Raw genomic sequence first — 106,151 nt, 5'->3', positions numbered from 1 at the left:
TTGGTTGGGGTTGTCGGATCCCGCCTCGTTGCTCGTCTCATCCAATGGTTTGGTGGGTGTTGGGGGATGTGGTTGGTGGTTTCGTGGACTTGGTTGGGGATGTCGGATCACGCCTCGTTCCTCGTCTCATCCAATGGTTTGGTGGGTGTTGGGGGATGTGGTTGGTGGTTTCGTGGACTTGGTTGGGGATGTCGGATCACGCCTCGTTCCTCGTCTCATCCAATGGTTTGGTGGGTGTTGGGGGATGTGGTTGGTGGTTTCGTGGACTTGGTTGGGGATGTCGGATCACGCCTCGTTCCTCGTCTCATCCAATGGTTTGGTGGGTGTTGGGGGATGTGGTTGGTGGTTTCGTGGATTTGGTTGGGGATGTCGGAGCACGCCTCGTTCCTCGTCTCATCCAATGGTTTGGTGGGTGTTGGGGGATGTGGTTGGTGGTTTCGTGGACTTGGTTCGGGATGTCGGATCACGCCTCGTTCCTCGTCTCATCCAACCTACGGTTTGGTGGGGGTTGGGGGATGTGGTTGGTGGTTTCGTGGACTTGGTTGGGGATGTCGGATCACGCCTCGTTCCTCGTCTCATCCGACGAATTTGTTTTGTAGGGCAGATGAACGAGGCACGAGTGTGATCTGCCGTTGGAGGTTTGAGTGGGTAATGGGGTAATATAATTTCAAATCAATTAATTAGGTGGACAAGGATGCCCAACTATATAAGAAGTAAAAAACGTGGTGGTACGTTTTTCTTTACGGTGAATCTGCAAAACCGTCAGTCTTCTGTTCTTATCAATCATATAGATCTGCTCCGAGAAAGTGTTTCTTATGTTTTAAAGCGTAGGCCTTTCCATATTGTTGCGTGGGTCGTTTTACCAGATCATATACATGCAGTTTGGACGTTGCCAGAAGGTGATAATGATTATTCGCGACGTTGGCAACTGATTAAGCAGTTATTTACTAAAAAACTATGGGGCCTGACCGAGTTGCAACACACTGTTTGGCAGCCGCGTTTTTGGGAGCATGAGATCAAATCAGAAGATGACCTGAATAAACACATCAATTATTGTTATTTAAATCCGGTGAAACATGGTTATGTATCATCAACAGTTGATTGGCCTTATTCCAGTTTTCATAGAGACGTTAAGTTAGGATTATTTGATAAACATTGGAATGGAAATTTACATACATTCCCGTAGGGCAGATGAACGAGGAACGAGTGTGATCTGCCGTTGGGGTTGGTGGGGAAGCAAAATAAGGCTGACCAACGGTGCAATGTTTTGTGATCAGTGGTAAATTGCTTGGCTGTTTTATGTGAGACCGTTGCACGACTACTACGCGCGCCAATACAGCGTTAAAAATAGACTCAAAATGCTCATTTATAACCCATAAACTCTGCTTTCTCGTCTATTTTTGCCTTGTCTTGGCTTTGCTCGCTACTTCGTGCTTAGGTCTCTAGTGTTTTCTATGGATAGTCGGCGGTGATGTGTGGTTAAGCGTTTTCCAGTGTTAAAAGAAGTTCTGCATTTGTTGTTTCCGATGATCCTGACGATGACATTGGAGTTGTCGATTAGTGTGGTCGACACTATTATGCTTGGGCATTATAGTGCGTTGCATTTAGCGGCGGTGGGGTTGGCGTCGAGTTTATGGTTACCGGTTGGTTGCTTTTTGATTGGCGTCACTTTTGGTCTTACACCTTTGGTTACACGTCATTTGCATGGCCGACAACCAAAATTAGTAAACCTGTATATGTCGCAAGCAGTTGGCTTATCGGTTGTTCTTGGCTTATTAGCGAGTTTGATGGCTGTTTTCTTATTACCGTATTTTGCTAGTTTGATGGCAACGGAAGAGGAAACCAGACAAGTGACCGTTTCCTATTTGTATATCTTTGCACCTGCGCTTCCTATGTTGGCGTTGATGACCGCGTATAAAAATTTATTTGAAGCCGCCGGCCGTCCTGGTTTCCCTCTTTTTGTTGCCAGCTTTGGCTTGGTGCTGAATATACTGTTTAACTATGTACTGATTTTCGGTAAATTTGGTTTTCCTGAGATGGGCGCAAAAGGGGCCGCGTTGGCGTCTGCTTTGTCTTTGTATTTAGCGGTTTCTATGTTTTTTGTTTATGACCGCTTTATCAATAAAACCCCGCTATTTACTCGCTTGGTGTGGCGTTACACTCGCAAATTTTCGATTCTCCTGAATGTCGGCGCACCAGCAGGCTTTGCTTTTGCATTTGAGGTGGGGTTGTTTTCATCGATGACTTGGTTGATTTCATCTTTTGGCGATTTGGCATTAGGCAGTGGTCAGATCGTTATGTCTTACACTTCTTTCTTGTTTACCCCAATGATGGCGATGAGCGCTGTGACAGCGATTGTTGTGGCGAAAGCTATGTCCAAAGAAGGTGTTGATGGTGTTAAAAAACGCATCCGTGTGATCGTTTGGCTAGGGCTTTTTTATGTGAGTATTTGCTTTATTATCACTCAGACCTTTCATGATCAGATACCGTATATTTATAGCAATAATGCTGAAGTGGTGGCCTTGGCAGCGAGTATCTTGCTGATTTCTTCTTGTTATCAATTTCCTGATATGTTGCAAACTGTGTTTACGGGGGCCTTGCGAGGTTTCCGTGAAACCCGATCAACCATGATTGCTTTTGCTGTGTCTTTATTCGGCTTGAGCATTCCATTTGGCTATTGGTTATCTCATTATAGCCCTTGGGCTGAAACCTTGTCGTTACGAGGTTTCTACATTGGTTTGGGCTCGGGCTTAACCCTGCTAGCGGTGATTCTCATTGTGCGTTTTCAAATTGTATTGCGTCACTATGAAGGCAAACGTATTGCCTCGCCCAGGGAAGTGGCGTAGCTAAGGCTTTTCTGTCCCTTCCTCTTATCTTCAAGGGGAAGGTTAGGATGGGGTTGAGAAAGGCTTTTGACCCCCTCCCAGCCTCCCCCTTAGCAGGGGGAGGGGCGAAGCATTTTTGTTTTCCCCTTATTTTCAAGGGGTTAGGATGGGGGAGAGGGGCTTACTGTTAGTCACTGCCTAAACTGCCACTGGGGTAGCTGATTATCGGGATGAGCGAGACGAATTAAGTCTGCTTGATACGCGGTTTCTATGATGTGGCCTTGGGCAAGTTGTTGTGGTTTGCTATTAAAGGTGACTTTGCCTTTTTCTAGTAGAACCAGTTTGTCGCCATACAGGGTAGCAAGGTTGATGTCGTGCAGGATGCAGAAAATACCTAATCCTTTCTGGGCGAGGTTTTTAAGTAGCCTTAAGATACGCTGCTGCTGATGCAAATCCAATGCGGAAATAGGCTCGTCTAACAATAAGTATTTGCCTTTGTACCCCTGTGTTTTTGCTTCACATTGCTGGTCGGCGAATAGCTGAACCAGGACTCGTGCGAGTTGAATACGTTGTTGTTCTCCTCCTGATAGGCTGGCGTATTGGCGAGTTTCTGTGTCTGGCATCCCGACTTCAATTAAAGTGTTATGGATGAGTTCTGAGGCTTGAAAATCAGATAACGACCATGGTGCGAGCCCAAGGAAAACGACTTCTTTCACCGTTAACGCGAAAGGCAAATGTATTTGTTGAGTCAGTACAGCACGTTTTTTGGCAAGCTCGGCTAGTGACCAGTTTTCTAGAGGTGTGTCGTCTAGGGTTATGTGTCCGGCATCGGCCTGAAGCGCGCCTGAGCAGCATTTTAATAATGTCGATTTGCCTGCGCCGTTTGGCCCAAGAATAATCGTAAGTTGTCCTGGCTTGATGCTCAAAGAAACCTTATCTAATAAATTCTTTTCAGATCGCATAAGCGTGAGATCGCTGACGTTTAGCATTAACTTGTTTCTCGAATATTTTTTAATAGCAACCATAAGAAGAAAGGCCCGCCTAGTAAACTGGTGACTAAGCCAACGGGCAGTTCCGCAGGAATAACCAGTAATCTAGCTAAAGTGTCTGCACCTGTTAGTAAGCTTGCGCCCAACAAAGCAGAGCAAGGGATGACGATGCGGTTATCAGCGCCAAAGAGCATGCGAACGAGATGAGGAACCATCAGCCCAATAAAGCCAATAAGGCCAGTAAAGGCAACGGTGACGCCAACACACAAGGCAACAATGGCAATGAGTTTTATTTTGAAGCGTTCGACATCCAGTCCTAAGTAGCGCGCTTCATCCTCGCCAAGTAACAGCAAATTTAAGTTCTTAGATTGACGCCACACGTAGCAAAATAGTGGTAATAAAATGCTGGCAATGACCGCCACTTGTTCCCATCTTGATCCACCTAAATTCCCCATCGCCCAAAAGGTTAAGGCTCTTAGCTGCTCATCATTACTCATGTACGTTAGTAAGCCAGTTGCAGAACCTGACAGGGCATTGATCGCGATACCTGCCAAGAGTAAATGCAGCACGGAGACTTGCCCCTTGTGTTTGGATAGCTGAAAAATCAGCCAGCAGGTGAGTACCGCGCCTAGGAAGGCGGCCGCACTTTGCATATATGAATGTGCCCAAAGGGGTAAGTCGCCCGAAAAAGGGTTAAGAACAATCAGAATGCCAACGAAAACGGAGGCGCCAGACGAGACACCTAATAACCCAGGGTCTGCCAATGGGTTACGAAACAGGGCTTGCATTAATGCACCCGATACGGCGAGAGCTGCGCCAACCAATGCGGCCATGAGTAACCTTGGTAATCGGACTGTAATCAATATTTGTCGATCTATGTCATTTATAGATGCCCCTAAAACTTCCCGCCACGAGATAGAATAGGCTCCCTGAGTTAACGCAAATACCCCTGCAATAAACAAGGCGAGAATGAGAATAGGGTAAGGGATTTGTGAGGAAAGGACGCGCTTCATGGCGCCCAGTCTTCAAGTTGTTGATGAATAAGTTGAATGGCTTGAGGTGTTCTTGGCCCGAGCCCTAAAGCTAACAAGGCATCTAGTGAGATTAAGCGTTGGGCTTTTTCTGCCGGTGTCGAAGCCATTCCTGGTAAAGACCAAATAGCTTGCTCGCCAGCTCGCGTGAGACCTTGCTGAGTGACAACTATCGCATCAGGCCGAGCAAGCAGGATAGCTTCAGGAGTCAGTGCTTTGTAGCCTTTTATATTACTTACCGCATTGGTTGCACCTGCAAGGTGAAATAATGTATCTGGGGCTGTTCCTTTCCCAGCAACCATGGGGGCTCCGCCCATTTGCAGAACAAACAGTAGGCGAGGAGGGTGTTTCGCCCAAGATTTGGGGGTCGACAACTGATCGAAGGCTTGCTGAATATTATCTATTGCCTGTTTGCCTGCCATTTCTTTATCCAAGGCAAGAGCGACTTGGGCAACCTTATCTAGAATACCTTGTTTAGTATCTGGTGCATTGATGGAGACAATTTTTATATCAGTGTCTTTTAGCTGTTGCAGTACTTTAGCTGGACCTGCTGCTGGCGTGATGAGCAAGAGCTCAGGGCGAACGCTTAATACTCCTTCTGCTGATAGGGTGCGTTGATAACCCACTTTGGGCATTTGGGTGGCAGCATCCGGGTAAATGCTACTGGTATCACTGGCAACGAGTTGATTTTGCGCGTCTAATAAATAGACGATTTCTGTGACAGTGCCTCCAACACTGACAACTCGTTGGGCAACACTGAAAGTGCTGGTAAGGGACCCTAGCATTAAGAGGGCAAGAAAAATAAGTGGCTGTCGTTTCATGACCTTGTCTCCTGTTTGGTGCTTAGATTTATTACCTCTGCGACTATTTTTTGCCAAAGCGGCAGTTCGGGATTGCCTGGTTTTCGTTTGCCAAATAACGTTAAGATGGATTCGCCCTTGGCGTTGAATGCTTCGATCGATGTAATAATGCCATCATTACTTGGTCGCTTAATTGCCCAACTTTCGGTGATTAAATCTTCTCTTAGGTGCAAGTTAAAACCTGGATCTAAGACATTGAACCAAGGTCCTTGCTGCATCAAACGATGCACTTCGCCACTGAATATTTGAATGCAGCCTTTATTACCCACAAACACCATGATGCTGCAGTTTTCTTCTTGTGCAAGGGTGATAGCACTTTTAACGCTGTCTTGATCTAGTTTGGTTGCCCATTGCTCGCCAATTTGAGATAGCGCTTGCGTGCGAGAAAGTCCGTGCCTTTTAAGCATGCCATGGTATTCATGAACATCTTTGAGTTCAGACCATTCTAGGGCAAAACTCGCTTGGTCAAAATCAACAGGCAGCTTGCTAGCTGGCTCTTCTTCTGGCACTAAATAGGTTGGAACAAGGGGAGAAGGGTCGCAAAACTCAGTAATGAGAGCATCCCATTTTTCAGCGAGTGTATTGTCAGTTCGATACACCTTATGAACCGCAATGCCATGAGCGTTGAAAAATTGGATGCTGTGACGAGCATTTTCGACAACATGGAAGGCGCTGTGCCATTGACCAATAAAAAGTCGCAAGTCGATGTCTTCCGACAGCACGAGGCCCATGTTGCTTTTTTCCATAAAACTAAATTTATCATAAGTGCCAGTGGTTTCGTGTACCGCTTCATCATTGCGAGTGATGGTCATCACTTCACCGACGGTTTTTAGTTGGGCCAGTAGTTGCTGAAAGGGGGGCTTCATTGCCCATGTTTCTTCGCCTTGTCGACAAGCGACCAGCTCGCCTTCACTAATGTTGAGCTGTTTGGCAAGTTCCCGAGCGCGCGGCGCTTTACCTGATGAAATGGCTTCTAGGTATCGTGAATAGGTGGGGTGATGTGTTGCGTTTGTTGTTTTAATTTCAGGTGCTTCGTTCGTAGCTGACATAGGAATTCTCCGCTCATAAACAAGGGAAATACTCCCTTGTTTATTGTTTGGTTAACGATTGTTTAGTTAATAAAGGTCATGTGTGTCTTTAGAATGACAGTGTTGCATCTATGCCAAAGTTACGACCAGCACGTGTATAGCGATTCAGGTTAGTGCTCGTATTTGTTAGGTTTCGAATATCATTCCAATTTGTGTATTTCTCGTCGGTTAAATTGAAAAGCCCGGCATTAAAAGTGAGGTTTTGCGTTGGTTTGTAATAGGCCGTTAGGTCAACAAGGCTGTAATCCGAAGTGGCGAGCCATTGGTTACTGGTGGTGATGTCTTCTTTTTTCTTGCCAGATGCCCAGGTTAGGTTCAGTTTTCCACCCCATTGCTCTGATGGTGCATCATAGCCAAGACCAACGACGGCGCTAAGCGGTGATATACTGTCTAGCGGCTCATTGTCTTCTAGATTATCGCCTTCTGCGTAAGCGATAGCGCCATTCAGCATCCAGCCATCACCAATAGCATCAATGCTTTTCGATAGGTTTAGATTGCCTTTGAATTCAACCCCTTTTATCACTACATGATCCAGGTTTTGATTGGTGAACTCTCCAAAGCTAAAGGCCGCTGAAGTGCCTAGTGATACTTGCTCGATGAAATTCTTATAGTCATTATAGAATGCGGTGAATTCAGCAGATCCATAGGCATTTTGGGCGCGAATACCGGTTTCAATGAACAGGCTTTCTTCCGGTTCTAGATCTGGATTTGGGGTTATTTGGTAAGAGCCATAAGGAGTTGAGTTTGCGAAATAGTAATAAAGTTCGTCTAAGTTTGGTGCTCTAAAGCCTGTTCCTGTTTTCCCAAAAACAGAGTAGGTTTCGTTGATTGCAAAGTCGGCCGCTAGTTGTGCTGTTAGTGCTTCGTTTTCATTGTCTCCCCAGGAATCAATGTATTCGTCACCTGTTGTTGTGTATTTGTAGTTGTCGTAACGAATGGCCGGAACCAAGGTTAGCCTATCTGTGACCGCCCAGCTGTCCTCAATGTACAAACCAAAGATGTCTGCATCGGCGACAGGCGAGAAGCGAGACGCGGTGGTCGTGCCCGATACTGTGTTTTTGTTTAGGTTTTCTAATGACTTTTTGTCATAATTTAAGCCATAACGAATTTGATGGGCATCAATTTGCTTTACTAAATCAGCTTTTAAACTGCTACTTTCCTCATCATAAAAGCGATCAACGAGACGGTTGTTATTACTACGATATGTTTTGTTAGTGGTTTTGGTATCTTGATAATCGATTTGCCATTTTAGGCGGTCATATAAAGCATTGGTTTGTGTGTTCTCATGAAAAAAGCCAATACGGCGGCGGATAACCTTGTCGTCTGAGCTGTGTTGATCGGTTGCTGAACTTTCTGAAAATAAGTCAGACTCTGAGGTGCTGTGGAAGTATTCGCCGACCACACCAAGACGATTGTTGTCGTTCATTTGTAGCTGAACTTTGGCGAGTACATTGTTTGAACCTGTGTCAGCTGGGTCGACTGAAGCGCGCGTCACTCCCACTGTTTGATCTGATCCTGCGTCACCTTGATAGTTCTCGTTTTCATGACCATCTCGGTTTGTGTATACCAATAAGGATTCCACCTTGCCGGTACGATTTGCGATAGTTAGGGTTTGGCTGAATTCATCGGATGCGCTTTTGTATCCGGCTTTTAACGAGCCTGAGGTGTCATTGCCTGTTGCAGATAAAAAGCTGCTAGGTTCTTTTGTTCTGTATTTTACAACGCCACCAAGAGCGCCGCTGCCTTCTACTACATTACCACCTTTAATGATTTCTACAGATTCTAGAGAATCCATATCAACGGTATTTCGCCCTGTTCTTAAATATGTGCTGGTAGGGCCGTATGCATCGGCTTGTGCGACACCATCGACACTGATTTTGACTCGGTCGCCATCCAATCCTCGAATATTAACGCTACTGATGCCAAAGCGGGAATCTTGGCTAGCTTCTACACCTGGTTCGTAGCGAACTAGGTCATCTAAATTACGTGTTAATGTTTTTTCAATATCATCACTTTTAATATTAGATACCGAGCTGCCAACTTCGTTGTCAGGTTTGGCAAATGAATTGGCTTCAATTGTCAGAGTGTCTAATTGTGTTTCTTGCTCTGTAGCATCTGCGGAAAAAGCTGGTGATGCCGTGATAATTGCCAAAGCAAGGATGGTTAAAGAAGAAGGGATAGCCGTTTTTTTCATGTTGTTCTCATCAATAAATTAAGTCTTTCCTACTTTTTCGCTGCTAATCCTTTATGCGAATGATTATCACAAATATTTACCTTAAATAGAAATGAGTTTCATTAATATTTATTAATAAAACTAATGCGAGGGTTAACCTATTAGTTTTGTAGGGCTGATGAACGAGGCACGAGTGTGATCTGTCGTTGGGAGGAGGGATTGAAATGTCGGATCACGGTCGTTCCTCATGCCGACTGAGGGTTTTGTGGGGCGATGTCTTTGTTAAGTGTCGGATAATGGCCGTTCCTCCCTCATACCGACCTAGGGTTTGAGGTGTATTTTAATGAAATGCTCGGCATGTTTTGATTAGTGCATCTATGTCCATGTGTTGTTCTGTGCTGTCGGCGAGTCGGTTGATTTCACTGTCTCGGTATTGGTTGTAGTCGAATGCTGCTGCTTGATCGACGCCAGCCCAGTTTAGTAAGGCTTGCAGGGCTTCAGGGTGGTCGAACACACCATGAAGATAGGTGCCGATGATGCTGCCATCGTCTGAGATATAGCCTTCTTTCTCACTATTTTCTGTGTTTTTTTCGTTATTTAAGAGAGAGAAGTGGTTTATTGTTGCCGTGGTTGAAAAGTATGAAACGCCAGAGTGAATTTCGTAACCGGTGACGTGTGGGTAGCCATTGGAGTTAGTTGAAAAAGCGAGTTGCCCAGAACGTTGCTTGAGCTGCTTGTCCTCTTTCAATACTGTTTCCATAGGAATAAATCCAAAGCCGGCGGATTGGGTGTTGGGGTGTTGGTTTTCGAGCCCTAACGGGTCAAGTAGTTGCTCGCCAAGCATTTGATAGCCACCGCAAATTCCTATAACTTTGCCACCGTATCTTAGGTGTTTCTTCAAATAGTCTTCCCAGCCTTCTTGGCGTAAAAAGGCGAGGTCGCTTTGCACGCTTTTGCTGCCCGGTAGAATAACCAGATCCGTCGGAGGAATGCTTTCGTTGGCTCCAACAAGAGTGACTTGTACATCGGGGTGCAGGCGTAACGCATCCCAGTCTGTATGGTTGCTGGTGCGTGGCATGATGGGAATGACGATGTTTAACTTGGCGTTGGTATCGGTTTTTATTGGACTTTTGGCGACAGCGTCTTCGGATTCTAGATGAAAACCTTTTAAGAAAGGCAGTACGCCTAAAACGGGTTTGCCGGTGCGTTCTTCTAACCAATCTAAACCTGATTGCAGTAGGCTTATATCGCCACGAAAGCGATTAATAACAAAACCAATCACTCGATCCTGTTCGCTTTGGCTTAGCAAATCTAATGTGCCAACAAGGTGAGCAAACACACCACCTTTGTCGATATCTGCGATAATGATGACTGGACAATTGATGCTTTGGGCAAAGCCCATGTTGGCGATATCACGAGCGCGTAAGTTAATTTCCGCTGGGCTGCCTGCGCCTTCAATTAAGACGGCTTGGTATTGTTCGGCTAAGCGATGATAAGAATCCAACGCGGCGATTTTGGCGATACTTTTGTATTCGTGATAGCCCACTGCGTTCATGTTACCCACGGCTTTGCCTTGGATGATGACTTGCGCGCCTGTGTCTGTATTGGGTTTAAGCAAAATTGGATTCATGTCTACATGTGGTTCAAGCCCTGCGGCGTGGGCTTGCACGGCTTGGGCTCGGCCTATTTCGTTGCCATCTTGCGTGACGGCGCTGTTTAATGCCATATTTTGTGGTTTGAATGGCGCGACTTGAATTCCACGACGCAGAAATAAACGGCACAGCGCCGTGACCAATGTGCTTTTTCCGGCGTCCGAGGTGGTTCCTTGGATCATTAAACTAAAGGCTGGCATTCAGTATCATCACGCTTCAAATCAATAAGGTGATAGAATTCTACCTTACCTGCTCACCTTGTTAAGTGAAAAAACGACCTATATTTATGATCCTTTCTAATTTAGACCGTATTATCGAGACTTTTTTTGATGGCTTCTTAGCCTTTTCTTCTGGCACCAGTTTGATTTTGGTAGCCGCTCTGATAGTGGATCGTTTATTCGGCGAGCCAAAGACGTGGCATCCTTTGATTTGGTTTGGTCGTTGGGTGGATCTTTGTCGGAACCATACTCAGTTACCTTTAGAAGCCTCATATTCGCGTCAACGAATGGTTGGGGTATTGGCGTGGCTGGTGGCGGTTTTGCCTTGTTTGCTGATGTTATTGGTTCTGCTTTGGTTATTACCTAATTGGCTGGATACTCTTTTGTCTGTGTTGGTGTTGTATTTTGCCATTGGTTGGCAGAGTTTACGTGAGCATGCTTTGGCGATTTATCAGCCTTTGTCATCAATGCCGTTGACCAATGAAAAGCTGGATGAAGCCCGCCTTGCTGTGAGTTATATCGTTAGTCGTGATACGCAGAATTTGGATGAATCGGCCGTAGCGAAAGCAGGCATTGAATCTGTATTAGAAAATGGTAGTGATGCGATTTTTGCGCCGTTATTTTGGTTTCTTATCTTCGGTGCTCCGGGTGTGCTTCTTTATCGTCTTGCCAATACCTTGGATGCCATGTGGGGTTACAAAACAGAATCTTTACTGCATTTTGGTTGGTTTGCGGCACGTTTTGATGATGTATTGAATTATGTTCCAGCTCGTCTTGTTGTTTATACCTATGGGGCTTGTGGTCGATGGCATGCGGCGATTCGTAGTGCGCGACGTCCTTCTGCTCGTTGGAAAAGCCCTAATGCAGGCCCTGTGATGGCGGCAGGAGCGGGCGCGTTAGGGGTTCAGTTAGGTGGTGAAGCGCCGTATTTTGGCAAGGTCGAAACTCGACCAATTTTAGGCGAAGGTGATTTACCAACGCCTCAACATTTAAAAGAAGCCATTTGGCTAGTGGATAAAAGCGTATTTTTATGGGGATTGGTTATATGTCTGTTGGTGTAAAATCTTCTGTTGCAGATAGCGCTTCAAATATAGTGAATGGTCCAAACTTGGAAAGCACGCCACCGAAGCACGGTGGTGATCTGGCTTATTGGCAGCGTAAGGTTGGTAGTCTTGCATTAAATTGGTTGGATTTGTCTTCTGCCTGTAATCGTGAGCCTTGGCCGATTCCCGCAATAGCACCTTCCTTGTGGATGGATTTGCCCGATCAAGCGGATTTATTAGACGAAGCTGAGTGCTATTTTGGTCGTCGCCCCAATGCAATTGGCGCGGGATCACAACATATTATTGAGTCCTTGCCGCCTTTATTACGAGATCATAAGGGATTTATCCGTCAACGCGTTTTTGTGCCTCGTATTGGTTATCAGGAACATGCTTTTGCTTGGCAAAAGTGGGGGTTTGAGATTGCCTATTATGATGCTTTGGAAGAGCTGCTAGAACACAAGTGGTCTGTGGCGGTGGTGATTCAACCGAATAATCCAACGGGCGAAATCGCATCAGCTATGACCTTGTCTCGGCTGATGACTCACGCGGAACAGCAGGGTACGAGTTTAGTCGTTGACGAAGCCTTTATTGATGCGTGCCCTGAATTAAGCTTATTGAATCATCAACGCGGCCTGGATTTGAGTGAATCATTGTTTGTCATGCGATCGGTTGGTAAGTTTTTTGGCTTGGCAGGCGCCCGAGTAGGTTTTGTTTTTTGTGCGAAAAAATGGCAAGTCATGTTGAGAAACTTGCTCGGACCTTGGCCAGTGGCGACGCCAAGTCTGCATTTGGTGCGATTGGCTTTTGCGGATAAAGCTTGGCAGTTTCAAGCTTTGCAAGGTTTAAAAGTACGACAAGCCGCTTTTGTTGAGCGTGTAATTCCAAAATTTAATACCATTTTTGATTCTCAAGATTATGTATTAAGCCCTCTATTTATCACTTGGTTTCTTGATAGTGATGAGTATGCTGCGCAAGTATTTGAAATGTTGCATCAAGTTGGTGTTCACACCCGCTTGGGTGACGGCTGGATTCGTGTTGCGTTACCAGCGCTTGATGAAATGGATGCTTTAAACAGTGCGTTGATTCGCCTATTGAAAACGGCAGGAGGCCAAACGCAGGGCTTTTTCAGGGGGCAGCTCGCATGAAGCATCTTGTATTAGGTGGTGTTCGTAGTGGTAAAAGTGCTTTTGCTCAAGAGCAAGTGGCAGCGTGTGGCAAACCAGTGTGCTATGTAGCGACGTCGCAAGTATGGGATGCCGACATGGCAGATCGGGTTCGTTTGCACAAGGATAACCGTCCAAAAGAATGGCGATTAATAGAAGAGCCAGTGTCACTGGCAAGTGTTTTGCATTCACTTAATTCGCCTGATCAGGCTGTAATTGTGGAATGTTTTACCTTATGGATGACGAACTTATTGGGCCTAGAAAATGAGGTTCGCCTGGAAGAAGAAAAACAGGCGTTGTTAATGGCTATTGAAGTTTTCGAAGGGGATTTGGTGCTGGTGTCGAGCGAAGTGGGTTTAGGTATTATGCCGATGAATGCATTAGCTAGACGCTTTGGTGATGAGGCAGGTGCAATGAATCAGGCGTTAGCTGAATTGACCGATCGGGTAACTTTTGTTGCGGCCGGACTACCATTACCGCTAAAATCCTAATCTTTTATTTTCACTCAATCTTTTCTTGTATTGTGGTATCCCTTTAGGGCACATAATTGAGAAATCAAAACCAATAGCGAAAGGCGTAGGAGCTTTGATGACCCCTTATTCAAAAGATTTTCCGGTATCTTGGGAAGAGTTACACAGGAATGCTCGTGCTTTGTCTTGGCGTTTGCTTGAGCAAGGACCTTGGAAGGGTATTATCGCAATCACTCGTGGCGGCTTAGTACCGGCAGCGATTCTATGTCGTGAAATGGATATCCGCCTGATCGATACTATTTGTATTGTAAGTTACGGTGAGGATGAAAAGGGTAATGGCGCTATGAAGCAAGGCGAGCTTAACGTTTTGAAGGGCGTAGAGGGCGACGGTGAAGGCTTTATTCTGATTGATGATCTGGTTGATACCGGACGTACCGCAGCAAAAGTACGTGAAATGTTGCCAAAAGCACATTTTGCCACCATTTATGCAAAACCCGCCGGCAAGCCATTGGTAGATACTTTTATCACCGAAGTTAGTCAAGATACATGGATACGTTTCCCTTGGGATATGGAATATACCTTTTCAACGCCTTTAGCTGACCGTCAAGGAAAGTGAGTATTTACTTCATATACACGTATTTCCTCAAAAAATGCCTTTCTAAAAAGTCCAAGTAGATAGTGAGTTATCGTTTGACACAAAAGAAATGAGAGTGCTTGCAAAATTACACAAAACTCTCGTTTCTTTTACACAGTTTTCAGCTAACTTTGTGGTTATATTCTTCTCTGAATTAGAGCAAAAGAGCCGTTAAATACTCTATTTCATTCACGCATTTTTAATGCAAACACTTTTTGTTAAGTGCACTTTTTGTTAAGTAAAATAGGATTTTAATATGTGGCAAACGTTAACTAGAGTTGTTTTAGCGGGGATCTTATCGTTTGCGATGACATTACCCGCTTGGGCTGAAGGGACTGTGGCGCGTGCCCAGTTTTCAACCGATGTGGTGGATCGTGAACCTGTTGATGATATTGGTTCAACCGTAAAAGTAGAGTATGGCGAAATACAACGAGTGTATTTCTTCACTGATCTACGTGACATGTCCGGCAGCCAAGTTGTTCACCGCTGGAAGTTGGATGGTGAAGATCAAGCAGACGTAGGATTTGATATTGGTGGTGATCGTTGGCGTGTATGGTCAAGTAAACGACTCATGCCAGGGTTTGATGGTAAATGGAGTGTCGAGGTCGTTCAGGATGGTCAAGTGGTCGAAACTCGTACTTTTGATTATGTAGATGAATACTAGTAAATAAGGCATTATTTACCGCGAATGTTTAATAACGACTAAGGATTTATATGCCTCATATACGTGTTCGAGGGCTAGCCTTTGACGAGTTAGAATCTATCGGCGATATTTTGATAGAGAATCTTGCTGAGATTACAGATACGCCGAACTCGCATTTTACCCTAGAATACCAAGCAGCAACCTATCTTGTGGTCGGTGGCGCTTCCCCTGCGTATCCCTTTTTTGATGTTTTATGGTTTGACCGAGGCGAAGAGGTGAAACGTAAAGTCGCGTTAATCATCGAAGAATTGGTTAGACCTTTGGTAGACAGTGGACAAGACATTACAGTGTTGTTTCATGATTTACAGGGCAAGGATTACTATGAGAATGGTGAGCACTTCTAAGACAGTAACCCCCTCCAGCCTTCCCCTTAGCAGGGAGGAGCTAAGGCATTTTTGTCCCCAACCCTTGGTCGGGGAGTAGCATTTAGTTGGGTTGATAATCCTACCGCTGAAATTCGTAGACGCTTCCTAAGTTCATTATCTGAGTCAGTTCATCCAATGCGTTTCGACTTTCGATTAATAGCTGAGGGTCAGCCAAGTCTTTTTCGTGTAGTTCGTTGCGGTAATGCTTGTCGACCCAAGTATTCAAACGCTCAAACAAGGTATCGTTCATTAGCGTCGATGGATTAATGGCTTGCTGTTCAGCTTGCGTTAGGGCGACACGAAGTCGAAGACAAGCCGGGCCACCGCCGTTACTCATACTTTGCTTGAGGTCGAAGACTTTGATCTCATTGATTGGCGATTGGCCAGTCACTAGGCTATTCAAATACGCCCAAACGGCTGGATTATTTTCGCACTCTCCTGGTACAACTAAAATCATGTCATCGTTGCCACGGCTTAATAACTGGCTGTTAAACAGGTAAGACTGAATACAGTCTTGTACTGATACGGCATTGCTTGGTACTTCAATTAGGTGAAATTTAGATGCTCTGTCTCCCCAAGCGGCAAGCAGATCTTGCTTCATTTTAGCTGTGTCTAAGAAAGCTTCTTGATGGTAAAAGTGCGCGTTGCGATTACCTACAGCGATGACGTCGTTGTGGAAAACACCTGCGTCTATGACGTCTGGGTTTTGCTGTGCGTAAACCACTTGGTCCGCTAATAAACCATGACGTCGAGCAACCGCTTGTGATGCCTCTAAGGTGTGACGAGCCGGAAATTTAGCAGGTTTAGGAGCGCTGTTGTTGAACGCTTCCATACCATATACAAAAAATTCGATGCCCTGTTCGCCATAACCATGACAAAAGCGAGTGTGGTTGGCTGCGCCCTCGTCACCGAAGTGGTCAACACTCGGTAGTGCTGGATGATGAACGAAGTGTTTATCGTCACTGAAGGTCGCTTGCAAAATCGCACCTGTGGTCTCGTGTTCGATGGAACGATGAAACTTATTCACTAGGTTTGCAGGCGTGAAATGCACTCGCTGGTCGCTGGTATCTCCGCTTGGGGATACTGTTGCGGCATTGGCTGTCCACATGCATGACGCGGAGCTAACGGCAGCAAGTAGCTTAGGTGCTTGTTTGGCAGCTTGCTCTAATATGTTGGCATCACTGCCTGAAAAACCTAAACGGCGCAAGGTTGGAATATGAGGACGTTCATGGGGGGCCAGTACGCCTTGTACAAAGCCCATGTCAGCTAAGGCTTTCATCTTTACTAAGCCTTGCTTTGCCGCGGCTTTCGGATTGGATGGACGTGCCGAGTTATTTAATGAAGCGACATTACCAAAAGATAGGCCGCTGTAGTTGTGGGTTGGGCCCACTAAGCCGTCAAAATTGGCTTCTGTCGCTGTGTTCATAATTACCTCTGCTTATAGCTGAATCTAAGTTGTCTGTTCTATTGTCTAGCGGTTTTAAAGCTTTATGCCGTGTCCTAGTTTTTCTGGCATGGTTAAGCTATCGGCCTCAATGCTAGCAACTGGGTAGGCGCAATAATCGGCGGCGTAGTAAGCGCTTGCTCTATGGTTACCACTGGCACCTGTACCACCAAATGGTGCGTTGCTTGATGCGCCTGTGGTTTGGCGGTTCCAATTAATAATGCCAGCACGGCTGTGCTGTAAGAACCATTCGTACTCGGCTGCATCGTCGGATAAAAGGCCGGCAGACAGACCAAACTTGGTGTTGTTGGCAATGGTCATGGCTTGATCCAAAGAGTCATAGCGAATCACCGTAAGCAATGGACCAAAGTATTCCTGATCTGGAAGCTCGTTTAGTATACTTGTGGCATCAATAATACCAGGTGTGACAAAGCCGGTTTGGCTGTCGCCACGTGTCATTTCTAAAATCGGAGAGGCGCCTAATTTGATTAGTTTTTGGTAAGCCTGCAGTAAACCATCGGCTGCTTGGGCTGATACTACAGGGCCGATGAAAGGTTGTTCGACGGCATCGAAACGGTCAATTTTTAGGGCTTTTGTCGCGGTGACAAGTGACTGCAAAATTGCGTCGCCTAACGGGCCTTTCGGCAATAATAAACGACGGGCGCAAGTACAACGTTGTCCTGCTGAGATAAAGGCTGACTGGATTATTTCATGGACGGCTGCTCGTTGGTCTGCCACTTTATCAGAGACTAATAAGGGATTATTACCGCCCATTTCTAATGCCAAGATTTTGCCCGGATGACCGGCAAAATCTTTATGTAATATATGGCCTACTTGTGGGCTGCCGGTGAAAAATAATCCGTCAATTCCGTGGTGATTGGCCAAAGCAACGCCCGTCTCACGTTCGCCCTGAATCAAGTTAAGTACACCAGCAGGTAAGCCCGCTTTTTCCCATAACTGAATGATTAAATCTGATGTCGCTGGTGCTTGTTCGCTGGGTTTAAAAACCACTGTGTTTCCGGCAATCAGTGCTGGCACTATGTGGCCATTGGGCAAATGTCCGGGGAAATTATATGGGCCGAATACCGCAACCACACCATGAGGGCGATGGCGTAATCGAGCCGTGGCACCTGGCATAGGCGTGGTTTTTTCACCTGTTCTTTCATGATATGCCTGCTTGGATATCGCCACTTTGCCTACCATAGCCGCAGCTTCGGTACGAGTTTCCCAAATAGGTTTGCCAGTTTCGCGGCTGATAACCGTCGCAATTTCTTCGCTATGCTCTTTTAGCAATTCTACGAAGGTTTCAATAATCGCCATACGTTCTTCTAAAGGGCGATTCGCCCAACTAGGAAACGCTGTGCGAGCGGCATTGATGGCTAAATCTACTTGGCCAGACGTGGCGGTGTTGGCTTGCCATACTAAACTGGCATCTGCTGGGTCGATAGAAGAGAGTAGTTGGCCTTCGCCTGCTACCCATTGACCGTTGATATATTGTGCTTGTTTCATGGTGACTCCTGTTAATTCGTGCGTTTTTATTTCCAGTAAAGGCTAAACACACTTATCTTGAATAGGGTGATAGTTCCACGATTCGAACGGGTTCTTTGTTTGTAATGCTGAGTGTGTCAGCTTCTTCTTGGGTCAAGGTCATAGCGCTACCAGGTGGTATTGAACGTTGAATCAAAATGCAGCGAAAATCCTTCACTTTGGCATTAGATACTAGATAGTAATTCCCTTCGCTCTTGCTTGTAGAGGTACTTTTCGGCTGGCCTATGTTTGCAAGGCAAAGTCGGCTGTCTCGGACGGCGCGAATGTCTTGAACTCGAGCTTCCAAACTTGGGCCGCCGTCAAAAATATCGACGTAATTTTCGTAGCGAAAGCCTTCTTGCTCTAGTAGCCGACGAGCCGGAATGGTGTTTTGATGAACTTGACCCAATACGTCACGGGCTTCTTGTGGCAGCAAGTTAACGTAAACTGGGTTGTTTGGCATAAGTTCAGCAATAAACTGCTTGTTGCCCTGAGACGTAAGCTCATCAGCCTCTTTGAAGTCAATAGAAAAAAAGTGACGACCAAGGCTTTCCCATAAAGGGGAAATACCATTTTCGTCACTAACGCCACGCATTTCTGCAAAAACTTTTTCGGTAAAGCGTTCGGGAAATTGTGCCATGAACATAAAACGGGCTTTAGAAAGTAGTTGACCGTTTTTTGAATGACGATAATCCTCTTCCAAAAACAGTGTGCAGATTTCACTGAATCCAGTGAAATCATTATTGAGTATTAGGGTTGGAACAGCGTTATGTACACCAAGTTCACGAGATGCATGGGTAATGGTACCTAGGTGATAGCTGTAAAAGGGCTCATCAAGGCCAACGGTTGCTAATATGCCACAGGTACCAACGATGTCGCCTGTTGTCGTGTCCTCAAGTACCATCAAGTAGTCTTCATTATGTGGTTTGCTGATATTCTCTTTGTTAAAAGAACGCACGGCTCCGTCGATTTTCTTTTGCAGAGTGGCTTCGTCAGACACCAGAGAGGTAAAACCAATGCCGGTTTTTTCTGCAAGCCGATATAGTGACTTTAGGTCATTCTGAGAGATGGGACGTATGACCATCATGATGGTGTTCCTCGTATTTAATTAAGCTGCTTTTGACGGTTATTAAGGCCAAGCAGGCGGTTATTATTGTTTATAGGGCAACCCACTGGATGCGTTTTCCTGTCGTTATTCCCAATCTTTCTTGAGTCGTCTTTTCTACGGCTAAGCCTGCTACTTGTGGTTCGGCAGGCGCGGCTGTGACTCTAAAGCTTTCTAAATGTCCTGCTGAAATCAGGTGTATAGCGCCTTTTGATGTTTCTGTTAGTGACAGAGCTTTGTCTGTTTTTTGGTTGACGATGGTATGTAGGCTTTCTGTTCTGGCTTCAATACTTGGGCCAGCATCAAAAATGTCTACATAGCCACGGAATTCGAAGCCTTCATCCAATAATATATCGGCGCTTTGTCCTGAGTCTTCATGCACGACGCCAATGGATTCTTGTGCGGCCTCTGGTAAAGTCGGAACATAAATCGGGTAGCGTGGCATTAATTCCGCAATGAAGTTTTTATTACTCACGCCGGAAAGATAGTCGGCTTTCTTGAAGTCCATGGTAAAAAAGTGTTTCCCCAAGGCATCCCAAAAAGCAGAGTAACCCTGCTTGTCACTTTCACCGCGTAACTCGGCAAATAAGCGCTTGGTAAAACGTTCTGGATAGCGAGCAATAAAAAGTAAGCGTGCTCTGGATAATAAAGACATGGCAACGGAATTCTGGTGAGCTTTGTCGACCACTAAGGCGATGAGTCGACTGGTTCCGCTGTAGTCATGGCATAAAAAGAGAGCCGGAATGCGATTATGAATTTGTAGTTGTGGCGACGCGTGAACCACTTCATCAATTCGATAGCTATAAAATGGGGTATCCACTCCGACCATGGCGTCGATACCGCAACAACCAACAATTTGTTCATTGCTGGTATCCACCAACACAAACAAGTAGGATTCGTCGCCTGGCTGTATAACATCGGTTTGAAAAGAGCGGCGCGAAGAGGCGATTTTGTCGTTGAGACGTTCTCGGTTTGCTGGAAAATTTGTAATACCAATGCCTGCTTGTTGGGCAAGGCGTTCCAGTGCGGGAAGATCTGCAAAATCAACTGGTCGTACTAGATACATAAAAAATCCTAGAAATGGGTTAGGGCCATAATATGTGAGTATTATGGCTGAGTTATGTAAGACGTGTAAGAGAAGAACTTTCGCATTAGCGACAGGTTTTTCTAGATATTGGCTAATTATGGTCGATTTTTAAAAAGTATAGAGGTTTTTAATATGAAGGCGGGCGTTTATCAGCATTATAAAGGGGCGCTTTATTGGGTTGAGCGAGTGGCCACACACAGCGAAACAGAAGAGGAACTGGTGATTTATCAGGCCCTGTATGGCGAATTTGGCTGGTGGGCAAGACCCTTAAGCATGTTTCAAGAAACAGTTGAAATAAACGGTGAAAGAATCCCGCGTTTTGACTGGCTTAGAGCCGAGCGCAACGCGGACTAGTACTCTTAAACATGGATGTATTAAGTTGGCGGGTGCATCCATGGCGACTCGCGCATAAAGTAAATGATTTGCTCTCGTAACCAGCGATGAGCAAGGTCGTTGTTAAAGCGTTCATGCCAGAAAATGTGGATAGGGTGTCGACCATTGTATTCGTCTAGATCTAATACTTCTTTGGGGATTGGTAATAATTTTACGGGATAAAAATGGGCTTTCTCACACATCACTTGTAAGAATAAATCTCCAATTGAGCGAGAGGTGACAAGTGCCATGCCTCTTTTTACTGCTTGCATTGCAACCATTAGACTATCTGTTTCTAGATTCGGCTGAATTATATGTCCTTGTTGTTTTAATTTCTGTTCTGTTTTTGAAAAAGAGCTGCGTCGGTTAGGGCGTAAGTGATGTGTTACTACTTTATGAGATAGTAGCTCTGTAACGGTTAATTCTTCTTTATGATAGAGCGGGTGCGCTTCGCTTAATATAATGCAAGCTTCCATGTAGCCTATGAGTTTACTGCGAACGTTACCTGGTGTGTCATTGATGCGCATGATTCCCAAGTCTACATTGCCTGAAATGAGCTCATCTAAGTGAGAATCCCCCCATGAACTTATGGCTAATCGCATGCATGGTGCTTGATATTGTAAGGATGCCAATAGTGGCTCGATAAAGTTTTCTAAGTCCCCTTCGTCCACACGTAGTTTAAAACGCCGATCCAGATTTGTTAAGTCTAGGGAGTTCGGGTTCATTAACTCAGAAAGAGAATTTAAAATGGGCTGAATTAAATCGTGTAATTCAGAGGCTCGCGCGGTTGGGCTTAGGCCATAAGCTTGGCGAGTAAAAAGAGAGTCTTTAAATAATTCTCTAAGACGCTGTAAGCTTTTGCTTAGTGCTGGTTGCGTTACTCCAAGTCGTTCAGCAGCGCGAGATACGCTGCCTTCTTCCATAATGGTAACGAACGCGACGAGTAACTTAATATCCAGTTTTAAGATTTCGTCTAAATGCATCATCTTCTCCATGATTAAAGCGGAATTGCGCCTTGCGACAATCGCAAGACGCTTTTTCCGTAAGTGGATGCTCTACTAGAAGTCCTTATGAGAGCGATATTTTACTCGGAACAACATGGCGTAGAACACAGGCACGGCGATCAAGGTCAAGATAGTGGCAAAGCCAAGACCGAAGGATATCACCACCGCCATGCCTTCAAAGAAAGCATCAAATAGCAATGGAATCATGCCTAAAATAGTCGTGATGGCGGCCATACAAACTGGACGTACACGACTGACGGCTGAGTTGAAGATGGCTTCGTATGTCTCAGTGCCTTGCTCCAATTCATAGTTAATTTGGTCTGCTAGTACGATGCCGTTTTTCACCGTCATCCCTGACAAACTTAAGAACCCAAGCAACGCCATGAAGCTAAATGCGGAGTTCATCACCAACAAACCAGTCGACACACCAATTAACGCCAGCGGTACACAGAACCAGATGGTGAGTGGTACACGAACCGAGTTAAATAGCAGAATGGTAATGATGAACATGAATAGGTAGCCCATCGGCAAGGCGCTGAAAATGTTCGCCTGTGCGTCGGTGCTGCTCTCGTATTCACCACCCCATTCTAAGCTGTAACCCGGTGGTAGCTCGATGGCTTCAATTTTGTCCTTGGTACGGTTAAAAATCGCCATCGCGGTTTCGTCACCAAGAATTTTCGGATCGGCCATGACTGTGATGGTACGTTTACGATCACGACGTTCGATAATCGGATCTTCCCATACGGTTTCAAAGCCAGAGACCAGGGTAGACAGTGTTACATAAGAGCCGGAAGCTGGGCTGTAAATTTGCAGATCTCGGATCTGGTCAATCGACATGCTTTCGCTTTCTGGCGCTTTACGAACGATAGGTAACAAGTCTGTCCCTTCACGGTATAAGCCAATTTGCGAGCCGGTGAAGTTGGTCAATAAGACTTCGTCCAGTTCAGTTTTACTGATGCCTAGGCGACGAGCTTGAGCATCATTAAAGATAGGACGTAATACCTTAACAGGCTGACGCCAATCGTCTTTGATACTTTCGAGTCCACCGTCTTCACGATAAACCTGTTGAACTTGAGCGCTGAATTGACGCAGCATTTTTGGATCAGGCCCACTAATACGGGTTTCCAATTTTGCGCCACTTGCTGGCCCTAATTGCAAACGTTGTAGCTTCACTTCTAGCTCTGGGTATTCTTCCTGCATCTTGTGATACAGGTCTTTTAATAGGCCTGGGATCTCTTCTTTGGTTTTCGTACGAACAATGAATTGAGCGTAACTGGAGTTAGTTTGCTCGGCATTGTAGGTCAGCATGAAACGCAAAGCACCTTGACCTGTGGTCGAGGTTACGAACTCAATACGGTCGTCTTTCAGTAAGTCTTTCTCAATCACGCGTACTTTATCGTAAGTACTGTCGATGTGAGTACCTTCTGGCATTTGAATGTCCATATAGAACATTGGTGTAGTAGAAGGGGGGAAGAAAGCTTGTTTAACAAATTGGAATGCCCAACCAGCGGTAAACAAACTGCCAACCAATAGAATGACAGTGACCCAACGGTAATGCATGGCTTTGTCGAGTAGCCATTTATAAGCGGTAAAGATAAAGCCCTTGTATGGATCGTTTTCTTCCGAAGAGTCTCCTTCTTGCTGAGCTTGTTGGATTTGATCTTTGAAGAAAAGGTCACAGAAAAAAGGCGTCAGCGTAATGGCGGTAATCCAGCTTAAAAGCAGTGAAATGAGCAATACGTAGAACAAGGAACCAACGAATTCACCGACGGAGTCTGGTGATAAACCAATTGGCGCGAAAGCTGTAATGGCGATAATTGTCGCGCCAAGAAGAGGCCACTTGGTCTGTTTTACGACGTCACTGGCAGCTTGTAGTTTGGTTTTACCGCGCTGCATGCCAATCAATACACCTTCGGTGACAACAATGGCGTTATCCACCAACATCCCGAGCGCAATGATCAAGCCGCCAAGGGAAATTCGTTGTAAATTGATCTGGAAATAATCCATCACAATAAAGGTGCCTAAAATGGTCAGTAACAATACGATACCAATGAGGATACCAGAGCGAATCCCCATGAAGACCAAGAGCACTAAAATAACGATGCCAACGGCTTCTACTAGGTTGAGTAGGAAGTTTGCTACCGAACGATCGACCTCTTTTGATTGGAAATAAATCGGGTCCATACTAATACCAACGGGTTGTTGGTATTGTAATTCGTCAATGCGTTTTTCAAGGCGTTCGCCGATCTTTACTACGTTAACATTGCTAGAGAAGGACACACCAAGAAGCAAAGACTCAGCTCCATTGAAATCGACAATGTGGGTTTTCGGTTCCACGTATTCTCGTTTGATCGTTGCTATGTCTTTTAAACGAATAAGGTTGCCATCAATTGGTGTCCCGACAATGAGGTTTTCCAACTCAGAAATGTCGTTGAATTCCCCTGTTGGGCTGATACGAACATATTCGCTGCCGACTTTTACTCGACCTGCGTTAGACACACTGTTTTGGTTGGCTAAAAGCGTCTGTAATTCGCTAGGTGCAATGCCCATATTGGCCATTTTAGAGCGAGAAATCTCAATCGACACTTGTTCGTCTTGTTCGGCCGCGACAGTAACTTTTGCCACACCTTCCACCAAGACTAACTCTCGTTTTACATAATCCACGTAGTTTTCGAGATCTTTGTAAGGATAGCCTTCGCCATGAATGGCCAGCATAACACCGTAAACGTCACCGAAGTCATCTAAGACCACAGGTGTGTTGACTCCAGATGGAAAGCTGCCGGTAATGTCACGAATTTTCTTACGAACTTCGTCCCATATTTGCTTTAGCTGCTCCGCACGATAAGTGTCTTTGATGGTTAATTGAACTTTTGAATAACCCGCTTTAGAGGTCGACACAATTTTGTCAACGTAAGGCAAGTTTTGTAGTTCCCGCTCAATCGGATAGGTGACTTCCTCTTCCACTTGTTCTGGTGAGGCGCCAGGGTAGGTGGTTATGATCAAGGAGTCCTTGATGGTGAAGGCAGGGTCTTCAAGCTGACCTAAATTGGTAAAGGCGATGACACCACCGATTAACAAAATAAGCGTCACCATCCAGCTGGTGACTTTGCGTTTTATAAAATAAGCAGCAATATCCATTATAGGCCTCGCTCACGTGTCCAAGGGCGAACTTCCATGCCATCGGTTAAGCTGTGAACACCAGCGGCAACGACTCTTTCGCCAGCGCTTAGTCCTTCAATGATCTCAACCTGATTGCCTTCTAAAGCACCCAGTGTAACTTCACGAGCCTCTACTTTATGGCTGTCGCTGTTAAAAACCCAAACGGTGCTGTTGGCTTCGCCTGTTTGTGTATTCTCATGGCGTAATACCGCTTCAACTGGAACCGTAATATGACGTTTTTTGCCCAATAGAATGCTGACATCAATGTCTACGTTGGCGGTCATACCTGGTAATAGAGTGTGTTGGTTTTCATCGTTGCGAATCAAATGCATAGTCACTTCATACGCCATTGTGGTCGCGTTTGGTGAGGTGTTGTGCTCTTTGTACGCCGCATGGAAGACTTCTGTGGGTGCCACATCGACAATAACACGAGGGCGGTAGTCTGAATGGGTGCTTTTGATGCTAACCACTAAGCTTTCAGGTACTTCAAAATCAACGTCCAAATTCTCGATGTCTTGCATGTGCATTAATGTTTGAGCTGCACTGACATACTGGAAATTCTCTGTGTCTACATTTGAAATGACACCATTAAAGGGCGCGTATACCTTGGTGTATTTAAGTTGGTTACGGGCACTCTGAAGGGCATTGTTTGCTTGATCTAACGTGGCTTTGGTTGAATCATATTGAGATTTAGTCGTCGCGTTTTGTTTTAGCATGGTTTGGATGCGTTTGAATTGTGCTTCGGCCAAACGTTGATTAGCTTCCGCCAGCTCAACCTCAAGTTTAAAGTCTGTGGTGTCAAGAGAAGCGAGCAAATCGCCTTTTTTTACTTTCTGACCCGCAACCACGTTTAGGGTATTCAATTGACCGCCAACGCGAAAAGCAATGTCCGTTTCTTCACTGGCCTGCAGTTCTGCGGGAAAACGTCGAATGTTGATCGCGTCTGTTGATTGGATTGTCAGTAATTTAGCAGGTCGGATGATTTCTTTTTCAACGCTAGTCTCTTCAGGGCTTTCGGATGAACAGGCCGTCAGAAATAGCGAAGTCGCTAAGGTGACGCCCATCATCATATTCAGTCGCTTTGCGCGTGTCATTGGTTGCTCCGTCAATAAATTGAAAATAATTAGATGAATCTATTTTATATCTCTTGCGTCACGATATAAATTTTTAAATATATATTAAAGATATACTGTTTTTGGAATACAACTAACAATGCTGTATTTATTAAGGCTTTATTTTTGGGAAAATATGTATAAATTTAAGCCGTTTTTTCCAATTCTTTTAAAAAGGTTTCCAGTACTAGATTGGTTCTAGCGCCTTTGCGCGTAATGGCTGAGAATTGCGTAATATATCGGCATTCGTTTGGTAGGATGGAACGCATTCGTCCATCTCTTTCCCAATGTGCGGCTACGTGATCCGGTAAAAAGCCAATATATCGACCTGTTAATATGAGGAAAGCCACGCCTTCTCGGTCTGTGGCCGTAGCACTGGCTTGTAAGGGTTGGTGTTGGGCTTTGATTTCAGGGGTTTGAGCATAGGCGGGTAAAACCGCATCATAGTTTTTCAATTTCGCCTTGCTAATTTTTTGGTCGTCCATATCGAATAACGGATGCGTGTTACTGCAATAGAGCTTGGATTCCTCCTCATACAAATGATGGTATTCCAATCCGCTGAGGATTTTTAAATCCGGCACTATGCCAACATGCAAACCGCCATCTAATACTCCTCGTTCCACGTCCGTTGGGGGAATCATTCGAATGTTCACCGTGACTTGCGGCCCTTTGTCTTTTAATCCTGCTAAAGAATGTGTAATGCGAGTATGAGGTAAGGTGACAAGATTGTCGGTAATACCAATGTTTAATTCACCTTTTAGATGCTGGTGAAGCGCATTGATGTGGGTGCGAAAATCTTCAATGGAAGACAATAATTGCAGTGTGTGTTCATAGACCTGACTGCCTTCATTAGTTAGTGAAAAGCCGGATCGCCCGCGCTGACAAAGTCGAAAGCCTAAGCGTGTTTCCAAATCCGAAATGGCGATACTGATCGCTGCTCTGCTGATATTAAGCACCACTTCCGCGGCAGAAAAACCGCCACATTCCACCACGGTTTTGTAAATTCGCAAAATCCTAAGGTCGGCATCACTGATCTGACTTTGGAAGGTTTTCATATATGACGGCTCTTTTTCGTGATGACTAAAGAAAATTTATAGTTAATCTAAAGCTTAACTAAGGGTTAATAAAATCGACTTTTTATAATCTATTACCATTGGCATAGTAGCGTCAACAGTGCATTTTTTAAAACATCAAATTCGCAATCGAATTTTACCGAAGATATGGAGTTGTTATGGAATTGATCGGACACCTTATTGGCGGAAAAACGTCACAAGCGGCTGAACGAAAGCAAGATGTGTTTAACCCAGCAACAGGTGAGGTAGCGAAGCAGGTTGCGATTGCACCGCGTGAAACAGTCGAAGAAGCCATCGCTGTGGCGCAAGCTGCGTACCCAGAATGGCGAAATACGCCTGCTCTGAAACGCGCGCGTATTATGTTCAATTACAAAGCGTTGTTGGAACAGCATGCTGATAAAATTTGTGAGTTGATCGGCGCAGAACATGGCAAGATTTGCCACGATGCGGCCGGTGAATTACAGCGTGGAATTGAAAACGTGGAATATGCTTGCGGTGCTCCTGAGTTACTTAAAGGAGAATTCAGTAAGAACGTTGGTCCGAATATTGATTCGTGGAGCGAATTTCAGCCATTGGGCGTGGTCGCTGGCATAACACCTTTTAATTTCCCAGCGATGGTGCCTTTATGGATGTTCCCGATGGCCATTGTTTGCGGTAACACCTTTATCTTAAAACCTTCCGAACGAGATCCAAGTACCGCCTTGTTTATCGCTGAGCTATTGCATGAAGCTGGTTTGCCTGCCGGTGTTTTCAATGTGGTGAATGGCGATAAAGTGGCCGTAGACACTTTATTAGAAGATAAACGAGTGAAAGCGGTGAGCTTCGTCGGTTCAACGCCGATTGCTGAATATATTTACAGTAAAGCCAGTGCTAACGGAAAACGTTGCCAAGCATTAGGTGGCGCGAAAAATCACGCCATTGTCATGCCGGATGCAGACATGGATAACGTGGTGAGTCAGCTACTTGGCGCGGCATTTGGTTCTTCTGGTGAACGTTGTATGGCCTTGTCTGTGGCCGTTGCAGTGGGACAAGCGGCAGGGGATCAGTTAGTGGCGAAAATGAAAGAGGCCATGATTCCTTTAAAAGTCGGTGAATGCTCTGATAAGAGTAACGATTTTGGTCCAGTGATTACCAAAGAGCATAAAGACAAGGTGGTAGGCTTTATCGACAGTGCGGAGAAACAAGGCGCTGAGGTAGTAGTGGATGGTCGTCAGCCGCAAGTCTCTGGGTATGAAAATGGTTTCTTTGTGGGAGCGACATTGATTGATGGTGTCACCAAAGAGATGGAAAGTTACCAACAAGAAATTTTTGGACCGGTTTTGCAGGTGGTTCGTGTCGATACCATGGAAGAAGCGATGACGCTCATTAATGATCATGAGTACGGCAACGGTACCTGTATTTTCACTCGTGATGGCGAAGCGGCGCGTTACTTTTCTGATCACATTGAAGTGGGCATGGTGGGGATCAATGTCCCTTTACCCGTGCCAGTGGCGTATCACAGCTTTGGTGGTTGGAAGCGTTCTTTGTTTGGGGATCTGCATGCCTATGGCCCAGATGCTGTGCGTTTTTACACAAAACGTAAAACGATTACGCAACGTTGGCCTTCTGCAGGTGTTCGTGAAGGCAAGAGCTTTTCGTTCCCATCTTAGTACCGGAAAATCAGAGTCTTCTCAGGCATTTCTAATTAAGTGATTAGAAGTGTTTTTATGGCCGCTAATCCCTAGATGAGCGGCCATTTTTTTGATCTCGTATTATTTGAAGTAATAACAATGGCTAAACCCTTGCCAATCATAGTTTCTTTTGACCTAATATTGCTCAATGCTATGATGCTTTTTTAATTTTTTTGGTGCGGTATGAATTCTAAAAAACTTGGCTTAAATACGATGCGCTGGCTATCGTTTTTTGCTGCAGTTTTACTAACGGGCTGCATGATGCCGTCGGTAAAATCAGCGGATGCTGAATTAGGTGATCAGTTGAATATTGAGGTTGAGAACAATACTGCTTATTTGTCTGGGGTGTTGGGCAGTGACTTGGTTGACGAATTAAGTGACCTTGTGAAAGACAGTCCGAATGTTACGGATTTGGTTCTGGTTGATATTCCAGGCTCTACTGATCAGCAAGCGACAATGGAAGGCGCACGTTTGATTCGGCGTTTAGGGTTAAACACACACATAGCTCCGACAGGTTACGTGCTTTCTGGAGGCGTTGATCTATTCTTAGGTGGTGTGAAAAGAACCATAGGCGCAGGTGCAGGGGTCGGTGTACATGCTTGGTCTGATGGCACAAAGATGCAAGCAGTGAATGTGAATGTTGCAGATCCGGTACATGCTGCTTATGTGAACTTCTATCTGGAAATGGGGGTGCCAGAGCGATTTTATTGGTTTTCTTTGGATGCCGCACCAGCAGATCGGGTGTATTTTTTGTCGCCTGAAGAAGTATACGACTATCAGCTTGTAACCCAATAACACCGACAATGAAAACGTCTAAAGCGAGGGAATATGGAACAAATAGAACTGTTTGCCATAGAAAGCCCTTGCCGTGGCGTATGTGAAAACAGTAAAAAAGGGTTTTGCAAAGGGTGTTTACGCAGCAGAGAAGAGCGCTTTCAATGGTTTTCTCTGTCCAATGAAGCGCGCCATCATGTCTTGGATTTATGTAAACAACGGCGAATGCGTTTATTAAAAGCGCGCCAAGAACGATTAGAAGCGGATTCTGCCAAAGCACTTCCATACGGTATGGAAGATGAGTTGATTACGGACTTGTTTGAGCTAAGCAATGATTAATTTTCAAAAATTGCGTCAAGCGCTTCTGATAAACGGTCCACACCAATAACGGTCATGCCTTCAATCGGTTTTTTCGGGCAATTGGCTTTTGGCACTACGGCTCTGGTAAACCCATGTTTAGCCGCTTCACTTATACGCTCTTGACCGGATGGTACTGGGCGGATTTCACCGGATAGCCCAACTTCCCCAAGCACGACCAAATCATGTGGTAATACTCGATCGCGAAAGCTGGATACGACGGCTGCAATGGCCGCGAGATCGGCACTGGTTTCCAGTACTTTTACACCACCTACTACGTTTAAATACACATCTTGATCTGATGTCAGTAAACCACCGTGTTTGTGTAATACCGCCAATAGCATTGCCAGACGATTATGGTCAAAGCCTACTGTGACGCGTCTTGGATTGCCTAAGGCTGACTCATCGACCAAGGCTTGAAGCTCCACCAATAATGGACGCGTACCTTCCCAAACCACCATAACTAGGCTACCAGCGGCCGGGTGATTACTGCGGTTTAAGAAAATAGAGCTTGGGTTTTTGACTTCTTTTAAGCCGTTTTCGAGCATGGCGAAAACACCTAGCTCATTAATAGCGCCAAAGCGGTTTTTCATGCCACGCAGGGTACGAAAGCGAGAGTCTTCAGAGCCTTCTAGCAATACCGAGCAGTCGACCATGTGCTCAAGAACCTTTGGCCCCGCTAAAGAACCGTCTTTGGTAACATGTCCGACAAGCAACACAGCGGTCTGTGTTTGCTTGGCAAAGCGCGTTAAGACGGCGGCACTTTCCCGAACTTGTGACACACTGCCGGGTGCGGATTCAACGCCGTCCAAATGCATCACTTGGATCGAGTCGATGACCATGACTTTAGGTTTGACTTGTTGAGCAATGGTTAAAATTGCTTCCACATTGGTTTCTGACAGCATTTTTAGGTTTTGTGTTGGTAGCCCAAGGCGCTGTGCTCGCATAGCGACTTGTTGGAGAGATTCCTCTCCTGTTACATATAAGGCTGTTTGTTGTTGCGCCAGCCAACACATGGTTTGCAGCAATAAAGTACTTTTCCCTGCGCCGGGATGGCCGCCAATTAGCACCACACCACCGGGAACTAAGCCACCGCCGAGTACTCGGTCGAACTCGTTTGCGCCAGAGCTAAAGCGAGGCACATCACCCAAATCCACATCGGACAAATTCTGAATGCCCGTTACTGCACCGGCGTAACCCTGATAACGAGGATCTTGGCTAGCGGAAACACGAGCTGAGGTTTTACCCGACGTCAGGCGAATTTCAGATAGGGAATTCCACGCGCTGCAGGCTTGGCATTGTCCTTGCCATTTTGCGTAGTCGGCTCCACATTCATTGCAGACAAAGGCGGTTTTAGCTTTGGCCATGAGAGGTCTCTTTAAGATATTACGATAACGTCCATGTTATCACAGGAAAAAGCGGCTTCGCTTATTTCGATTTTTTCCAATTTACCGAGTAAAGGTCGGTACGGCGGTCTTTTAGGTTGTTCACTGAGCCTTCACTGCGAGTCAATTTTAGCTTATCCAGGTCTAGATCTGAGAACATGATCATTTCCGTGTTTGGCGTGGTTTCTGCCATCACAGCATCATGCGGATAAGAAAAATCGGAAGGTGAAAATACAGAGCTTTGGGCATATTGAATATCTAGGTTTTCAACCTGTGGGAGGTTGCCACAGCTACCACAAATAACCACATAACATTCGTTTTCAATGGCGCGAGCTTGAGCACAACGACGAACACGCAAGTAGCCATTTTTGGTGTCTGTCCAGAATGGTACAAACAGAATATCCATGTCTTGTTCTGCTAATAGACGGCCTAATTCAGGGAATTCCACGTCGTAACAAATCAAGACGCCGACTCGACCAGCATCGGTATTGAAAACGCGTAATTCGTTACCGCCTTCTATAACCCAGTCACGGCGTTCATGAGGTGTGATATGAATTTTCTTTTGCTCTTCCACTGTACCGTCACGACGACATAAATAGCTGACATTATAAACGATGTCGTCTTCGATCACTGGCATAGAACCTGTGATGACGTTGATGTTATAGCTTACCGCGAATTGTGACATTTCATTGATAAAGCGTTCCGTGAAGCTCGCCAAGAAGCGGATGGCTTCAGTTTGGTTGCTCTGGTCTGGGCTCAGTCCGATCAGCGGTGCATTGAAGAATTCAGGGAATAAAACAAAGTCACTCTTATAATCAGAAACCGCGTCGATAAAGTATTCGACCTGTTTTAATAACTCATCAACGCTTTCGACTTCTCGCATTTGCCATTGAATCGCACCGATACGAACCTGTGTTTTACGCGAGCGAATTACGTTGGTGTCTGGCTCAAAGAAGATGTTTTTCCATTCCAACAAAGTCGCATAGCCTTGAGACTTTTCATCTTCTGGCATGTAGCGTTTTAGTAAACGAGTGACTTGGAAGTCGTTCGACAATTGAAAAGTCAGAATAGGATCGTAGATTTTGCGTTCACGAACGGATTCTAAGTATTCCGCTGGACTCATTTCATGGGCGTGTTCGTGGTAGCTTGGAATACGGCCGCCCGCCAAGATAGCGCGCAAGTTATGTTGGCGACAAAGGTCTTTTCTCGCCTCATATAAACGACGACCAAGGCGATAGCCACGATATTCTGGCGCGATCAGTACGTCTAGACCATACATGGCATCGCCATGGTCATCATTTAGAATATTTTCTTTTTGATCAATAAGGTCATCATAAGTATGTGGGTTACTAAAGCGCTGGTAGCTAACTTGAACCGATAAGGCTAAGCCGACAATTTTACCGTAGTCTTCTAAACAGATCTGTCCTTCAGGGAAGTCTTTAATCAGCTTATGAATAGTATGTTCCGGCCATGAGCCACCAAGATCGTGATAGACCTTATCCATCAGCACTTTTATTTCGTCGTAGTCGTCGTTGGTTAGGTTACGAATGGTTAAATGTAAATCGTCGTGCATGTTGGCCTCTGTAAATCGGTCTTATGTATTGCTCATCATAACGCGTATCTGTGTGAGTAAGTAAGATATCAGTGTGTTATGAGGGCGTATAGCGCTAACTCAATACGGCATATAAAAAGAAAACCCCCGCCGAGGCGAGGGTTTTGATATCAAAACGTTTTTATGAGGTCGTATTATTTTTTGCTGAACTCTGGGTATGCTTCCATACCACATTCAGAAAGATCAACACCTTCATATTCTTCTTCTTCGCTTACTCGTACACCCATGATGGCTTTGATGATTAACCAAACCACTAGGCTAGAAACGAATACCCAAACGAAGATAGTAAGAGCGCCTGCGATTTGTCCACCGAATGTTGTGCCATCGTTAGTTAGTGGTACAGCTAGCAAGCCCCAAAGACCGACCACACCGTGAACAGAGATCGCGCCCACTGGATCATCGATTTTAAGCTTGTCTAGCGTCAGGATAGACACAACAACAATCAAACCACCAACAAGACCGATCAGCGTCGCACCTAGAGCAGATGGAGTATCAGGACCTGCCGTAATTGCTACCAAGCCAGCCAATGCGCCGTTAAGAAGCATGGTTAGATCGGCTTTACCGAATAGAATTCTAGCTAGGATAAGTGCACCAATAGCACCACCCGCTGCCGCCGCGTTAGTGTTCAGGAACACCATGGCAACAGAGTTAGCATTGGCGATATCGCCTAGTTTAAGTACAGAGCCGCCGTTGAAACCGAACCAACCTAACCAAAGAATGAAAGTGCCTAGTGTCGCTAGTGGAAGGTTAGCACCAGGAATAGCGCGAACTTCACCGTTAGGACCGTACTTACCTTTACGAGCACCAAGTACCAATACACCCGCTAGAGCAGCAGAAGCACCAGCCATGTGAACAATACCAGAGCCTGCAAAGTCAGTGAAACCTAGATCGCCAAGGCTAAACATACCGAATACAGAACCGCCACCCCAAGTCCAGTTACCTTCCATTGGGTAGATAAAACCTGTCATTACAACAGCGAAGACTAGGAAAGCCCAAAGTTTCATACGTTCAGCAACGGCGCCAGATACGATAGACATAGCGGTTGCAACGAACACAACTTGGAAGAAGAAATCAGAAGCACCAGAGTAGATTGCGCCGCCTTCAAAGCCACCTTCACGACCAGCGAAGTCAGTTAAGGTAGAAGCTACATCTACATCTTGAATACCTGTAAGGAACCAGTCGCCGCCGTACATGATGGCGTAACCGCAAACTAGGTACATAACACAAGAAATGGCAAACAAAGCCACGTTCTTAGTAAGAATCTCCGTGGTGTTTTTAGCACGTACTAGACCTGCTTCCAACATGGCAAACCCGGCTGCCATCCACATAACCAGCGCGCCACACACCAAGAAATAAAAGGTGTCCATCGCATATTGTAAGTGAAAAATTTGATCTTGCATGTTTCGCCCCCCTAAAGGCTTGTATAAATCGAGCAGTGATTAAACTGCTTCTACACCAGTCTCGCCGGTACGAATACGAACCGCTTGTTCAAGGTTAACGATAAAGATCTTACCGTCGCCGATTTTGCCAGTGTTTGCTGCGCCAGTAATGGCTTCAACCACTTGGTCAGTCATTTCGTCTGCAATGGCAAGTTCGATTTTTACCTTAGGTAAAAAATCCACTACATATTCAGCGCCGCGGTATAATTCAGTGTGACCTTTTTGACGTCCGAAACCTTTTACTTCTGTTACGGTGATACCTTGAACGCCGATTTCAGAAAGTGCTTCTCGAACATCATCGAGTTTAAATGGCTTGATGATGGCAGTTATAAGCTTCATACCTACTGTCTCCTTTAAAAGTCAGTTTTATTGTCGTATCGCAGGTACTTAGCTTTATTCAATATGCGTGCCATATCTTGCATCGCCTTATAACAAGGGCTTTGTAAGGATTTTGTCGACTTTTCGAAATTAAAAAGAGTGCCAGATAGCTTTATTAAGTGCGGCATATTGGGCTGCCTTGGGGAGTTGTTGCGTTAACTTGGTGCAAGCACATTCTTGTCGTAAGAGGTTTTATAGGGCGAGCTCCCTATCTTATTGCTTCGGATCGAAAAATATATATTCGGCTAAAAGGGTAGGTCGAGCCTTATTTAGAGAACTTCTTTTAATTAATGCCCACTAAATTTGACTTGTTGCACAGAAATGAGGCGAAGTTTATGTGTTCAGATGCTGATAAAGGTGCATTGATGTAAAGATGCAGCACAGATAACTTGTTTGTACCTTCCTCAGCCTTTTATACTATTGGGCATTGTAACGGCAAATAAGAGAATGACATGATTGATCAATTTATAAAGCAGCTTGGAACTGGATTAGAGCAAGCAGCTGAAACATTAGGTAAGCTGCCAAAAGAAGAAATTCAGGCACAGCTGCATGAAGTGGCTCGCAATACATTAAGTAAAATGGATTTAGTCACCCGTGAAGAGTTTGAAGTACAAGCGGCGATGCTGGCCAAGTACCGTGAAAAATTGGCTGTATTAGAAGCGCGTTTAAATGAGTTAGAGAAAAACGACTAATTCGCTTTCATTGCACTTGCCTAGATACTAGCCAGATCTGCACGACGGACTAAAATGCAAATGCTTGAAGCGGGTTATTTCCAACCTTGAAGCCAATTTTCTGGTAATGCCAGAGTTTGCCAAGGCAAGCAATACTGATTTTTGTTGATCACAGCTTCAAGAATGCATTCAATAACGATGTCTTCTTCATCTCTAATCAGTTTTGTGACGATAAAATGCTTCTCTTTTTGTTGCGGTGATGTGGATGTCCATTTCGACAACAGCAGTTTGTTAGGATTTATTTGATGCATTGATATTTGGTAACCTTATAAATGGAATAAAATAGAGATACGAAAAAAGTGAAAAGACGGATTGCTTTTCATATTAATAAACATCAAAAATAAGTAATTCGATCAAGGAGTGATCATGAGTTTAGCTACCATTTATAGTCGTGCCCGAGTTGGTGTGGCATCCCCTTTAGTGACTGTGGAAACACACATATCCAATGGTTTGCCCTCGTTAAATATTGTTGGCTTGCCGGAAGCGGCGGTACGTGAAGCTAAAGACCGTGTGCGTAGCGCAATAATCAACAGCCACTTTGAGTTCCCAACCCGCCGAGTCACTATAAACCTCGCCCCCGCAGATTTGCCAAAAGAAGGTGGCCGATACGATTTGGCGATTGCTATCAGCGTATTAATCGCATCTGGACAGCTCGGAGAGTTGAATTTACGCGACACCGAATTCATTGGAGAGTTGGCTTTGTCGGGCGATATTCGTGGTGTTCCCGGACTATTGCCATCGGCGATTGCCTGTCATCAGGCTAATCGTCAACTGATTCTTCCTGAAGACAATCAGCAAGAAGCCGCCTTAGTGGAAGGTGATGCCGTGTTTGCCAAACATCTTACCCAAGTGACAGCCCATCTACTAAAGTTAAGTAAATTACCCTGTTGTGAGTCAAAGCCTACGGAATCCATGCCGTTAAACCATAAAGACATGCGTGATGTAAAAGGCCAATACCAAGCGCGGCGAGCCTTAGAGGTCGCGGCAGCAGGCGGACATAATTTACTATTTATTGGTCCGGCTGGAACGGGGAAAACCATGTTGGCTTCACGTTTACCGAGCATCATGCCTGCTATGACGGAAGCTGAAGCCTTGGCTGTGGCGTCAGTTCAATCGGTAGCGGGACGAAAAATGGGTCTTGATTGGTACTGGTCCGAGCGACCTTTTCGTTCGCCCCATCATTCGTGTTCGGCAGCGGCATTAGTAGGAGGAGGTTCCATACCTCAGCCTGGCGAAGCTTCTTTGGCTCACTGTGGCGTATTATTTTTAGACGAATTACCAGAATTTGATCGTAAGGTATTAGAAGTACTACGCGAGCCATTGGAAAACGGTGAAGTGCATATTTCAAGAGCACGTGGTCAAGTGACTTTTCCTGCGCGCTTTCAGCTGGTTGCGGCGATGAACGCCAGTAATGAAGCCTACAGTGGCGGACAAGATTACTATCAATCCAGTGCGAGCCAAAAATACCTCAAAAAGCTTTCAGCGCCATTTTTAGATCGTATCGATTTACATGTAGAAGTTCCGCCTCTTCCTTCTGATGTCTTAGTAAATGCTCAAGAAGAAGGAGAGTGCAGTGCTTATGTACGCGAACGCGTTGAACGCGCGGTCTTTCGCCAAAGAACGCGACAAGGTGTACAAAACTCATTGTTAAGTGGTCGTCAGTTAGAAGCTATTTGTGCGTTAAGCGATGATGACAAGCAGTTCATGCAGCAAGCGTTAGAAAAATTAAAACTTTCAGCTCGCGCCTATCATCGAGTATTAAAAGTCGCGCTTACCTTGGCCGATTTAAATGATTCTTCGGTCACCAGAGCGCATTTAATGGAATCCCTGAGTTATCGTAAGATGGAGAAGACATTGTCTATGGCTGTATCTTCGTAATGGCCGAATATTTCTCAATGAAGTAAATTAGTATTCTTGGATGAGGGTGGCGTTTAAATCTATAATACGCCTATCTAAAACTGAGTTATGTATTTCATTGATGATAAAATGCTAGCAAATAAAATAGAGATATTTGATGATTAAATTACCGTTTACTTTTTTTGCTATGCTTTTTACCTCATTTACTTTTGCTGAGTCTCGTGGTTTCGATTTGGAGTTGGGTCCTTATTTATCTTCTATGGATTACAGCGAAAAAAAAGACATTTCTCAGACTGGTGGATTATCCGGGATTAAAGGGAAGTTCTCTGCCTATTATCCTTTTTCGGTCACCTTGATCGATCTTACTTATGCTAGCGGTGATGCTGATTATAAAGGCGCAGGTAAAATATCGAATATCAAGAGTGAAGTGTACGATTTAAAAGCCATGATAGGGCGTGCTTTCTATCTAAATGGCATGTATCGGTTTACACCATTTTTGGGTTTGGGTTACCGACGCGCAACAATGAACTCTAGCGGCCGTGTATCAACGTCATCTGTAAGGGGTTATAAAAGTCAGCAAACATACTTTTATAATCCTATTGGTTTTGAAATACAGGAGTTGATAGGGGATACCTCATGGGTTGTTGGTGGGCGTTTTGAATATGACAATCTTTTGATATCAAAGAACGAGACTCGCTTAGGAGCTGCTGACTCCTATAAAGCTGTCATGGTTGGGCAGAGCAAGGGGCGAGGTTATAACTTCTATTTGAGCTTTCGGCAATTTTTAAATCCCGATGGCAGTGGCATTGTGATAGAGCCTTTCTACAAACATTGGAAGGCATCTGGCTCCGATAATAAAAGTGCGCCAAGTTATACCGCTGACCATTCGTCAAATGAATGGGGCGCCGCTTTGATGGTTTCTTTTTGACACATTTAGAGAACGCGATAAAAGCTGTTTTAACGCATTTCATTTCGTTACAATCTTCGTCCCGTTTCTGGGACTCATAATAATTAAATAGTAGTTGCGTCCTCGTATTTGTCGATTTATTTGCGGCAATAACGGGAGGCTTATGTGGAGTTTTTCTTATGGTTATCCAGTTATTCCCTCTTTGGGCTATTTTGCTGTCAGCAATTGCCTTTTTTCAACCTGATATGTTCGTAGGTTTGAAGTCTCAAATCGTTCCTCTTCTTACGGTGATTATGCTGGCAATGGGCTTAACGCTTAGTCCTAGTGATTTTAAACAAGTGCTTAAAAACGGCAAAGCAGTTGGCGTTGGTGTCTTGCTGCAGTTTTTAGTGATGCCGATCGCAGCCTTTGGTGTGGCATTTGCGTTTGGTTTTGATACGGAATTAACCGTTGGCATGTTGCTAGTCGGCAGTGTTGCTGGTGGTACGTCATCGAACGTTATGTGTTATTTAGCCAAAGGTGACACCGCCTTGTCTATTTCCATGACGGCCATTTCGACTTTGCTGGGCGTGGTTTTAACGCCTTTACTTGTGTCTTTGATGGTTGGACAAAGCGTCGATGTACCTGTTGTTGGTATGTTAATGAGCTTATTTAAAATTGTTCTTCTTCCGGTTGCGGCGGGTGTTTTGATTAATACTTTCTTCTCAACATTTGTTCGCAAGGCAGAACCCATTTTTCCTTATATTTCGATGTTTGCCATTGTGCTTATCATTGCTATTGTGGTGGCATTGAGCGCATCCAAAATCGTTCAAGTGGGCTTGGTCGTTGCGGCCGCTGTGATTATTCATAACAGCATTGGTTTGTTATTGGGGTACTGGGTCACGAAAGCGATGGGCTTTGATGCTCGTGTTTGTCGTACGATTGCGTTTGAAGTGGGCCTACAAAATTCTGGTTTGGCCGCTGCCCTTGCGGTGAAGTTTTTCACGCCAATGGCGGCTTTACCCGGCACAATATTCAGTGTTTGGCATAATATTTCAGGTTCGTTGCTGGCGAGCTACTGGAGTCGTCGACCTGTTGCTGAAAATAACCGAGAAAACACTTCTAAATAAGGCGGTATCTTAGCTACAAAAAAGGGATGCTATTTATGTATCCCTTTTTTGTGTTTGTTGGTTCTTGCTCTTATGATTTTTCTCTTCGTGCGAGGTTCTTCATTGTCGGTTACACTAACGGCTAATTTTTAATAGTCATACAAGTTAGAGTTTTCCATGAGTCAGTCCATACCTTCTATATCTCATCGTCTTCGGAATTTGAATGAGCGTCAGCTAGATGCCGTCAAACAGATAGATGGTCCCTTGTTAGTATTGGCAGGTGCTGGATCGGGAAAAACTAGCGTAATCACCACAAAAATTGCGTATCTGATTCAAACTTGTGGTTTCAAGGCAAACAGTATTATTGCGGTAACCTTTACCAACAAAGCCGCACGAGAAATGAAAGAGCGTGTTGTTGGTATGTTGTCTAAACAAGAAAGTCGAGGCTTAAGTATTTCGACCTTCCATAATTTAGGCTTACGTATTCTGCGTAAAGAATATCGCCGAGCGGGCTTAAAAGAAGGCTTCACCTTATTTGATTCTCAAGACTCGCTTAGTCTCATCAAAGAAATCCTCGACAAAGAATTTAACGGTCAAACCGATTCCGCAGCCTATTGTCAAAATACCGTCTCTAATTGGAAAAATGACTTAACAACGCCACAAGAGGCTATGACCAATGCGGATACCGAAGAGTTTCTGCTAGCGGCGCAAGTGTATGTGCAATATCAGCGTTATTTGCGTGCTTACAATGCTGTGGATTTCGATGATTTAATTCTTTTGCCGGTTAGTTTATTAATGGCCGACGCAGAACTACGTGATCGCTGGCAGAACAAGGTCCGTTACTTGCTGGTGGACGAGTGCCAAGACACCAACGCTAGCCAATATGAATTGATCCGCTTGTTGGCTGGTTTTCGCCGCTGTTTTACTCTGGTGGGTGATGATGACCAATCTATCTACGCGTGGCGTGGCGCGCGTCCAGAAAACTTAGAGCGTTTATCTGTCGATTATCCAAGTTTGAAATTGGTCAAATTGGAGCAAAACTATCGTTCGACCAAAACCATACTAAAAGCCGCTAATACATTGATTGCCAACAATCCTCACGTTTATGATAAAGCCTTGTGGAGTGATCATGAAGAAGGTGATCAGATTCGCATTATGGTCACCCGTAACGAAGATGCCGAATCCGAGCGAGTGGCAGCAGAAATACAATCTCGTCATCTACGCCATGAGATTCCCTATAAAGATTTTGCTATCTTATATCGCGGTAACCACCAAGCGCGTCTATTGGAAATTAAGCTGCAGGCGTATCGTATTCCCTACAAAATGAACGGCGGCACTTCGTTTTTCTCGCGGGCAGAAATTAAAGACTTAATGAGCTATTTACGTCTTTTGGTGAACCCATCGGACGACAATGCGTTTTTACGTATTGTGAATTTGCCGCGTCGAGAAATTGGCCCAGCCACGCTAGAGAAAGTTGGTAATCTTGCCACTGAACGCGGCGTGAGTTTATTTGAAGCGTCAGGTTACAAAGAGTTAGAAGAAACCATTACCGGCCGTTCATTAAAAAGCTTGCAGGATTTCGAGCGTTGGTTGTCGAATCTGCGCCAGCGTCTAGAAGGAGCCTCGCCAGTCCCCGTGATTGAACAAATGATCCACGACATGGATTATTACGGCTGGATTCAAGAGCAAACGTCTTCCAGTAAAGCCGGAGATCGACGCATCGAAAATGTGCGTTTCTTGTTGGATTCTATTCAACGAATGATGGAGTCTGCATGGGAAGAAGACGAAACAGCAGGCTTGGATCAAGCGATTAGTAAGTTGTTATTAATTGACATGTTGGAGCGCCAAGAAGAAGAGGAAGACGAAGATAAAGTACAGTTGCTAACGCTTCATGCTTCTAAAGGTTTGGAATACCCTCACGTGTTTTTAATCGGCTGCGAAGAAGAATTATTACCTCACAGAAACAGTATAGAAAACGACGACATTGAAGAAGAACGCCGTTTGGCTTATGTGGGAATCACCCGAGCGAAAAAAACCTTGTGTATTACCTTAGCAGCGAAACGTCGTCAATATGGTGAAGAAATCGATTGCTTACCAAGTCGATTCTTGGACGAGTTGCCAGAAGAGGATCTTGTTTGGGAAGGTCGCAGTGATGAAGGCGAAAGCTCTAAAAAAGAACGTGGCCAGGCGTCTTTGTCGGCACTAAAAGCCATGTTGAACGGTTAAGTTGCTTAATAAATTGGTTAAGAGTTTGAGCTCTTATCGATCATATATTGAATCGCACTGCGCAGTTCGTCTTCGCTACAATCAAAACACAACCCCTTCGGCGGCATGGCTTTAAAGCCATTCGTCGCATCTTTTAATAACATGTCTATGCCTTTTTCTATTCGTGGTTGCCATTCCGCTTGATCGCCAAACTTTGGCGCGCCAGCAACACCGTTCATATGACAGGCAATACAGTAGCTGTTATAAAGCGCCTCGCCTGAGCGTGCAGCATGCGCAACAGAAGAAAGCGTTAGAGCAAGACAAACAACAATAGTAATGCGTTGTGTAAAAATCGCGATAGAAAAAATCACAATGAATCCTTAGCGATGAAGAGTTAAAAGCGATACAGTTATTAAAACACAAAGAGATGATTTCACTCGTGTTTTTTTGTGTTTAGCTTTGTATTTTGCTTCCCCTTTATTTTTGTAACATGTTAATTAGACAAGGAAAAATTATGTTCACGGAACTAGTACTCGTCGCCAATATTACCGCTCATCCTGGTAAGGGGGCTGAATTAAAAACGGCTCTAGAAGTTTTACTGGTGCCAACTCGCGCGGAGGTAGGTTGTTTGCAATACGATCTTCACCAAGACAATAATAACGCTGAGGCGTTTGTCTACTTCGAACGTTGGAGTGATTACGACGTTTGGCAAGATCATATGAAAACCGACCATATCAATGTGTTTCTAGAATCGACCAAAGACATGGTTGCTGATTTTAGCGTGACTGAACTGCATCAAATAGGCTAAGCCTTTTCTCTTATGGGTTAGCTGTTGATAGTACGAGCAGCTAATGAGATAACTGAGTGATAGTAAAGCAATAAAAAACAGCTTATATCTGCTCTTTATTGCTTTAAGCACTGGAATCCTGATGGATTTCCTTTAGAATACGCACTCAAATTTGTTCTGGCTAACTGTGCATCGTGCAAAGTATCATCGCCACGCAACAAGCAATGCGCCCGTAGCTCAGCTGGATAGAGCGTCGCCCTCCGGAGGCGAAGGTCGAAGGTTCAAATCCTTTCGGGCGTGCCATTTTTTTTTGTTCAATCCCTTATTTCAACCCGTTCTTAGCAATTTAACTTAACCGTTTTTTGTTTGTGTGCCTACATAGTGACTACGGCGCAATCTTTTGTTTTTCATGCTCTTGATGGAAAATAAAAAACTCCGTTTTTTCTCCCTCATTTGTGGTATAATAATCGGACATTTCACAATACGAGTAAAAAATATGTCCGCGGTTCAATTTTTAGATGATGAAGTTGTAATTCATAATTATTTAGAAAATAATTTTGGTGTTTCAAAAAAGGCGTTAATGGGAGTTGTTCAACAAGCTGCTTTCGCATATGGCTCTTCCACTAAGTACCATCCAGTAATTCATTCTGGCTCTTCTGCGTGGTTTGAAATAGTACGCTCTCTACGTGAACTCTTGGTTCCTAAGGGCTGGCAATGCCTATATGAGGCAGGTTTAGATAAAACTATTAGTAAGGATTTTGGTGTTTCAATTGTCTGTACTGGTGGTAACAGTGCTGTAGGCAAGATTAACGCGCAATCTTTGCTCTCTAAGAATGATAAAGGTAGTGCTTTTGATCGACTCTTAGAACAAAATAGACGTCAACTTGAATTGTTTGATAGTAATGAGTTTTTATCAAGTCCAGTTGATGATAATACAACTTGGGTTCTGATTTATCATGTTGATAAGTCTGCTAAAGAGATTAGAGCAGAATTATCATTACCTGTATTTTTGAATGAGAAATCAAAAATACAAGGCTGGAAAACGAGAATATTTTTAGGCACAGTAAGTTTAGATAACCTTAAAACATCTACTCTTTCAGAGTCAGAATTTAGTGAAGCAATTGAAATACCGGTGATAAGTAAAAAAAATGAGTAAATTATTTAATGCAAGCAGATTGAAATTAGCAAGAGAGCGAAGAAAGATGACTTATAAATCTCTTGCTGATCATTGTGGAATATCATCAAAAATGGCTTCTTTATATGAAAAGTTTCCAGATGATTATCAGCCTACAGAGACTACAGTTGATAAAATCTCAAGTGCTCTTGCATTTCCAAAAGACTTTTTCTATCAAGACTCTATAGAAGAATTAGAGTTTGAAACTGTTGCTTTTAGATCGTTGAAAACATTAAGAGCCGCACAGAAAAATGCGGCTACGGGTGCTGGTAGAATTGGTATCTTACTAAATGACTATTTTGAGAGGAAATTTAATCTACCACATTCAAATATTCCAGATTATGGAGGCTTTCCCCCTGAAGAAGTGGCACTCCTGATAAGAGCGGAATGGAATCTTGGTGATAAAAGTATTTCAAATCTCATTAATTTATTAGAAGCATATGGTGTAAGAGTTTTTTCATTAAGTGAGAATGCCCAAGAGGTTGATGCCTTTTCATTTTGGAAAGGTGGTATTCCATTCGTATTTCTTAATACCAAAAAGACACCTGAACGAAGTCGGTTTGATTGTGCTCACGAGTTGGGGCATTTATTAATGCATAGATACTCAGAGAATAAAGGTAATGATATTGAGAAAGAAGCAGATCGCTTTGCTTCCGCTTTTTTAATGCCGGAGTCTAGTATTCGAGTTAATGTGCCCCGTTTTATTACCGCTAATGAGATTATTAAAGTTAAATCTCGTTGGCGAGTTTCGGCTATGGCCTTAACTTATCGCTTAAAAGCTTTAGATCACTTAACAGAATGGCAATATAGAAACCTAATAATTGAACTATCTAAGATGGGTTATCGCTCAAATGAACCAATAGGTATAGAACGTGAAAAATCAACTCTTTTAGAGAATTTGTTAACTGAGTTGTCTAAAAATAGAGTTTATATAGTTGATATAGCAAGAGAGTTGAGGCTCCCAGTCGATGAAATCAGCAGTTTGCTTTTTAAGTTTTCTGTTGTTAGCTCAAGCTCTGCTACCATCAAAAAAACGCAAAACACAGCTTCATTCAGTAAGCCTCAACTCTATATTGTTTAGCCTTCCTTCTTCCTGAACATTTAGTTAGTGGGTTGAATTTTTCAGCCTCTGCTAAATGTTCAGGCGCCAAATGCGCGTATCTCATTGTCATTATGATTGTTGAGTGACCAAGAATTTTCTGTAGTGTCAGTATATTGCCACCGTTCATAATAAAGTGACTTGCAAAGCTGTGTCTTAGGACATGTGAAGATTGTCCTTGAGGTAGCTTGATACTGGTTGTCTTGAGGTATTTTCGAAATGATTTGATGCAGTCAAAGAACCTACCATGAGTTTTCATATGCGTTTCAAGTTGCTTGAATAATGCTTCATTTATTGGAATGGCGCGATTTTTCTTGCTTTTTGTATCTGTAAAAACCACTTGCCCATTTTTTATATGTTGGGCTTTCAAGCCTTCTGCTTCCTTCCATCTAGCGCCTGTTGATAGGCATACCCTCGTAATCAGGCATACATGCTCATTACCTATCTTGTCTAAAGTAGATAACAGCTCTTTGATTTGTTCGGATGTAAGCCAGCTAAGTTCTTTCTCACTAATTTTAATTGGACGGACACCTTTCAAAGGATTGCTGTAGGTGATTACTTGTGTCCGTTCTAACTCATTAAAAATAGCGTTGAGATAACCGAGTTCGTTGTTACACGTTTTGGCGGTGACTCCAGACTCTATCCTGCTAGAGCGCTCTAACATGTAATTAGTAGGGCTGATTTTTTTAGCAATTGGACTGCCTAGTCGAATGTCTAGGTTTTTGAGTGTTCTTAGTCTTGGATTTGCTCCTTTGAGATAGCGACCATGAGACTGAAACCAAATATCAATAAGCTCGCCTAGCCTGCGATTATCCTCTTTAGATGGATTCCAGTCTTTGTCATCAAACGACTTATTAAGCACATATTTTTCGTATCTTTGTGCTTCTAAGCGTGTATCGAATTTCTTTCTTACACGTTTTCCTTCCCGACCATGCGGATAGATATCAACAAGCCACTTCTTATCTATTTTTTTTATAGTCACTTTTTAAGGGTTACCTTGTAATAGTTGTATATTCTATATTTTCAGGCCATATATAATTACCTCCCTTTTTCCACTCCTCGAAACTTTTTAGTAATTTATTGTCTTGAACGTTTTGAAGTGATTCGAATAATATAACTCCCTGATTTTTAGCCAATTCAAAATCATTAGGTGAGAGCCCTTTGTATTTTGAAGATGAAATTATTTCTTCATTTAAGGCGCTTAACTTCTCACGTAAACTTCGTAGGTAGTTTCTTCCATCAATGCTTTTATCGAAACTGATTACGCCTTCATTAAGCCATATAAAGCCATCTTTCAGTCTTGTAGAATTTAGTGCGTAGACGGTTGTTTCTTCTAGTTTCAAGATTGCTGCTAACTGAGAAGGGTTGCCTAGGTTCTGGATGAAGGTTATTTCACTATCTTCAATTAATCTGGTGCTTATAAGTCCATGTGTAATAAATTTAGGGTCGCATGATTCCACAATATTTATTTGCTTTTTATGTATGATATTCGGGCATGTCTGCTCTGATCTAAATTCTAATGAACCAGAAATCAACCAAAGACCGAATTCGGGCCACTTTGTCACTATTTTTTCGACAAGGTCACTACGTGGTGTATTTCCTCCGTTTTCTATCCCTTCAATTGTTCTAATCGATACGCCTATTTCTTCACAGAATTTTTTTCTAGTTAGACCTAGTGTGTTTCTGAGCTCTATAAGCCTTTTGGATATAGACATTACTTACCTCCAGTAACTTCTTTAAAAACCACCATTCAATGTTGTTTTTATTGGTTTGATACTATGAAAATAGCACATTTCTTTTAAAAATAAAATAAAATGAATAAAACCACCTTTATATGTGGTTATTTATACTGTAAAGATGTGGTTTCCGGTCTTGTTTTTTTATTATGGCTTAGATTATAGTTATGAAAAACATCAGGAGAGTGTGATGAAGGTTCAAATTGATGATCAGATGGTAAGTGGACATGAGTAATACGGTGTTATTTACATCGCCAATAGTTTCTCAGGAACAATTTTCTGAGTTAGTTGGGCTTTCACCTGATGTGATCAGAGCATGGATCAATAGAGGATTGATTCCTACCGTAAAAATAGGGAAGAGGCGGCTAATAAATGTCGCCAAATTGACACAGGAAATGATGGAACTTGAACATTAAAAAGGCCATACCAGCTGTAACTGAGTATGGCCTCCGTGGAAAGAAGTGCTGTAACACAACTTTCCGCTATTTGTCCCAAATCGCTAAAAAAGGAACACGTGAATGTTATCCCATTCTGCGAGTCATTTGCAATTTGTCGCGCCTAAAGCGACCTTATATAAGCTCAAAACCCCTATGTTCGGTGATAAATCATTCACGGGACACGATGGCGCTAATAAGGCTTCGTCTACGATCGACTCTTTTGGTACCAAAGAGTGTATAGCATTTCGTGACAAGATCATTTCAAAACATTCGGCGTTAGCTTCTCCGCTTCGTGCTGAGTATGAAGATATAGCGAAAAAAGAAGGTTATGTTAAAGCCAATAGACGCTTTCTAGACCTTGATAAAAAGCTCACAGTCAACGGTTTCAGTTTATGTGCGTCTCCCGAATCCCTTCAAGACCTGTCCAAAGCGCTTTCTAATAAATGCCGACAAGCAAAAGTTTATAATCCGGCCAACCATGCCTTTGTAGTTGATTATTGCTACAAGCTGGCTGCGCAATATAATCTTGATTTTGCTTTTGACGACCTTGAACTAGAGCCAATCATTAATCGCTTTCTAGATTATCGCATTTGGAAACGTAAACTGCTGTCACTGCAAAAAATCACCCTTCAAAACGTTTGTAGAGACCTTCGTCAGGTTCATTACTTGCGCTCGCCTTATTCATCAGATTTATCCCTAAAAAGACATAAGCAGCGTAAAGCCAACAACAAAGCCTACTTAGAAAGCCAAATAGCAGTGAATCAAGATGGCTACGAAGCGACTCTTTTAGATCTTTCTGATCGATCAACATCTAACCCTAAACATCGGCGTACAGAGCTAATTGTTACAACAAAAGGGCAAGAGCTTCTAGCCAAATCATTGGGAATGATGGGGGTTTTTATTACTCCTACTTTGCATTCAGCGATGCACCGTATGACCAAAATTACTGATAAAAAAGGGAAGGTCATTAAAGTCATTCCTAATCCTAAGTGGGATGGATCAACCCCAAAAGACGGTCATAACTACTTGCTTAAGAAATTTTGGCAACCTGCCTCAGCCAAGCTTAAACGAAACAACATCCAATATTTTGGCCTTCGAGTACCTGAACCACATCACGATGGAACGCCTCACTGGCACCTACTTCTTTTTATATTCCCTGATGACTATGAGCGTTTAAAAGAAATTCTTACTGAATACGCACTTCGTACTGATCCTGATGAAAAAGGAGCAAGTGAGCGCCGTATTACTTTTGAACGAATCAAAGAAGGCATTAACCCTGTAACAGGTCGTGAGTATTCAGCTGTTGGCTATGTCATCAAATATATATGTAAAAACGTCGATGGCTACATGATCGATAACCAAATACACATGACCGATACACATAAAGATTGGCATCAAACAAACCCATATGAAAGTGCTGAAAAAATAGAAACATGGGCAAGAGATAACGGCATCAGACAGTTTCAAAGACTAGGAGTGACTAGCGTGCAGCTATATAGAGAGTTCAGACGATTAGGAGAGCAAGAAGGTCATTTAGAAACGATTAGACAAGCCGCAAAAGATGGCGATTGGGCTGCATTTGTTATGGCTATGGGTGGTCCATTTGTTCCAAGAAAAGAACAGGTGGCTTCGATTGCTTACGGTAAAGGCAACAAGCTAAACAAAGACTCTGGTGAAATAATTCCAGTTCTTAAAACAAGATACGGTGACGATGCAAAAGATAGAGTCATTGGTGTGCTCTATGCAGGTATGACCGTTCTTAGCCGAATCAACTTTTGGGAAATAAAAGATACTGAAGAAATCAAATTAGCTCGTCAGAAAATTATGACAGGTGTTGTCGATCTTATATCTGAGATCTGTAAACAAAACACTTACGACATGAACCACACACAAATTTCAAAACCTCATTCTGATGAAAACTTGTTTTCGAAGAGTGGGGTTCTGCCCGCGCGGCAAAGAGCGCCTTTGCGACAGACGAAGTCTGGAGCCTTGGACTTGTTTCAATAACTCTACGCAGTACACACAAACGAAAATAACGGAGAAATAACTATGTTGAAAATATCTATCATTGAAGGTCATCACGCTGCATTAACTCGTAATACAAAGAACGGTGCTCGTTATTACCAAGTCGCCTATGCCGATATGGGGGGCGCGTTCCCTCAAGAAATAGAAATCCCAATTCGTAATCCAGCTGAAGCCAAGCCAATTGGTGAATACAGCCTAGCTTTATCAACCTTTCAGGTTGGCCGTTACAAGAACCTAGAGCTTAACCCTTTCCAGCTTGATCTCGTACCGTTTAATAAAGCTGCACCAATGCAGAAGGCGGGTTAGCTATGACTCCAGAAAACCAAGAAATATTCATTGAAGCTCTCAATTTTATTGTTCTTTCTTCCACCGTTCAGGGGATGCTTATAGGTATGTTTGTAGGGTTTGCTGTTCAAATTAATGTTCATTTACTCTGTGAATTTATGACCGATTTATTTGAAAAAATCACAGCCAGAAAGGTTAGCTGATTATGTCTACAGAAGAATTCGAAGGCCTATGGCTTTTGATTTTTTGTGCCTCGCTCATTGTTGCATTTGGGCTTGGTGCAATTAAAGGGGGACAACGATGACAGATACAGAGTTTGTTATTTCGTCCCTGATTACTGCCTACGTCCTAGGTTGGGCGTTTGGTTCAATAATTTTATATTTCAAAAAATTAGTTGAGGTATCAACATCATGAAAATTAAATCATTCGTAAATAAGGTTAAAAGCAAAGTCGCTGTAGCAAGCTCAATAGTTGCGGTATCTATCTCAAGTGCTCATGCAGAGTTACCTGTTGATGCTCAAGCAGCTGTGGACTCAGTAAGTACATTTGCTACCGATATGATTACTTGGGCTTGGCCTGTAGTTGCAACAGTTACGGTTGCTGGGGTTGGAATTAACTTGTTCAAGAAATTCACTAGCAAAGCGACTTAATCAGCACGTGAACTTTTTTAGGGGGAGCTTCTTGCTCCCTCACTCCTTAAATTGTCTTTGGTCTAATCGAATGTTCAAATTCTTTATTAATTTTTTCTTGGTATTGTTGTTCATTAATACAGCTAACGCTGACGATACTCAATATTATTGGAAGGGGTTTAATATCGAAGGTAGCTCAGCTAGTAGTGTTGCTCAACAAATACAAACTAAGGTAAACGCCTCTGTAAGTTATTGTGCAACTTATGAGTTACTTGCTTCTGGTGATTCTTCTTATGAAATGACTTGCTACCGTTCATCTGGTAGTAGATATAATAGTTGGATTATTTCACGTCTTACTTGTTCCAGTGACTCTACTTTAGAATTTTGTCAGGCTGATTATGAACCTCCTGTTGAAATGTGTGAAGATGGCTACCCACCTAATGTATACGGCTATGAAGATTATTGTGATCGTCCAACCCCTAAACTATGTACTGATGGTTCATATGTAGAGTCTACTTCATTTTGTCCAGTTACCAGTTCTGTATGTACCGATTACGATACTTGCTACAACTACGCACAAAGTCAGGCAAATTGCTTTTCAAATTCCTCTACTTTCACTTTTAATTATCAAAGCCCTAATGCATTTGATTTCGCATGCGAAACAATAGATACCTCTTCACCAGACCATCCAGATAATGGTGGCAATGCTGATGGTAATGAATACAACGATCCATTGAGCCCAGAAGCTCCAATCACTTCTGGAAATTCTGATCCTTCTGCTTTAGCAGCGGCAATAGGTTTAGAGTTAAGGTCTGATTTTGGCAATGTTGAAAGGGCTGTCCGAGACGGTATTAGCTCTGCTGAATCTAACACTGACAGAACGATAGAAGCGATTAATTCAGCTCAAACAAACTTAGAGGCGTCACTATCTGATATTGAGTCTGCGATAAGCGAAGGGAATTCAGCTGATAATGGCTCGAGCTCTGTTGTTGATTCAGTCAACAATGCATCATCAAGTATTACGGATTCCGTTGATCAATCATCTTCGACTATTTTAGACGGGTTATCGGATAGCACCAATGATGTTGTTGGTTCAGTTAATGGTGTTAATCAATCGGTTAACTCAGGTACAGCCATTCTTTCTAGTCAACTTTCTGATATTTCTTCTAAGTTGGAAAACTTGGAGTCATGTGACCCAAACACGGACGCTCAAAACTGCGAAGGTGAACATGGTATTACCAGTGATTTTATTACGTCTGTGATGGATTCTCTGGAAAGCCTTTTTGATAGCGAGAATGAATCCTCACTGGAAACCATCAAGTCTGAGATCAGTGATATAGAAAGTGTTTCCCCTTTAGACAGTAGTGTTTTAGAGGGCGTTTTCGACCCTATTTTAAATGTCATTCCACAACCTCAAGAGTGTGTTCCTTTAACGTTTGGCGATACCTCTAAACCCTATAGTTTCACCTTATCTTGTGAATTCTCAGACAAATTTAAAGCCATATTTGGGTTCCTTTTAGCTATTTATACAGTTCAAAGTTTAATCGGAATAATCGTTTCAAGTGCTCGACCACGACAAGAAGGAAACTAATTATGATTGCTTTCTTATTACCTGTAATTTCCTCTGTAGGCTCTCTTTTACGGTTACCTGCATTAGCCACCTTTTTTGCCACTATTTTCGGGAACTTCATAGCATTCTTTGCTAAGTGGTTTACTGCAAGAACGGCGACACAACTTGGCGTTATTGCGGCTATCGCTTCCCTCACTATTGGCATGATCGCTTTAATTAAAACTCTTATATCTAGTATCTCGTTAGTTGCTCCCCCTTTATTTTCTCAGGCTATGAGTCTTGTCGTTCCTGATAATGCGCCCATTTGTATTTCTGCACTCGTTTCTGCTCACACCATTAAATGGGTATGGCAATGGCAAGTACGCTTTATCGAATATTACTCTTCAGGGAATTAAGAGCGCATTATGGCTGTTTATTTTGTTACAGGAAAACTAGGAGCAGGTAAGAGCTTAGTGTCAGTTGGTCGAATCAGAGACAAGCTGAATAAAGGGCTTCCTGTTGCTACCAACTTAGATATTAATCTTAAGAGCATGCTTGGAAGAGATAAGAAAAATACCCGCCTTTATAGAGTTCCAGACAAGCCAGAAATATATGACTTAGAGGCTCTAGGAGTAGGTAATAGGACCTACGATGAAAGCTTAAATGGCCTTTTAGTTCTAGATGAGTGTGGTACTTGGTTTAACTCTCGAACATGGGCAGATAAAGGTCGCCAAGCTGTTATTAATTGGTTACTCCATGCCCGTAAAAAAGGCTGGGATATCATTTTTATTATTCAAGATCTGAGCCTAGTAGATAAACAAGCACGTTTAGCACTGGCTGAGCATGTTGTTTATTGTCGTCGAACAGACAGGGCAAACATTCCTTTTATTGGGTTGATATTTAAAATCATGACAGGAGGGAAAATACCGCTTCCTAAAGTTCATCTTGGCATCATTCGTTATGGTGATTCTCCCACAGCATTAAAAGTAGACACATGGGTAACAGTCGGTATCTCGCTTTATTCAAGCTACGACACTAAGCAAATGTTTACTGATCATTATGACAATGGTGTCTATTCCGTACTTCCCCCTTATTACACTCATGGTCGATATTCAGTGCCTAAAAATTTAAGGAATATTATGCGCATTACCAAAATTTATTTTAGGAAATGGTCACGCCTTTTTTGTTTGGCGCTTGGCATGATTTCCTGTTTTGTCCTATTAGAAATCACCTCAGATAAAGAAGAAAAACCAATGACTGAAACCGTTATGGTTGAGCCAACTAAGCCACTGAGAGAGCAATTTTCAAAGTGGTCTATTTCAGGTTTTGCTAACTTCCCTGGTCAACTGTCGAATTATCAATTTATCGATACTGACGGCAAAAAACACACGGCTGAATTGCTCAGAAAAAAAGGGTTCACCGTAAAATCTCGTGGTGCCTGTGAAGCACTAATCACAAAAGGAGACGACTATGTTTCGGTTTATTGTAATTAGTCTTTTATTGCTGTGCTCGACTGTTCAAGCTTACCCGCTTGCCCCTTTTGTTATAAAGCAATCACCTCTTGCAGACTTTGCTACATGGGTGTCTGAACAGACACAAAGAAACATCATTTTAGGCAAAGCGGTTGAAGGTAATATATCAATCAACGTAAGCAAATTAGATGATCAAGACCTTATTCCTTTGTTTAAAAAAGTAATGGCCGCAAACGGTTACAGTGTTGAAGAAAAGAGTAATGATTTGATCGTATCCATTGATACAAACTCGCAAATTGACTTACCAGCTCTTGATGTCAAGGTGTATGCGTTAAAGCATATTAGAAACACAAAAGCTCTGACACTATTCAATATGATTCTGTCTTCGGCTAATGCTGAAAATTCAACAAGTACGGAAGAAAAAGAAACCTTAAACGTCATTGTATCAAGGCATTCCGTAGATCCACTCATAGCTTCAAATTCACTATTGGTGATTGCAACTAAAGCTCAGCTTGCGGCTTTGGATGGCCTTGTATCTCAAATTGATTTAGACATTAAGCAAGTCATGATACAGGCCATTATCCTTGAAATGGACGTATCTGATAGAGAAGACTTAGGGGTTAATCTCGGATCATCCTTATCCAAAAATGGTTTTTCGGTACAAGCGACAACGAATACATCTCAATCAAATAGTTTGGGAGCATTAACATTAGGCGGATACGCCCCTTTAGGATCAGCGGGAAGCCTTACAGGTTTGATTTCAGCGCTCGTATCTGACGAAAAAACCAAGATTCTTTCTACACCTAATATTCTGGTAATGGATAGAGAACTAGGCTATATATCGGTAGGTCAAAACGTACCATTCTTAGTATCAACCCAAACAACTGACGGAGGTGTTCAAACGCAATCTATCGAACGTCGAGACGTTGGGGTAAGTCTATCGGTTACGCCACATGTACTAGGCTCAGGGGAAGTTATTTTAAAGATCTCGCAAGAGTCATCAAGTGTAACAAGCAATGCTCAAGCAAGAGACATTGTTACTAATAAACGATCTATCTCAACCGTAGCACGAGTCATAGACGGGGAAACCATAGCACTAGGTGGACTTATCTCCAATGAGACACGAAAGTCCGTTACTGGAGTGCCTGTTCTCATGGATATTCCATACTTAGGTAGGTTGTTTAAGTCAGAAAGTGAAAACAACTCCCAGAAGGAATTGATGGTGTTTATTAAGACAATGGTGCTTTAATATTGTCATTTCTTGCTCCTGCCACGCAGTGGTTTGGGGCAAGAAATGACAATATAAATGTCTTTAATTTAGATTGATTCGACTAGGTATTTCCTTCCCGCATAACTTAGCAGTGTTGGTCCATCATCTTTTTTTATATCTAGTAAAACTTTTCTTATCTTTTTCTTATGTCGGATGGTAAGAGTTTTTCCTTTGGCTCTATATCGGCATATATCAAGCATATCAGTTGATGCGTGATGTTTTGCCTTTGTTATTAGCTTCTGAATATTAAGATACTTCGTCTTGTCTTTTGACATTACATCTAGCAAATCTTCAATTTTTTTAATCTTTTGCCTAACAAATTTCAGAGCCTCCTGTTCAGTTGTTACGCCAACCCCTTTCCAGAGAGGTTCATGATGAGATAGCCTATTTCTGAATGGCCTCAATTCAGCTACAGTGTCATACAAGTAAGTGTGCGTAACTAAAGAGCTTTGATCTGGCCAGTTTTTAAAACCTTTTTTGGTTTGTTTTGGCCAAAGAAAAGAGTTATTCCCAACTTGGAAGTGACAATTGTGTAATGCAAACTCCCAAGTGCTAAAATCAGTTGCAGCTACAACTAGATCGAATGCTGGTTGATGGCTCGAAGGTAGGAGGGGCTGTCTTGAGGCTCGTCTGTTCTTATTTAACTGCTTAACTACAGTCGATCTTGCCTTTTCAAAGTTATTAACTAAATTAGTGTGATTATAGTTATCCCTCCCCCTATGCGGGTGATGGGCGATTTTGTCGTACCAATAGGTTCCAAACTCTTGTACAGCAGATGTATTGATTGCATTACGTAAGGCAACTTCAACTGCTTGCAGTAGTGGATACATCGCTCCACATAGGGCTTTGTTCCATAAGTAAATACCATAGACTTCTTCTGATGAATGATCAGTAAAGAATTTTTCATAAGTTCCTATTCTAGGAGCAGATATATATTTTTTAACATTCGAGTAAGTGATTGTCTTCGGCATCTACCTTAGCTACCTTGCTTTTCTAGAGTCATGAGAGACTAGCATATATCTATGTTTCTGTAGACTTGACATTGCACATTAATGTTAATATATTTAACACAGCTCGTGCAGATCCCTATGAAAAAGCTTTCAATACATCTAGTACAACGGCATTAAGAGAGTAAACAAGCTAGTGTGGAACCCTTTCAGATAAATATTTGATATTTCCAACACAACGGCACAAGAAACAAAACCCCAGATTCTTTTATAGAGTCTGGGGTTTTGTCTTTTCAAGACGAACCAAAAAAACACTATGTTAATATTGAGAAACTGATAGTGTCCACATCATGACTACGAAATAGAGCAATTATGAGCTGCAATGAGCTGTTAGAAAAGACGCAGCCCTTTGTATACGCTCGTTATAGCTCATTGTTACTCATTAGTAGCGATTTTAAAAAGGTTCGAATCCTCTCGGGCGTACCATTTCTTAAATTAATTCAATTTATTGTACGTTCATTGCCTTTCATCTATGCCTAATAATGCTCTGTTACTTTTTCGATTAATACTGTTTTTCAACTAATACTTAAGCAACTAAGCCAAGACAAACCGTTATTGCATTGCTGCAGCGTGGCTATTTTTTTGTTGGCGGTTTTTTTAGGTGATAAATGGTCCGATTATTTGTCTCCCTTTTTGCTGCAGATATTAAGCGTATTTGGCTTCGCTATTTTAAAGGTAAGGTTCTTGAGTATGTAGACCAACCTTGATGGTCTAGTAAACGACTTATTTGCTTTCAATATATTATGTTTATGTATTTTTGCGTTATAAAGCCGTCAGATATGTTTGAGAGGCTATAAAGAACTGCTATTTATACTTTAGCCAGCCTTTCGCCGCGTCCGTAATGGCCACTATAGCGGGGTTGGATAAGCGTTGCTCGGTAGCGATAGCGAAGAATTGTTCACGTATTTCTTCGGTGCTGCCGATAATCTCGACTTGAAATTGCTTCGCCACTTCCATAGCAATAGCGGAAGGGACAATAAATACGCCCGCACCGGCTTGGCCGAACGTTTTCATTAGTGCTCGGTCGTCAAACTCCCCCATGATTCTTGGGTGAAGATGATGTTTTTCAAGCCAATGTAAAAGCTGAATTTGTATTAACGATTGGTCGCTGGGAATTAAAAATGGCGCGCCTCTTAAACAAACCGGAAAGCCAATTTCATCCTCCGCTATTAAATTGGGGGCTGCCATGAAAGATGTTCCACATTCCCCCAAAAAATGATTGAAGCCACGTACTGCTAGGTGAGCCGGAATCGGACCATCGGCAATAATCATGTCTAATTTATGTAGCGCTAACTCGCCCAATAAATCTTCTAAACTGTTTTCTTTGCAGACAAGTCGTATAGGGTCTTCTAGCTCCATGGTTGGAGCTAATAGTCGATAAGCGATGGATTTTGGGATTGAATCTGCAATACCAACGCGCAGTAATTGTGTTCTATCAGTTGATGCTATTCGTACCGATTGTTCCAGCTCGCTACCCAAGGAAAAAATTTCATCGGCGTAGCTTAATACCATGTGGCCGGTATCCGTTAATTCTAGGTTGCGTCCGACTTTGCTAAATAGGGATTTTCCCAGTTGCTCTTCTAGCAAGCTGATTTGTCCACTGATGGTTTGCGGTGTTATGTGCAAATGTTCACTGGCTTTTGTAATGCTGCCTTGTTTCGCCACCATCCAAAAATAATGCAAATGTTTGAAATTAATCATATTTCACCAACACTTCGAAAAAAACTGAGTATTTACATAAATAATTCGATTATATCTTATGAGTTTTTGTTAGTAACTTGAAATTTCCAACATAACTTACTCATTCATGAGTGAAGGAGAACAAGATGAGAATCAAAGTACAAGCACGTCGTCTAGCTCTGACTAAAAGCCTGAAAGCGTATGTGAAACGTCGTCTTAATTTTGCCTTGAATTCCCGTTATGACAATATTCAACGAGTGACGGTCACGCTTACCGACGTGAACGGTCCTAAAGGCGGTGAAGACAAACATTGCCAAGTTTTGGTCAAACTTAACGGCCAGAAAGAAGTGGTCATTAGCGAACAACAAGCCGATCTATATTCTGCAATAGACAGCGCTGCTGGCCGAACAAGCCGTACTGTGACACGACGTATCGAGCGATTACAACACAAAGCTACGCGTCTAAAAGCCGCTTTTCATAAAATGAGACCGCAGAAGAAAATGTCACGTGATATCTATGAAGAATACGAAAATGAATATGGCTATTACCAACATGTTTGAGTAGTAATCTTGATTCCCTGAACCGATAGGAGCAACAACCGCTTTAGGCGAACCTGATAACTGGTTCGCCTTTTTTTGCTTTAGAGCGCAGTATGCCTGCAAGGTTGACATGAAAAGAGTTGCGAGGCTTAATTCTCAGCATTTATGTTGTGAAACTTGTTTTTTCAACGATTTTATCCAGCGGTAATTTATGCAAAAGCCGCGTTGTATTATAAGTGAAAAATTAAAAAGCGGAGACAAATGCATGTGGGTGTTTAACTGTACTAAAGCTGCGGTGGCATTATTCACCTCTACGGTAAAAGGCGAAAAACGCACCTGTGTAGAAGCTTCACCGCACAAAACTATTGCTGAATCTATTGAGCAAGAAAAAGATGGTGTGGTGTTTCCTAATCGGTTAGGGCTCACCGAGGCGTACGATACAGATTGGCATTGGTTGGTACATTGTGTCTCGGTGAAACGCAAAAAATACGTGTTGGTGATGGATTACAAAACCCGTTATTGCATGACAATGTTAGCACCAAAAAAAGGCGATGTAGCAGGCTTTTTAAACGATTTCGAAGGGCATTTGTATCTGAACATTATGGGCATTACCGCGCCGCATAATATGAACGTAAAAGATATTGCAGCATCGTTAGAAGCGTGCCATGAGTTAGGTAATGGCGCGGTGTTTTACCAGCGTAACGATCGCAGTGTGCAAGCTCATATTAATGATGTGTCTTGGCATTTACAGCGTCATTGTTATGAAAACTTTATGCTCGAAGAGGAAGAAGACCTACTCGACTTTAACCTCTTTACTGGCGAAATACCCCGTACAGCGAAAGGTCAAAAAAATCACTTCTATCCAGTTCAAGCCTTTCTACTGCAATGGCTCAATGCGTATTCTCGTGATCCAGAAAAAATCATTACACCGAATTTATTGGAAGCGAAAAACTATTTTCAAACCTTCTCACTAGATAACCTGTTAGAAGACGACACGGATAACAAGGCTGCCGACGCAGCGCTTGCCGAATTGCTAAAATCCTTACCCGCTGGCGTTACACATCTAGGTGAAGGCTCTTTGAATCAAAAAAATGCTAAGCCAACAAATGTGAAATCGAAAAACGTTAAACACAAAGACAATGTTATTGACTTCTCTGCGTATCAGAAGAAGCGATAAATTGCCGCACTCTTGAATTCAATCCTAGTGAGCATTTTTTGTCGTTCGCTCACTCAAGTTTTACCTAACTGGGGGGACGTGAAAAACCGTCTGGATAGTATGGCGGAACTGTATTTGAATCAGTGATAAGCGGCACCATTAAGAGATTGTTTTCGAAGTGAACTTTTCAAATTAAAAAACCAGAACGCGCTGCGTTCTGGTTTAAAAAAGAGAATATATTCATCTTTAATTGCGATAACCGCGGGGATTACCAGCTGTGATTTAACGTGACTGTGATGTCTCGGCCAGGGTTGTAGAAGTCGGCTGATCCTGATCCTGCAACGTATTCTTTGCCAAACAAGTTGCTAATATTCATAGAGAGTTGAGTGGCTTTTGTTAGGTCATAACCAAAAGAGGCGTCAACGATCACAGCGTCTTCGCTTTTGGCATCATTGGTATTGCTGAAGTAGTAGGAACCAATGTAACGAGCCCCTAGACCGACAGACATGTCTTGGCGTGCAAGTGTGTAGTGCCCCCAGATGGAAGCCGAATGTTTCGGTGTGTATGAGATCGTTTTACCTTCATAGTTATCATCTTCGGTTATTTTAGGTTCCATGTACGAGTAACCACCAGAGACGCTTAAGCGTTCAGTTAATTCGGCTCTTGCTTCTAGATCAATGCCTTTCACTCGGTTTTTTCCAATGGTTTCACGAATGATGCCACTACTTTGGAAAGAAGCGGTTTCTACATTGCTTTTTTCAAGGTCATAAACAGCCACAGAGAACAGGGCATTTATATTGTTTGGAGAATACTTTGCGCCAATTTCAAGTTGTTCTCCACGGACAATTTTTGTACTCGTCGCCGATGGTGGTGCTACGGATTCTACTTGGCTGATGTAGGCAGAGACTTCATCGGTAAATTTGTATGTGAAGGCGGAGCGGAAGGTGTCTTCTGAAAAGTCATTTGATGACTTAGTACTGGTTAAATAGTTCATTTGACGAACATCAATGTCGTCGTGTCGTGCGCCAAGAGTCAGGATGTATTTATCGTCTAATGCGAAGTTTTGTTGAACCAATACAGCTTTTGTTTGGTAATCAGTTTTTGTGTTTCCGTAGACTGGCGTGTTTGAAGGAGCGCCAGAATAAACTGGATTATTAATATCAATACTTGAAGCACTTCCATAGTAAGTGGTGGAGTCTGTTGTCGAATCTTGATACTCGATACCAAATACTGTGCTGCTGTCGATATAGTCGAAGCTTATATCGTACTGCCCTAATAGATTGCCGTTGAACTGTTCTAGCTTGGAGTCTTGACCATAATAGTCACGCCCCATAGTAGTGCCTGATGTGTCGCTAGAATATTTGCTTAGATATAAATAACCAAAGCTGTCTTCGGCATCACTGTATCGCAAATTTGAAATGACTTTGAAATGGTTGTTAAGGCTGTGAGTAATTTGAGCGCTAATATTGGTGCGCTCTACATCGTGGGAATTATATTCTGGCTCGCCGTAAAATAGACTACTGTCGTATTTTTTTCCTGCAGGGTAGCCGCCACTGTTTGGTGATGAGTCGGTCTTGAGATAGTCTATGACCAAGTTTGCTCTGGTATCGTCATTTGGCTCCCAAGAAAGGCCACCCATGATGAATTGAGAATCGTCTTTAGAATAATCGTATTCTCTATCGCTGTCTTTTACTTTACCAGTTAATCGATACGCCAGTGTCTCGTCTTCATTTAGTGTATCGCCTACATCAATTCCAACTTCTTTATGGTCATTGGAACCATAGGTAATGTAGGCATTTCCGAACTCATCAAATTTGGGCTGTTTACTGACGAAGTTAATAGACCCACCTGGGTCGGCAGGGCCGAATAACGTAGAGTTCGCACCACGAATAACTTCGACTCGTTCAAAGGCATAAGCGTCTTCTCTAATGCCCCTCATAGAGCCAAGTGTGAGCCCATCACGATAAGTAGTCGCGCTAAAACCGCGAATTTGAAAGTAGTCATTTCGGTCATCGGTGCTGTAATAACCCGTTACTGTGCCTGGTGTGTATTCAAGCACTTCTTCTGTGGTGCTAGCGTTGCGCTGATGAATTTCTTTTTCTGTGATGACAGATACAGAAGCTGGAGTGTCCAGAATACTGGTGGCGACTTTGCCACCGACCCAAAGCTCTTTAGCAACAACAGACTCTGAATCATCGTCTGCTAGAACCTGATCATTAACGATAATCGGAGACAGTCGAAACGCTTCGCTTTCTTCATCTGTGTCTGCTTCTGCGTAGCCAATGACGGGCGTTATGATTGAGCAGTAGAAAAGCGCGGTTTTGGCATAGTGGTTTTGTTTTAATGTTAAAGTCATGGTGCTTTTTTTCTTCATTCTAGGTTCCTCATAGTGAATCTTTCAAATAAATATAGAAACGCTGTTGTTAATGGTTATTGATCATTTAAATCGATTGAATTTCTCCAAGTGCTTTTTGTCAGGGTAAAGCCTTCTATTTCTTTAAGTGTTTTTGGTGATTTTGTGACGCCCGATTGGTAGCACCATAGGATGTCCGGAAAGGGGATCTAGTATTACTTGGTTGTGTAGACCGAAAACCGATTGGATGATGCCTTCCGTGATGACGTTTGTCGGCGTGCCATAGGCGTGAATTTGGCCTTGTTTCATGGCTATTAGTTGGTCTGAATATCGAGCAGCTAGGTTTAAATCATGTAAAACCAAAACGATGGTGGTGCCTTGTTGTTGGTTTAAATCGATCAACAAATCCAATACTTCCATCTGATGCGCGACATCCAGAAACGTGGTTGGCTCGTCGAGCAGTAAAATACTCGTTTCTTGCGCGAGCGCCATGGCAATCCATACTCGTTGTCGTTGTCCGCCCGATAACTCGTCTATTTCCCGATCCATTAACTCGGTGGTTTTAGTAGTTTCTAAAGCCTTGGCGATAGCGTTATCGTCTGCTTTATTCCAGCGTGAGATGAAGCCGTGATGGGGGTGTCGTCCTCGGCTTACCAAGTCGCCTACCGTGATGCCTTCTGGCGCAATGGGTGACTGAGGAAGTAACCCAAGTGTTTGGGCTAATTGCCTTGAGGGCGTGCTATGTATCGATTTACCGTCGAGTAAAACTTGGCCTTGAGAGGGTGACATTAAGCGTGACATTGTTCGTAATAGCGTGGATTTTCCGCAGGCGTTTGCGCCAATAATTGAGGTGATCTGACCCGCTTCGATGTTTATATTTATGTCTTGAAGAATGATTTTGTCATCATACCCAGCAGAAAGGTGATTCACGATAAGCTGATGGTGAAGCGTCATAGAGAGCCTCCTTTACGATTGACACGGATGATGAGGTAAATAAGGTAAGGCGCGCCTAATGCGCCTGTAATAACGCCAACGGGGTAACGACTGGGTAGCAAAAATTGCCCGATATAATCCCCTGTTAGAACCAAGCAGGCACCAATAAAACCGGATGGAAGCAGCAGCGCCCCCTTGTTTTTGATCAGCCGCATGGCAATCGGTCCAGATAAAAAGGCCACAAATGCAATCGGACCTGTGATGGCGACACCGACCGCAATGAGCCCAACTGCGGATACCATTACGGTAATACGCGTCATGTTGACGTTAATGCCGAGCGCTTGCGCTGTATCATCGCCCATTCGTAGCGCCTCCATATCCCGGGATCGGCTCAATAAAAAGCCTCCAAATAGCAATAATGAAATAAGTAATGGCTGGGCTTGACTCAATTGCGCAGAGTTGACGCTGCCGCTTAACCAGCGGATGGCTTCTTGTCGATCCCATGATTGAGCTTGCGACAGCAAATACACAGTAATGCTTTCAATCATCGCGGAGACACCAATGCCAATAAGAATGAGCCGAGTGCCAGTGACGCCATTGCGGTATGATAAACCGTAGATCGATAGGGCAACGAGTAAGCCCATGCTGATGGAAAAAAGTGCCACGCTAGCGCCATCTAAATGCAGCATAGTAATGGCAAATACCGCCGCCGCTGTGGCACCAGCGCTTACGCCAATAATATCGGGGCTGGCGAGCGGGTTTCTCAGCATAATTTGAAATGCCACACCCGCCATGCCGAAACTCATGCCGACAAGCAGGGAAATGACCGCTCGAGGTAAACGAAGTTGACCCACGACAAAAGACGCGCCGGGAAGCTTGTGGCCAAGCAACACGCTCAATACATCGCTTGGTGATGTAAAGGATTGACCCAGAACCAAGGTGATGGAAAAAGCGACTGAGACAATAAAACCAAGAATGACAACAAGACGGGCCCATCGAACAGATCGGTATTTACGTCCATTTTTTACCCGAGTGAAGGTACTTTCTGTGTTATTTATCATAGCTCTTTCACCCGTTGGCGGCGGGCAATCCAGATAAAAAAGGGCGCGCCAACAAATGCGGTTACGACACCGACAGGTAACTCACTTGGTCTTGAAATAATGCGTCCCAAAACATCCGCTGTTAATAATAAGCAAGCGCCGGTCAAGGCTGAAAAAATCAGCAACCAGCGGTTATCAACTCCAACGAGAAGTCGACATAAATGAGGAACAACTAACCCAACAAAACCAATCGGGCCACAAATTGCGGTGGTGGCGCCACACAGTAACACCGCTGATAACCAAGCGATGATACGAACCCAAGCGACGTTTTCTCCTAATCCTGCGGCAATGTCGTCTCCCAGCGCTAGTGAGTTGAGCTTTCTCGCAACCAATGCACTGAGTAAAATACCAAGGACAAGAAATGGCAGGACAAGTTGTATGCTACCAAAGGTAGCGCCACCGACACCGCCGATTTGCCAAGAGTTCACGCCGCCTGCAATGTCGTTTCTGGGTAATACCACCGCCACCGTGAATGAGGACAAGGCTGCAGACGTGGCGGCCCCAGCAAGAGCAAACTTGAGCGGTGTGGATTTCCCGTAGCCTAACGAGCTAATAACATAGACAAATATGGCGGTTATGCCTGCCCCCAAAATAGCGAGCCAAACATAGCTTTGCTGTTGGTTAATGCCAAACCAAGCAAGTCCAATGACGACAAAAAAAGCTGCACCAACATTGACGCCTAAAATGCCAGGATCTGCTAATGGATTTCGCGTTATGCTCTGCATGATCGCGCCAGACAGGCCCAATGCACTACCAGCAATCACTGCCAGCAAGGTTCGCGGTATGCGCATGCTGACCGACGCTTCGCCCATGGTGTCTATTTGTCCTTGAAGTGCGCCTAAAACTTCTTGCAAGGAGACGTCTCTAGTACCTATGGCAATGGAAGAAATACATAACAAAAACAACAGTGCGAAGACGCAGAAAAGTGCCATAGATCGAGCGGCAGGTTTTTTTTTGAATAAAGGTGCTTTGTCCATTGTGTTACCTTTATTCATTTTGCGTTACGAGCCGCTGCAGCGAGGGCTTTCAGGTAATCATCTAGTACCCAAGTAATCGACAAGGGCGTTGGGTTGGCCGCAGTTGCCATTTGGTTTCTACCAAGTAGGACAATCGAGCCATTTTTAATGGCGCGCATTTTTGACATGAGCGGATTTGCGGTTAGCGGCGTGAGTAATTTATTATTGCCATAAGTGACAAAGATATCGACATCATTGAAATCGTCTATTTTTTCAATGCTACTTTCACCGGAATATTGACCATCACGACTGACGTCTGTCACGCTTTGTGGAGAGTGAAGCCCTAAATCATTAAAGAAGTTAACACGAGCATCGTTGGCACTGTAAAAGCGTATCACGCTCAAATCTGTTGGATCTAGGTGTGTGATAAACATGGCGGATTTGTCTTTTAATTCTGGGTATTGAGCGACGCGTTTGGCAATTTGAGCCTCAATGCTGGAGATGAGTGCGTCGCCTGCTTTTGCCATGCTCAATCCAGCGCTATTAATTCGAATCATGCTGCGCCAGTTGGTTGACCAAGGTTTGTCTTTGAATGCGACCACGGGGGCGATCATGCTGAGTGTGTCGTAATCGGATTGGCTTAAGCCTGAATAGGCCGCCAAAATCACATCGGGTTGGGTGGCGGCGACCGCTTCAAAGTCGACCCCGTCACCTTCATCAAACAACACAGGCGTTTTTGCGTGTAATTCTTTAAGTTTTGCACTTACCCAAGGCAACACACCATCGCCGTCATCGTCGTCAAAGGTGGCCGCTGCAAAACCAACGGGCACAATGCCCAGCGCCAATGGCACTTCGTGGTTTGCCCACGCCACTGTTGCGACTCGCTTAGGCTTTTGTGAAATTACAGACGAGCCAAAGGCGTGCTGAATTGTAATAGGGAACGGAGACGATTCAGACGCCCAAGATTGAGTTGTAAAGGTAAAAATAAAAGCAATAATGATAATCATCTTCATATTTGTTTTATGCCATACAAATTAAACATGATGAAAAAACACGAGACTTACAGTCGTTCAAAGTAAGGTTGTGTTAAGCCGAAGTGAGGCTTTGAAAACACAGCACAAGATGTATCTCGTAATCGGATATTAAGCTGAGGAAATGATAGGGCTAATCTTCTGAATATAATTGTACAAATCGGTCATTTTCATCTTGAGCCAATTGCTTGGGTGTTAGATGAGAATATTTTTTGATCAATTTAATGTAATGGGATTGGTCGTTAAAACCTTCTTCAGGGAATAATTCTCCCATTTTTAGCGTGTCGAAGCTGTTGCGAAAACGTAAAATATCGCAGTAGCTTTTTAGTGCTAAGCCAAGCCATTTATTAAAATAGCGATTTATTTGGCGACTGCTCCAATTAGCTGATTTGGCTATTTCCGTTACCGTTATCGCACCTTTAGTACGATAAATAAGCTCGGACATTATTTTCTTTCTAGGGTCGATCGATGCGGTTAATTGTGAATTAAAATAACAGCTTAGCTTTTCGCAAAACGTGTCGAAGCTAAATAAGTCATCTTGATTGATTCCTGCAAAGCCATTGTTGAGCGTGATTCGATCATTGATGATATCAGCGACAGTCATGTCTAATAAATATTCAGCGGCTAATATTTTTAATCTAACGCCAAGCAGTCTTGAATGGCTTGGCATAGAGCCCATGCTTGCGCCTGTTTCTAACCCCACAAGGGAAACGTGTAGCGGGTATTGAGCGCTGTGGAAAAAATACAAATCAATGCCACCATCCGGGAAGGTTGATAGTTCTTCGTCTTTATCGCTTGGGTTTTCTATCATCCAAAAGCTTTCAATAAAGAGGGCTAAATCGTCACTTGGTGCTGACGATGTCAGTTGAATTGTATCTTTCATCGCTTAATCATAATCATAAAAAGAGAGGCTCGTTGGTATTCTAGGCTAACGAACAAACATGGAGATTTCTAGAGTCAATGCGTGTTTATATTAAAAAGTCGGCATTATGGGTCTTGAATTCTGAGATTGGTTTTTCTTACGTATCTATTTTTAGGCATCGTCATCTGTTTACGCATTTTACACGTATAACTTGTGGTATAAAAAATAAGCGCGTTGGTATCATTACTGATACAGCCATTTAAAGGAGGTTATATGATTACGCTTCATCATTTAGAAAATTCTCGCTCTCAACGTATTTTATGGTTATTGGAAGAGCTTGAGCTCGACTATGAGATTGTTGAATATAAACGCGACCCGTTAACGGCTTCTGGACCAGAATCATTAAAAGCAATTCACCCGCTGGGTAAGTCTCCGGTGATTACGGATGATGAGTTAACCGTGGCTGAGTCTGGTGCAATAATTGAGTATTTGTTGGATCAGTATGATACGGAAAAGCGTTTGAGACCGACGGATGGCAAAGCGTTATTGGATTATCGCTATTGGCTGCATTTCGCTGAAGGGTCTTTAATGCCCTTGTTAGTTATGAAACTGGTAATGATGAAAGTACCAAAAAGTCCAATGCCTTTCTTTATTAAGCCCATTGCAAAAGCATTAACCGATAAGGTTCAAGAAAAATTCATTTTGCCTCGTATTAAACCGCAGATGCTTTTTATTGAGAAAACACTGGGTGAGCACACATGGTTTGTTGGTGAGGAATTAACAGCTGCAGACATTCAGATGAGTTTTCCATTACAAGCGTCGAGCACACGGTTAGATTTGTCTGAGTTTCCTAATATCGCGCGCTTTATCAAACAAATTGAAGCGCAACCTGCCTATCAAAAAGCCATTGCAAAAGGGGGAAGTTTTACGACTTTGTAAATTTTTCTTACGTGTAAAGTGGGTAAAGCGAGCCTCTTTAATGTGTCATTATTGATATTGATTCTCATTTAGTGTATTTTGTTTACACTTTAAATACATGTGAAGCAATGAGGTATTTTCATCCGATGAATCCTGAACAGCGAGCGACACAGGAAGTTGGTGATTTGTATGTAGAGCATCACCAATGGTTAACCGGATGGATTCGTCGAAAATTAGGGTGTAATGAGTCTGCGGTAGACTTAACTCAAGACACTTTTGTTCGTTTATTGAAGAAACCGCATTCTTTTACGCGTATAGGGGAGGCGAGAGCCTTCCTTAGTACAATTGCGAAAGGCTTGTACATTGATCATTGGCGCAGGCGCCAAGTTGAGCAGGCATGGTTAGAGTCTCTGGCGCTTCGAGAAGAAGAGTATGCACCTTCAGCGGAACATGCGGCATCCATGATTGAGCTACTTTGTGAGCTTGATGCGATGATCGCTAAACTCCCTAAAAAAGTGGCTAATACGCTAATTTTGTCGCAAGTGCATGGTTTAACCTATCGCGAAATTGCGGAGCGTTTGTCTGTTTCTGAGCGCATGATCAAACGCTATATGGCGCAAGCCATGCTGCAATGTGTTTTACTTCAATCCGATCTATAGAAGGTTTCATTTATGACACCCCCGAAATCTTCAAACTTCATTCATTTAGAAGAAGCGTCTGAATGGTTTGCCATTTTGTCAGACGAGTCGGTTTCTAATGCAGAGCGTGATGCTTGGCTGGTTTGGCTTGAAGCAAATATTGAACACCGCAAAGCATGGAAGCAAGTTGAATCGGTTGGCGCAATGTTTTCCTCTTTCCAAGACAACCCTTTACAGCAATCTGTAGGTCATGTTTTGGGTTCCAGTGGTTCGAGAGACATGAGTCGTCGTCAAATGATGAAAGGCATTATGAGTGTTGCGGGGTTGGCCTCTTTAGGTTGGTTCAGTTGGGAGCAAACAGCGCTGCCTTCGATGGTGGCGTCTTGGGCGGCTGATTTTCATACCTCTGTGGGCGAGATGAGTCATTTTGCTTTAGCGGATGGTACAAAAGTTTGGCTTAATACGAACAGTGCAATGAATCGCGCGACTTCGTCTTCGTTTCGCCAGCTGACTTTGGTGGAAGGTGAAGCTTTGTTTGAAGCCGATGACCGAATAGACGCGACTCCATTTAGTGTGGCTTGTAAACAAGCTGTGATGACATCAGTGACTGGCAAAGCTCGCTTTTGTATACGCCATCTTTCGAATCAGCAAGCTATTTTGGCTGTTTATGACGGGGCCATCACATTGGCACCACTTTCCTCTGGTGCTGTGAAAAAAGTAAGCGCCGGTGAGGAAGTGATATTTGATGAGCAATCCATTGGTCATATTCAGCCAGTGTTAGCCATTCACGAATCTTGGACGCGAGGGTTATTGGTTGTTGATGATATGGCGTTATCGGATTTCATTGCGGAAGTAGGTCGCTATCGTCATGGCTATATAAACCTTGATCCAAATATTGCTTCGCTTCGAGTGGTTGGTACTTACCCGGCACAAGATGTCAACTTGGTGTTTGATATGCTTGAAAATGCCTTTCCTATTCAAATTAAGCGTGTCCTTCCTTGGTGGGCAAGCATCTATGCTGCTTAACTCTTCAGATAAATGAAAATAGTTTTTCTTTTTATGTCCCCTTTTGAGTGTCTCACTCGGTAATAGTAGTAATAAGCATTATTATTACGGAGTATTCTCATGGCACTTACCCCTTCTGTGCGATTTATAAAACGTCGCAGCGTCTTAACGCTGTTAGCGGCGAGTGTTGCTTTTGCAAATGGTGTTGCTACGCCTGCCGCCTATGCTGAATCGAGATCGGAGACTGTTCGTTACTACAATGTTCCTGCGGGTACTTTGTCGCAAGCATTAAACACTTTTGCCGCGATGTCAGGTCTGTTCTTAGGTGGCAGCGGCGATCTGCTTTCTGGTAAACGTACATTGGGTTTTCAAGGTGAATACTCGACTTCGCAGGCTTTGGATTTACTGCTTTCTGGCACGGGCTTGTCTTATAAAATAGGGGAAGGCAATAGCATTGTATTGATTGACCCAAATAAGGTGAGTGAAGGGGAGGATGGCATTACAATGTCGCCCTTAATGGTTGAAGGAGGGAGAAGTTCTGCAACGTTAGGCAAGGATGTTACAAGTTCAAGTGAAATCGAAAGTATGGCAGGCGATACTTCAAATTTAACGGATTTGTTAAAAAGCAATGGCGCTGCCCGGTTTAGTCGCTCTTCTAGCACTTCGGCAAATAGCGCAAGTATGCGCCCAGATGAAGTGTCTATTCATGGTCAGTCTCATTATCAAAACTCCTATGTAATTGACGGCATGTCTGCCAATAATGACTTGAATCCAGGAGATTCTGAAGACACTTACTCTAATCCAATTTCTCCGACAAACCTGAGTATGCTTTCGGGCAGTTCTTCTCAAAGTTATTATGTTGATCCTGATGCACTTGAGTCCGTCACCGTATATGACTCTAACGTACCTGTTGAATTTGGCGGCTTTCTTGGTGGTGTAATTTCCTCGAAACTTAAGCATTACGATGGTGAAGATTATTTGTCAGTAAAATATGGAATCTCTAAGGATGAGTGGGATGAAATGCACGCTGATGAATCTTTAGAGGAAGATATGGCAGATGGTGATTCATTAGAAGGAGAATATACGCCAGAGTATTTAAAGCAGACCTATACATTCACAGGTGCTCAGGGCATTACCGATAAACTGGGTATGACATTTACCGCATCAAGGGCAACGTCGGCTTTTGATCAGAGTTATGTGAAAAACATCGGTAATACTGTCTATGGCAAGCAAGGTGTAGAGTACGATGATACGGTCGATAATGTCATGGCCAGATTTGATTACAAAGCCAGCCAAGATTTAGACATTGGTGTGTCCATGCTGTATGCCAACCGTTATCACGATGGGGTCACCAATGCATCTTTTGATTCGGCATTTGTGAAGTCTCATCAAGCATTGGGACTTGGTATAGACACAGAGTATCGCATGAACTCAGGCGTTTTGAAGACGCTGCTTTCTTATGATGAAGCAAAAGACACTCTAGATTCAGACGATTCAACTTATACCTACCATTATGTTGATTATTACAATGGAAATTGGCCGTACTCCGGTGGATATGGCAACGTTAATCAACAGCAAAACAGCGCAAAGCTTACCGTAGAGTGGCTGCAAAATGCGTTTGATGTAGGCACTTACGAGCATTCATTACAGACGGGGTTAGAGCTAGGTTATAAGAAAATGTTCTACGAAGTTGACGGTGATATTGTCAGTCAGAATTATCGTTGTATCAACAATGGATGTGCGGACAGTAACGGTGATGGCGTCATTGATTATGATGATGAATATCTACGCATTACCAACATTATTGCCGCAAACAAATTAGAAAAAACCTACCATTCAGCTGCCGTGTATTTTTCAGACACCATAAAAAAAGGTGACTGGACTCATTATTTGGGAGTTCGTGCTGATTATAGTTCCAGCCTAGGGAATGTTGATTTATCCCCTCGAATCACTACACAGTGGGATGTTTTCAGTAATAAGAAAACGCAACTACTGGCAGGAGCAAACCGCTATTACGGTCGTGATTTTTTTCGATACGAAGTTAATAGCACATTACGTTCATGGCGCACCATGTATCGTTATAACTCTGATGGCAGCTTAAATAGGAAAACGAACTATACAGACCAATCTTTCCGTGATTATAACCTTGATACACCTTATTCGGATGAGTGGAACATTGGCGTTATTCAGCGTTTTGGTGTTGTTGATGCAACATTGCAATTCGTTAATCGAGAAAGTCGAGATCTTGTTACCCGCACCGAAACAGCAGATGGCTTAGATTACTATTCCAATGAAGGTCGCAGCTCTACTGATACGGTGTCATTAACCTTTGAAACGCGCAACCCATTTGAAATCGGCGCAACAGATACCTATGGCAAGCTGTCTATTAGTTACCAAGAAAGCGAGCGCAATACGATTAGTGACGTGTCTTATGAAGAAATGATGTCGTCAGATGAAATTTATTATAAAGGCAGTGTGATTTACGAATCTCAGTTGCCATCATTCGATTTTAATATTCCTTTAAGTATTGGTTTTTCAACACGTACAGAAATTCCTGATTGGCGCTTGATTGTTGCCAACAGCATTAACGTGCAATCAGGAGGAAAGGTCGCGCAAGACACGGGAGAAAATTACACCGATTCCACTGGAACTTACGATATTTATGACGATTTAAAATTCGACCAACTTATTACATTAGACACGTCTATTGAGTGGAAGCCTGAATTATTTACCAAGGTTGAAGGTTACATTAAGTTGTCGGTGAATAATGTGTTTGATGACTATATCGATAAATCGACCAGTTCAAATAATTACTCATACACCCTTGGGCGTTCTGGCAGTCTAGAAGTCGGTATGCGCTTCTAGTTTCATGTCTTTTTTTCTCTCTATTCTTTCAAAGCAGGGGCTCTTACGAGCGCCTGCTTTGCTGTGTTTTTACTCTTTTAAGTGATGGTTTATATGTTTTTTCGTCGAATTTGGTTTAATGCGACTCATGTAGCGCTACTGTTTTTATTGTCTGTTTTATCGTCGATAGGGAATGCACAAGATGGCGTATTAGGCTGGGATAAACGAGTGGTGCATGGCACGTTGGACAATGGTTTTCGTTATTATTTATTTGATTCTCGACAAGAGAAAGACACACCCAAAGGCTTAACTTTGGCAAATTTAGTGGTGCTGTCTGGTGCCATTGACGAAGAAAAAGACCAGTTAGGTGTGGCGCATATGGTGGAACACATGGTGTTCCATGAGAGTGATGATTTGCCAAATGGGGTTCGAAAAGCGTTCACCGACATGGGGTTTAAACAAGGTCGTGATTTCAACGCTATGACTAACAGTGAAAATACCCGTTATATGGTGAATTTGAAAAACTCCACGCCTGAGCGCCTAAATAGCGTGTTGGATATTTATCAGCAGATTGCGTTTCATGCTCAAATCAAAGCCTCTTCTTTGGATAAAGAGCGCCTGATTATCCAAGAAGAATGGCGCGGTAAGTTAAGCCATCGTTCTCGCATAAATGATGAAAAGAAAGCGTTGTTACGCGTCGGTTCTTTGTATCCAGAGCGCCCCGTTATTGGTACACAAGCGTCTATTAAACATACACCAGCTGACAAGCTACAAGCGTTTTATAAAGACTGGTATGCCCCAAATAATATGGCATTGGTTCTGTTTTCGCCGATGGATGTAAAGGCGCTAGAAGCCAAAATTAAGCGTACTTTTGGCGATGAACCTGCACGCGTGTTACCGCGTCGACACCCGAAAGACCCAGAGTTAGATGATCAGCTGAAGATAGGACAGCTGAATGATGCTGGTAGTAAAGTCAATCGTGTTGCGTTCTTGTATCGCTTCAAGAGCGAATTGTCTCATACAGATGAAGGTCGTCGAGATGGTCTGATCGATTACATGACGCGTAATTTGCTGACTCAGCAAATTCGCCGACAGCGCGGTGTGTTGCCAGAGCATGTTCGTGCTTTATCGAGTACCAAGGGGGCAGTCTCCCCTAATGTGGCCATTTTAGGTTTCTCGGTGAATGTGGATGAGGGGTTTCATGCCGCAGGTTTACAGTCATTAATTCAAGAGTTGGTACGTATAAACTCCCAAGGTTTTTCACAGTCAGACTTTGATGAGGTGTATGAGAAAGTTATCGAGACGGCGAAACGAAATAAAACCGCGGCCAAAAGTCGTGGCACGATCTGGTCTGTAAAAATGGTGGAAGCGGTTACGTCAGATAAAATAGTACATGACCCTGAAGAGAGTAATAATCGTATTTTACGCTTGGTTGAAAGCATTTCATTGGCGGATGTTAATGCTCGTTTAGGCCAGTGGTTATCTTCTTCCGATCGTATTTTATATACGCAAGCTGTGGGTGGAAAAGACATTAATCTGGGAACAATGAAAGACGTGGATGGCATTTTTAACAGGATGAAGGAGCGTCATCTAGCGCCGTTAGAAATAGAGCAAAAAGTTATCGAAAGGCAACTGCCGAAAGTAGCCAAAACTGGCTCTATCGCCTTAATTAATAGGGATGAAACGTTGGGGGTATCACATTGGTCATTGTCCAATGGTGATAAATTAACCTTGTTAGACCCTAGAATACTTGCGGAAAAATATGATGTGGTGTCTTCTGATGAAAGCAAGCATAGTAGCTATTTTTCTGCGATGTCCAGTGCGGGCTATCATGTTGTCAAAGGTTCTACTTGGGCTGAGCAAATTGCGGTACAAATGTCTCAAGCAACCGGTGTGTATGGCTGGACGGCAGAAGAGTTTCAAAAATGGCGCACTGAACAAAAGGTTTTGTTGTCTTCAAAGCAAAAGGCTCAAAGTTTGGCGTATCGAGGGGCTGTTGATAATGGTGTATTCGAGAATTTATTGAACCTTTATCATGTCAATCAAACGCTTCCAAATATCAATGCCGATGTCTACGACAGAGTGATGATGAGCATGAAAAGAAATGCGGGTATTAGTGTAGAGCGGCCGATTGAAGTATTTTCAAAACATCTTGCCGTGGCGCGCTTTGGCGATACAGATTTGGCGCCCACCTTGTCGATTCTAGAGCCCTTATCTCTTGAAGCTTTAGAGGCGCTTCGACAAAAGCAAGTGGCGTTACCGGTTCAGTACTTTATTGTGTCCCGTTTACCAGAAGATGAGGTGACGCGCTTAGTGTCCCGCTATCTTGCGAGTATTCCTCGTGATACTGCAGCCTACAGTGAGTCGGATTATGAAACGACGCCAGTTCTACAGCGTGAAGGGCAATTGACGGTTGATGTGTCATTGAACACAGAGCCTAAAGCAGAATATAGATTGTACGCGTACGATTCTGTGGAGTGGACACCCGAAGCTGCGTTGCAATTAACGTATTTGGGTGAACGCTTAGAAACGAAATTAAAACAACGACTACGCAGTGAAGTGCAAGGAGTGTACAGTGTTCGTGTCGATTTAGAGTTGAACAAAGACACCGATCGTGCCGAATTGAAAATTCAATATTCGAGTTCACCAGCTCGATTAGATGATTTGGCAAGGATGACGGAAATGGTCTTGTTAGAATTATCATCCATGGTAACTGAGGAATGGACGAATGATGTTTATGAGGCTTTTATTGATGTTGAAAAAAGTCGTCTGAACAATGCATTTGATGCAACTTTAGTGCATCGTATTGAACTCAGTGAGGTGTATTTCGGTGACACTAGCTACTTACATAACATGGAAAAACTGACCAGTGCCTTGACGCTGAATAAGCTGAAACTCATGGCTGAAAGGCTAACGTTTAAAGACAGAGTAACAGGCTTATATAGACCCATTGTAGAATAAGATATTTATCTTACCGTATTGAAATTAATCGATTATTTTAAAAAGCGCCTTCGAGCTTTCTCGAAGGCGCTTTTTTTCATTTCCTTCTTATTACTCGACTTATACGTATGGCATGAATATTATGAAATTTTATGTTCTTTGATTATTTGGCCTGTTTAGGAAAACCTTCATGTCGCGTCCCGTGAAATTGCTTAGTGTGTCTATTGCTCTTGTGTGCCTGTTGCTAGCGTTGAACTTTGGTTTGCGTTCATCAATGGGTTTTTTTATGTCGCCCATTTCCCAAGAATTTGGTTATGGCCGTGAAGTCTTTGCGTTTGCGTTGGCATTGCAGAACTTATGGTGGGGGTTATCTCAGCCTATTGCTGGTGCGTTTGCCGATCGATTTGGCACCTTAAAAACAGTCTGGATCGGTGCGGCTTTGTATGCGCTGGGGTTGTATGTGACGGCGACTGCAGACGGTGTATTTGACTTGAACCTGGGTGCGGGTTTACTGATGGGGATGGGGATTTCTGCTACAGGTTTTGGTGTGGTGTTACCTGCTATGGCACGGATGGTATCACCTGAGAAACGCTCCTTTGCGTTAGGTTTGGGCAGTGCCGCGGGTTCCGCTGGGCAGTTGTTGGTAATCCCTGTGGCGCAAGGCTTTATTTCTGCTTATGGCTGGAGCACGGCGCTGATGCTATTGGCACTTTGTGCTTTGATGATGGTGTTGTTGTCTGGTCCTTTCCGTCAAGCCGCTGGCAGTTCAAATGGCACCGCTCAAGATGTATCACAAACTATGAAAGAAGCGCTAAAAGAGGCTAGCGCGTATTCACATTATTGGCTGCTCGTAGTGGGTTTTTTTGTGTGTGGTTTTCAGTTGGCATTTATTACGGTTCACATGCCACCATTCTTGTCCGACCAAGGTTTTTCGTCAGATGTAGCGGTGGCCAGTTTGTCATTGATAGGTCTGTTTAATATTTTTGGCTGTCTTTTGTCTGGATCATGGTCTGGAAAATATTCGAAGAAAAAGATACTCACTATTATTTATACCTTAAGAGCGCTATCGATCGCTGCGTTTATGTACTTTCCTATAACGACGTATTCTGTGTACGCTTTTTCCATCGTTACGGGTTTGCTTTGGTTGGCAACCGTGCCTCCCACTTCTGGTATCGTGGCGCAAATGTTTGGTTTGCGTTATATGGGGTTGTTGTATGGCATTGTATTTTTAGGTCATCAACTTGGCTCATTTAGCGGTGTTTGGTTAGGCGGCTATTTATATGACGCAACAGGGTCGTACGATATCGTTTGGTGGGCCGCTTGCGTGATTGCATTAGTCACAGCTTTGCTTCATGTGCTGATTGATGATCAACCAGTAGCACGGCTGCGCACTAGGGTTGCCTGAGCGAATTCTGGTTTATTCCAGCGCTTGCCATTGTTGTTGGTGAAAGCGCTGGATTTTATTCTCGTCCCATTGAAACAAATACAGCCAGCTGTTATCGATCAGTTGCCTGACAATGTTGTGTTTGGCGGCGACCTCTTCGATAGCAATTTTGGGTGCAGCGACATAAACCGCAAGTTTAACAGGCGTGTGCATCCATTTTTGACCATCGCTTAAAGACTGCATAGAAAGCCCAATTCGCAAATCCCCACCGTTGCCTTCAAATACGCCAATGTTACCGCCGACGGCATTGTGCAGTACTTTATTACCGCAGCCGAATTTGAAGTTGTCTGTTACTGATAAGTTGTATTGCATGTTGATCCAGTGAGTCACCAACATGGGCGCAGTAAGAATACGCTCTAGAATACTGAAATCTGGGTCATTGTTTTGATCATAATCGTGCAGGAAGCTGCGTCCCTGCAGATCAAGGTGTCGAGTTTGCTGACGCGGTGCGATGATAAAGGCGTGGTTGTTGGCCAACCCCCATTCAGGACTCACCTGTGACCAATCGTTTGCACGTTTGGTAAAAGCCTTCGAGCGTTGTTTATCAGATGCTTTTAGTAAGGATGAATCTAACTTTGCCGCCCGTTCTTGTTGCGCCAAATACTGTGCTTTTTCAAACCAGTTGGTCAATTTACTGTTAAGATCTTTTGCGCCTTCTAGTGGATCAAAGCAGGTTAGTTGATCCGTGGTGGTGTTGTGAAGCGCGGCGATAAAGTGAGTGTCACTTGGTATGGCGACGCCCATTTTGCTGAGCAGGGCGCGTACTGTATTGTCATTCAATAGTGATGCTAATACCCTGACGTTGATCTCGCCACTTTGTCCGCCACAAGCACCGCATTCTAGCCCTGCGGCATGAAGATTGTTGCTGGTATGGCTACCGTGGCCCACTAACATGACAATGGGTGCATAGGTGGTTAGCTTGATGGTATCTAAAATACCCCTCGCCAAATTGGCCTTGTCTTGATCCGTCAGAGCAAGACCATGTTGAGTCAATTGCCAGCCTGTATTTGGTGTTAAACGATTTGCTGGGTGCGCTTGTCTCTTGGAGAAGAGTGTTTGTTTGAACATTTTGAAGGCGTACCACCAGCCCATGGATTCCACCATAGAAAACGACGCTGGTGCGGCGTGCCCCCAGCGATGCCAACGAGCTTCTTTTTGTTGGTGGTGAACGTGACCTTTGTCGCTAGTGCATTCGGTGACGGTAATGGACGCGGATAATAAGCCGGGCAGTTGTGGGCGAGCATAATGACTGTCTTTTGCTTTGAATTCGATAGGTAAACCAAAAAAGCCAGCAAAGCCAAGCGTTTGAATTTTGTCGGATTGCTTTTCTAGTGCACGCCTAAACACTTCTGAGCGAACGTCGATGCAAAAAATTGCTTGTAGTTCAGGTCTTTCTAAATCCGCTATAGAAGATGAAGGAGGTGTAAGGGTTAGCATTTTATGTAAGTTTTTTTGCTCACTGTATTCCAGTGCTAGTGCCCAAATTTTGGAGGTTAATAGCGCGTCTTTATGGGTTTGAATTAGTGACGGAATGGCATTCTTTTGCGCTGTCCAGGTGGTGTCGATCGCTGAGAGTAAAATGGGTGCTGTGTGTTTTAGGTAACGCCAAATAACCAATTCCCACGCCATTTTGATGGCAAGTAAAGATTCCACATGGTTTTCTTTTGCTAGGCGTTCGTTGTTATCGCCTTTGGACCAATTCAAGTAAGCCAGATAGCTGCTCCAACCATTAATATCCAGCAACAGCGCCTGTGCATAGAAATGCAGTGCTTGATCATCCAAGGCCAATTCTTTGATAACCAGAGCAAATAAGTCTTCTTTGTTGCTGGGTAAATGATGAAAAAACTCGGTGAGCTTCGGTTCGGCCATGATAATACTTAGGCCTTTGTCTTCATTGGTCACTTCTAACCAATGGCTGTATAGGTCTAGCTCGTTGTTAATGTTTTGTTGTCTTAATGTAGGGCTTTGCTGTTGATAATGAGCAGCGCAAAACTGGCTGACTTGATGGGTGATTTCATCATGCCATGACATTTTATTGGCGGGTCTTTGTTGGTCGGCAAGATCTGCAAGGTTACGCCATGCTACTGGTTGGTTATGGGGCTGACTGTTGGGGTGAGATAAATGCTCTAGCAAATATTCTGGTGCCACGTTTAGAGCGTAATGGTTGGCCGCTTTTACCAGGCTAGTGTGTGAAATCCGTCCTTCCTCAAACCAAGCTCGGTAAGAGTCAATGGGTAAAAAGGGTTTGATACCAGCTAAGGCTGACAGTCTATCAGAGACTTCATCAAAGGGTTTATCCACTAATGACCACAACGGATTCACTGCGATTAATTTATCTAGTGGCCAATGAGGAGCAAGGGTGCTGGTCGCATCAAGCAAGAGGTCTTTTTGCTGCATGCTTAAGGTGTTGTTTATCTTAATCGTCATGCGATTCTCCTAAGGTTTTAGCGACTGTTGATTTTTGGTAGTTGCTTGATGTTGTTCTTTGGTTCTGGCGGGTAAGGTGACAGGCCAGAACTTGAGCACCAGACGAGTGAGCCATTCGTCCAAATAGAGGCCAGCAAACAGGGCAATAGATAAACGACGAATTGCAGTCCAGCGCACTTGGTAGTGCAACAGCGTACTCAAGATGAAGAGCAGGCTAAATAGAAGCATTGCCCAGATATCGGCTAGAGAAAAAGCCTGAACTGTGTGCGTTGGATAGGCTGGCAAGGCGTAGTGCATGGCGAACTTTAGCGCGGCATAAATCACACACAGGAGTATGCCCATCGCGAAGGTGTAAATAATAGAAGGTGAATGTTCACATGTGCGCCATTGTACGATAAGAACAGTAAGTGCGAGAGCGAATAACCACCAAGCACTAAATGCGCTCTCGAAGCCAAATGATACTCGGATAATGGTCACAATCACGGTGCTTAAGCCGAGGGCAAGTAGCCAGGTTTGCGCATTAGGTAAAACGGCTTTGTTCGTTGATGGAAACTGAGTATTGGTTTTTGCGGCACTAGAAAGGCGTAATCTAATGGCGTCATTTACTGCGTTGCCGGAGTTGAGAAAAGAATAGGCTTTGTAAAAGGAGTGAGCGAGCAAGTGCAGCAAGACTAATTCGTACAAACCTAAGGCAAACTCTAACAGCATCAAGCCCATTTGCGCACAAGTAGACCAAGCAAGGCGAACTTTGATGCTGATTCGAGTTGTCATGATCAAGGCGCTGGCGAGCGTCGATAAGCCAGCCACAATCAATAATAACCAGGTTGCTAGGGCGCTTTGTGCAACCAAAGGCGTGAATAAAAGCAGAAGGTACCCCCCCAAATTGATAACGCCAGCATGCAACAAGGCGCTAACGGGTGTCGGCGATTCGACCACCTGAATCAACCAACCATGGAAAGGCAGCTGAGCGCATTTGATTAACGCAGCGAATGCGATCAAGCAAGCGGCGACTTGCTCTTGCCAGTGTAATGTCAGTCCTGCGTTAGATTGGGCAACAGCGGTATTGATAATAGTGTTGATGTATGGGCTATCGTATTGCTGGTAAAGCAAGGCAAAAGCGACAAGCAAAGATAGCTCTGCAACGCGTGCCAGCATGAATTTCTTGTGGGCAGCGAGAATAGCTCGTGGACGATCCGCATAGAAGGTTAATAAATTGTTGAGTGACAAACTAATGCCTAACCAACCGAGCCAGAAAATCACTAAGTGGTTTGTGGTGACTGTGATGGCAACGGATGCCAAGGTAAACATTAACCAGCGATAATAACGATTTAGATTAGCCTGCCCTACCATGTAGTGACGCGAGAAACTGATTAGCATCCACCCCATAATCGTCACCAATCCAAGCATGATCTGGTTGAGTATCGTATGACGAATTAAAACGGAAGATTGCCAAGCCTCGTTAAAAAAGTAACTGATCGGAAAGGTGGCGAGATAGATAATTAGCAAGACAAAACTTAATCGAGATGCTTTTTGCGCCACGTGTTGTATTTTTTCTTGGCCGATATACCAGCCTCCCAGAAACAATGTTAAGGGAATGAAAATGGGTAAAAAACTCAACGCGACTAAGGACATACAAACCTTCATTTGTGGGGTTAAACAGGCGGGAGCGATTATGAAGGCTTTATTTTGTTAATAAAAATACATATATTATCTGAAAACGTTCTCTTTTATTTATGTGATATTTTTTGTACGACTCCTGTTTTTTGATCTCGTGCAAAGGTCGCAAGCATTTTAAGGCCATTGATCATGAGTCGATTAAACTATCATCATCTGTATTATTTTTGGCGAGTGGCCAAGAGCCCGAGTCTGACAGAAGCGGCAGAAGCCTTGCATATCTCTCAGTCGGCGTTGTCAGCACAGATCAAGCAGCTGGAGCAAAGCTTGGATGTGGCGTTATTTGTTCGGCAAGGGCGTAAGTTAGTTCTGACCGATGTTGGTCGTCGTGTGCTGGCGTATGCGCAAGATATTTTTAATACCGGCGAAGAGCTAGAGAAATTTATCCAGAAAGACGGTGCTACGCAGGTTCAGCATATTACCATTGGCGTCCAAAGTAACTTGTCGAGAAACTTCATCGAGAGCTTTATTGCACCCTTGTTAAAAAGTGAGAACGTGGATTTTTCGCTTTCATCAAGAGGCATGACAGATTTGCTCAATGGTCTCGTTAATCATGAATTAGATTTGGCGTTGACCAATCGCGCTATTTTAAGTGAAGGTCATGATACTACATGGCGAAATCAATTGGTCGCTCGACAAGCTGTGGCGATTGTTGGGCCTTATGGCGAAAAGCCAGACATGCCTTTTCCGCAAGGCTATGAAGACAAAAAATGGGTAGTACCTGGGCGTAATACCGATATACGTTCGTCATTTGAATCCTTTTGTGCCACTCATCAATATCAGCCAAATATCAAGGCGGAAGTGGATGACATGGCGATGTTGCGACTGCTAGCAAGGGACAGTGGGTATTTGTCTGTATTGCCACCTGTGGTGGTAAAAGATGAGATCCAGTCGAAACTGCTACAGGATTATGAAAGCATTCCCCAAGCGTTCGAAAACTTCTACGCCATTACTATGCCGCGAAAGTTCACTTCACAGTCTGTGCTGGATTTGATCAAGATCGCGATTCATGAGTATTCTGTCGATTATTCACTTTGATCATTCAGAAAAGCTCCTTTTTAAAAAGAGAATAGTAAAAAGGGAATAGCACATGACACCTTTGCAAACCTATCAGGCTCGCTTAAAGCAGAATGCAGTGACGTTCGATGAGCGTCAGCAGCCTGCGTTACATGAGTTAGAACGTGTTTATCAGTCCTTGCTTACGAATCCATTAGACGGCGATACGTTAGAGTCAATAACAGGCGTTTATCTTTGGGGCGACGTGGGTCGTGGTAAGACGTTTTTGATGGATTTATTTTATCATTGCTTGCCTGAAAAAATGGCGTTAAGGCTGCATTTTCATCATTTTATGGCACGTTTACATCGAGAGTTGAATCTTGCATTTGGCCAGAAAAACCCTTTAAAAGGCATTGCGAAACGTTTAGCGTCAGAGTGCCGAGTGCTTTGTTTTGATGAGTTCTTCGTTTCAGACATTGGCGATGCCATGTTGTTAGGTGGTTTGGTTGAAGCCTTGTTTGAAGAAGGAGTAGTGTTGGTGGCAACGTCGAACATTGCCATTCAAGACCTATTTCAAAACCAGTTGCAAAAAGAACGCTTCGCTCCATCAATTGCCTTGTTGCAAGCGCATTTGAATGGTATTCATCTTGGTGGTGAGGAAGATCACCGATTACGTCATAAAGGTGCGTCGACGATTTATTTTGTCAAACAAGAGCAAGATATGTCGGCCTTGTTTACGCAGCTGGCGCAGGGGGAAATCAACCAGCAGCCTCTGCAAGTGTGTCGTCGTGCCATTGCTGTGATCGAATCAGCAGAGAACATTGCTTGGTTTGATTTTTACGCTGTCTGTGATGGCCCAAGGTCGTCGTTGGATTACATCGAGTTGGCACAAACGTATCCCATGATAATGCTGACAGGCATTCCAGAGTTAAGCAGCGAACCTTATGAACACATCAAGGCCCGTGGTACAGAGGACGGTGCTATTGGTTCAGGACAAACTGGTGAACGTGCCGTTTCCTTGGGTGTGAACGACGATGCTGTGCGTCGCTTTATCAGCCTAGTCGATGAGTGTTATGACCATCAGGTGGTCTTATTATTAAATTCGGAAGTGCCCTTGGACAGCTTGTATTTAAACGGTTCTTTGTTGTTTGAGTTTCGTCGTACATACAGTCGTTTAATTGAAATGAAATCCCATTACTATCAGTCATTGCGAGCAAGCCGCATTACCCAAGTAGACGGACTAAATGGTTGATTTCATTCTGACTATTTTCACTTAGTTTTTTGTAAAAGCTTGATAAAACCAGAATGCACTACCAATATATTTAAAAGTGATGAATGTAACAGACATTAATATGATGACAATTAAGGAGGGCGATCATGCAGTACGAAGATCGCGTTGATGCGTTAGTCGCACCGAAAGGTTCGTTAGAGATGTTATCTCAAGATGAGATTTTTCGTCTATCAGAAGAATCAGGTCCACTTCATGATTTATTTCATCGTTGTGCGTTAGCTATTTTGAACTGCGGCAGTGATTCCGATGACCCACAAGCCGCCATGGAAGAATTTAAAGATTTTGATATCCGCATTGTACAGCAAGAACGAGGCGTGAAACTGCAATTAAAAAATGCCCCAGGCAGTGCCTTTGTTGATGGCAAGATGATTAGCAGTGTGCGTGAAATGCTGTTTAGTGTATTGCGTGACATTATTTTTACTCAGCACGAATACATTCTTGCACGTGGTTTAGAAAATGCCAGTTCAGATAAGTTAACTAATGTGGTGTTTGAGCTATTACGTAATGCGAATGTATTTCGCCGTATTCAAAACCCAGACATGATTGTGTGTTGGGGCGGTCATTCTATTGCGCGCCATGAGTATGATTACACTAAGCGCGTGGGCCATGAATTAGGCTTGCGTGAGTTGAATATTTGTACTGGTTGTGGACCAGGTGCAATGAAAGGGCCAATGAAAGGTGCTGCCATTGCTCATGCTAAGCAGCGTATTAAAAATGGCGTGTATTTGGGATTAACCGAGCCGGGTATTATTGCCGCTGAATCTCCGAATCCAATAGTGAATCAACTGGTTATTATGCCAGACATAGAAAAACGCCTTGAAGCTTTTGTTCGTGCTGGACATGGTATTGTTGTGTTTCCTGGGGGCGCAGGTACGGCAGAAGAAATTCTGTATATCTTGGGTATCTTGTTGCACCCCAAAAATGCGGATGTACCCTTTCCTTTGGTGTTTACTGGGCCAAAAGAAAGCGCAGACTATTTTGAACAGATTAATGCTTTTATCGGTGATGTTTTAGGGGCAGAGGCACAGAACAAATACCGCATCATTATTGAGGATGAGGTGGAAGTAGCTCGTGCCATGAAGCAAGGTATGGAAGAAGTTCGCCAATACCGTAAAACTCATCAAGATGCATTTTATTACAATTGGAAACTGCATATCCCCGAAGAGTTTCAATATCCGTTTGAACCCACTCATGAAAAAGTGCGTGAGCTGAATTTGCACTTTAATCAAGAGACTCATTTGCTAGCCGCGGATTTACGTCGTGCCTTTTCGTCTATCGTTGCCGGTAATGTGAAAGCACAAGGTGTGGCTTATATCAAGGAATTTGGGCCCTTTGAGATCCATGGGGACAAAGCTTTACTGGCGAAACTGGATGCCTTGTTACAAGCGTTCGTTCGTCAGCAACGGATGAAGTTGCCAGGCAGTGCGTATGTTCCTTGTTATAAGGTGATCACAGACTAATAGTATGGCATAACGTCATCTGTAGACATTTCTAATGTAAAAAAGGGCTTCACGTGAAGCCCTTTTCTGTTTTAACGTTTAAGCCTAACCAAATACTGACCAGCCGATGCTTTCCGACAGTGCTTCCAGTGCCGCCATGCCCGCTAATGAATTGCCAGATTTGTTTAGTTCTGGTGACCAAACACAAACCGAGAATTGATTAGGCACTATAGCAATAATACCGCCACCAACGCCGCTTTTTCCTGGTAGGCCAACACGAAAGGCAAAGTTGCCTGCTTCATCGTATAGGCCGCTGGTGGCGAGTAGACCGTTTACTTGAGTCGTTTCTCGTGAACTTAATACTTGTTCGCCACTAAGCTGTGAGTAGCCCTTGTTAGCAAGAAAACTAAAGGCCTTGGCCAAATCCACACAGCTCATGCGCATTGCGCAGTTATCAAAGTAGCTATGCAAGACATCTTCTACGTCGTTTTCAAAATTACCAAAGGCTTTCATTAAATACGCCATAGACGCATTGCGAGCGCGGAATTCATATTCTGAGTTTGCAACGACCTTGTCTGAATTCAACAAGGGGTTGTCCGCTAAGCGACGAATGAACTCTCGCATGGCGTAATGCGGTGAAGCAAAACGTGATTGATTCATGTCGCTGATAACCAAGGCGCCAGCATTGATGAAGGGGTTACGTGGTACGCCTGCTTCGTATTCTAGCTGCACTAAAGAATTAAACGGATTGCCTGATGGTTCGCGTCCAACCCGCTTCCACATATCCTCGCCATAGTGTTTGATAGCAAGGGTTAAGCTAAACACTTTAGAAATACTCTGGATCGAGAAATCTGTGTAAGCTTGGCCTGCATGATAAAGCTCACCGTCGTTGCTGTAGATGGCGATGCCAAACTGGTTGGGATCGACATTCGCCAATGCGGGTATGTAGTCTGCAACTTTGCCTAAACCGATTAATGGTTTTACTTTTTGTTCTATTGAATGCAGTAAATCTTCCACGAGTTTCTCAGTTTTATTTTAAGGGGGAAGTGAATGATTGAGTTTGATGGGGGCTAGTATAGGTATTTACCTAAAGATTTCTAGGGATAAAGAGCCGTTTTGTTTTATAAGGGATGTTTTTCAAACACACCACTTGAATGGTTAGTGTGTTTGAAAAACAATGGAGAGAGTTATTATGGCGTTTTCGTGTCTCTTATATGCTCTATATGCTGATTAATCAGTTGTCCTGATATAGTGGCACTGTTTGGAATATGAGGTAAATTATCGATCGGATACCAGTTAGCTTCTTCGATTTCACCTGCAGCAGGAGTGATTTCACCACTGTCATAATCGGCAAAAAAGCCTGCCATTAGTTGATGTGGGAAAGACCAGGGTTGGCTGCTTACATATCGAATGTTGGTTACTTCTAGACCGACTTCTTCTCTAATTTCCCTTGCTACGGCTTGTTCTAACGTTTCTCCAGCTTCGACAAATCCTGCAATATTACTGAACTTACCTTTAGGCGCTTGTGGGCCACGAGCAAGTAGTATTTGGTCGTCTTTGCGGATGGATATAATGACGCAAGGGGAAATGCGAGGGTAGTGACGCAGATTACAAGATGGACAGATCTTTGTATGTTCTGCTGCGTGCTTTTCTTTCATCGGCGAGCCACATCGACCGCAAAATTGATGGTCTCTATCCCATGTGGATAATTGGTGAGCACGACTTAATAAAATGTAATTATGTTGGTCTTGTAAGAAGAGCAACTCTCTGAGGCCAATTTCAGAAAAGCCTTTGGGGATAGATTCAAAACGACATACGAAGATATCTTGCCCTAACCATTGGCCACAGTAGATAGCACTCATTTTTGAGTTAGGTTGAAAATGCGTAAAAGGCGTAAGAAATTGATTGTCGGACTCTACCAATACTTGGTTGCGATGTAGCAATATATAGAGCGCATCTTGATGGGGAAGCGGATGTGTTTGAGTGCCTATTTCTAACATGGGGTTGCTCAGTTTACGTCTAAAAGAATTACGCTAACGCGATCATCTTCTAGACGCAATAACTTGGGAGGATTTAATTCCAATCCAGAATAACTTTTCCAGATTTACCTGATCCCATGGTGTCAAAACCTTGCTGAAAATCATTAACGTTAAAACGATGGGTAATGATAGGGCTAATGTCTAAGCCTGATTGCAACATAGCGACCATTTTATACCAAGTTTCGTACATTTCTCGTCCATAAATACCCTTGATGATTAGGCCTTTAAAAATGACCAGGTTCCAGTCTATCAGAGTGTCTTTACCGGGAATGCCTAGCATGGCAATTTTGCCACCGTGATTCATACATTCCAGCATGGAGCGGAATGCAGTGTCATTACCTGACATTTCTAAACCCACGTCAAAGCCTTCATGCATGTCTATTTCGTTCATTACATCTTTTAGCGATTCACGGCTGACGTTGACGGTGCGGGTTGCGCCCATTTTTTTCGCTAGGTCGAGACGGAAGTCGTTTACATCGGTAATCACTACATTGCGAGCGCCTACGTGCTTCGCAATCGCCGCCGCCATAGCGCCAATCGGACCGGCACCTGTTATCAAAACATCTTCGCCGATTAAGTCGAATGACAGGGCTGTGTGGGCGGCGTTACCAAATGGGTCGAATATTGCCGCCATATCATCGCTGATGTTATTGGGAATTTTAAATGCATTGCTAGCGGGAATAACCAAATACTCAGCAAAAGCGCCGGTACGATTGACACCAACGCCTAGGGTTTTTCGACAGAGATGACGGCGACCTGCACGACAGTTACGACAATGACCACACGTAATATGACCTTCACCAGAAACACGATCGCCAATTTTGAAGCCAGATACTTCTGGGCCAATTTCTGTAATTACGCCAACAAATTCATGTCCTACTGTCATTGGCACAGGAATGGTACTTTGTGCCCAATCGTCCCATTGATAAATATGCATATCTGTTCCGCAGATGGCAGTTTTGCTTATTTTTATGACAACATCATTATGTCCGCATTCAGGATGAGGAGCGTCCGTCATCCAAATACCTTTTTCAGCGTGAAGCTTCGCAAGCGTTTTCATTATTTATTTCCTTCCTTCCATACTTCCTTCAATGACACCCATCTCGCGGCCTACTTTGCTGAAGGCGGCGATGGCGCGATCAAGTTGTTCCCTTGTTAGTGACGCCGACATTTGTGTGCGGATTCGGGCTTTACCCATGGGAACAACTGGATAAGCAAATCCTGTTACAAATATCCCTTCCTTATATAGCGCATTTGCCATCTCTTGTGCGAGCTTTGCATCCCCTAAAATCACCGGAATGATGGGATGATCGCCAGGAACAAGGTTGAAGCCTAAAGTGCTCATTTGGGTGCGGAAGTATTCGCTGTTTGCCTTTAGCTGCTTACGAGCTGAATTACCTGTTTTTAGTGATTCAATAATACTCAAGCTGGTGGCGGTAATGACGGGGGCTAGTGAGTTAGAAAACAAATAAGGGCGAGAGCGCTGGCGTAGCCAGTCAACAATGCTTTTTGAGGCGCTAGTGTAGCCACCAGAAGCCCCACCAAGGGCTTTACCCAATGTGCCAGTGATGATGTCGATGCGACCCAGTACATCACAATACTCATGGCTACCGCGGCCGTTTGCACCTAAAAAGCCTACCGCATGAGAGTCGTCTACCATGACTAATGCATCGTATTTGTCAGCTAGGTCACAAATAGATTTAAGGTCGGCAATGATACCGTCCATGGAAAACACACCATCGGTCACAATAAGTTTGGTTTTCGCTCCGTCGTTATCGGCTTGCTGTAGCTGAGCTTCTAGTTCACTCATATGGTTATTGGCGTAGCGATAGCGCTTTGCCTTACATAAACGAATGCCATCAATAATGCTGGCGTGATTAAGTGCGTCGCTGATAACCGCATCTTCCTCGCTTAATAAGGTTTCAAATAGTCCGCCATTAGCATCAAAGCAAGAAGAATATAAAATGGTGTCTTCCATTTGAAGGAAATCGCTGAGGCTTTTTTCTAGTTGAGTGTGTATGTCTTGTGTTCCGCAAATAAAGCGTACGGAAGCCATGCCATAGCCGTATTCATCGATCGCTTGATGAGCGGCTTTTGTGACTTGGTTATTATTTGCCAGTCCAAGGTAATTGTTCGCACAAAGGTTAATTAAAGGTGTTTTGTCTGCGGTGGTAATTTCGCTGGCCTGTGGTGAGATAAGTGGGCGTTCTACTTTATAGAGGCCTTCTTCTTTTAGGTTCTGGAGTTGATTGTCTAAATTTTTATAAAAAACAGATTTGCTCATATTCTTTCCTCTTTGTGCTGGTTGGCATTCCTTTCTAATGAACTCCTTATACCTTTCGAGTGTAGGAGGGCTTTATCAATATGAGTAGATGCAGTGACATAGTAAAATGGGCATAACAGTTTTGCTTTTTGAAGGTGCTGGTCATGCTGTCTGTTCGTCCGTAGAATGTGGGCAAATATTAAGCAAAGAGGAAATGACATGTTGTCAAAGGTTCATTACAGCATCCTACTGGGAGCATTAAGCGCGAGTGCTGCGGTACATGCTCAAGATTATTTACCCGTTCTGCAATACCACCATGTGAGTGCTAGTTCACCTAAATCGACTTCTGTTACTCCTGAGCAATTTACCGAACAAATGGACTACCTAAAAAACGCAGGCTTTCAGGTAGTAGATTTGCGCTCTGCATTGGATGACCTAAAGGCGAATAAGTCACTGCCTGAGAAGGCCGTTGCTATCTCATTTGATGATGCTTATCGCAGTATTTACCAAGCGGGTTTTCCAATTCTTAAAGAAAGACATTTCCCTTTTACCGTTTTTATCAATACTGAGCCCGTTGAACGTAAGAGCCGAAGCTTCTTAACCTGGGATCAGATGAAAGAAATGGAGCAGTCTGGAGGCGTATTTGCCAACCATACTATTAGTCATCCTTATATGCTGCGCAAAGAAAAGAATGAGTCTGACAAAGCTTGGTTATCTCGTATGACAAAAGAGGTAGACACGGTTGAAGCTTTGCTAGAGAAAAACCTTGGTCACTCACCCAAAATGCTTGCTTACCCTTATGGAGAGTCTAATGACCAGATTCGAACCATGATGAAGGAGCGAGGCATAATGGCATTTGGCCAGCAGTCTGGTGTAGTGAGTGCTGAATCTGATTTTGAAAATTTACCCCGCTTTCCCGCTTCTGGTGCTTATGCCAAGTTGTCTACACTGAAAACGAAATTAAATGCTAAGCCAATGCCTTTAGTGTCGGAAAAGAAGGGTGGAGATTATGCTACAGATAAGCCGGTTTCTATTAGTTTGACTTTTAAAGAAGGTAAGTATCGACTTAAAGATCTAACTTGCTATGTTTCTGGTCAAGGTAAAGCTAAGCTGGACTGGGTGTCTGATACTGAAGTAAGGGCGACAGCAGAGAAACCATTTGGTGTTGGGCGCGGCCGCATTAACTGTACTATGCCAGACCAAAGCGCGAAGCATTATTACTGGTATTCCAATGTTTGGATTCGTCCTGGTGATGATCAAAACTATGTTATTGGAAAAAGTTAATCTTTTTTTAAAAAAAAGGTTGCACTGAATTTTGAAATCCGTAATATACACCTCGCTCGCAACGGAGGGGTGGCAGAGCGGTTTAATGCACCAGTCTTGAAAACTGGCGTAGGTTAATAGCCTACCGAGAGTTCGAATCTCTCCTCCTCCGCCATCTTCTAAAGATGGTTGTTGTAAGCAAAGATAAAATTAGTTCCTCGATAGCTCAGTTGGTAGAGCAAATGACTGTTAATCATTGGGTCACTGGTTCGAGTCCAGTTCGAGGAGCCAGATCGGAGTATAGCGCAGTCTGGTAGCGCGCCTGCTTTGGGAGCAGGATGTCGGGAGTTCGAATCTCTCTACTCCGACCATTAATTTTATCGTCACCTAGTAATGGTGGGCGTAGCTCAGTTGGTAGAGCTCCGGATTGTGATTCCGGCGGTCGTGGGTTCAAGCCCCATCGTCCACCCCATTACTCTGATAGTTGGGTCGTTAGCTCAGTTGGTAGAGCAGTTGACTTTTAATCAATTGGTCACTGGTTCGAATCCAGTACGACCCACCAACTATCGTCAGAATGTAATTCTGCAAACCTTATTAATTCCTCGATAGCTCAGTTGGTAGAGCAAATGACTGTTAATCATTGGGTCACTGGTTCGAGTCCAGTTCGAGGAGCCATTCGGAGTATAGCGCAGTCTGGTAGCGCGCCTGCTTTGGGAGCAGGATGTCGGGAGTTCGAATCTCTCTACTCCGACCATTAAGGTGTTTGCATAAAGAAATTATGAGCGGGTCGTTAGCTCAGTTGGTAGAGCAGTTGACTTTTAATCAATTGGTCACTGGTTCGAATCCAGTACGACCCACCATTCTTCTCATGATTTTTTCTTTAGCTCCCTTCCTTTAGTGTTAAATTTACCTTGACCTTTCTTTAGATCTATTCAATATCGTCTATCGTCTATCGTCTATCGTCTATCGTCTATCGTCTATCGTCTATCGTCTATCGTCTATCGTCTATCGTCTATCGTCTATCGTCTATCGTCTATCGTCTATCGTCTATCGTCTATCGTCTATAGTGGGGTGTTGAGTGGGTTCTATCTGATTGGAGTGGTTTTTTGATGTTGTGTGGTATTTGCTGGTTTGGTTTTTGTTTTTGTTTTTGTTTTTGTTTTGGTTGAGAGTGGTTTTAGGTGGTTGATTTGTCTTTTGAGGGGTGGGTTTTGTGAGGCTTCTGGGGTTGTCTCGTTGGCTTTTCCTGTGGGTAAGTGTGTATCTGTTCGGGTTATTGTGTGAGATGTTGGCTTTTTGTGGATAATGGTGTGTTTAACTGAGGTATTTGTTCAGTATTTGGTTTATTTCTAAGTGAATGTATTTTTGTGGATAAGTAGATAGTAGTTTTTTTAAGGACTAAAAAATCATTAGGCTTTTTTATAGAAAAGAATGAATCTATAAAGAAAACTGCTAATGGTGGAGGGAGGTGGATTCGAACCACCGAAACTTTCGTGGCAGATTTACAATCTGCTCCCTTTGGCCACTCGGGAACCCCTCCACAGCAGCGCGACGTATAATATACATCGCGCTTTGTTATGTAAACAGTTTTTTAAGATTTATTTAATAATTTTTCTAGTTTTGCTTTCATGCGCTCTTCAGGAGATAGGTTGTCGTAAATATCTTCTTGTTTAGGTGCATTTTTAGCTGGTTTGGGTTTTGAATGTGTTTTGTTTTTAGCTTGAGTCTTTGGTTTATTACGAGCAGGCTGAGCTGATTTTTCCTTTGCTGGTCTACCTGTGGTCGCCGTTTTAGCTTTTGCGGGGATCATGGATTCAGGTAGGGCTGGCTCATTACTAACGGCAACACCTTCTAGATCGACTCGTGGTTGGCCAGACAGTAGGCATTTCTTGTACCTGTCTGAGCGCGTATAAGCTGCTAGGGCACGTTTTTGCTTACTGGTATTGAAGTCATCGTCCAATACCATATCTTTGTCTATGCCGACTTTTAAAGGCTTTGGTTGATTCCAGTCAAACGCTTTGGGGTAACGGTCTTCAAGCATTTTGATTAGACGGCGATTATTTTTTTGATTTTTTTGACGTTTTCTTTGTTCTGGCGTCAAAGTCGCTGTCTCTGTCGTGCTGTCGCTTGCTTCTTGTACGCTAATGTCGGTATCGACTAGTTTCTCGTCTTTTTGCAAGCCGTTAAGCTCAGGTTGTTGTGTTGTCATGTAATCAATCTGTTCTGTTGTCGTGGTTGTGGTGCTGCTTTCAGCATGCTCGTGCAATAAATCAAAGTTGAGTTGATATTCAACGGCGTTTGATTTTGTTGCTTGCTTCGGGACTGATACGTCGTTTAAAAGGTCAAGGGAGTCTTCAATGTAGAGCTGCAATTGATCTTCAGTTGAGCGATCAGCCATGTGTTGCAATAGGTCCATTGAAGCGCTGTACTCAATGGAAGAATCGTTCTTTTCCTTTAATCTTTGTATTTCCTCATTCGCATTTTCTAGCTGTTGTGTTAGCCAGTTAATCCTTGCTTCGAGTTTAGTTATAAGTTGTTCCATAAAGACACAAGGCTCAATTTTTTATTGGAGTCAGCGGAATACTGGGTGTATTGCTTGTGCCAATCATTTCTTTTCGCTGATTTTCGCTGGGCAGTGTTACGGAAATATTATTTCCGCTTTGCCACCATACGTAAAGCGTTGTTATTAGCAAACTGGCGCCGAAAAGAGGTAGTAATTTCATCTTACTTAGAAAGTAAGTCCTGCGCCAACCATGACATGTTTGTCATAGGTGTCGTTGCTGCTATTAAGTATCTTAATGTATACATCTAAGCGTGATGTATCTGAGGTTGCTATACGAAAGCCTGCTTCAGGATAGTATACTGTGTCCTCAAGGAATGATAATCCTCCGCCAATAAATGACCACATCGGAATACCTGGAAATATCTGGAATGCGGGTGTGGCGCTATAAAAGCGGGAACCTACAGTAACAGAGCTTTCAAACGTTTCTCCCAGCACAAATGAAAACCCGCCATAGAATGAAATGTTTTCAGGCAAGGTGTATTCCATCGTGGTATTTAGAATAGACGTTATGTTGTCTTGTCCGTCCGGAGTGTTCGGGCGGGCAGCGGTTGATTCAAAATTAACTAAACTCGCAATTTGACCTTCTGCAGATGCGTGTGCACTGACTAGAACTAAAGCTGCAAGTAGAAGTGATTTCATTGTTTGTCGTCCATTTGATTTAAGCGATTAAGCATTTGAGAAAGAGAGGATTCCCAGTTTGATTGTTGTTCTTTTGTTTGGTCTAAAGTGCTCTGAATTTCAGCTTTCTCTTCACTAAGCTCGTAGTTTTGCATCTCTAATTCAGAAATTCGTTTACGCAGTGAGCCAATTTCTTCTACGGCGTCATTAATGCGTTGCTCTAGGTGGTGTAGTAGTTCGTTGTTCATTGTTTCTATCCTAAAAAATAATAATCGCCATTTTTGTATAGGCGCAGTTGTGTAAAATTACCAGGCAATCACGACATCCTGTTGTTGTACATTAAGTATATGAGAGTCAACAACTAGCTCGCCAACTGAGAAGTTGGGTTGAACCTGTTTTATTGTAACACTGATATTTGCATTATTCAGCTGAGTTTGGGCTGATTGTAACTGATTGAAAACCTCGTAGCGTCGATAAACATTGAATTTATCGCCTTGCTTAATTCCAGCTAGTGATCCTGCTGATATGTGAATTCTATTGCCTTCAGTGCGAAATATATTGGCTATAAATGGTTGGCAGCGTAGCTGTTCGCTGGTATCTAAGGCGCTTTCTTTTAGAGCTTGTTGAACTACCTTACCATAATGTACGGTCCAGAATTTAGCACTACCAAAACCTATTTTTGCGTGATCAGATACATCCCAGTTACCGATTTCGTTATATCTGTGCTCAAACAATAAAGCGCCGCTGAAGCCATCATAAATATAGATATCGACCACAAAGTTTCTTTCTTTATCAATTTCTTCATCTAATAAGTCTTTTGCGCTTTTATCATCTGGGCGTCTTAGGTATAGCTCGCCAATATCTCTGATGACACCACTAATAATATATTGCACGCCTAGCTGTTCGCTAATGCGAGTAACGTTAGTGAGTGAGCCATCATAATTGGTTGAAGATGGGGCATTGATGATATCTGGATAGATGGCAATATTGGTTGCTGTTAGGGCGCGCAAGTAGCCCTGTTTATTTATTTCGTCAGCAAGATCTTTTGGTAGTTCTCTGGATATATTGCTGAGCTCGCCCAGCCTTGCCTGTTGGGGAACCTGTAATTCAAACCCTGTCACGCCAACGGTTTTCTTATAGTAGCTTGTTGGTCCAGTGCTGCATTGTGAATCTGGTGTTACATCTACACGAGCAACCACAGTGAGAAAATCACCATTTTGCTCCTCGGAAAGGATTCTGGCCTTTTGAACGTAACCTGAGCTGCGTATTTCTAAATTTGACTCAAGCTCACCGTTATATAACTCGTCTTTAATATTTACTCTTGAGCCAGATTCTAAAACGGCTTGTTTAATTGCCTGCTGGGTTGCTCTGTATCGAGCGTCAGCAATGTCATTGTTATAAATGACGGCTTCACCTACAGCGTCAATGCTTTTTGCAAAGCAAGATATAGGTAATAAAAAAGCAATTGTGACGAGCAGTACGCGCTTCATAATGACCATTTTTTATTCAATGCTGTAGAAGTTAGTCGTCGGCGTGGCGTTTTCAACGTTTATAGCACGGTAGCCTGGTTGAATTTTACAGTTCGGGTCTGTTTGTATGTTTGAAGAGCTTAAGCACTGGCGGAAATTTTCTTGTAGCGCCATCTCTACTACGGTTTCGAATGTGCCGTCTTCATGTTCGCGCTGAGAGACGACTTTTGCTCCAACCAGATATGCATCAACATAGGTTCTTAATTCATCGTTTTGCATGACCATGTTGCTTAATGAGCTGGAACCATCGATTTTCAAACCATAAACACGTTCTGATAGATTTCGATACGCATCTAGCATGGAGCTACGCAGCGTCATAATTCGCGCTTGGGATTTGGTTAAACGCTTATTTGTCATCATAGCTGCATAGCCAGTAGCGGTCACAATAATGGGTTCTTGCTTAATAACAGCAATGGTATTGTTTGCATTCAATGTCCCATTCTGTGGATTGCTATAAGATGACCCATTGCCTACAGTATTGCCATTACAAGGTGCTACCGAAGTACAGGTCGTGCCGGAAGCGTTTTGCTGAGTGAGGTTTTGACAACCCGCTAGGGTGAAGGCACCTATGGCTATAAAAATGATTCGAAGTGATAGTGTCATGGTGGTGCCCTTGTATGGAAGTCCTTACATAAATAATCCTGAATTGAGAGGTACTATTTTAAACAGTACGCACTTCAACTGGCGCTTAATCGCCTCAGGTGTAACTACATGTAGTTTGTTCAAAAAAGCTTTATTTTTCAATATGCCTAATTCAATGGACAAAATGTAAACCATTTTGCTCTACAGCGTCCATGTTTGGGGACTTAAAAAAGCATTTTTTCTTTGTTTTTCGTAATTAAAGTGATTCTTTGGGTGTGTTTTTACAATCTTGCTCACGTATTTTACGGCCAGTGCGTTTTTTAAAGAAGTGACTTTACTATTTTTATTAGTGGATGAAGGGCTTTTGGAAATGGTGTAGACTGTTTTTTTATACAGTGTTTTTAGGTGTTAGATTGCCGAATCGTAAGATTATTCATATCGATGCCGATTGTTTTTATGCAGCGATAGAGATGCGTGATGACCCTAGTCTGCAAGACATTCCTATTGCAATTGGCGGTCCTGAAAGTGGTCGGAGCGTATTGTCGACTGCTAACTATGCCGCGCGCGCTTTTGGAGTGCGTTCAGCTATGCCTACCTCTGTTGCTAAGCGACTTTGTCCTGCATTGTTGGTGATCCCAGGAAACATGGGGAAATACCGAATTGCTTCAGAACAAATGCATGCTATTTTTAGGCAATTCACCGATATTATTGAGCCTTTGTCATTGGATGAAGCGTATCTTGATGTGACGAACTCTACGGATTTTCAAGGCAGTGCAACTCGAATTGCAGAAGAGATACGTTTACGAATATTTAGGGACGTGGGGATTACAGTATCCGCCGGAGTCGCTACAAACAAATTTATTGCGAAAGTTGCCAGCGATTGGGATAAACCAGATGGTTTAACGGTTGTTACTCCCGCAAAACAGTTTGCGTTTGTTTCTAATGTTCCTGTTAAGTTTATTTCTGGCATTGGTCGTGTAGCGCAAGAAAAATTAGCCGCATTAGGGGTTTTCAAGTGTTCTGATTTGCAGGCTTTGGACTTTTCTATTTTACAGAAAAGTTTTGGCAGCATGGCGTTTCGTTTATCGCAGTTTGCTCTTGGGATTGATGACCGTCCAGTAACCGTTTCTCGTGAAAGGAAGAGTGTTTCTGTGGAACATACATTTTCAAAAGACCTACTTGACCTTAAGTCTTGCCAGACTGTTTTGCCTCTTTTGCTGACAGATTTAAAAAAACGGATGGTCGGAAAAAACTTCGAGCCACAGCTAAGTAAGTATTATCTTAAAGTAAAATTTGATGACTTTAAGCAAACTACCATTGAGCAACCCATCAAGGCTAAGTTGTCTGATGACGTGTTTTTACAATTGTTGCAACAGGCATATTCTCGCTATCGGCGGCCAGTTCGTTTGATCGGTGTGGGATATCGTTTATCTCCTCCAGAGCCCCACCAGTTGAACTTACCTTTTGTTTAATAATGTAAAGTTCGACCAATTTTTAGTCTTCTTACTATACTGAGGAATGAATAATTCGGAGGTACTCATTATGTTGAAACAACAGAGTAAGTTTGATTATACCAATCTAAGTATGCCTGACCCTTTGTCGCACCGGCTGCGCTTTGAAGTAGAGCAAACGTTGAACTGCTTATACGCAGATGCTTCTTTGGTTGATCAAATGGATGAATTGTATTTGCCGTTTTCCAGTTGGCTGAACCAAAAGGTGCATTCGGGTAAAGGGCCTTTAGTTGTTGGCGTTGGAGGCGCACAAGGGTGTGGAAAAACAACGTTTTGCAGTGTTATTAGTCGTATTTTAAGTAAAGGGTTTGACTTGAATTGTGTTGTGATAAGCCTGGATGATTTATACAGCACTTGGCAAGATCGGATGAAATTTGCTAATCAAACTACATCTATGTTTTCAGTACGGGGTGTGCCCGGAACTCATGATGTTAGTTTTGCTCTCTCCCTTTTTGAGCGATTGAAAAACCTTAAGGAAGGGGAGGTAATGAAATTTCCTCGTTTTGATAAGTCAATTGATGACCGAAAAGCCGTACATTTATGGCAAGAGGTTCAAGGCCCTGTTGATGTTGTTTTATTCGAAGGCTGGTGTGTTGGTGCGCCACCAATGGCGGAACGTATGGATCAACCAATGAATAAACTTGAAGAGGAAATGGACGTAGACGGTGTGTGGCGTAACAAGGTAAACCTACTTTTGAAAGAAGAATATAACGAGCTTTTTTCACACATTGATTTAATGGCTTGGATGCAGGCACCAAACTATGACGTTGTCTATCATTGGCGCGATAAGCAAGAACGTGTCTTGGAAAATCATCTTCATGATATTCATGGCGTTTTGCTGGATACGATCGATTTGAAGGTGATGTCTTCGGCAGAACTGCAGCGGTTCATGCAATACTATGAAAGGTTGACTCGCCATATGTTGGCGGTCATGCCGAGTAAGGCGGATGTGTTGTTTAAGTTAAATGAAAGGCAAGAAGTAACGGAAATGCGCTTTCCAGTTGAACACTGAGTTCTAACATTAAAAGTCATTTTAAGAAAGACGGAGGCAGTTGAAGACTCTATATGTCGAGTGAAAAACATCAATATGATAGGCTATAGCAAATTGCGATAGCCTATTTTTTTGGAGTGTTAAAAAATGACTAAATTATTGCCTTCTGTCTTAGTGGAAACGAACGAACAACCTGATTCTGCTATTATTTGGCTACATGGTCTTGGATCAGACGGTCATGATTTCGAGTCTTTGGTTCCTGCTTTATCTTTACTGCCAAGCTTAAAGGTGCGCTTTGTTTTTCCTCATGCTCCACGCCGTCCTGTTACGATAAATGGGGGGATGGAGATGCGAGCCTGGTATGACATTTATGAAATGACATTAGAGCGTACAGTCGATATGGAAAATATCGAGGAATCCTATTTGCAAGTTGAACAGTTAATACAAGATCAAATTGATAAGGGTATTGCTCCAAATCGAATTATTTTGGCGGGTTTTTCACAGGGTGGGGTGATCGCATATCAAACTGCCTTACGTACTAAGCATATATTGGCGGGTATCCTTGAACTATCAACCTATTTGGTTAAGGGCGACCAAGCACCAGAAGCGGATACTTGCCCTAATGGACAAACGCCTATTCTTATCCATCATGGCTCGCAAGACCCAGTTGTTGCTCCAGTATTGGCGACTCAAGCAAGAGAGCTTTTGGTGTCTAAAGGATATTCTGTTTCTTATCAACTTTATGATATGCCTCATTCAGTTTGTCCAGAGCAAGTACAGGATATTTCTCACTGGATAAACGCACGATTAGCGTAGTGTATTTGGCGAAATTATCTTGTCTTATTTAAGGGGTTTTTGTGTCTGAAAACTATGAAGAATGGCTAGATTTTGCGAAAGCTTTAGCATGGCAAGCTGGCGAGATGATCGTCGAAGCGCGTGCGAGATCAGCCTTTGTACGTGACTACAAAGCGGATCATGAGTTGGTAACCTCAACGGATGTTGCTGTTGATCAGTATATTTGTAGCAGTATCGTCGAACGTTATCCGTCACACTGCATTTTATCGGAAGAATCTTCACCGAATATGGATCTAGGGAATATTGGTGAGGACGTGCCAGTTTGGGTGATTGATCCTATTGATGGTACGGTAAATTTTGCACATGGGCACTGTCATGTTGCAGTTTCTATTGGTCTTTATATTGGCGATCAGCGAATTTTAGGTGTGGTCAATGCGCCATTTCTAGGGGAGTGCTTTTGGGCTTTAAAAGGCTTAGGTGCCTTTTGTAATGGTGAGCCTTTGTCGGTTTCTGGGGCGCAGGAGCTAAGGAATGCTCTGGTTGCCACAGGGTTTCCTTATCAAAAAACGGCACTGTCACCGATTATTGAGCGAGTGTCGCGTATTTTGCATCATTGCCAAGACATTCGCCGTAATGGCTCCGCCGCGTTGGACTTATGTTGGGTGGCGGCCGGTCGTTTAGATGCCTATTTTGAAAGTGTGAAACCTTGGGATATGGCGGCAGGAACCTTGATTGCGGAAGAGGCGGGTGCCAAAGTGGGATATTATTTATCTAGCACATCCACTTGGCCTAATGTAGTGAATGGCGAAGGATTGTTGGTGTCGTCGCCGCAATTGTATGATGATCTCTTTACTCTTGTAGATCTTAATTTATAGCCTGTTTATTTTGGTAGATTGGAGACTTTATGTCTTTTACAGCGTTTATTATTGTGTTGCTTTGTTGTATTTGTGTGATTGCGGTTTCTCTTTGGTTTATTCGTCATCAGCTAAGATTGAATAAGGCGCGAGAAGAAAAGATTCGCGCTGGAGAAGATCGTTTTTTTGAAGAGCGTCAAAAAAGAATTGATAGTATTCGCGTATTGCTACAAACGGTAGGGACTGAGGAACTAAATTGGATAGAAGCCAGTATTCGTATAAAGCACCTTTTGGATCAGTTAAGTGAAGATTTTTCTGAGCATGAGGATATTTCTGCTTTCTATATTATTACTGAAAAAACTCAGCATATTCCAACTCACGAACAGTGGGGGGATTTACCTAAACCTGCGAAAATGAAGTTTCGACTCGAAATGGATAGTTATGAAGTAGAGCATGCTGAGCATTTGCAACGTGCTAAGTCTTCATTAATGGCTTATGATTTTAAGTAATGTTGCTTCAGTTACTCGTTTCTATCAGCTTTTTATTTTTATTGTTAGTTTTGCTGGTGTTGTTTTTTATTCGTCATCAATCAAAAGTACCCTATTACAGGTTGACGCAGGATCAATGCGTCACTTTGCTGCAAAAAGCCATTCAAGGTATTTTACCTGAATATGAATGGCATGCTTTTATCGGTATGTCGGTTAGGGATGACGATGTGCTTGATGAGTTAAGAGAACAGTGCTTATTAATTGATGAAATGGGTGTGAAAGGAACGCAGTTAATTGACGGGCGAATTTGTATTGATTTCAATAAAAAAGGTATTTCTCAGCTGGAATTATTATTGGATGAGTGGCAGCATAAATCAAAGTATTTAGTTTGATTTTATTTTAAAACGGAAGGGTGCAGGATTTAAGTATGAATGAGATAGAAGCGTTATTTGATCAAGGTTCCGAGTTGATGCCTTGGTTGGCAGATAGTGTTATTAATTTGGTGGTGGGTCTTGTTGTATTCTTTGTGGGTAAATTTATTGCTTCCAAAGTTTCTCATTGGTGCGAAAAGCGAATGCTGAAAGCTTCTGTCGATCAGGCGGTTGCAGGTTTTGCTTCGAGTATCTTGTATGCTTTGATGTTTGCTGGCGTTACTTTGATGGCACTAGGACAAGTTGGAGTAGAGACGACGTCCTTTATTGCTATTCTGGGTGCGGCAGGTTTGGCGGTCGGTCTTGCTTTGCAAGGGTCCTTATCTAACTTTGCCTCAGGCGTATTGATTATAATATTACGTCCGTTTCGGTCTGGCGACTTTATTGATGCTGGTGGTCAAATGGGGACAGTTAATCGTATTGAGTTATTCCATACACATCTTAAAACACCAGATAACCGAGTCATCATAGTACCTAACTCTTCAGTGATGAATGGTTCTATTGTTAACTTTTCTCGTGAAGCGACTCGTCGTTTAGATCTTGTAATTGGTATTAGTTACGATGCAGATATTCGCTTGGCAAAACAAATCATGGAAGAAATAGTTAATGCCGACGAGCGTATCTTAAAAGATCCTGAATGCTTAATTGCAGTGTCTGAATTAGCGGATAGTTCAGTCAATTTTTTCCTACGTCCTTGGGTTGCATCTGGCGATTATTGGACAGTAAGAGCGGATCTTTTGGAAAAAATCAAATACACCTTTGATGAGCGTGGTGTTGGGATTCCTTATCCACAAATGGACGTTCATGTACACAAACAGGAATCATAAGCAGATATCGCTTTAACTCCTTATCGTTGTAAAATATAAAATGCCGCCAAGTTACCGTTGGCGGCATTTTTGTTTTTTTTAACTGTATTCCCTTTTAATATACTTAGTCTCGAAAAGTCTAATATTTTTGATTGATCTAAGTGCTAGCTCTGGACGTCTCTATGCGAGCAAAGCTTATTACCCGCGAAGGCCATCAAAAACTCAAAGACGAAGTTGATTTTTTGTGGCGTAAAGAAAGGCCTAGAATTACTGAGATTGTGACTTGGGCTGCTGGACTTGGTGATAGATCTGAAAATGCTGATTATCAATACAATAAGCGCCGGTTGCGTGAAATTGATAGAAGAGTTCGCTTCCTTCGAAAAGTTCTAGAAGATATTCAGATAGTGGATTACCACCCTCAACAAGACGGCAAGGTTTTTTTCGGGGCATGGGTTACGCTAGAAGACGATGATGAAAAAACATTACGTTTTCGGATTGTTGGGGGAGAGGAAATTTATGGTCGAGATGACTATATATCAATCGACTCACCCATGGCGAAAGCGTGTCTCGGAAAACAAGTTGATGATGAACTTGTTGTACGCGCTCCATCAGGAGACAAAACTTGGTATGTTTTAGATATTCAGTATGAGAAATAAAACTGAAGGTCAATCAGCTTGTCGAGTCTGCAGGTTGTAGATTTAAGGTTGCTTTTATTAAATCGGTCGCAGCAGGGACAAACCGCCGAAAATTGATCCTGCCTTAATATTCAGCTACAACTAATGGAAGTCAATTAATCAAAAGTTGTGTCTTAGCTACTTTGATCACACCGGACTCATGCTTATGTTATAAACATATAAATTGCTCTATATTTATTCTTATCACATTTTGTAAGGTGTCCTAATGTCTAGTGAACAGCTCATCAAGTACAAGGTAAATCAGTCCATTACAGCAGATCAGTTTATTGAATTGTTGTCTAAAACCACGCTTGGTGCGCGCCGCCCAATAGATCAGTTTGAAGTCATAGAAGCCATGTTGGAAAACGCTAACTTATTGATTACCGCTTGGAAAAATGGGCATTTGATAGGTGTAGCACGCTCGGTGACTGACTTTGCCTTTTGTTGTTACTTATCAGACTTGGCCGTAGATGAGTCGGTGCAAGCTTCGGGCGTTGGTAAAACTTTGGTGCGAATGACCAAAGAAGCTTTGCAACCTCAATGTTCTTTAATTTTATTATCTGCCCCGCAAGCGGTGAATTACTATCCCAAAATTGGTTTCAGCCAGCACGATAGTGCGTGGGTTTTGACGAATCTAGATGAGTTGAAATAGGTATTGATGTCCTAGATTTTTAAAAGATAGTAGATATGCTCTTTTTACTATTTTTTAGTGACATCTTCTTGCTAATTTTCATCAATTTACGCGAAAAGCCTCGAACGAGATAAGAATGTTCATGATGCTTTTCGCATATTGTTATGCGTCATTTATCCCTTTATCATTGCCTCTTATTGAAGGTTGTTTGACATTAAATATACCACTTAGTTTTTCACATTCCTCCTTCAACCTGTTGAAATTCTGTGAGTCCGGTAACGTTTTACCTGATTCGCCAATGAATCTGTTCTCTATCTTATTTTGTACTTTTTAAGTAGTGACAGTAGCCCTTTTGTAAGGGTGATGTTTCTTTTAATTGCTAAAGATTCATTCTGTACTTCCCTTTTTTTTAGTGATGTCTCATTTTTTGAGCCATCACTTTTTTTTGCCTACATTTTGATGAAGTTTTGGGCGCTTATCTATAATGGCTCACCTTCATTACTATAAAAATGCACAGATGTTGCCTGTTGGCTGTCACTCACATGTTAGCTCTATCGATGAAAAAGTTCAGGTCTGGAACTGGCAGACTTCTGTGTCTACTTGCTTTGCAAGTTGGCTGAGACGTTTTGACTGTTCAACGCCGGTTTTACTTTCAATTGCTAAGTCTGCCGCAACTTGGCGAATGATTTCGCTGTTTTGATTGATCTCATTGGTTACTGCTGTTTGCTCTTCGGCAGCAGTGGCAATTTGTGTTGCCATGTCTGAAATAGTGATGATGGCATTAGCAATTTCCTCTAGGCTTTCTGTCGTGGTATCGGCATCGACAACACTTGCTTGGGCTTTGGAGCTGCTGGTTTGCATTGACGTAACGGCTTTTGATGTTTGTGTTTGTAGTAGCTCAATCATCTTTTGAATCTCTTCTGTAGAAGAGTGAGTGCGTTGAGAAAGTGTACGTACTTCGTCGGCTACTACTGCAAAGCCACGGCCATGCTCCCCTGCTCGAGCTGCTTCAATCGCTGCATTCAGTGCTAATAGGTTAGTTTGTTTTGCGATGTCAGTAATGGTCGATAAAATGCCGCTGATTTGCTGAGCATGGTGATCTAAGGCAGAGATTTGCTCTGTAGCAAGGCTTACCTCGTTGGCTAGTTGGTAAGTTGAGTTGCGGCTCTGTTTTACTTGAATGCTGCCTTTTTGGCCCAGTTCGACGGAATGACTAGCGGCCTTTGCTGCTCTTTCTGCGTTTCCTGCGATTTCGTGAGTTGCTGAAGCCATTTCGATGACGGCGGAGGCGACTTGGTTGATTTCTTGTTGCTGAGTGGCAACACGAGACGCGCTTTGAGTTGAGGCGTTTGACACGTTATGTGATTCGTCAGCGAGGTCTTTAGAAAGCACTTTTAGGCGCTCGACAACGCCGTGCATGTGGTTAACAAAGTCGTTAAAACCTTGGGCCAATACACCGATTTCATCATTTCGTTTTACTGCGATACGAGCACGTAAATCACCTTTGCCTTTGGATATATCTTGTAAAGCTTTGGATACACGATTTAAATCGCTAAAGAGTATTTTAAATAACCAATATAAGAAGTAACTAAAGATCGCTAATAGAACCAACGCTGTGATGATTTGACGAACTAATACTTTATACACTGGTGCCATTAGTTCACTTTTGTTCATAGTGAATACTAATGTCCAATCCGTATTAGGGATGTTTTGAGCGTAGGCAAAAATTTCATGGTTATTTAAAACTTGTTTTACCAGCGTATTTTCCCTTGCGAGAGCGGATAGAAGTTTAGGTGCGAAAATAGGTGATATAGATTCGGCTTTTTTCATCACCATATTTTTATTTGCATGGGCGATAATGTCATTATTCGATGCCACCATCATAGCTGATCCAGAACCTGGTATATTAAGTTCAGCCACCTGTTTCGATAATTGATCCAAGCTTAGGTTAGCGCCAACCATGCCGAAACTTTGACCGTTTTTAATAACGGGGTTGGTTAAGATAATAACCAGCTCTTTTGTTGTGGAGCTTAAGTTTGGGCCAAGGATACTGGCTTTACCAATTCCCATAGCTTCTTTATACCAGTCTTTTTTACGTGGATCGTAGTCAGGACGCTTTGCATCTAAGGCGGGATCTTGACGATACATTTTACCATCGTTATTACCAAAGTAGGTTAAGGCAAACTTACCACTTTCATAGGCTTGTTTGATAGCTATGTAGGGTGATTGGTCTGGCGCTCGCTCTAATGTATGGGCAAGAGATTCCGCAATGGCTTTGCGACTGTTTAGCCACTCGCTGGTGTTATCGCCATAGGCTTTTGAAAAATGGCGAACATCTTTTAATAAAGAATCGTGCATTTGCTGAGTGAGCGATAATGTTGTTTCCGTAACTAAATAAGTCGTCATTATAACAACCGCTAGAATGCTGACACTTAGAATTCTAGCGCGTAATGAAAACGTCATTTGGGTATCTCCATATAAATAGGGGCGTAGCACCTAAGTGATGCATACGCCCAAAGAAGTTTTTGGATGCTAAAGCACGAAGGTGATTAACAAGTTAAAGGCTAGTGCGGCTGCAAAGCCTAGTGGGGCTGCGCGGAACAGTAGTTGAGGAAATAGTTTTGTTCGGCTTTCCTCCGTTGGGCAGGCACCCAGAATCAAACTTCCTCCAGAGGAGAAAGGTGAGATTGCCGTGGCTTGCGCACCGACGACAATACAGATGAATAACATCATCGGATCAAGTGACAAGCTTTGAGCAATAGAGGGTACTATTGGGAAAAGTGCAGGGGTAACCACGCCTAATGTACTGGCAAATAGAGACATAAAGGCAGCGACAATGCCAAATACAACTGGCACTAAAAAAGCAGGAATCGAGGTGCCGATCCACGCTGCAAGATCATTGATTGTACCGGCTTTTATTGCGACAGAAATCAACATGCCTACGCCACAAATCATAATGAGAGTAGACCAAGGAACGGATGCAATGGCCTTGCGCTCGTCGCCTAATTTCAACAAGAGTGCAATAACAGAAAACACGCTAGCAATTAAGCCAATGTTCATCTTGGAATTGATGAAGGTGATCGTCTGATTGTCTGGTAATAACAGGTGCGAAATGGGTGCGAGTAAGACGAGTCCCATCATAACCAGAGTGAGGGTGAGTGTTTGGCGTTGTTCTTTATTAAATGCAGTTGGGCGTTCTGCTTGGAAGTCACTTTTCGCTATGACGCTACGGTGTTTGGTGAAAAAGACCAGTGCCGTAATCACCACAAACGGGATAACGGCAGTGCTTAAGAAAATGCCAATAGAGTTGATAAAAGCTTGGTTTTCCGTGACTCCAGCGTTTGCCATGATACCGCGGAAGATAATGCCGCTCTGACTCGACATGAAATTTGCCCCAGTTAAAGCGCCGTAACCTACTGACATAGAGCCTATTACCATGCTCATGCCTGTACGTTGGCAAAGTAGCAGTGTGATGGGGGCCATAAAGGCTAACACTGTGTAGTAACCCGCTCCGAGTGCCGAAATAATGGTTGTTGTGATGTAAATAGCGTATGGCAACAGATGAGGAAAGTGGCGACAGCGATACATAAGATGTTCGGCTAGCTTTTCCAGGGTGCCATTGATAATGGCAAAACTGTAAAACAATGACACAGAGAAAATGATGAAGAAAATTTTCAATGGCCACATTTTAATGATGTCATTAGGACTTAGGCCAAGTGCAAAACTGCCAATTAAATAAGCAAAGGCAATGGCAAAAAGGCCAATATTTATACGGGTTTTATACCCTAGGATTATGGAGAGAAGGATTGCTCCAACAACAAGTAGGCTCATCATGATAATTTCTCTTATTTTTTTTTATTCAGTGTGGGTGTTTGAAAATTTAAACAACTTGCTTGGGTTGGTCAGCAATATTTGGCTTCGCTCATCTATATTGGGTAATAGTGCTTCCATAAAACGATATTGACTTGTGTAGTTGGTTTTTTCTTCGAATTGAGTGTTGGGCCAGTCACTGCCCCATAATAAATACTCTGAATGTCCATATGCTGAACGTAAGGTGGCTAACATTTCTTGCGCTTGTTCAAGGTTAGCATTACAACGATAAGCAGCTGATACTTTTGTCCATACTGGAGCGCCACTCCGTAATAAATTTAAAAAGTCTTGGTGAGCAGGATTGAATGCTTGAATACCGTTTAAGGTACGGCCAAAGTGATCGATAATGACTTCCACACCAGATTCTAAAATAGAGGGCAAAAAAACGGTTAAGTCATCTATTTCTCGTTGTATTTCTACGACCCATTTTCTTTCTGCTAATTTACTTAAAAAATTTTTCCAGAGAGGAGACGTGTAATCCTCCAAAGGTTTTTTTATCAAATTTAAGCGAACACCGACAACACCAGCCACATCTAATTTATTTAATTCAAGGTCACTAACAGTAGGATTAACAACCGCAATGCCTTTGAGCTTATTTGGGTGTTGACGTAATGCTTGCACCATATAGCTATTGTCAGTACCTAAAAAACTAGGTTGAACCAATACACCATGAGAAATGTTGTGCTCTGCTAAGTGAGTTAAGAATTCTTCAGGTAGGGCGTTATAGTCTGGTGCGTATCTTCGTTCTGCTGACATCGGTAAATCGGTGCGAAAAATATGCGCGTGAGTGTCGATGCTTTTTAATGGCTGATCGGCGTTAGAAATCATTAAAAGACCTTTACATACATGTTGTTAAATTTATTTGTGCAAGGATTTTTTGTGTACTTATGTAATTCATATGTATGAATATATGTTTATATGAATATTAAGTCAACAATTATGGACGCTTCGTTGTGCTGGGATTAGAATAATGACATTTACCAATGAGAGATGAATCATGGCGCTGTTCAAGCATGGGAGGGATCATCGACTACCGCTGTATCAACA

At 43.2% G+C, this 106,151-nt stretch carries 97 protein-coding genes and 10 tRNA genes (1 of these 107 only partly in view); 62 read left to right on the top strand and 45 right to left on the bottom strand.

The genetic code is table 11. The features are described from left to right. From DFP80_RS20655 to DFP80_RS10680, 3 genes are all read left to right on the top strand, one after another. On the top strand, positions 1 to 625 hold a 625-nt coding region (locus DFP80_RS20655; RefSeq protein ID WP_181799886.1), incomplete at its 5' end, for a hypothetical protein. A gap of 69 nt (positions 626 to 694) precedes the next feature. Next, positions 695 to 1,186 carry an REP-associated tyrosine transposase gene (locus DFP80_RS10685; protein ID WP_113916788.1) on the top strand — a complete coding sequence of 164 codons (492 nt, stop codon included), beginning with the start codon at positions 695 to 697 and terminating at the stop codon, positions 1,184 to 1,186. A 307-nt stretch (positions 1,187 to 1,493) separates the two neighbouring features. Next, on the top strand, positions 1,494 to 2,846 hold the full coding sequence (locus tag DFP80_RS10680) for an MATE family efflux transporter (RefSeq protein ID WP_258546981.1): 1,353 nt from the start codon (positions 1,494 to 1,496) through the stop codon (positions 2,844 to 2,846). Positions 2,847 to 3,016: 170 nt separating this feature from the next. On the opposite strand, the gene DFP80_RS10675 is transcribed toward DFP80_RS10680, so the two are convergent. The 6 genes from DFP80_RS10675 to DFP80_RS10650 all read right to left on the bottom strand — a co-directional run bounded on the left by DFP80_RS10675 (position 3,017) and on the right by DFP80_RS10650 (position 10,818). After that, positions 3,017 to 3,787 carry a heme ABC transporter ATP-binding protein gene (locus DFP80_RS10675; RefSeq protein ID WP_181799885.1) on the bottom strand — a complete coding sequence of 257 codons (771 nt, stop codon included), beginning with the start codon at positions 3,785 to 3,787 and terminating at the stop codon, positions 3,017 to 3,019. A 26-nt stretch (positions 3,788 to 3,813) separates the two neighbouring features. Further along, positions 3,814 to 4,827: a FecCD family ABC transporter permease gene (locus DFP80_RS10670; protein WP_113916785.1), complete on the bottom strand. Its 1,014-nt coding sequence runs from the start codon at positions 4,825 to 4,827 to the stop codon at positions 3,814 to 3,816. Further along, positions 4,824 to 5,666, bottom strand: coding sequence for a heme/hemin ABC transporter substrate-binding protein (locus DFP80_RS10665; protein ID WP_113916784.1), 843 nt, complete (start codon positions 5,664 to 5,666; stop codon positions 4,824 to 4,826). Before DFP80_RS10665 ends, DFP80_RS10670 begins: the two co-directional genes overlap by 4 nt. After that, positions 5,663 to 6,754: a hemin-degrading factor gene (locus DFP80_RS10660; protein WP_113916783.1), complete on the bottom strand. Its 1,092-nt coding sequence runs from the start codon at positions 6,752 to 6,754 to the stop codon at positions 5,663 to 5,665. Before DFP80_RS10660 ends, DFP80_RS10665 begins: the two co-directional genes overlap by 4 nt. A gap of 88 nt (positions 6,755 to 6,842) precedes the next feature. Next, positions 6,843 to 8,987 carry a TonB-dependent hemoglobin/transferrin/lactoferrin family receptor gene (locus tag DFP80_RS10655; protein WP_113916782.1) on the bottom strand — a complete coding sequence of 715 codons (2,145 nt, stop codon included), beginning with the start codon at positions 8,985 to 8,987 and terminating at the stop codon, positions 6,843 to 6,845. Between the two features lie 319 nt (positions 8,988 to 9,306). Further along, positions 9,307 to 10,818, bottom strand: a complete 1,512-nt coding sequence (locus tag DFP80_RS10650; protein WP_113916781.1) for a cobyric acid synthase — start codon at positions 10,816 to 10,818, stop codon at positions 9,307 to 9,309. 86 nt (positions 10,819 to 10,904) lie between these two features. Between DFP80_RS10650 and cbiB the strand changes: the two genes are divergently transcribed. The 6 genes from cbiB (at position 10,905) to DFP80_RS10620 (ending at position 15,193) form a co-directional block, all read left to right on the top strand. Continuing rightward, positions 10,905 to 11,897, top strand: a complete 993-nt coding sequence (gene cbiB / locus DFP80_RS10645) for an adenosylcobinamide-phosphate synthase CbiB (RefSeq protein ID WP_113916780.1) — start codon at positions 10,905 to 10,907, stop codon at positions 11,895 to 11,897. Further along, entirely contained in the window at positions 11,882 to 13,024 is a 1,143-nt protein-coding gene (locus DFP80_RS10640) for an aminotransferase class I/II-fold pyridoxal phosphate-dependent enzyme (protein ID WP_113916862.1), read from the top strand. Before cbiB ends, DFP80_RS10640 begins: the two co-directional genes overlap by 16 nt. Beyond that, positions 13,021 to 13,533: a bifunctional adenosylcobinamide kinase/adenosylcobinamide-phosphate guanylyltransferase gene (gene cobU, locus DFP80_RS10635; RefSeq protein WP_113916779.1), complete on the top strand. Its 513-nt coding sequence runs from the start codon at positions 13,021 to 13,023 to the stop codon at positions 13,531 to 13,533. The genes DFP80_RS10640 and cobU overlap by 4 nt, the downstream gene beginning before the upstream one ends. A 97-nt stretch (positions 13,534 to 13,630) precedes the next feature. Beyond that, complete coding sequence (gpt, locus tag DFP80_RS10630) at positions 13,631 to 14,128, top strand: xanthine phosphoribosyltransferase (protein WP_113916778.1); 498 nt, start codon at positions 13,631 to 13,633, stop codon at positions 14,126 to 14,128. 274 nt (positions 14,129 to 14,402) lie between these two features. Beyond that, on the top strand, positions 14,403 to 14,810 hold the full coding sequence (locus tag DFP80_RS10625; protein ID WP_113916777.1) for a DUF2914 domain-containing protein: 408 nt from the start codon (positions 14,403 to 14,405) through the stop codon (positions 14,808 to 14,810). A 50-nt stretch (positions 14,811 to 14,860) separates the two neighbouring features. Continuing rightward, entirely contained in the window at positions 14,861 to 15,193 is a 333-nt protein-coding gene (locus DFP80_RS10620) for a DUF1904 family protein (protein WP_113916776.1), read from the top strand. 100 nt (positions 15,194 to 15,293) lie between these two features. Here DFP80_RS10620 and astB read toward each other — a convergent pair whose 3' ends face one another. From astB to astA (DFP80_RS10600), 4 genes are all read right to left on the bottom strand, one after another. Continuing rightward, positions 15,294 to 16,640 carry an N-succinylarginine dihydrolase gene (astB, locus tag DFP80_RS10615; RefSeq protein ID WP_113916775.1) on the bottom strand — a complete coding sequence of 449 codons (1,347 nt, stop codon included), beginning with the start codon at positions 16,638 to 16,640 and terminating at the stop codon, positions 15,294 to 15,296. Positions 16,641 to 16,694: 54 nt separating this feature from the next. Then, complete coding sequence (gene astD / locus DFP80_RS10610; protein WP_113916774.1) at positions 16,695 to 18,167, bottom strand: succinylglutamate-semialdehyde dehydrogenase; 1,473 nt, start codon at positions 18,165 to 18,167, stop codon at positions 16,695 to 16,697. 52 nt (positions 18,168 to 18,219) lie between these two features. Beyond that, positions 18,220 to 19,272 carry an arginine N-succinyltransferase gene (astA, locus tag DFP80_RS10605; protein WP_113916773.1) on the bottom strand — a complete coding sequence of 351 codons (1,053 nt, stop codon included), beginning with the start codon at positions 19,270 to 19,272 and terminating at the stop codon, positions 18,220 to 18,222. A gap of 70 nt (positions 19,273 to 19,342) precedes the next feature. After that, complete coding sequence (gene astA / locus DFP80_RS10600; protein WP_113916772.1) at positions 19,343 to 20,356, bottom strand: arginine N-succinyltransferase; 1,014 nt, start codon at positions 20,354 to 20,356, stop codon at positions 19,343 to 19,345. A 153-nt stretch (positions 20,357 to 20,509) separates the two neighbouring features. On the opposite strand from astA (DFP80_RS10600), the gene DFP80_RS10595 reads away from it, so the two are divergent. Further along, on the top strand, positions 20,510 to 20,731 hold the full coding sequence (locus DFP80_RS10595) for a DUF1653 domain-containing protein (protein WP_113916771.1): 222 nt from the start codon (positions 20,510 to 20,512) through the stop codon (positions 20,729 to 20,731). 20 nt (positions 20,732 to 20,751) lie between these two features. Here the strand turns inward: DFP80_RS10595 and DFP80_RS10590 are convergent, their stop codons facing one another. The 4 genes from DFP80_RS10590 to DFP80_RS10575 form a co-directional block, all read right to left on the bottom strand. After that, on the bottom strand, positions 20,752 to 21,732 hold the full coding sequence (locus DFP80_RS10590) for a LysR family transcriptional regulator (protein ID WP_113916770.1): 981 nt from the start codon (positions 21,730 to 21,732) through the stop codon (positions 20,752 to 20,754). A 75-nt stretch (positions 21,733 to 21,807) separates the two neighbouring features. After that, positions 21,808 to 24,891, bottom strand: coding sequence for an efflux RND transporter permease subunit (locus DFP80_RS10585; RefSeq protein ID WP_113916769.1), 3,084 nt, complete (start codon positions 24,889 to 24,891; stop codon positions 21,808 to 21,810). Continuing rightward, positions 24,891 to 26,006, bottom strand: a complete 1,116-nt coding sequence (locus DFP80_RS10580; RefSeq protein ID WP_113916768.1) for an efflux RND transporter periplasmic adaptor subunit — start codon at positions 26,004 to 26,006, stop codon at positions 24,891 to 24,893. Before DFP80_RS10580 ends, DFP80_RS10585 begins: the two co-directional genes overlap by 1 nt. Positions 26,007 to 26,170: 164 nt before the next feature. Continuing rightward, entirely contained in the window at positions 26,171 to 27,079 is a 909-nt protein-coding gene (locus tag DFP80_RS10575) for a LysR family transcriptional regulator (RefSeq protein ID WP_113916767.1), read from the bottom strand. A 176-nt stretch (positions 27,080 to 27,255) separates the two neighbouring features. Here DFP80_RS10575 and DFP80_RS10570 point away from each other — a divergent pair, with 176 nt between their 5' ends. The 3 genes from DFP80_RS10570 to DFP80_RS10560 all read left to right on the top strand — a co-directional run bounded on the left by DFP80_RS10570 (position 27,256) and on the right by DFP80_RS10560 (position 29,880). Beyond that, positions 27,256 to 28,746 (top strand): CoA-acylating methylmalonate-semialdehyde dehydrogenase, encoded by a 1,491-nt coding sequence (locus DFP80_RS10570; RefSeq protein WP_113916766.1) that lies wholly within the window; start codon positions 27,256 to 27,258, stop codon positions 28,744 to 28,746. 204 nt (positions 28,747 to 28,950) lie between these two features. Then, entirely contained in the window at positions 28,951 to 29,562 is a 612-nt protein-coding gene (locus DFP80_RS10565; protein ID WP_113916765.1) for a COG3904 family protein, read from the top strand. A 33-nt stretch (positions 29,563 to 29,595) separates the two neighbouring features. Further along, a complete protein-coding gene (locus tag DFP80_RS10560; RefSeq protein ID WP_113916764.1) occupies positions 29,596 to 29,880 on the top strand; it encodes a DUF1289 domain-containing protein in 285 nt (94 codons plus the stop codon). On the opposite strand, the gene radA is transcribed toward DFP80_RS10560, so the two are convergent. The 4 genes from radA to glnK form a co-directional block, all read right to left on the bottom strand. Then, positions 29,877 to 31,265, bottom strand: a complete 1,389-nt coding sequence (gene radA, locus DFP80_RS10555) for a DNA repair protein RadA (protein WP_113916763.1) — start codon at positions 31,263 to 31,265, stop codon at positions 29,877 to 29,879. The two genes, DFP80_RS10560 and radA, sit on opposite strands and share 4 nt — an antisense overlap. 61 nt (positions 31,266 to 31,326) lie before the next feature. Beyond that, positions 31,327 to 32,856 carry a bifunctional GNAT family N-acetyltransferase/carbon-nitrogen hydrolase family protein gene (locus tag DFP80_RS10550; protein WP_113916762.1) on the bottom strand — a complete coding sequence of 510 codons (1,530 nt, stop codon included), beginning with the start codon at positions 32,854 to 32,856 and terminating at the stop codon, positions 31,327 to 31,329. Between the two features lie 173 nt (positions 32,857 to 33,029). Continuing rightward, a complete protein-coding gene (gene amtB / locus DFP80_RS10545) occupies positions 33,030 to 34,295 on the bottom strand; it encodes an ammonium transporter AmtB (RefSeq protein ID WP_113916761.1) in 1,266 nt (421 codons plus the stop codon). Between the two features lie 39 nt (positions 34,296 to 34,334). Next, complete coding sequence (gene glnK / locus DFP80_RS10540) at positions 34,335 to 34,673, bottom strand: P-II family nitrogen regulator (RefSeq protein WP_012071322.1); 339 nt, start codon at positions 34,671 to 34,673, stop codon at positions 34,335 to 34,337. Between the two features lie 491 nt (positions 34,674 to 35,164). On the opposite strand from glnK, the gene DFP80_RS10535 reads away from it, so the two are divergent. Further along, on the top strand, positions 35,165 to 35,404 hold the full coding sequence (locus DFP80_RS10535; RefSeq protein WP_113916760.1) for an accessory factor UbiK family protein: 240 nt from the start codon (positions 35,165 to 35,167) through the stop codon (positions 35,402 to 35,404). A 74-nt stretch (positions 35,405 to 35,478) separates the two neighbouring features. On the opposite strand, the gene DFP80_RS10530 is transcribed toward DFP80_RS10535, so the two are convergent. Continuing rightward, complete coding sequence (locus DFP80_RS10530; RefSeq protein WP_175020613.1) at positions 35,479 to 35,694, bottom strand: TIGR02450 family Trp-rich protein; 216 nt, start codon at positions 35,692 to 35,694, stop codon at positions 35,479 to 35,481. Positions 35,695 to 35,809: 115 nt separating this feature from the next. On the opposite strand from DFP80_RS10530, the gene DFP80_RS10525 reads away from it, so the two are divergent. From DFP80_RS10525 to rep, 4 genes are all read left to right on the top strand, one after another. After that, positions 35,810 to 37,321: a YifB family Mg chelatase-like AAA ATPase gene (locus DFP80_RS10525; RefSeq protein WP_113916758.1), complete on the top strand. Its 1,512-nt coding sequence runs from the start codon at positions 35,810 to 35,812 to the stop codon at positions 37,319 to 37,321. 136 nt (positions 37,322 to 37,457) lie between these two features. Next, positions 37,458 to 38,228 (top strand): hypothetical protein, encoded by a 771-nt coding sequence (locus tag DFP80_RS10520; protein WP_113916757.1) that lies wholly within the window; start codon positions 37,458 to 37,460, stop codon positions 38,226 to 38,228. A 158-nt stretch (positions 38,229 to 38,386) separates the two neighbouring features. Then, on the top strand, positions 38,387 to 39,316 hold the full coding sequence (locus DFP80_RS10515) for a bile acid:sodium symporter family protein (RefSeq protein WP_113916756.1): 930 nt from the start codon (positions 38,387 to 38,389) through the stop codon (positions 39,314 to 39,316). A 156-nt stretch (positions 39,317 to 39,472) separates the two neighbouring features. Next, positions 39,473 to 41,521: a DNA helicase Rep gene (gene rep / locus DFP80_RS10510; RefSeq protein WP_113916755.1), complete on the top strand. Its 2,049-nt coding sequence runs from the start codon at positions 39,473 to 39,475 to the stop codon at positions 41,519 to 41,521. Positions 41,522 to 41,538: 17 nt separating this feature from the next. Here the strand turns inward: rep and DFP80_RS10505 are convergent, their stop codons facing one another. Continuing rightward, a complete protein-coding gene (locus DFP80_RS10505) occupies positions 41,539 to 41,871 on the bottom strand; it encodes a c-type cytochrome (RefSeq protein WP_113916754.1) in 333 nt (110 codons plus the stop codon). 143 nt (positions 41,872 to 42,014) lie between these two features. Here DFP80_RS10505 and DFP80_RS10500 point away from each other — a divergent pair, with 143 nt between their 5' ends. The 4 genes from DFP80_RS10500 (at position 42,015) to DFP80_RS10485 (ending at position 44,542) form a co-directional block, all read left to right on the top strand. Next, entirely contained in the window at positions 42,015 to 42,308 is a 294-nt protein-coding gene (locus DFP80_RS10500; protein WP_113916753.1) for a putative quinol monooxygenase, read from the top strand. A 205-nt stretch (positions 42,309 to 42,513) separates the two neighbouring features. Next, positions 42,514 to 42,590: transfer RNA gene (locus DFP80_RS10495), tRNA-Arg, on the top strand. A gap of 193 nt (positions 42,591 to 42,783) precedes the next feature. Beyond that, on the top strand, positions 42,784 to 43,443 hold the full coding sequence (locus DFP80_RS10490) for a hypothetical protein (protein ID WP_113916752.1): 660 nt from the start codon (positions 42,784 to 42,786) through the stop codon (positions 43,441 to 43,443). Continuing rightward, entirely contained in the window at positions 43,436 to 44,542 is a 1,107-nt protein-coding gene (locus DFP80_RS10485; protein WP_113916751.1) for a helix-turn-helix domain-containing protein, read from the top strand. The genes DFP80_RS10490 and DFP80_RS10485 overlap by 8 nt, the downstream gene beginning before the upstream one ends. Here the strand turns inward: DFP80_RS10485 and DFP80_RS10480 are convergent. Both DFP80_RS10480 and DFP80_RS10475 read right to left on the bottom strand, forming a co-directional pair. Then, positions 44,514 to 45,542, bottom strand: coding sequence for a phage integrase (locus DFP80_RS10480; RefSeq protein WP_113916750.1), 1,029 nt, complete (start codon positions 45,540 to 45,542; stop codon positions 44,514 to 44,516). The genes DFP80_RS10485 and DFP80_RS10480 overlap by 29 nt on opposite strands. Before the next feature lie 10 nt (positions 45,543 to 45,552). Further along, on the bottom strand, positions 45,553 to 46,275 hold the full coding sequence (locus DFP80_RS10475) for a helix-turn-helix domain-containing protein (RefSeq protein ID WP_113916749.1): 723 nt from the start codon (positions 46,273 to 46,275) through the stop codon (positions 45,553 to 45,555). A 248-nt stretch (positions 46,276 to 46,523) separates the two neighbouring features. Here DFP80_RS10475 and DFP80_RS10470 point away from each other — a divergent pair, with 248 nt between their 5' ends. The 10 genes from DFP80_RS10470 to DFP80_RS10430 all read left to right on the top strand — a co-directional run bounded on the left by DFP80_RS10470 (position 46,524) and on the right by DFP80_RS10430 (position 53,942). Continuing rightward, positions 46,524 to 46,712: a helix-turn-helix domain-containing protein gene (locus tag DFP80_RS10470; RefSeq protein ID WP_113916748.1), complete on the top strand. Its 189-nt coding sequence runs from the start codon at positions 46,524 to 46,526 to the stop codon at positions 46,710 to 46,712. Between the two features lie 102 nt (positions 46,713 to 46,814). After that, positions 46,815 to 48,740, top strand: a complete 1,926-nt coding sequence (locus DFP80_RS10465; RefSeq protein WP_113916747.1) for a replication endonuclease — start codon at positions 46,815 to 46,817, stop codon at positions 48,738 to 48,740. 42 nt (positions 48,741 to 48,782) lie between these two features. After that, positions 48,783 to 49,064: a single-stranded DNA-binding protein gene (locus tag DFP80_RS10460; RefSeq protein ID WP_113916746.1), complete on the top strand. Its 282-nt coding sequence runs from the start codon at positions 48,783 to 48,785 to the stop codon at positions 49,062 to 49,064. A 2-nt stretch (positions 49,065 to 49,066) separates the two neighbouring features. Further along, entirely contained in the window at positions 49,067 to 49,246 is a 180-nt protein-coding gene (locus DFP80_RS10455) for a hypothetical protein (protein ID WP_113916745.1), read from the top strand. Positions 49,247 to 49,248: 2 nt separating this feature from the next. Then, complete coding sequence (locus DFP80_RS21075) at positions 49,249 to 49,347, top strand: tail virion protein G7P-2 (RefSeq protein WP_220150918.1); 99 nt, start codon at positions 49,249 to 49,251, stop codon at positions 49,345 to 49,347. A 106-nt stretch (positions 49,348 to 49,453) separates the two neighbouring features. Beyond that, entirely contained in the window at positions 49,454 to 49,693 is a 240-nt protein-coding gene (locus DFP80_RS10450; RefSeq protein WP_113916744.1) for a major coat protein, read from the top strand. Positions 49,694 to 49,763: 70 nt separating this feature from the next. Further along, positions 49,764 to 51,263 (top strand): hypothetical protein, encoded by a 1,500-nt coding sequence (locus DFP80_RS10445; RefSeq protein ID WP_113916743.1) that lies wholly within the window; start codon positions 49,764 to 49,766, stop codon positions 51,261 to 51,263. A gap of 2 nt (positions 51,264 to 51,265) precedes the next feature. Beyond that, complete coding sequence (locus tag DFP80_RS10440) at positions 51,266 to 51,637, top strand: DUF5455 family protein (RefSeq protein WP_113916742.1); 372 nt, start codon at positions 51,266 to 51,268, stop codon at positions 51,635 to 51,637. Between the two features lie 9 nt (positions 51,638 to 51,646). After that, entirely contained in the window at positions 51,647 to 52,714 is a 1,068-nt protein-coding gene (locus DFP80_RS10435; RefSeq protein ID WP_113916741.1) for a zonular occludens toxin domain-containing protein, read from the top strand. Next, positions 52,692 to 53,942 carry a secretin GspD/PilQ domain-containing protein gene (locus tag DFP80_RS10430; RefSeq protein ID WP_113916740.1) on the top strand — a complete coding sequence of 417 codons (1,251 nt, stop codon included), beginning with the start codon at positions 52,692 to 52,694 and terminating at the stop codon, positions 53,940 to 53,942. The genes DFP80_RS10435 and DFP80_RS10430 overlap by 23 nt, the downstream gene beginning before the upstream one ends. 68 nt (positions 53,943 to 54,010) lie before the next feature. Here DFP80_RS10430 and DFP80_RS10425 read toward each other — a convergent pair whose 3' ends face one another. Then, positions 54,011 to 54,934: an Abi family protein gene (locus tag DFP80_RS10425; protein ID WP_113916739.1), complete on the bottom strand. Its 924-nt coding sequence runs from the start codon at positions 54,932 to 54,934 to the stop codon at positions 54,011 to 54,013. A gap of 840 nt (positions 54,935 to 55,774) precedes the next feature. Then, a complete protein-coding gene (gene nhaR, locus DFP80_RS10420) occupies positions 55,775 to 56,671 on the bottom strand; it encodes a transcriptional activator NhaR (RefSeq protein WP_113916738.1) in 897 nt (298 codons plus the stop codon). A gap of 125 nt (positions 56,672 to 56,796) precedes the next feature. On the opposite strand from nhaR, the gene DFP80_RS10415 reads away from it, so the two are divergent. Next, complete coding sequence (locus DFP80_RS10415) at positions 56,797 to 57,210, top strand: HPF/RaiA family ribosome-associated protein (RefSeq protein ID WP_113916737.1); 414 nt, start codon at positions 56,797 to 56,799, stop codon at positions 57,208 to 57,210. 244 nt (positions 57,211 to 57,454) lie between these two features. Further along, positions 57,455 to 58,366 carry a DUF6933 domain-containing protein gene (locus DFP80_RS10410; protein WP_113916736.1) on the top strand — a complete coding sequence of 304 codons (912 nt, stop codon included), beginning with the start codon at positions 57,455 to 57,457 and terminating at the stop codon, positions 58,364 to 58,366. Positions 58,367 to 58,613: 247 nt separating this feature from the next. On the opposite strand, the gene DFP80_RS10405 is transcribed toward DFP80_RS10410, so the two are convergent. The 6 genes from DFP80_RS10405 to DFP80_RS10380 all read right to left on the bottom strand — a co-directional run bounded on the left by DFP80_RS10405 (position 58,614) and on the right by DFP80_RS10380 (position 65,601). Continuing rightward, positions 58,614 to 60,719: a TonB-dependent siderophore receptor gene (locus tag DFP80_RS10405; RefSeq protein WP_113916735.1), complete on the bottom strand. Its 2,106-nt coding sequence runs from the start codon at positions 60,717 to 60,719 to the stop codon at positions 58,614 to 58,616. Between the two features lie 123 nt (positions 60,720 to 60,842). Further along, the gene (locus tag DFP80_RS10400) at positions 60,843 to 61,652 is read right to left on the bottom strand and encodes an ABC transporter ATP-binding protein (RefSeq protein ID WP_113916734.1); all 810 of its coding nucleotides are present in this window, start codon (positions 61,650 to 61,652) and stop codon (positions 60,843 to 60,845) included. Beyond that, entirely contained in the window at positions 61,649 to 62,692 is a 1,044-nt protein-coding gene (locus DFP80_RS10395; protein WP_113916733.1) for a FecCD family ABC transporter permease, read from the bottom strand. Before DFP80_RS10395 ends, DFP80_RS10400 begins: the two co-directional genes overlap by 4 nt. After that, positions 62,689 to 63,708, bottom strand: coding sequence for a FecCD family ABC transporter permease (locus DFP80_RS10390; RefSeq protein ID WP_241560265.1), 1,020 nt, complete (start codon positions 63,706 to 63,708; stop codon positions 62,689 to 62,691). Before DFP80_RS10390 ends, DFP80_RS10395 begins: the two co-directional genes overlap by 4 nt. Before the next feature lie 14 nt (positions 63,709 to 63,722). Next, the gene (locus DFP80_RS10385) at positions 63,723 to 64,700 is read right to left on the bottom strand and encodes an ABC transporter substrate-binding protein (protein ID WP_113916731.1); all 978 of its coding nucleotides are present in this window, start codon (positions 64,698 to 64,700) and stop codon (positions 63,723 to 63,725) included. Positions 64,701 to 64,851: 151 nt separating this feature from the next. After that, the gene (locus tag DFP80_RS10380) at positions 64,852 to 65,601 is read right to left on the bottom strand and encodes a helix-turn-helix domain-containing protein (RefSeq protein ID WP_113916730.1); all 750 of its coding nucleotides are present in this window, start codon (positions 65,599 to 65,601) and stop codon (positions 64,852 to 64,854) included. 252 nt (positions 65,602 to 65,853) lie between these two features. Here DFP80_RS10380 and DFP80_RS10375 point away from each other — a divergent pair, with 252 nt between their 5' ends. The 6 genes from DFP80_RS10375 to DFP80_RS10350 all read left to right on the top strand — a co-directional run bounded on the left by DFP80_RS10375 (position 65,854) and on the right by DFP80_RS10350 (position 75,330). Then, on the top strand, positions 65,854 to 66,519 hold the full coding sequence (locus DFP80_RS10375; RefSeq protein WP_113916729.1) for a glutathione S-transferase: 666 nt from the start codon (positions 65,854 to 65,856) through the stop codon (positions 66,517 to 66,519). Between the two features lie 125 nt (positions 66,520 to 66,644). After that, positions 66,645 to 67,157, top strand: a complete 513-nt coding sequence (locus DFP80_RS10370) for a sigma-70 family RNA polymerase sigma factor (RefSeq protein ID WP_113916728.1) — start codon at positions 66,645 to 66,647, stop codon at positions 67,155 to 67,157. Positions 67,158 to 67,169: 12 nt separating this feature from the next. After that, positions 67,170 to 68,162: a DUF4880 domain-containing protein gene (locus tag DFP80_RS10365; protein ID WP_113916727.1), complete on the top strand. Its 993-nt coding sequence runs from the start codon at positions 67,170 to 67,172 to the stop codon at positions 68,160 to 68,162. Positions 68,163 to 68,261: 99 nt separating this feature from the next. Beyond that, entirely contained in the window at positions 68,262 to 71,006 is a 2,745-nt protein-coding gene (locus DFP80_RS10360) for a TonB-dependent receptor (protein WP_113916726.1), read from the top strand. A gap of 93 nt (positions 71,007 to 71,099) precedes the next feature. Further along, positions 71,100 to 73,946 carry a M16 family metallopeptidase gene (locus tag DFP80_RS10355; RefSeq protein ID WP_158601363.1) on the top strand — a complete coding sequence of 949 codons (2,847 nt, stop codon included), beginning with the start codon at positions 71,100 to 71,102 and terminating at the stop codon, positions 73,944 to 73,946. A gap of 169 nt (positions 73,947 to 74,115) precedes the next feature. Beyond that, positions 74,116 to 75,330: an MFS transporter gene (locus tag DFP80_RS10350; protein ID WP_113916724.1), complete on the top strand. Its 1,215-nt coding sequence runs from the start codon at positions 74,116 to 74,118 to the stop codon at positions 75,328 to 75,330. Positions 75,331 to 75,342: 12 nt separating this feature from the next. Here the strand turns inward: DFP80_RS10350 and DFP80_RS10345 are convergent, their stop codons facing one another. Beyond that, on the bottom strand, positions 75,343 to 77,796 hold the full coding sequence (locus DFP80_RS10345) for a YbcC family protein (RefSeq protein ID WP_113916723.1): 2,454 nt from the start codon (positions 77,794 to 77,796) through the stop codon (positions 75,343 to 75,345). Between the two features lie 9 nt (positions 77,797 to 77,805). Beyond that, positions 77,806 to 79,428: an NADH-quinone oxidoreductase subunit L gene (locus DFP80_RS10340; protein WP_113916722.1), complete on the bottom strand. Its 1,623-nt coding sequence runs from the start codon at positions 79,426 to 79,428 to the stop codon at positions 77,806 to 77,808. Positions 79,429 to 79,602: 174 nt separating this feature from the next. Here DFP80_RS10340 and DFP80_RS10335 point away from each other — a divergent pair, with 174 nt between their 5' ends. The 3 genes from DFP80_RS10335 to ppnN all read left to right on the top strand — a co-directional run bounded on the left by DFP80_RS10335 (position 79,603) and on the right by ppnN (position 83,217). Next, positions 79,603 to 80,508: a LysR family transcriptional regulator gene (locus tag DFP80_RS10335; RefSeq protein WP_113916721.1), complete on the top strand. Its 906-nt coding sequence runs from the start codon at positions 79,603 to 79,605 to the stop codon at positions 80,506 to 80,508. Positions 80,509 to 80,560: 52 nt separating this feature from the next. After that, positions 80,561 to 81,718, top strand: coding sequence for a cell division protein ZapE (zapE, locus tag DFP80_RS10330; protein WP_113916720.1), 1,158 nt, complete (start codon positions 80,561 to 80,563; stop codon positions 81,716 to 81,718). 125 nt (positions 81,719 to 81,843) lie between these two features. Continuing rightward, positions 81,844 to 83,217 carry a nucleotide 5'-monophosphate nucleosidase PpnN gene (gene ppnN, locus DFP80_RS10325; protein WP_113916719.1) on the top strand — a complete coding sequence of 458 codons (1,374 nt, stop codon included), beginning with the start codon at positions 81,844 to 81,846 and terminating at the stop codon, positions 83,215 to 83,217. Positions 83,218 to 83,301: 84 nt separating this feature from the next. Here ppnN and glsB read toward each other — a convergent pair whose 3' ends face one another. From glsB to DFP80_RS10305, 4 genes are all read right to left on the bottom strand, one after another. Then, on the bottom strand, positions 83,302 to 84,213 hold the full coding sequence (glsB, locus tag DFP80_RS10320) for a glutaminase B (RefSeq protein WP_113916718.1): 912 nt from the start codon (positions 84,211 to 84,213) through the stop codon (positions 83,302 to 83,304). Between the two features lie 173 nt (positions 84,214 to 84,386). Continuing rightward, positions 84,387 to 85,196, bottom strand: coding sequence for an NAD(+) diphosphatase (nudC, locus tag DFP80_RS10315; protein ID WP_113916717.1), 810 nt, complete (start codon positions 85,194 to 85,196; stop codon positions 84,387 to 84,389). 73 nt (positions 85,197 to 85,269) lie between these two features. Next, a complete protein-coding gene (tdh, locus tag DFP80_RS10310) occupies positions 85,270 to 86,295 on the bottom strand; it encodes an L-threonine 3-dehydrogenase (RefSeq protein ID WP_113916716.1) in 1,026 nt (341 codons plus the stop codon). A gap of 3 nt (positions 86,296 to 86,298) precedes the next feature. Next, a complete protein-coding gene (locus tag DFP80_RS10305) occupies positions 86,299 to 87,519 on the bottom strand; it encodes a glycine C-acetyltransferase (protein ID WP_113916715.1) in 1,221 nt (406 codons plus the stop codon). A 198-nt stretch (positions 87,520 to 87,717) separates the two neighbouring features. Here DFP80_RS10305 and DFP80_RS10300 point away from each other — a divergent pair, with 198 nt between their 5' ends. From DFP80_RS10300 to DFP80_RS10260, 9 genes are all read left to right on the top strand, one after another. Continuing rightward, complete coding sequence (locus DFP80_RS10300; protein ID WP_113916714.1) at positions 87,718 to 88,782, top strand: polysaccharide deacetylase family protein; 1,065 nt, start codon at positions 87,718 to 87,720, stop codon at positions 88,780 to 88,782. Positions 88,783 to 88,845: 63 nt separating this feature from the next. Beyond that, positions 88,846 to 88,936: transfer RNA gene (locus tag DFP80_RS10295), tRNA-Ser, on the top strand. 40 nt (positions 88,937 to 88,976) lie between these two features. Beyond that, positions 88,977 to 89,052, top strand: a tRNA-Asn gene (locus DFP80_RS10290). A gap of 3 nt (positions 89,053 to 89,055) precedes the next feature. Next, positions 89,056 to 89,132, top strand: a tRNA-Pro gene (locus tag DFP80_RS10285). A gap of 25 nt (positions 89,133 to 89,157) precedes the next feature. After that, positions 89,158 to 89,233: transfer RNA gene (locus DFP80_RS10280), tRNA-His, on the top strand. A 14-nt stretch (positions 89,234 to 89,247) separates the two neighbouring features. Further along, positions 89,248 to 89,323 (top strand) — tRNA-Lys (locus tag DFP80_RS10275). Positions 89,324 to 89,360: 37 nt separating this feature from the next. Beyond that, positions 89,361 to 89,436: transfer RNA gene (locus tag DFP80_RS10270), tRNA-Asn, on the top strand. Between the two features lie 2 nt (positions 89,437 to 89,438). After that, positions 89,439 to 89,515, top strand: a tRNA-Pro gene (locus tag DFP80_RS10265). A gap of 30 nt (positions 89,516 to 89,545) precedes the next feature. Further along, a tRNA-Lys gene (locus DFP80_RS10260) sits at positions 89,546 to 89,621 on the top strand. A gap of 596 nt (positions 89,622 to 90,217) precedes the next feature. On the opposite strand, the gene DFP80_RS10255 is transcribed toward DFP80_RS10260, so the two are convergent. From DFP80_RS10255 to DFP80_RS10230, 6 genes are all read right to left on the bottom strand, one after another. Then, a tRNA-Tyr gene (locus tag DFP80_RS10255) sits at positions 90,218 to 90,301 on the bottom strand. 51 nt (positions 90,302 to 90,352) lie between these two features. Continuing rightward, positions 90,353 to 91,303 (bottom strand): ProQ/FINO family protein, encoded by a 951-nt coding sequence (locus DFP80_RS10250; protein ID WP_113916713.1) that lies wholly within the window; start codon positions 91,301 to 91,303, stop codon positions 90,353 to 90,355. 186 nt (positions 91,304 to 91,489) lie between these two features. Further along, complete coding sequence (locus tag DFP80_RS10245) at positions 91,490 to 91,963, bottom strand: hypothetical protein (protein WP_113916712.1); 474 nt, start codon at positions 91,961 to 91,963, stop codon at positions 91,490 to 91,492. Further along, positions 91,960 to 92,190, bottom strand: coding sequence for a cell division protein ZapB (locus tag DFP80_RS10240; RefSeq protein WP_113916711.1), 231 nt, complete (start codon positions 92,188 to 92,190; stop codon positions 91,960 to 91,962). The genes DFP80_RS10245 and DFP80_RS10240 overlap by 4 nt, the downstream gene beginning before the upstream one ends. Before the next feature lie 57 nt (positions 92,191 to 92,247). Next, entirely contained in the window at positions 92,248 to 93,441 is a 1,194-nt protein-coding gene (locus DFP80_RS10235; protein WP_113916710.1) for a flagellar assembly protein FlgT, read from the bottom strand. 3 nt (positions 93,442 to 93,444) lie between these two features. Next, positions 93,445 to 94,074, bottom strand: coding sequence for an LPP20 family lipoprotein (locus DFP80_RS10230; RefSeq protein WP_113916709.1), 630 nt, complete (start codon positions 94,072 to 94,074; stop codon positions 93,445 to 93,447). Between the two features lie 392 nt (positions 94,075 to 94,466). Between DFP80_RS10230 and dinB the strand changes: the two genes are divergently transcribed. From dinB to DFP80_RS10185, 9 genes are all read left to right on the top strand, one after another. After that, positions 94,467 to 95,525 carry a DNA polymerase IV gene (gene dinB / locus DFP80_RS10225; RefSeq protein ID WP_113916861.1) on the top strand — a complete coding sequence of 353 codons (1,059 nt, stop codon included), beginning with the start codon at positions 94,467 to 94,469 and terminating at the stop codon, positions 95,523 to 95,525. 70 nt (positions 95,526 to 95,595) lie between these two features. Continuing rightward, on the top strand, positions 95,596 to 96,576 hold the full coding sequence (locus DFP80_RS10220) for a hypothetical protein (protein WP_113916708.1): 981 nt from the start codon (positions 95,596 to 95,598) through the stop codon (positions 96,574 to 96,576). Positions 96,577 to 96,702: 126 nt separating this feature from the next. Beyond that, positions 96,703 to 97,371: an alpha/beta hydrolase gene (locus DFP80_RS10215; RefSeq protein ID WP_113916707.1), complete on the top strand. Its 669-nt coding sequence runs from the start codon at positions 96,703 to 96,705 to the stop codon at positions 97,369 to 97,371. Positions 97,372 to 97,412: 41 nt separating this feature from the next. Then, the gene (locus DFP80_RS10210) at positions 97,413 to 98,225 is read left to right on the top strand and encodes an inositol monophosphatase family protein (RefSeq protein WP_113916706.1); all 813 of its coding nucleotides are present in this window, start codon (positions 97,413 to 97,415) and stop codon (positions 98,223 to 98,225) included. A gap of 29 nt (positions 98,226 to 98,254) precedes the next feature. After that, the gene (locus DFP80_RS10205; RefSeq protein ID WP_113916705.1) at positions 98,255 to 98,713 is read left to right on the top strand and encodes a DUF2489 domain-containing protein; all 459 of its coding nucleotides are present in this window, start codon (positions 98,255 to 98,257) and stop codon (positions 98,711 to 98,713) included. Then, complete coding sequence (locus DFP80_RS10200) at positions 98,713 to 99,084, top strand: hypothetical protein (protein WP_113916704.1); 372 nt, start codon at positions 98,713 to 98,715, stop codon at positions 99,082 to 99,084. Before DFP80_RS10205 ends, DFP80_RS10200 begins: the two co-directional genes overlap by 1 nt. Before the next feature lie 35 nt (positions 99,085 to 99,119). Further along, the gene (locus tag DFP80_RS10195) at positions 99,120 to 99,950 is read left to right on the top strand and encodes a mechanosensitive ion channel family protein (RefSeq protein ID WP_113916703.1); all 831 of its coding nucleotides are present in this window, start codon (positions 99,120 to 99,122) and stop codon (positions 99,948 to 99,950) included. A 161-nt stretch (positions 99,951 to 100,111) separates the two neighbouring features. Further along, positions 100,112 to 100,585 (top strand): transcription elongation factor GreB, encoded by a 474-nt coding sequence (gene greB / locus DFP80_RS10190; RefSeq protein WP_113916702.1) that lies wholly within the window; start codon positions 100,112 to 100,114, stop codon positions 100,583 to 100,585. Between the two features lie 244 nt (positions 100,586 to 100,829). Continuing rightward, on the top strand, positions 100,830 to 101,255 hold the full coding sequence (locus tag DFP80_RS10185; RefSeq protein ID WP_113916701.1) for a GNAT family N-acetyltransferase: 426 nt from the start codon (positions 100,830 to 100,832) through the stop codon (positions 101,253 to 101,255). A gap of 546 nt (positions 101,256 to 101,801) precedes the next feature. Here the strand turns inward: DFP80_RS10185 and DFP80_RS10180 are convergent. The 3 genes from DFP80_RS10180 to DFP80_RS10170 form a co-directional block, all read right to left on the bottom strand. Then, positions 101,802 to 103,697 carry a methyl-accepting chemotaxis protein gene (locus DFP80_RS10180; protein WP_113916700.1) on the bottom strand — a complete coding sequence of 632 codons (1,896 nt, stop codon included), beginning with the start codon at positions 103,695 to 103,697 and terminating at the stop codon, positions 101,802 to 101,804. A 69-nt stretch (positions 103,698 to 103,766) separates the two neighbouring features. After that, positions 103,767 to 105,068, bottom strand: a complete 1,302-nt coding sequence (locus DFP80_RS10175) for an SLC13 family permease (protein WP_113916699.1) — start codon at positions 105,066 to 105,068, stop codon at positions 103,767 to 103,769. A gap of 21 nt (positions 105,069 to 105,089) precedes the next feature. After that, positions 105,090 to 105,932: an amidohydrolase family protein gene (locus DFP80_RS10170; protein ID WP_113916698.1), complete on the bottom strand. Its 843-nt coding sequence runs from the start codon at positions 105,930 to 105,932 to the stop codon at positions 105,090 to 105,092. A gap of 169 nt (positions 105,933 to 106,101) precedes the next feature. Between DFP80_RS10170 and DFP80_RS10165 the strand changes: the two genes are divergently transcribed. Further along, positions 106,102 to 106,151: the 5' end (the start) of a GntR family transcriptional regulator gene (locus DFP80_RS10165; RefSeq protein WP_113916697.1), read on the top strand. The gene runs 688 nt beyond the window's last position; the window shows 50 of its 738 coding nt (coding positions 1-50); its start codon is at positions 106,102 to 106,104; its stop codon lies off the right edge, out of view.

This window comes from Marinomonas rhizomae, from assembly GCF_003315485.1.
Lineage (GTDB): Bacteria > Pseudomonadota > Gammaproteobacteria > Pseudomonadales > Marinomonadaceae > Marinomonas > Marinomonas rhizomae.
The sequence above is the reverse complement of the archived record's forward strand: the minus strand, read 5'-3'. Positions and strand labels throughout refer to the sequence as shown.

Coding starts and splice junctions, on each gene's coding strand:
- DFP80_RS10685 (WP_113916788.1), top strand. CDS start 695: ATGCCCAACTATATAAGAAGTAAAAAACGTGGTGGTACGTTTTTCTTT.
- DFP80_RS10675 (WP_181799885.1), bottom strand. CDS start 3,787: ATGCGATCTGAAAAGAATTTATTAGATAAGGTTTCTTTGAGCATCAAG.
- DFP80_RS10670 (WP_113916785.1), bottom strand. CDS start 4,827: ATGAAGCGCGTCCTTTCCTCACAAATCCCTTACCCTATTCTCATTCTC.
- DFP80_RS10665 (WP_113916784.1), bottom strand. CDS start 5,666: ATGAAACGACAGCCACTTATTTTTCTTGCCCTCTTAATGCTAGGGTCC.
- DFP80_RS10660 (WP_113916783.1), bottom strand. CDS start 6,754: ATGTCAGCTACGAACGAAGCACCTGAAATTAAAACAACAAACGCAACA.
- DFP80_RS10655 (WP_113916782.1), bottom strand. CDS start 8,987: ATGAAAAAAACGGCTATCCCTTCTTCTTTAACCATCCTTGCTTTGGCA.
- DFP80_RS10650 (WP_113916781.1), bottom strand. CDS start 10,818: ATGCCAGCCTTTAGTTTAATGATCCAAGGAACCACCTCGGACGCCGGA.
- cbiB (WP_113916780.1), top strand. CDS start 10,905: ATGATCCTTTCTAATTTAGACCGTATTATCGAGACTTTTTTTGATGGC.
- DFP80_RS10640 (WP_113916862.1), top strand. CDS start 11,882: ATGTCTGTTGGTGTAAAATCTTCTGTTGCAGATAGCGCTTCAAATATA.
- cobU (WP_113916779.1), top strand. CDS start 13,021: ATGAAGCATCTTGTATTAGGTGGTGTTCGTAGTGGTAAAAGTGCTTTT.
- gpt (WP_113916778.1), top strand. CDS start 13,631: ATGACCCCTTATTCAAAAGATTTTCCGGTATCTTGGGAAGAGTTACAC.
- DFP80_RS10625 (WP_113916777.1), top strand. CDS start 14,403: ATGTGGCAAACGTTAACTAGAGTTGTTTTAGCGGGGATCTTATCGTTT.
- DFP80_RS10620 (WP_113916776.1), top strand. CDS start 14,861: ATGCCTCATATACGTGTTCGAGGGCTAGCCTTTGACGAGTTAGAATCT.
- astB (WP_113916775.1), bottom strand. CDS start 16,640: ATGAACACAGCGACAGAAGCCAATTTTGACGGCTTAGTGGGCCCAACC.
- astD (WP_113916774.1), bottom strand. CDS start 18,167: ATGAAACAAGCACAATATATCAACGGTCAATGGGTAGCAGGCGAAGGC.
- astA (WP_113916773.1), bottom strand. CDS start 19,272: ATGATGGTCATACGTCCCATCTCTCAGAATGACCTAAAGTCACTATAT.
- astA (WP_113916772.1), bottom strand. CDS start 20,356: ATGTATCTAGTACGACCAGTTGATTTTGCAGATCTTCCCGCACTGGAA.
- DFP80_RS10595 (WP_113916771.1), top strand. CDS start 20,510: ATGAAGGCGGGCGTTTATCAGCATTATAAAGGGGCGCTTTATTGGGTT.
- DFP80_RS10590 (WP_113916770.1), bottom strand. CDS start 21,732: ATGCATTTAGACGAAATCTTAAAACTGGATATTAAGTTACTCGTCGCG.
- DFP80_RS10585 (WP_113916769.1), bottom strand. CDS start 24,891: ATGGATATTGCTGCTTATTTTATAAAACGCAAAGTCACCAGCTGGATG.
- DFP80_RS10580 (WP_113916768.1), bottom strand. CDS start 26,006: ATGACACGCGCAAAGCGACTGAATATGATGATGGGCGTCACCTTAGCG.
- DFP80_RS10575 (WP_113916767.1), bottom strand. CDS start 27,079: ATGAAAACCTTCCAAAGTCAGATCAGTGATGCCGACCTTAGGATTTTG.
- DFP80_RS10570 (WP_113916766.1), top strand. CDS start 27,256: ATGGAATTGATCGGACACCTTATTGGCGGAAAAACGTCACAAGCGGCT.
- DFP80_RS10565 (WP_113916765.1), top strand. CDS start 28,951: ATGAATTCTAAAAAACTTGGCTTAAATACGATGCGCTGGCTATCGTTT.
- DFP80_RS10560 (WP_113916764.1), top strand. CDS start 29,596: ATGGAACAAATAGAACTGTTTGCCATAGAAAGCCCTTGCCGTGGCGTA.
- radA (WP_113916763.1), bottom strand. CDS start 31,265: ATGGCCAAAGCTAAAACCGCCTTTGTCTGCAATGAATGTGGAGCCGAC.
- DFP80_RS10550 (WP_113916762.1), bottom strand. CDS start 32,856: ATGCACGACGATTTACATTTAACCATTCGTAACCTAACCAACGACGAC.
- amtB (WP_113916761.1), bottom strand. CDS start 34,295: ATGCAAGATCAAATTTTTCACTTACAATATGCGATGGACACCTTTTAT.
- glnK (WP_012071322.1), bottom strand. CDS start 34,673: ATGAAGCTTATAACTGCCATCATCAAGCCATTTAAACTCGATGATGTT.
- DFP80_RS10535 (WP_113916760.1), top strand. CDS start 35,165: ATGATTGATCAATTTATAAAGCAGCTTGGAACTGGATTAGAGCAAGCA.
- DFP80_RS10530 (WP_175020613.1), bottom strand. CDS start 35,694: ATGCATCAAATAAATCCTAACAAACTGCTGTTGTCGAAATGGACATCC.
- DFP80_RS10525 (WP_113916758.1), top strand. CDS start 35,810: ATGAGTTTAGCTACCATTTATAGTCGTGCCCGAGTTGGTGTGGCATCC.
- DFP80_RS10520 (WP_113916757.1), top strand. CDS start 37,458: ATGATTAAATTACCGTTTACTTTTTTTGCTATGCTTTTTACCTCATTT.
- DFP80_RS10515 (WP_113916756.1), top strand. CDS start 38,387: ATGGTTATCCAGTTATTCCCTCTTTGGGCTATTTTGCTGTCAGCAATT.
- rep (WP_113916755.1), top strand. CDS start 39,473: ATGAGTCAGTCCATACCTTCTATATCTCATCGTCTTCGGAATTTGAAT.
- DFP80_RS10500 (WP_113916753.1), top strand. CDS start 42,015: ATGTTCACGGAACTAGTACTCGTCGCCAATATTACCGCTCATCCTGGT.
- DFP80_RS10490 (WP_113916752.1), top strand. CDS start 42,784: ATGTCCGCGGTTCAATTTTTAGATGATGAAGTTGTAATTCATAATTAT.
- DFP80_RS10485 (WP_113916751.1), top strand. CDS start 43,436: ATGAGTAAATTATTTAATGCAAGCAGATTGAAATTAGCAAGAGAGCGA.
- DFP80_RS10475 (WP_113916749.1), bottom strand. CDS start 46,275: ATGTCTATATCCAAAAGGCTTATAGAGCTCAGAAACACACTAGGTCTA.
- DFP80_RS10470 (WP_113916748.1), top strand. CDS start 46,524: ATGAGTAATACGGTGTTATTTACATCGCCAATAGTTTCTCAGGAACAA.
- DFP80_RS10465 (WP_113916747.1), top strand. CDS start 46,815: ATGTTATCCCATTCTGCGAGTCATTTGCAATTTGTCGCGCCTAAAGCG.
- DFP80_RS10460 (WP_113916746.1), top strand. CDS start 48,783: ATGTTGAAAATATCTATCATTGAAGGTCATCACGCTGCATTAACTCGT.
- DFP80_RS10455 (WP_113916745.1), top strand. CDS start 49,067: ATGACTCCAGAAAACCAAGAAATATTCATTGAAGCTCTCAATTTTATT.
- DFP80_RS21075 (WP_220150918.1), top strand. CDS start 49,249: ATGTCTACAGAAGAATTCGAAGGCCTATGGCTTTTGATTTTTTGTGCC.
- DFP80_RS10450 (WP_113916744.1), top strand. CDS start 49,454: ATGAAAATTAAATCATTCGTAAATAAGGTTAAAAGCAAAGTCGCTGTA.
- DFP80_RS10445 (WP_113916743.1), top strand. CDS start 49,764: ATGTTCAAATTCTTTATTAATTTTTTCTTGGTATTGTTGTTCATTAAT.
- DFP80_RS10440 (WP_113916742.1), top strand. CDS start 51,266: ATGATTGCTTTCTTATTACCTGTAATTTCCTCTGTAGGCTCTCTTTTA.
- DFP80_RS10435 (WP_113916741.1), top strand. CDS start 51,647: ATGGCTGTTTATTTTGTTACAGGAAAACTAGGAGCAGGTAAGAGCTTA.
- DFP80_RS10430 (WP_113916740.1), top strand. CDS start 52,692: ATGTTTCGGTTTATTGTAATTAGTCTTTTATTGCTGTGCTCGACTGTT.
- DFP80_RS10425 (WP_113916739.1), bottom strand. CDS start 54,934: ATGCCGAAGACAATCACTTACTCGAATGTTAAAAAATATATATCTGCT.
- nhaR (WP_113916738.1), bottom strand. CDS start 56,671: ATGATTAATTTCAAACATTTGCATTATTTTTGGATGGTGGCGAAACAA.
- DFP80_RS10415 (WP_113916737.1), top strand. CDS start 56,797: ATGAGAATCAAAGTACAAGCACGTCGTCTAGCTCTGACTAAAAGCCTG.
- DFP80_RS10410 (WP_113916736.1), top strand. CDS start 57,455: ATGTGGGTGTTTAACTGTACTAAAGCTGCGGTGGCATTATTCACCTCT.
- DFP80_RS10405 (WP_113916735.1), bottom strand. CDS start 60,719: ATGAAGAAAAAAAGCACCATGACTTTAACATTAAAACAAAACCACTAT.
- DFP80_RS10400 (WP_113916734.1), bottom strand. CDS start 61,652: ATGACGCTTCACCATCAGCTTATCGTGAATCACCTTTCTGCTGGGTAT.
- DFP80_RS10395 (WP_113916733.1), bottom strand. CDS start 62,692: ATGATAAATAACACAGAAAGTACCTTCACTCGGGTAAAAAATGGACGT.
- DFP80_RS10390 (WP_241560265.1), bottom strand. CDS start 63,708: ATGGACAAAGCACCTTTATTCAAAAAAAAACCTGCCGCTCGATCTATG.
- DFP80_RS10385 (WP_113916731.1), bottom strand. CDS start 64,700: ATGAAGATGATTATCATTATTGCTTTTATTTTTACCTTTACAACTCAA.
- DFP80_RS10380 (WP_113916730.1), bottom strand. CDS start 65,601: ATGAAAGATACAATTCAACTGACATCGTCAGCACCAAGTGACGATTTA.
- DFP80_RS10375 (WP_113916729.1), top strand. CDS start 65,854: ATGATTACGCTTCATCATTTAGAAAATTCTCGCTCTCAACGTATTTTA.
- DFP80_RS10370 (WP_113916728.1), top strand. CDS start 66,645: ATGAATCCTGAACAGCGAGCGACACAGGAAGTTGGTGATTTGTATGTA.
- DFP80_RS10365 (WP_113916727.1), top strand. CDS start 67,170: ATGACACCCCCGAAATCTTCAAACTTCATTCATTTAGAAGAAGCGTCT.
- DFP80_RS10360 (WP_113916726.1), top strand. CDS start 68,262: ATGGCACTTACCCCTTCTGTGCGATTTATAAAACGTCGCAGCGTCTTA.
- DFP80_RS10355 (WP_158601363.1), top strand. CDS start 71,100: ATGTTTTTTCGTCGAATTTGGTTTAATGCGACTCATGTAGCGCTACTG.
- DFP80_RS10350 (WP_113916724.1), top strand. CDS start 74,116: ATGTCGCGTCCCGTGAAATTGCTTAGTGTGTCTATTGCTCTTGTGTGC.
- DFP80_RS10345 (WP_113916723.1), bottom strand. CDS start 77,796: ATGACGATTAAGATAAACAACACCTTAAGCATGCAGCAAAAAGACCTC.
- DFP80_RS10340 (WP_113916722.1), bottom strand. CDS start 79,428: ATGTCCTTAGTCGCGTTGAGTTTTTTACCCATTTTCATTCCCTTAACA.
- DFP80_RS10335 (WP_113916721.1), top strand. CDS start 79,603: ATGAGTCGATTAAACTATCATCATCTGTATTATTTTTGGCGAGTGGCC.
- zapE (WP_113916720.1), top strand. CDS start 80,561: ATGACACCTTTGCAAACCTATCAGGCTCGCTTAAAGCAGAATGCAGTG.
- ppnN (WP_113916719.1), top strand. CDS start 81,844: ATGCAGTACGAAGATCGCGTTGATGCGTTAGTCGCACCGAAAGGTTCG.
- nudC (WP_113916717.1), bottom strand. CDS start 85,196: ATGTTAGAAATAGGCACTCAAACACATCCGCTTCCCCATCAAGATGCG.
- tdh (WP_113916716.1), bottom strand. CDS start 86,295: ATGAAAACGCTTGCGAAGCTTCACGCTGAAAAAGGTATTTGGATGACG.
- DFP80_RS10305 (WP_113916715.1), bottom strand. CDS start 87,519: ATGAGCAAATCTGTTTTTTATAAAAATTTAGACAATCAACTCCAGAAC.
- DFP80_RS10300 (WP_113916714.1), top strand. CDS start 87,718: ATGTTGTCAAAGGTTCATTACAGCATCCTACTGGGAGCATTAAGCGCG.
- DFP80_RS10250 (WP_113916713.1), bottom strand. CDS start 91,303: ATGGAACAACTTATAACTAAACTCGAAGCAAGGATTAACTGGCTAACA.
- DFP80_RS10245 (WP_113916712.1), bottom strand. CDS start 91,963: ATGAAATCACTTCTACTTGCAGCTTTAGTTCTAGTCAGTGCACACGCA.
- DFP80_RS10240 (WP_113916711.1), bottom strand. CDS start 92,190: ATGAACAACGAACTACTACACCACCTAGAGCAACGCATTAATGACGCC.
- DFP80_RS10235 (WP_113916710.1), bottom strand. CDS start 93,441: ATGGTCATTATGAAGCGCGTACTGCTCGTCACAATTGCTTTTTTATTA.
- DFP80_RS10230 (WP_113916709.1), bottom strand. CDS start 94,074: ATGACACTATCACTTCGAATCATTTTTATAGCCATAGGTGCCTTCACC.
- DFP80_RS10220 (WP_113916708.1), top strand. CDS start 95,596: ATGTTGAAACAACAGAGTAAGTTTGATTATACCAATCTAAGTATGCCT.
- DFP80_RS10215 (WP_113916707.1), top strand. CDS start 96,703: ATGACTAAATTATTGCCTTCTGTCTTAGTGGAAACGAACGAACAACCT.
- DFP80_RS10205 (WP_113916705.1), top strand. CDS start 98,255: ATGTCTTTTACAGCGTTTATTATTGTGTTGCTTTGTTGTATTTGTGTG.
- DFP80_RS10200 (WP_113916704.1), top strand. CDS start 98,713: ATGTTGCTTCAGTTACTCGTTTCTATCAGCTTTTTATTTTTATTGTTA.
- DFP80_RS10195 (WP_113916703.1), top strand. CDS start 99,120: ATGAATGAGATAGAAGCGTTATTTGATCAAGGTTCCGAGTTGATGCCT.
- greB (WP_113916702.1), top strand. CDS start 100,112: ATGCGAGCAAAGCTTATTACCCGCGAAGGCCATCAAAAACTCAAAGAC.
- DFP80_RS10185 (WP_113916701.1), top strand. CDS start 100,830: ATGTCTAGTGAACAGCTCATCAAGTACAAGGTAAATCAGTCCATTACA.
- DFP80_RS10180 (WP_113916700.1), bottom strand. CDS start 103,697: ATGACGTTTTCATTACGCGCTAGAATTCTAAGTGTCAGCATTCTAGCG.
- DFP80_RS10175 (WP_113916699.1), bottom strand. CDS start 105,068: ATGATGAGCCTACTTGTTGTTGGAGCAATCCTTCTCTCCATAATCCTA.
- DFP80_RS10170 (WP_113916698.1), bottom strand. CDS start 105,932: ATGATTTCTAACGCCGATCAGCCATTAAAAAGCATCGACACTCACGCG.